This window comes from Microbacterium soli, from assembly GCF_039539005.1.
GTDB lineage: Bacteria > Actinomycetota > Actinomycetes > Actinomycetales > Microbacteriaceae > Microbacterium > Microbacterium soli.
Map to the genome: position 1 here is coordinate 111,212 of NZ_BAABCP010000001.1, position 113,216 is coordinate 224,427.

Consider the following 113,216-nt stretch of genomic DNA (forward strand, 5'->3'; position numbering starts at 1 on the left):
CCATCTTGAGCATGTTCAGCGTGGTGACGCCCAGGATCTGCGTCTCGCCGCGCTGGAAGATCGCCGACCCGTGCACACGCGGGATGACCTGCACCTCGGCGTCGAGCGGCCGGATATCGGCCAGGCCGCGGCCGTCCATGCGCACGCCCTCGGCGAGGATGCGCCCGCGGACGATGCGCTTGGTGACGGACTTGTATGCGGCGGAGACCTCGCCCGCCGCCGACTCGGGCAGCGTGCCGGCCTCGATGGCGGCGGCGACCTCGGCCTTGACGCGGTTCTTGACCTCGTCATCGGCGTTCTGGCGCTCGATCTTGTCGGCGATGAGGTAGACCTTCTCGAGATCGGCGGACGCGGAGGCGGCGACGAAGTCGAGCGTGGCCTGCTCGTACGCGGGGAAGACCGGGTAGACACCGGGCTCCTTCGAGGCGTGCTGCGCCATGTCGGCCTGCGCCTCGACGAGCTGCTTGAGGAACGGCTTGGCGGCCTCGAGACCGCCGGCGACGATCTCCTCGCTGGGCTTGACGGCGCCGGCCTTGATGAGGTTCCAGCTGTTCTCCGTGGCCTCGGCCTCGACCATCATGATCGCGACGTCCTCGGAGCCGTCGGCCTTCTTGACGACGCGACCGGCGACCATGAGGTCGAACACGGCCTCCTCGACCTGAGCCTGGTTCGGGAACGCCACCCACTGGTCCGCGTGCTCGCCGTGACCGGGGATCAGCGCCAGGCGGACGCCGGCGATGGGCCCGGAGAACGGCAGACCCGAGATCTGCGTGGAGGCGGATGCCGCGTTGATCGCCAGGGCGTCGTAGTACTCGCCGGGGGCGATCGACAGCACGGTGACGACGATCTGGACCTCGTTGCGCAGACCGTCCACGAACGACGGACGCAGTGGACGGTCGATGAGGCGGCAGACGAGGATCGCCTCCGTGGAGGGACGTCCCTCACGGCGGAAGAACGAACCCGGGATCTTGCCGGCGGCGTACGAGCGCTCCTCGACGTCGACGGTGAGCGGGAAGAAGTCGAACCCCTCGCGCGGGTGCTTTCCCGCGCTGGTGGCCGACAGGATCATGGTCTCGTCGTCGAGGTACGCGGCGACGGAGCCCTGGGCCTGCTGGGCGAGGCGTCCGGTCTCGAACCGGACTGTGCGGGTGCCGAAGCGGCCGTTGTCGAGAACGGCCTCGGCGGCGGTGATTTCAGGACCTTCCAAGAGGTCTCTCCTTCTTTGTTTAGGCTCGCGCGTCCGTGTGACGGGCGAGTTCTCGCGAAGGAGCGGATGCGGGCAGATACAAGCGCGCGGGCTCCCCGCGACTTCCGCCTGCGCTGGCCACCAGTAGAAGATCACTCGGCGCACCGCACGACGAGGAACCCACCACAGGGGACCAGCTTCTCAGCCGGCCGCTCCGTGATACGTCGATATGAAGTTGACGGATGCCATGGGCATCCTCGGACAGCCTAGCAGGACGACCTCACCGCACCCTCGTACGATCCTGCGCATCATTGCGTGCGACGTACACCCAGTCGTCGTGCTTGGCCGTGCGCCCGTCCCCCGCCGTGCGCCCCCGCAGTCGTCGCCACACCCACGGCAGCGCATGGCGACGCCACCAGGCGCGACGGGTGATGTGCTCCTCGTCGTGCAGCGCCTCGTCGAGAAGCCCCAGCGCCTCGGCGTGCGGCACCCCCAGCGCCTCGCCCGCCCGGTACGCGAGGAAGCGATGACCGCGGCTGGACAGATGAACGAGATCCTCGGCCCAGTGCGCCCTGTCCCCCAGCGCCGGGTGCAGATCGGCGTCGATGAGGATCGCACCGGTGCGCCGGGCTGTGCCGGCGAGCGCGCTGGCGTACGCGGAGAAGCGCTTCGCGTAGATGGCGGAGGCCGCCCGGCGGGGCAGCATGGGGGTGACGAGGATGACGTCCGCACCGGTCGCTCGCAGTCGGGTGACGGCGTCCTCCACCTGCGCGGCCAGCGCGGGGATGTCCGCACGGAGGCGGACCAGGCGTTGGATCCGACGAACACCGACACGAGGTCAGGACGCAGCTCGAGCGCTCTGCGCAGCTGCGGACCGCACACGTCGGCGACGCGACGCGAGCGCACCGCGAGGTTCGCGTAATGCAGTCCGCCCCGGGCGGAGAGGAGCAGGGCGAGGCGATCGGCCCAGCCGCGCTCGATGCCGTCGGTCCCTGGGTCCCCGATCCCCTCGGTGAGGGAATCCCCCAGCGCGACGAACCGCTGCCAGCGGCGCCCGTGCACGGGCTCGACCGGCTCCGGGCGGCACGCCCGGGGAGCGTGGAGGGTGCGGTCCAACGCGTGCAGCCGCTGGGCCTCCTCGAAGTGCTCCACGAGCCGATCGCACACCGCGGACCAGCTGCGGCCCTCGATGGCCTCGCGCCCGGCGCGGCCGAATGCTCGGCGCTTGCGCTCGTCGCCGACGAGATCGCGCACCCGCATCCGCAGGTCCTCGAGATCACCCGGACGGTACAGCCAGCCGTCGATGCCCATCCGCACGAGATCCATCGGTCCGCCGCGCCCCGTGGCGACCACCGGCACGCCGCTCGCGTGGGCCTCCTGCAGGGTCTGCCCGAACGTCTCGCTCTCGCCGGGGTGCACGAAGACGTCGAAGGAGGCCATCGCCCGGGCGAGCTCCGCGCCGGACAGGTGCCCGAGGAACACGGCGTCCGGCAGCAGCGCCTCCAGTCGCGGCCGGGAGGGCCCGTCGCCGACGACGACGAGACGGATGCCGGGGATGCCGCGCAGTGCCGCGAGGTCCTCGACCTGCTTCTCCGGGGCGAGGCGGCCCACGTACCCCACGGTGACCAGGCCGGGCGCGCGATGCTCCCACTGCTCGTCCCTGGCACCCGGGTGGAATCGCTCGGCATCCACTCCCCTGCCCCAGCGACGCACCCGGTCGACGCCGAGTCGGGTCAGCTGCGCCTCGGACTCGCCGGAGGGCGCCAGCGTGAGGGTCGCGCGGCGGTGCAGTCGCACGAGGTGCGCCTCGGCGAGCGCGGACGTCAGCTGCATCCGGTAACGGGAGGCGTAGGAGGCGACATCGGTCTGGTACGCGGCCACCGTCGGCAGGTCCAGGGCGTTCGCGGCGACGACGCCGCGCCAGCCGAGGACGAAGGGCGATGCCAGGTGCACGACATCGGGCCGGAACCGTCGCAGAGACTCCCGCACCCGGCCGGCGCTCACGGTGCCCACGCGGACATCGCGATATCCCGGCAGCGGAACGGATGCGACGCCGTCGACGCGTGCCGCTCCCGAGCGCCGCGGCGTTCCCGGCGCGGCCGGAGCGATGACGTGGGCCGCGTGCCCGGTGCGCTCGAGATGGCGCAGGAGCTGCACGACCGATCCGGTCACGCCGTTCATGTGGGGCAGGAATGATTCGGTGACGATCGCTACTCTCACACAGCCAGGATGTCGCCCGCCCCGGCCCCGGCCCGTCGGCGACGGCATCAGCCGTCGAGAGTTCACCGAATGCACGGATGCCGGTCATCCGGCCTCCCCCTGCCCTTTCCCCGCGGTGGACGCCGACGCGGCGGACACCGACGGCGCTGGATCGCCGGCATCCGCCGTGGGCGGGCCGTCACTCGCCCGCAAGGCCTCCGAGGAGGTGGCCGAAGGACCTGCCCTTGCCGAGGTAGGTGTCGGGGTCGAACGGGTCGGCATCCGTGATCGGCTCCTTGCGTGCGATCGCGTCCGCGAGCTCCCTGGCTCCGCGCTCGACCCGCGCGCTCAGGGGCGCCACGTCGTCGGCGTTGGCGCCCCAGTCGCCGGATGCCGCGAACACCCCGGTCGAGACGGGCTCGGCGTGCAGGTAGGTGAACAGCGGCCGGATCGCATAGTCGATGGCCAGCGAGTGTCGGGCCGTGCCCGCGTTGGCTCCGATGAGCACGGGCTTGCCGGTGAGCGCGTCGGGGTCGAGCACGTCGATGAACGACTTGAACAGTCCTGCATAGCTCGTGGAGAAGATCGGGGTGACGGCGATGACGGCATCCGCCGACACGACCCGGTTGATCGCCTCCTCCAGGGGCGCGGGGGCGAAGCCGGTGAGCAGGTTGTTCGCGATGTCGTGCGCGAGATCGCGCAGCTCGATCACGTCCGCCTGCACGTCGATGTCGTGCTCGCGCAGCGCCTTGGCGGTCTCCGCCGCCAGGCGGTCGGCGAGCATTCGCGTCGATGACGGGTTGGACAGGCCGGAGGAGACGACGGCGATGCGGCGCTCGCTCATCTCAGGCCTCCTTCCGTGCCAGCCCGAAGGCCGCACCGGCCGGGGCCGGGGCGTCCTGGTAGGGGGACCCGGCGGTGAGGTTGTCGCCGCGGTTCGCGCCCGGGCGCGCCTGACGTGCGGGCCCGTCGCCGTACACCTCGCGGACGCGTGCCGCGTGGGTGGGCGCGTCGGGGACGGTGTCGGGACGATTCGCAGCCAGCTCGCGGCGCAGCACGGGGACGACCTGCTCGCCGAGCAGGTCGATCTGCTCGAGAACGGTCTTCAGCGGCAGCCCGGCGTGGTCGACGAGGAAGAGCTGACGCTGGTAGTCGCCGAAGGTGTCGCGCATCGACGCGTAGCGGTCGATGACCTGCTGCGGCGATCCGACCGTCAGCGGCGTCATCTCGGTGAAGTCCTCCATGGACGGCCCGTGGCCGTAGACCGGGGCGTTGTCGAAGTACGGCCGGAACTCGTTCACGGCGTCCTGCGACTTCGGCCGGATGAACGCCTGTCCGCCCAGGCCCACGATCGCCGTCTCGGGGGTGCCGTGGCCGTAATGAGCCCAGCGCTGGCGGTACAGCTCGATGAGGCGCTGGTAGTGCTCCTTGGGCCAGAAGATGTTGTTCGCGAAGAAGCCGTCTCCGTAGTACGCGGCCTGCTCGGCGATCTCGGGGGTGCGGATGGAGCCGTGCCACACGAACGGCGCGATGCCGTCCAGCGGCCGCGGGGTGGAGGTGAAGCCCTGGAGAGGGGTGCGGAACTTCCCCTCCCAGTCCACGACGTCCTGGGTCCACAGCTCGTGCAGCAGCGCGTAGTTCTCGATGGCCAGCGGCAGCCCCTGCCGGATGTCCTTGCCGAACCACGGGTACACCGGTCCGGTGTTGCCCCGCCCCATCATGAGGTCCATGCGCCCGCCCGTGAGGTGCTGGAGCATCGCATACTCCTCGGCGATGCGCACGGGGTCGTTCGTGGTGATGAGGGTCGTGCCCGTCGAGACGATGAGGTTCTCGGTCTGCGCCGCGATGTAGGCGAGGATCGTGGTGGGACTGGAGGAGAAGAACGGCGGGTTGTGGTGCTCGCCGATCGCGAAGACGTCGAGGCCGGCATCGTCGGCGTGCTTGGCCATCGTGACCGCTGCCCGGATCCGCTCGTTCTCGCTGGGAGTCACCCCCGTGATCGGGTCCTGCGTGATGTCACTGACAGACATGATGCCGAACTGCATACCGGTCCGGCTGCGGTCGTTCTGCGCGTCCATGATGTTCTCCGCTCGGGATGCCCTGGCATCCATTTCTATTCAAGTGAATGTACCTGGTGAAACGCAGGATGTGCAAGCTTATTCCCCAGGCGATGAAGAAGTTCCCACGGGTACCCTCGGATGATGAGCAGTGACGTCCCGCACCCGCACACCGGCTCGACGGGCGCGGTACCCCGCCCGCGACGACGCGTGCCGTTCTGGGACAATGCACGCTTCGCCTGCATCGTGCTGGTGGTGCTCGGCCACGGCATCCAGCGGCTGACCTACGACTCCGACATCGCCTACGCGCTCTACCTGTCGATCTACGCCTTCCACATGCCGGCGTTCGCCGTCATCTCCGGATACTTCTCGAAGGCGGCGTCCCCCTCCACCCGGCAGATGACGCGGATCATCACGGACATCATCGTCCCGTACCTCATCTTCGAGGCGCTGTGGACCCTCACCAAGCTCCTCGTCGAAGGGCATGCCGACCCCAACCTCACCCAGCCGTCGTGGACGCTGTGGTTCCTGCTCGCGCTGGGCATCTTCCGCCTCGTGCTGCCGTACCTCGCGCTGCTGCGCTGGCCGCTGGTGTGGGCACTGGTCATCTCTGTCGGCGTGGGATACGTCAGCAACGTCAACAGCACCTTCTCACTGTCGAGAACGCTGGGACTGCTGTTCTTCTTCACGTTCGGATGGTGGCTGCGCGAGCACGACATCATCCGCAGGTTCCGGCTGGTCGAGCACCGACCCTGGTGGCTGCGCACGATCGCGGCACTCGTGCTGGCGGGCTGGTTGTTCGTCTGCTGGCGCTGGCTGACGGTGTGGCAGCAGATCGACCTGACCCACTGGTTCTTCTACGAGGATTCCTACGCGCACCTCACCGGCGAGGTGCACTGGTGGGCGGGTGCCGTGCGACTGGGCTTCATGGCGCTGGCGCTCGTGCTGACATCCGCGTTCTTCGCACTGCTGCCGCGCAGTGAGCGCCGCTGGACGACCCTCGGACAGTACACGATGTACGTGTATCTGCTGCACTCCTTCGTGCTGTACCCCTTCCGCGAGTCGGGCGTTCTGCGCGGGCTGGATCCGACCTGGCTGTGGCTGCCGACGGTCACGCTGCTGGCGGTCGCGATCGCGTTCCTGCTGGCCTCCGGGCCGATCCGTCGTGTGTTCCGCCCCCTGATCGAGCCTCGGCCGAGATGGATGTTCGCCGATGCCGCGCTCGTGTCGACGTCCGACCACCGCAACGACCCGACCGGTTCACGTCGGGCGGCGGGGAGCTAGTCGCACTCAGTCGAACAGACCCGCCCCGACGAACGAGCCCTGCTGTGCGCCGGGCGGGACGGCCCAGATCCCTGAGCCGACATGCCGGATGTACTCGTTGAGCAGGTCCGTGGACAACGCGCGCTGCAGAGTCACGAACTGTGCGGGGTCGCGCTGGTAGGAGAGGAAGAACAGCCCCGCATCCAGGCGCCCCAGTTCGTTGTTCCCGCCGACGTAGTTGAATCCCCGGCGCAGGATCCGGATGCCGTTGTTGCCGTCATGATGGGCGAGTCGCACGTGGCTGTGCGCATCCAGCCGTGCCAGCACCGGGGCGTCGCTCTCCGCACCGCCGGACAGCGGGGCGCCCTCCCCCTTGTCACGGCCGAAGATGCGCTGCTGCTCGGACAAGCGCACACGGTCCCAGGTCTCGATGAGCATCGCGATCCTGCGTGCCACGAGGTAGGAGCCTCCTGCCAACCAGTCCGGACCATCGCCCTCGCCCACCCAGACGTGCTCCGCCAGCGCCGCCGCGTCATCGGCGAGGATGTTCGCCGTGCCGTCCTTGAAACCGAACAGGTTGCGCGGCGTCTGCTGCGCGGCCGACGTGCGGGATGTCCGTCCGAACCCGAGCTGCGACCATCTCAGCTTCGCCCGTCCGAACGCGATCCGGCTGAGGTTGCGGATCGCGTGCACGGCCACCTGGGGGTCGTCCGCGCACACCTGGATGCACAGGTCGCCGTCCGACTGAGCGGGATCCAGGTCGTCGCCGACGAACGCGGGAAGCCGTTCGAGCCTCGCGGGACGCCGATCACGGATCCCGTACCGGTCGCCGTCGTCGTTCTCGAACAGCGTCGGGCCGAACCCGATCGTGATCGTCAGTGCCGCGGCCTTCAGGCCCAGCGCCTCTCCCGTGTCGTCCGGGGGCGCCTCGGCGGGCCCGCCGACGGCACCGGTGGCGCTGACCTCCAGACCCTGGGTCATGCGCGCGGACGCATAGCTCCAGTCCTGCAGCAGCTCGATGAGGTCGTCGCGGTCGCTGCGGGGCATCATGTCGAAGGCCGCGAAGTGCAGATGCTCCTGCACGGCGGTGACGATCCCGGACTGGTGCGCTCCGAAGAACGGGTGGACATCCGCCGCCTCGTCGGACCGCGCACCGCGCGAACCCAGTGCGAAACCGCCCGCGCCGGCGAGGGCGAGCGCCGCCGCGCCCCCACCGGCGGCGAGACCGAGCAGGCCGCGCCTGCTCAGGCCCCGCCGGCCCGCGGCATCCGATTCTCCGCTCATCGACGTTCCGTTCTCAGGACAGGGCGGTGCTCGTCAACTGCGACAGCGGCTCCGCCAGCGCGTTGATGAGGTCGACGAGGTCACGCCTGTCCGTGTCGGACAGCTCCGGGAACGGCGTGAACCCGTCCTGCAGCGAGCCGTGCACGGCGAGCGCCTCCTCCAGTGCGGCGTAGCCGTCGGAGATCTCCTCCACGAGAGCGGCGCCGTCATCACCCTTCGACGTCACGAAGTCGCTGACCAGGGAGAACGCCATCTTCGAGCCCTCGACGTTGGCGGCGAAGTCGTACAGGTCGGTGCCCGACCACCAGTCCTCCTCACCCGTGATCTTCCCGGTGGCCACCTCGTCCAGCAGCGCGACGGCACCGTTGGAGATCCCGGCGATGCCCTGATCGTTCAGCGCGGACATGAAGTCCTCGGAGTGCACGTAGTCGTAGAGCTCCTGGACGTCGGCCGTCAGCAGGTCTGCGTACTCTCCGCGCTCCTGCGGCGTGGAGGGCGCCCAGTCCGCCCACGCCGACGTCTCGCCGTCCGCGTTCAAAGCGTCCTTCGCGGGCTGCCACAGGTCCTTCTCGATGCGATGGAACCCTGTCCAATCAAGGCCGTCGGCGACCGCGTCCACTTCCCGGAAGTCGATCCGCGGGTCGAGGTCTCCCAGAGACTCGGCGACCGGTTCGATGCGCTCGTAGTATGCGCGCGTGAGGGGGAACAGCGACCTGGCCTTCTCATCGTCTCCCGCGATGTAGGCGCTCGTGAGGTCCTCCACGGCGGGGACGAGCTGCCCGACCTGATCCTTGACGAAGGCGGCGTACAGGTCCACCGCCTGCTGCTTCTGCTCGGCATCCGGACCCTCCAGCGCCACCTCATCACCGGTGACGGTGAACGCGGCGCGTCCCACACCCTCGCCGATCATGCCCGGCTTGCACACGGTGAAGTAGTCTCCGGGCTGCGCCACGACGGTGAGGGTGCGGGAGGCGGCCGGGGCGATGTTCTCGACCTCGCCGACGATCCGCAGCCCGTCGGAGGCGAGCAGGTAGAACTCGGTGATCTGGTCGCCGCTGTTGGTGACGTCGAAGCTGAGCGTCCCGCTGGTCGCACTGTCGGAGGACACCGTGCAGGCATCCGCGCCGGAGTCGACGGTGAACGATGCCGCGGGGTCCACGGCGGTCTTGGCCACGCAGCCGGTGAGCGCGACGGCGGTGACCGCGAGCGCGGAGACGAGGGTGAGTGGACGAGCGAGATCGGTCATGCTGCTCCCGGGTTCGATGGGGTGAGGGACGACGGATGCGAGGGCGCGGCGCTCGCTGCGCGGTGAGAGCCGCCGTGAGCCCGGCGTGCACCGCGGATGAAGAAGAAGCCGACGACGAGGACGTACACCGTCCAGCAGGTCACCTGCAGCCAGGTCATGTGCGGCATGAAGCCGATGACCGCCTGCAGCAGCACCGCCCACACTCCCGTGGGGGCGATGACGGCGCTGACATCGAAGGCCCAGCCGAACGGGAAGCCCGCCCAGCCGGTGAGGACGACACCGGTGGCCGCATCGACGGGAGCGGCCCCGCTGAACGGCCCGGGAATGACCCCGGCCTCCTGCAGGTCCATGACGGCGTAGGCCAGCACACCGGCGGCGACGACGACGAGGAAGGCGCCCGTCCAGGTGAAGAACCTTCCGAGATCGAGTCGGAGCGCCCCGCGCGAGAGCATCCAGCCGGCGACGACGGCGATGCCCAGCCCCAGCGCGGCGCCGAGGAGCACGGAGGGATCACGCCCGAAGGTCTGCGACATCGACCACAGCAGCAGCGTGGTCTCGATGCCCTCCCGCGCGACGGACACGAACCCGACGGCGACGAGCGCCCAGACGGTCCCCGCCTCCAGTGCACGGTCGACGCCTCCTTGCAGGGAGGACTTCATGGTGCGCCCCGCCTGCTGCATCCAGAAGATCATCCAGGTGACCATCCCGACGGCCAGCAGCGAGAAGGTCCCCCCGAGGATCTCCTGCGCCTGGGAGGTGAGCGCGTAGGCGCCGAACGTGAGGACGGCGCCGATGCCCAGCGCGAGCGCCACGGCGAGCCCGATGCCCGCCCACATCCGCGCCAGCACGTCCGAACGGCCGATCCGACGCAGATAGGCGACGAGGATGCCGACGACGAGCGCCGCTTCGAGACCTTCGCGAAGGCCGATGAGGAAGGTGGCGAACACAGGCGCAACTCCGAGGATCGTCATGTGGAGTAAGGGATGCCTTACCTAAAGAACTTAGCATGATGACGGTCATGCCCTGCAACATTCCGGTCACGCCCTCGCCGCATTGCCTAACGTGTGCACATGGCTGATCTCACCCTCCCCGTCCTGGATCTCTCCCGGCTCGATCGCGGCGCCCACGAGGCCGACCGCTTCCGCGCCGACCTGCGCGCCGCCACCCATGACGTGGGCTTCTTCTACCTCACGGGAACGGGGGTCTCCGAGGACCTCGAGCAGCGCATGCACCGCGCCGCACGCGACTTCTTCGCCCTGCCGCTGGCCGACAAGCTCGCCATCGAGAACGTCAACAGCCCGCACTTCCGCGGCTACACGCGCATCGGGGGCGAGCGGACCCAGGGCGAGGTGGACTGGCGCGAGCAGATCGACATCGGGCCCGAGCGCGAGCCGGTCGCCGGGGGCCCCGCGTTCAACAGACTGATCGGCCCGAACCAGTGGCCGGCAGCGCAGCCCGGGCTGCGGGACGTCGTCGCCGAGTGGCATGCGACCCTGTCTGCGGTCTCACGCCGGCTGCTGCGGGCATGGGCGCAGGCGCTGGGCGAGACGGAGAGCTACTTCGACGATCACTTCGGCGAACCGTCCACGCTCATCAAGATCGTGCGCTATCCGGGCACGGATCAGCCGCTCCCGCAGCAGGGCGTCGGCGCCCACAAGGACAGCGGGGTGCTGACCCTGCTCTGGGTCGAGCCCGGGAAGGGCGGCCTGCAGGTGCGCCGCGACGGCCAGTGGGTGGACGCCCCGCCCGTGCCGGGGGCGTTCGTGGTGAACATCGGCGAACTGCTGGAATACGCCACCGGCGGGTATCTGCGTGCGACGGACCACCGGGTGGTCTCCCCCGTGGCGCCGGACGACCGCATCTCCATCCCGTTCTTCTTCAATCCCGCGCTGGATGCGAAGCTGCCCCTGATCGATCTGCCCGCCGAGCTCGCCGCGCAGGCCCGCGGTGTGACGGAGGACCCGAGCAACCCCATTCACAGCCTGTACGGCGAGAACGCGCTGAAATCGCGCCTGCGCGCGCACCCCGACGTGGCGGCGATCCACCACCCGGACCTCGTGGCCGCTCGCGCGTAGCATCCGCTCGGGCGCCTGCTGTCGCACGTCACGGCGTGGAGTGATCGCCGCTGCCGTAGTCGACGATGGCCTGGAGCGCGGCGAGATGATCCCGGAACGCGCGACGCCCCTGCGCGGTGCCGCGCACCCAGGTTCGTGGACGCGCGCCGAGCGGCGCCTTGCGCGCGGTGACGTACCCGGCCTCGTCGAGGGACGAGATGGCCTTGCTCAGCGCGGAGTCCGAGACCTGGAGGATGCCGCCGAGCGTCGCGAAGTCGAGTTCGAGGTCCTCCCCCAGTGCCGCCATGAGCGAGAAGCGGATGGGGCTCGCGAAGCTGTCGTCCAGTCGGAGCCGCGGATGCTGCGCCTCCGGATGCTCAGGCATCGGGCGTCCGCCTCAGAGCACCCGCGGCGAAGGCGGCGGCGATGACGGCTCCCGCGAGCAGTCCAGGGACGAGGAGCGGGAGCACCGTGAACTGCACGAGCACCAGGAGGACGACCGTCACCACGGCGGCCGCCACGAAGCAGCCCCACAGGTACGGCCCCCACGCCAGCGCGACGTGCGAGCCGGCACCGGCCGTCTCGACCAGCATCCACACCACCAGGGCCAGCATCACCGCCATCGACACCAGCAGTGACACGATCTCACCGGGCGCGGTGATGCAGGGGATGGTCGCACCGAGTCCCAGCCCGATGCCGATCGTCACGAGCCGGGAGGACCGGTCCAGGGACGGCGGCGTCCGCGACACGGACTCGCCCGAGGCGCGTCGCCATTCGCCCCACGCCAGCGCACCGAACAGCCCGAACGTCGTCACCCCGGGGATGAACCGCACCGCGAACGGGATGTCGACATCGAGGACGAGAGTGCTCAGCGCGCCGACGATCATCACCACGATGATGATGACGGCGATCGTGCGCGCCCTCTGCTCACGACCGCGGCGCTGGTAGCCGTATTCCTCGCGCAGCGTCATCGCGAGCCGTGTCCAGATGAGGAACGGGACCAGGAGCATGGCGACGTTGGAGCCCTCGGCGGGGGCGAACACGAGCATGAGCACGACGAGGTACACCCCCAGTCCCACTCCTTCGGCCAGCATCAGCCGCGCCGCGGCACGGCGGTCGATCCACGTCTCACGGCGCTCGGTCACACGCGCGGACTCGTCGAGGTACGCCTGCGCGACGGCCGCCGACGGCGGATCCAGCGGCGCGGCGCCCTGCGCGGGTGTCTGTTCCATGGGCTCTCACTTTCCATCTGGAAACCTCGGTTACTTTCCTACCGGAAAGTTCCCCGCGCCGTCAATCTGCCGCGTGCCCCGGCCCCGATCCCGGGGCCCCCACGCCCCGCCCTGACCCCGGCCCGCCCGGCGAGGAACCAGATTCGGGGCGAGAACCCAGATTCGGGGCGAGAAACCACACGTGCACAGGGGTCTCACGCGCGAAATGGTCTCTCGGCAGCGGCAGCGCGCATGCGAGGGGCCCGACGGGCGAGGGCTGAGAGGGGCGGGAGGTGTGGGGAGGGACGACGAAGGCCGCCCCACACCCGGGGCGGCCTTCCAAGAATGTTCTGCGCGATTGAACGCTGGTGCGATGCCTCAGCGACGCAGGCCGAGCCGCTCGATGAGCGAGCGGTAGCGGCTGATGTCGATGTCCTGCAGGTAACTCAGCAGGCGACGCCGCTGACCGACGAGCAGGAACAGCCCACGACGCGAGTGGTGGTCGTGCTTGTGCTCCTTGAGGTGCTCGGTGAGGTCCTTGATGCGCTGCGTCAGCATCGCGACCTGCACCTCGGGGGATCCGGTGTCACCGGGGTGCGTCGCGTACTCTTCGATGATCGCCTTCTTGACGTCTGCTTCCAGTGCCATAGATTCGATCCCCTCTCTGCTTGTTGCGCGGCGCCCGACGCCTCTTGCGTGGGCTCTCTTCATCCGCGGCCGATCGAACGGCAACCACAACAGCCTACCAGCAACGAACACCCGGCCGCGTCCGGCCCGGTAGCCTCGAGATGTGCAGTTCACGCGTGGTCTTCTCATCGATCTCTCCCCCTTGAAGATCAGCCCCGCATTCGCGCGCCTGTGGGTCGGCTCCGCGCTGGCGGGGATCGGCGGCCAGTTGACCGTCGTCACCGTGATGCTGCACGTGTTCGAGTTGACCGACAGCACCTTCGCCGTGTCGATGATCGCCGTGGCCGGGCTGATCCCGATGATTCTCGCGGGACTGTACGGCGGCATGCTCGCCGATGCCTTCGACCGCCGCCGGCTCGCCCTCCTCGCCGCGACCGTCGCGTTCGTCGCCACCGCGCTGCTGGCCGCCCTGACCTGGATGCACCTCGAGAACATCTGGTGGCTGTACGGACTGAGCATGATCATCGCGGCGACGAACTCGGTGGGGGTGGCCACCCGCACGGCCATCGTGCCCCGGTTGATCCCGCTGGAGCACCTCACCGCGGCCTCGGCGCTGAACGGCGTCGCGTTCGGCATGACCGTCATGGTGGGTCCGGCCGTGGCGGGGATGCTCGTGGCGCTGACCGGCTTCGGCTGGACCTACACGATCGACATCATCCTGATGCTCTCACTCTTCCTCGGACTGTGGACGCTGCCCGCGCTGCGCCCGGAGGGCACCATCGTCCGGCCGGGGCTCGCCTCCCTCGTGGACGGATGGCACTTCCTGCGCAGGGCCGGGAACATCCGCATGCAGTACCTCATGGACATCACCGCGATGACGTTCGGGCAGCCCCTCACCCTGTTCCCCGCACTGGGAACCGTGCTCCTGGGCGGCGGAGCGTTCACGACCGGCATCCTCACTGCCGCCGTGGCCGTGGGCACCGTCGCCTCGAGTCTGTTCTCCGGACGACTCGTGCACTACCGCTGGCACGGTCTGGGCATCTCCCGCGCCGTGCAGGCCTACGGGCTGACGATCGCCCTGTTCGGGGCGGTGCTGGTGATCGGGCTCTTCCTGCCGCCGGCGTCGGAGCGGACACCGCATATCGCCCTCATCGTCGCGGCGTGCGTCGCACTGGCGCTGTCCGGAGCCGCGGACAACATCAGCTCCATCTACCGGAACACCATGATGCAGGCCGCCGTCCCCGACACCATGCGCGGCAGGCTCCAGGGCATCTTCGTCATCGTCGTCGCCGGCGGACCGCGCGTGGGCGCCCTGTACGCCGGGGCACTGGCCACGGTGACGAGCCTGTGGTTCCCGCCGCTGCTGGGCGGGTTCCTGGTGATCGGCATCGCCGCGATGCTCGCGCGTCTGAGCCCGCGCTTCCGCACCTACGATGCACTGAGCCCCGAGGCCTAGCGCGACGCGCCGGGCCTCGGGGCTCGTGACGGGGGCGACTCAGACCTGCAGCGCACCCTGCAGGTCGAGACCGATCGTGACCTCCTTGCCGACCAGCACACCGCCGGTCTCCAGGGCGGCGTTCCAGGTGAGACCGAACTCCTCACGGTCGATGACGGCCGTGGCGGACGCACCGGCCTTGTAGTTGCCCTGCGGGTCCTTGCCGAAGCCCCCGAAGTCGAACTCGAAGGTGACCGGCTTGGTGATGCCGCGGATCGTCAGGTCGCCGTCCACGAGGAAGTCCCCGTTCTGCACGCGCGTGCCGGTCGAGGTGAACGTCATGACGGGGTGGTTCTCGACGTCGAAGAAGTCCGCGGAGCGCAGGTGCGCGTCCCGTCCCTCATCCTTGGTGTCGATGGAGCTCACATCGACCTTGGCCTCGACCTTCGCCTCGAGGGGGTTCTCCGGCGCGATCAGTGTGGCCTCCTTCACACCGAAGGTGCCGCGCACCTTCGAGATCATCATGTGGCGGACGCTGAAGGTGACCTCGCTGTGCGCCGGGTCCAGGACCCAGGTGCCGGAGCGGTAGCCGGGGATCTCGATCGACATGTGTCTTCTCCTTGAAATGGTGGGTGCCGTCGTGTGCGACACCCAGTCATAACTTACATTCATTGGAATACATTCCCGCGGTCGGCTTGCTCCCAGCGAAGTCAGCCCACGAAAGACCCCCGCCCGCGATGAGCGGACGGGGGTCGGGGTTGCGAGCGCGATCAGCCGACCGCGACGAGGTCGATGATGAAGATCAACGTCTTCCCGGAGAGGAAGTGCCCCGATCCCGCAGGACCGTAGGCGAGATGCGGCGGGATCGTGAGCTCGCGGCGGCCGCCGACCTTCATGCCGGGGATCCCCTCCTGCCAGCCCTGGATCAGGCCGCGGAGCGGGAACTGGATCGTCTCGCCACGCCCCCAGGAGGAATCGAATTCCTCTCCCGTGTCGTGCTCGACCCCGGCGTAATGCACGGTGACGGTGTCTCCTGGTTTCGCTTCGTCGCCGTCGCCGACGATGAGGTCGCGGATGACCAGCTCGGCGGGGGCCGGACCGGTCGGTGCGTCGAACTCGGGCTTTGTGCGATCTGTCATGGTCTCCATCAAACCCGAGGGAGGAGGCATGGTCAACGCGATGACTCCGCTGAGCGCGAACTCGTCAAAGTCGCGACAGCGAACGGACACTTGACATCGGAAGAGGTCCGGTGCACCCTGTCATTAGGTCAACTCAGCGCCCGGGAGACCAGCAGGCATCGCCGCGGCACCGGGCGCTGAGTGCTGTTCGGCACGCGGATCGGCACCGCCGACGGCATCCGCTTCGCGGATCGACTCGTCAGTATGCCAGCAGTTGCGCTCTGGTCACCCGCGTCCGCAGGAGCAGCGCCCGCTCGTCGGCCGCGGCATATCCGTCATGTCCGTTGACGGCGCGCTGCCGCACCGCGGCGAGCGCCGTGGCATCGCGGATGAACGACCGCATCAGCCGGCGCCGGTTCCCCTGAAGGCCCGCCGCCCACCTCAGCGCGGTACGACGACCGGCAGGCGTGGCCAGCATGACGACCTCCTCCGGCGTGAACCAGCCGGCCGCGGCGTAGTCGTCCAACCGGCGCCGTGTCAGTCGGGCCTCCGCGTGGCGCAGCGCCACGATCGCCAGGATGAAGCCGATGAACAGCGGGATCTGCGTCGTCGCGTACAGCACGATGAAGTCCCCGAGCAGAGACGAGCCGTTCCAGAACGCGTGCAGCGCCATGGCACCCAGCAGTCCGACGGCACCGGCTCCCACGGCACCGGCCGAGGTTGCGCCTCGGCGCACCGCGACACCCATCGCGAACCCGGTGAGAGCGGTGAACATGGCGTGCGCGAACGGCGAGATCAGCCCGCGCAGGATGAAGGTCGCGGTCAGGCTCGCCCCACCGCCCTCGATGACGCTCGTCCCGAAGTACTGGATGTTCTCCGTGAAGGCGAAGCCCGCACCCACCAGCGCGCCATAGACGATCCCGTCGACGGGCCCGTCGAATGCGCGCCTGCCGATCAGCAGCACCATCACCACGCCCAGCCCCTTGGCGGCCTCTTCCACGATCGGCGCCTGGACGACGGCGGAGAACAGCGGGTCAGCGCGGACGCCCACGAGCACGAGTCCCAGGTCCACGAGCAGGGCGATTCCCACCCCGGCGACCCCGCCCCAGGCGAGGGCGAAGACCACCAGACTCCGGGGCTCGGGCTCCCACCGGTCGATCAGACGCACCCCGACCAGCACGATGCCCAACGGGATCAGGGCGAGCACCAGTCCCACCACGGAGGCGCCCGTTCCCAGGAACAGAGCGAAATAGGCGATGAGCGCGAGCATCACGAAGCCGAGGAGCCCGAACACCCAGATCGACACCGATCGCCCCCTGCGCACGGGCACGGGAAGCACCGGCATGCCCTGAAGGTCGGATGCGGGTGTGGAACGCGCAGGAGCACCGGCCGTCCCCGTGGCACCCGACGCGCCCGCGCCGCTGACGGGCCCCGCGCCGCCACGCGCGAGGTGATCGAACACCGGGCGCGGCGGCTGCCCGTAGACCGGGCGCGGCGGCTGTCCGTGCCCCTGCTGCGCCGGCTGCTCCACGCCTCGCGAGGACGACGGCTGTGATGACGGCGGGAAGGGGGTTCCAAAGGTCATGGGGAAAGCCTAGAGGGAGCCTCCGGTGACGGAGCCGCCCGGGCCGGTAGCGTAGAGGCATGCGGTTTGCCCATCTGAACGTGCGCGACTCCGAGACGCCTCTCCTCGCCGTCATCGACGGCGAGGAGGCCATCCTCGTCCGCGACCTCCTCTCCTCCGGCCCCAATACGCTTCAAGAGCTGATCGCGGGCGGTGACGACCTTCTCCAACGCGTGCGCGACGCGGTCACCGAGGACCTGGCTCCACGGCATCCGCTCGGCGGGTTCTCGTTCGGCTCCGCTGTCATCGATCCGCCCGCCATCCTCGCCGTGGGACTGAACTACTCGGCGCACTCGAGCGAGCTCGGGCTGAAGACCGACAAGGCGCCCACCGTGTTCACGCTGTGGCCGAACTCCCTCGCCGGCCACGATCGCACGCTCTCCTGGCCCCGCCGCCTCAGCGAATCGGTCGACTACGAGGCGGAGCTCGGCGTGATCATCGGCAGGCCCGCCAAGGATGTCTCCCCCGAAGACGCCCTGAGCACGGTGTGGGGCTACACGGCCGTCAACGACATCACCGCGCGTGACATCCAGTTCGCCGAGGCGCAGTGGTCGCGCTGCAAGTCGTTCGACGGGTTCACGCCCACCGGCCCGTTCGTCGTCACCGCCGACGAGATCCCCGACCCGCAGGCGCTGCACATCTGGACCGTCGTGGACGGGCAGACCGTTCAGGACGCCAGCACCGCGCAGATGGTCCGGTCGGTCGCGACGCTGGTGTCCCACCTCTCGACATCGGTGACCCTGCTGCCGGGCACGCTCATCTCCACGGGCAGCCCGGGCGGAGCCGGCTACTCGCGCGACCCGCAGATCTTCCTCCGCGACGGCTCGACGGTGACCGTCGGACTCGAAGGCATCGGCGAGCTCACCACGCACTGCCGCATCCTGGACTGATCCGATCACGGAGAGCGGGGGCGGATGCCGAACGGCATCCGCCCCCGCTCTCGGCTCGGTCGACGGTCACGCGATGTCTTCGGCCGCGATCACCGGGATCGCGGAGGTGACCGCCTCCAGCCCCGACAGTCGCGCCGGGGAGATCTGCTTCATGACCTCTTCGCGCGTCATCAGCCCGGCTTCGACGACGAGGTCGGCGATGTTGCGGTTGGTCAGCAGTGCGGTCTTCGCCAGCGCTGCGGATGCCGCGTAGCCGATGAACGGCGTCAGAGCCGTCACGACGCCGACGGATGCGCCGACCATCGCACCCAGCCGCTCGCGGTTGGCGGTGATGCCGTCGACGCAGTTCACGCGAAGCGTCCACATGGCCTGGCGCATCCAGGTGATCGACTGGAAGATCGAGTGGGCGATGACCGGCTCGAAGGCGTTCAGCTGCAGCTGTCCTCCCTCGGCCGCCATGGTCACCGTGACATCAGCGCCGGCCACGGCGAACGCCACCTGGTTGACGGCCTCCGGGATGACCGGGTTGACCTTGCCCGGCATGATGCTGGAGCCGGCCTGCATGGCGGGCAGGTTGATCTCACCGATCCCCGCCTGCGGACCCGAGGAGAGCAGGCGCAGGTCGTTGCAGATCTTCGACAGCTTGATCGCGCTGCGTTTGAGGGATGCGGAGAACGACATGAAGGAGCCCGTGTCACTGGTGGCCTCGACGAGGTCGCCCGCGGTCTGCAGGTTCAACCCGGTGATCTCGCGCAGATGCTTGAGCACGGTGGGGGCGTAGTCCGCGTGCGTGGTGATCCCGGTGCCGATCGCGGTGGCACCCATGTTGATCTCGAACATCAGCGAGGCGTTCTCGGTGAGACGGCTGTGGTCCTCGCCGAGGGTCGTCGCGAAGCCGTGGAACTCCTGCCCCAGCGTCATCGGGACGGCATCCTGCAGCTGGGTGCGACCGACCTTGAGGACGTCGTGGAACTCGGACGCCTTCTTCAGGAACGACTTGCGCAGCAGGTCGAGCTCGTCCAGCAGCGACCTGAGAGTCAAAGAGAGGCCGATCTTCACGGCTGTCGGGTAGACGTCGTTGGTCGACTGGCTGCGGTTGGTGTGGTCGATCGGCGACAGGTACGCGTAATCGCCCTTCGAACGCCCCGACATCTCCAGCGCGATGTTGGTGATGACCTCGTTCGCGTTCATGTTCGTGGAGGTCCCGGCGCCGCCCTGGATGACACCGACGATGAACTGGTCGTGGAACTCCCCGTCGATGACCCGCTGGGCGGCGGCGGCGATGAGGTCGGCCCGCTCGGCGTCGAGGACGCCGATCTCCTTGTTCGCCCGGGCCGATGCCTGCTTGACCATCGCCAGGCCCCGGATGAGGTCGGGATAGACCGAGATCGGCCGCTTGGTGATGGGGAAGTTCTGCTCGGCCCTCAGCGTATGCACGCCGTAGTAGGCGTCGATGGGGATCTCGAGGCTTCCGATCGAATCGGTCTCGGTGCGGGTCTGAATGGGCGCGTCAGCAGCCATTTCACTTCCTTGTGGGGTGGTGGCGGGTTGGATGCGGGGGATGCACCCATTCTAGGCCCGAGTGCCCTGCGGCTTCCTGGAGAACGCCTCCAGCCGCTCCTGCGGCGTCAGCGCCGCCATCCGCGCCAGCCACTCCTCGGTGAAGACGTCGCCGGTGGGCGCGTCCGCCACCGGCACCACGGTGTGCGTGATGACGCCCGGCCGCACGTGCACGAGCTGGAAGGACTGCGCGGCGTCCATGCCGTTCACCTCGGCGGCGGGGCGACCGAGATTCATCGTGTAACAGGTGGAGGAGGCCACGCTCACCGGGATTCCCGCGAACACGCCGAAGGACGAGTAGTGCAGGTGCCCCGCCAGGATGCCGCGCACATCGGTGCCGCGGATGATGTCGGCCAGCTCGTCCTGATGACGAAGCTCGAGGATGTCGAACAGCGGTACGTGTGCGGGCAGCGGCGGGTGGTGCATGGCCAGCAGGGTGCCCTCGGGTGCGGGATCGGCGAGCACGTCCGCGAGCCACTCGAGCTGCTCCCGATCCAGGTCGCCGTGATGCCAGCCCGGCACGGACGTGTCCAGCGCCACCAGGCGCAGGCCCTCCAGCTCCCACACCCCGGTGACCGGCTCCTGCGTGGCCGCGCCGTCGAGGAGCTCGGCGTGCAGCGCAGGTCGCTCGTCGTGATTGCCGGCCACCCAGACGACGGGACTGCCGAGCTCCTCCGCCACCGGTTCCAGCGTCGCGCGCAGCCGACGATAGGCATCCGGCTCCCCCAGATCGGTCAGGTCGCCGGTCACCACGATCGCCGACGGATGCGGGTGCACCTGTCTGATGGTCTGCAGCGTGCGGGCGAGGTTGCCCTCGCTGTCGGAGCCGCCCGGGTGCTTCGCACCGCCCGCGAGGAAGTGCGGATCGCTGAGATGGATGATCGTGTGCGAGGGCTGGGGGTGGCTTCCGAACACGGGCAGATCGCTCATGCCGACAGCCTAGAGGCGGGTGCCGACTTCGCGGCCGCCCGGGCTCAGTGGCCGATGACGATCAGCAGGATGCCCCCGGCGACGGCCGCCGCGCACAGCACGAAGCAGCAGATCGCCGCGAGGAACGCCAGCGTCTTCTGCGCCTCGGTCAGCGGATTCTTGCGGGCTGCCTTCTCCGCCTGCTTGGCCGCGCGGCGGATCTCCTTCGCAGAGAGCACGGTGATCGCATCCGTGAACTCCGCAGGGGTGACGACGGGGACCCGCCCTGCGCGCACCAGCATCCGAAGCCCCAGTGCGTAGAGCGTGACGATCATGACAGCGCCGACCAGCGCCGCGGCGAAGACGCTGAGGAAGGCCATCCAGTCGATCTCGATGCTCATCGGGCGTCCTCCTTCTCATCGACCGACAGATCCCACTCGGCGAGCTTCGCGCGCTCCCGGCGGCTCGCGCTGAGCCTCTCCCATTCCTGCGCGGCCTCCTCCGCCTGCGCGTACTTGCGCGCCGCGCGCTCGGCGGCCTTCCTGGCGGCCTTGATCTCGCTGGGCTTCCCACCGGACTTCTTGAGCTTCTTCGCTCTGCGCGCCGCGCGCTCCGCCTCGTCCGCCTTGCGCTCGGCGCGCTCCAGTGCGCGCATCAGCTCGATGCGGCTGGTGCGGCGCGTGGGGCCGGGCACCTCGGGCGTCTCGACGGCGTGACCGGACTCGGCGACATCGCTCATGGCGTTGGCGGAGGTGACGGCGTTCCGCTTCGAGCGCAGGAACAGTCCCACGATGACGACCAGGGCGATCAGCGCGTCGACGAGGACGCCCCAGTTCCCGAACCACACGACGATCAACGCGGCCACGGCGCCGACGGCGCCCGCGGAGGGCAGCGTCAGCAGCCAGCCCAGGGCGATGCGTCCGGCGGTGCCCCAGCGCACCGTCGAGCCGCGTCGGCCCAGACCCGATCCGATCACGGACCCGGAGGCGACCTGAGTGGTCGACAGGGCGAAGCCGAAGGCGCTGGAGGCGAGGATCGTGGCCGCCGTGGAGCTCTCCGCGGCGAAGCCCTGCGCGGGTTTGACCTCGGTCAGCCCCTTGCCGAGCGTGCGGATGATCCGCCAGCCGCCGAGATAGGTGCCCAGCGCGATCGTGAACGCACAGGCGACGATCACCCAGAACTCGGGATTGTGGTAGTGCTCGCCGTTCGGATCTCCGGTCTGCCAGCCGACGGTGATCAGGGCGAGGGTGATGACGCCCATGGTCTTCTGCGCGTCGTTCGTGCCGTGCGAGAGCGCCACCATCGAGGAGGTGAAGATCTGCCCCCAGCGGAAGCCGGAACGCCCGTCCGGCTTGCCGTCGTAGCGGCGGGTGATGCCGTACGCGGCCTTGGTGGCGGCGAATGCGATGATCCCCGCCGTCAGCGGTGCGATGAAGGCCGGCAGCACGACCTTGGACAGCACGACCCCGAAGTTGATGCCCGCCGCGCCCACTCCGACGAGCGTGGCGCCGATGAGCCCGCCGAACAGCGCGTGGGACGAGCTCGAGGGCAGTCCCAGCAACCAGGTGAGCATGTTCCAGGTGATGGCTCCGATGAGCCCGGCGAAGATGAGCTGAGGCAGCAGCGCGTGCGAGATGTCGGCCTCGTTGACGATCCCGCCGGACACGGTCTTGGCGACCTCGGTCGACAGGAACGCGCCCACGAGGTTCAGCACGGCGGCCAGCAGCACGGCGGCCTTGGGCTTGAGGGCCCCCGTGGCGATCGGCGTCGCCATGGCGTTCGCCGTGTCGTGGAATCCGTTGGTGAAGTCGAAGAACAATGCCAGTGCGATGACCAGCACGACGACGAGGGCTGCGGTTTCCACCGTTCTCTTTCGTTGGGGATGCCTGGAGGGATGCCGGGGGCCGGCGTGACGAACGAAGAGTTCACCGTGGGTTCGAGATTCGTTTACGCGCCCGCTGAAATCCTCCCACCCTCCCGCACGATGGTCAACTCGCGGGCGCACTGGTGACGTCGCCGTGCCGCTGGGTTAGCGTTGGGGAGTGAGCGAAACCAGCATCCTGCCGCCCGTCGCGGACCGACGCCCGATCAGCCGGACCCACCACGGCGACACCTTCCAGGACGCCTACGAGTGGCTGCGCGCCAAGGAGGATCCCGAGGTGATCGCGCACCTGGAGGCGGAGAACGCCTACACCGAGGCGCGCACCGCTCATCTGAGCGACCTGCGCGAGCGGCTGTTCCAGGAGGTCCGCTCCCGGGTGCTCGAGACCGACCTGTCCGTGCCCACCCGCCGCGGCGACTGGTGGTATTACGGCCGCACCGCGGAGGGCGCGCAGTACGGCATCCAGTGCCGCACCGCGGTCGTGGACGACAGTTGGACTCCCCCCGTGCTCGAGGCGGGCGCGCCCGTCCCCGGCGAACAGGTCCTGCTGGACGCCAACGTCGAAGCGGAAGGGCACGAGTTCTTCTCGATGGGCGCGTTCGATCTGTCCGACGACGGCACCCGGATGCTGTGGTCGGTCGACGTCGAGGGGTCGGAGCTGTACACCGTCCACGTGCGCGACCTCACCACCGGCGAGCGCTTCGACGAGGTGATCGAGAACACCGGTCAGGCGTTCTTCACCCCCGACGGCCGGTCCATCGTCTACTCCACCCGTGACGAGGCGTGGCGTCCGGACACCCTGTGGCTGCATCGGATGGGCACGCCCGTGGCGGAGGATGTGAAGCTGTTCCACGAGCCCGATGAGCGCTTCTGGCTGGGCGCGGGCATCTCCCGCAGCAAGAAGTACCTCGTCATCGGCCTGGGTTCGAAGATCACGAGCGAAGAGCTGCTGGTCGATCTGGCGGACCCCACCGCCGCCCCGCAGGTCGTCTGGCCGCGCCGCGACGGCGTGGAGTACTCCGTCGATCACGCCGTCGTCGACGGCGAGGACCGTCTGCTGATCCTGCACAACGACGGGGCGCTGGACTTCGAGCTCGTCTCGGTGGCGGCGTCCGACCCACAGGGTCCGCGGCGGGTCCTGCTGCCCCACACGCCGGGCCGCCGCCTGCTGGACGTGGACTGCTTCCGCGACTTCGCCACGGTCGAGTACCGCACCGAGGGGATGCCGCATGCGGCGCTGCTGGACTACCGCACGGGCGCACTGGATGTCATCGAGTTCGACGAGCCGCTGTACGAGGCGTACTTCAGTGGCAACGCGGAATGGCACGCCCCCTTCCTGCGGATGGGATACACGTCGTTCGTGACACCGTCCACCGTGCTCGACCTTGAGCTCGCCACCGGTGAGAAGCACGTGCGCAAGCGGACTCAGGTGCTCGGCGGCTACGATCCCGCCGACTACGGCCAGCGCCGCGACTGGGCGACGGCTCCGGACGGGACGAGGGTTCCGGTCTCGCTGGTGTGGAAGAAGTCCTTCGGCGAGCCGGGAGCCGCGGCGCGCCCCGTGCACCTGTACGGCTACGGATCCTACGAGCACTCCATCGACCCCGGATTCTCGACCATGCGGCTGTCGATGATGGACCGCGGCGTGATCTTCGCCGTGGCGCATGTCCGCGGCGGAGGGGAGATGGGCAGGCACTGGTACGAGGACGGCAAGGGGCTGAACAAGCGGAACACGTTCACGGACTTCATCGCCGTGGGCAGGCACCTCGTGGAGTCGGGCGTCACGACGCCCGAACGGATGGTCGCGGAGGGCGGCAGCGCAGGCGGTCTGCTCATGGGAGCGGTCGCGAACCTCGCCCCCGAGCTGTTCGCCGGGATCCTGGCGGGCGTCCCTTTCGTCGACGCCCTCACTTCGATCCTCGACCCGTCCCTGCCACTGACCGTCGTGGAATGGGACGAGTGGGGCGATCCGCTGCACGACGCCGAGGTGTACGCGTACATGAAGTCGTACTCCCCGTACGAGAACATCCGCTCGGACGGGAAGTACCCTCGCATCCTCGCGATGACGTCGCTGAACGACACCCGTGTGCTGTACGTCGAACCGGCCAAGTGGGTGTCCGCGCTGCGGCACGCCGGTGCCGAGGATGTCATCATGCGATGCGAGATGTCCGCCGGTCACGGCGGGGTGAGCGGGCGGTACAACGCGTGGCGAGAGCGTGCGTTCGAGATCGCGTGGATGCTCGACGTGCTGGGCCTGGCCGGCTGACCCGCGCCTCGCCGACGCGTGTCCCGCAAGACGCGGTGCGACGTCACCCGGCTCGCCATCACCGGGGCACGGGATCAGCCGAACAGCGCTGCGGCCTCCTCATAGCGGCTCAGCGGCACGGTGTTCAGCTCGCCGAGAGCCTCGTCGAAGGGCACCAGGACGATGTCGGTGCCGCGCAGCGCGACCATCTGCCCCCAGGCACCGGCCACGAGGGCGTCGGCGGCGTTCAGGCCCAGACGGGTGGCGAGCACCCGGTCGAAGCCGGACGGCGAACCACCGCGCTGGATGTGTCCGAGCACTGTGGAGCGGGTCTCGATGCCGGTGATGCGCTCGATCTCCGGCGCCAGGACCTCGCTGATGCCGCCCAAACGCGGCCGGTTGAAGGCGTCCAGGCCCTTGTCACTGAAGGCCTCCTCCATTCCGGTCAGGGTGAAGCCCTCGGAGACCACCACCAGCGGCGCACGCCCCCGGTCGCGGGCACGTGTGACCAGCGCGCAGATCTCGTCCATCGACATGGGGACCTCGGGGATGCAGATCACGTGCGCACCCGCCGCCATGCCCGCGTGCAGGGCGATCCAGCCGACGTGTCGGCCCATGACCTCGGCCACCATGCAGCGCTGATGCGAGTCGCCCGTGGTGCGCAGGCGATCCATGGCGTCCGTGGCGATGTTGACCGCGGTGTCGAAACCGAATGAGTAGTCCGTGGCTCGCAGATCGTTGTCGATGGTCTTCGGGACGCCCAGCACGTTGATGCCGTCCTTGGAGAGCCGGTCAGCGGCTGCGAGCGTGCCCTCACCGCCGATCGCGACGATCCCGTCGATGCCGTGCCCTGCCAACGTCCTGGCGATGTTCTCCGCACCGCCGCGGCTGCCCTCATAGGGGTTCGTGCGGCTCGTGCCGAGAATGGTGCCGCCCACTTTGGAGAGCCCCTTGACCTCATGCCGGGTCAGCGGGAAGAAGTCGCCTTCCACGACGCCTCGCCAGCCGTCGCGGATGCCCACGAACTCGAGGTCGTAGCTCGTCGTGCCCTTGAGCACGATGCCGCGGATGACCGCGTTCAGGCCGGGGCAATCGCCGCCGCTGGTGAGGATGCCGATCTTCATGCTGCTGCCTTCATGCTTCGGGGAGAGGAACAGGAAAGGGCGACGCTGCCTCATCCGACCCTAGTGGGGAACCCTGCCCGATGCCATCCTCATGGCGTTGAAAATCACTGATCTTGCCGCACATATGACCCCACCCATGTGAATCTTGTCGAATGAGAGGGATTTCGATGAAAAAAGGCGTTAAGATGCTCAGTTCTTAACGCCTTCTTCTGCGGTGATGACGATCAGGCCTCGCCGAGCGCCTCGCGCAGCAGATGCATGAGCGCTGCCAGCTGCACGGACTCGTCGGCGCCCGCGTCCCCCGACTCGCCGTCCAGCGCCCGGGCGGCGAGACCCTGCTTCTGGTCGATGAGCTCGGCGATCTTCGTGTCGATGGTGTGCGCGGCGATGATCCGCCACGCGGTCACCGGCTCGTCCTGACCGATGCGGTGCACGCGGTCGATGGCCTGCGTCTGCTCGGCCGCGGTCCAGCTCAGCTCGGCGAGCACCACGTTCGACGCCGCCTGCAGGTTCACGCCGACGCCCGCAGCGGTCAGCGAGCACACCACGATGCCGACGTCCGGGTCGCTCTCGAACGCATCGATGGCCTGCTGCCTGGCCGTGGCGGACTGCTCGCCGCGGATCGAGACGGCCCGGACGCCGGACGCCGCGAAATGCGCCTCCGCCTGATCCATGACGTCGATGTGCTTGGCGAAGAAGACGACCTTCTCGACCGAGCGCTGCAGCTGCACCGCGTAGTCCGCGGCCAGCATCGCCTTGGCCTGGCCGATCCTGCGCACCATCGTGAAGACGTTGTCCCCGCCGGTGCCCGCGGCCTTGGACTCCTCGAGCTCGTTGTGCGCGACCAGGCGCACGATGTCGTCGTCGATCGCGTCGGGTCCGCGGGACGCATGCCCCGTGCCATGCGCGGCGGCACGAGCCTCGACGATCCGGCGGTACTTCGCCGCCATCCGCTCGCCCAGCTCCCGCTCGGCCTGGCGGATGCTGCGCCCGAACTCGTCATCGAGCTGCACCGGAAGGTCGGCGATGAGCTTGTCGGGCAGATCGGCGGCGACATCCTTCTTCTTACGGCGCACGATGCCCATCGAGATGACGGCGTCGCGGGCCTCCGCATAGAACGCCTTGTCCGCGGGTGTGAGCCCCGTGGCGTCGAGCTTGTCCATCAGCTCGGCGCCGGGCTTCTCGCCGTTGGTCCACCCCAGGAAGCGCCAGATCGCGTCGAAGTCCTCGACGTCGTTGATCAGAGGCGTGCCCGTCAGTGCCAGCATGAGCGGGTTGCGCGTGCGCTCACGGATGCGCGCCGCGAGCGCCAGCACATTCCGGGATCGCTGCGAGGACAGGTTCTTGATGAAGTGCGCCTCGTCGACGACCATGCCCTTCAGACCGATGGCGCCCAGCCACGACAGATGCCGGTCCAGGATCTCGTAATTGACGATGAAGACGTCCGCGAAGGCGTCGATGTCGTCGCCGTCGCCCTGGATCACGGCGGCCCGGCGCTGTGGCGTCCACAGTTCCACCTCGCGCGCCCAGTTCATCTTCACGACGTTGGGGACCACCACCAGCAGCGGATAGGCATCGGCGACGGATGCCGCCAGCACCGACTGCGCGGTCTTTCCCAGTCCCGGTTCATCGGCGAGCAGGAAGCTGCGATGCCCGGCGCGCACCGCCTCGACGAAACGCGACTGATGCACCATCACCTCACGGCCCTTCGGCGAGATGTGATCGTACTCGGGCGGCGGCGGCAGCTCCATGGACGCCGCTCCCCCGCCGGCGCCGGACTCGAACGCCTTGTAGAGCGGCCCCATCAGCTCCCAGCTGTCCAGGCGACGGCGGGGCGCGGACTCCGCGCGAGGGGTGAGATCCGGCGCGAGGAACGGATGGGCGAGCTGGCGCGACTCCACCGAGGGCGGCGTCACCTGCCTCTCCACCAGCGCCTCCGGCACCACCGGAGTGGACCGCACCGGCGCCGCATCCGTGATGATGAGCTCTTCCGGGGCGAGCTCCGCCCCGGACTCCAGCAGCCAGTCGCGCCGCATCCGCTTGGCCACGGGCGACGCCGCCTGGTCGGCCTCCAGAAGCTGGATCAGCGAGGTGTCACGGGCGGCCGTCTTCGCGAGGATCGTGGCGATGCCGTCCAGCCGCTTGAGCAGCTCGACACGCGCGGCGTCGCCCAGCTCGGTCTCCGCCTTCACCCGTGCGCGCTCCTCGCGAACGAGGAAGGCGATCACCTGGAACTTGACGCGGTTGGTCGGACCCAGCTTCGATCGCTGCGCCTTCGCCTCGATCTCGCGCACCTTGCGCGCGAGAATCGGGATCAGCGGTGCCTCGTCGTCTCGACGAGAGATCTTCCTGCGCCGCGATGCGGCAGTCGCCGTGGTCGGCATGCTCCTCCTGAGCGTGAATGCCGAAGTGCCGAGGGGCCTTCGTCCGTCCTGTGATCCGCGCGTGGCGCGAGCCATGACCCTGCGGAATACGGCACCCGGTCTCCGCGAGACGCGGTCATCGTCGGGTGCCGGACTCCAGTTTACGACATCCGATCGGATTCCACGATCAGCCCAGACCCAGCCTGGTGCGGGCCCTCGTCACATCCTCGGCGATCTGCGCGACCAGCGCGTCCATGCCCTCGAAGGCGACCATGCCCCGCAGATGGTCCGTGAACTCGACCGTCACCCGGTGCCCGTACAGGTCGAGCCCGGATTCGCCGAGCACGTGGGCCTCGACCTGGCTCCGCTCGACGTCGTCGAAGGTCGGGTTGGTGCCGACGGAGATGGCGGCCGGATGCCGGATGCCGGTGACATGGTCCACCAACCAGCCGGCGTAGACGCCTTCGGCCGGCGCGAGTGCATCGGTGTGCTCGGAGAGGTTCGCCGTGGGGAAGCCGAGCTCGCGTCCGCGCTTGAGCCCGTGCACGACCTCGCCGGCCACGCTCACCGGACGACCGAGCATCTGCGCGGCGCCCGCCACGTCCCCGGCCGCCAACAGCTCGCGGATCCACGTCGACGACACGCGCCGCCGCGCCCCGGCGATGTGCACGTCATCGACGACATCGACCGTGAAGCCGTGCTGCGGGCCGAGCTCGCGCAGCAGTTCCGGCGTGCCGGCCCCGCCGCGTCCGAACCGGAAGTCCCGCCCCACGAGGACCGTGGTCACATGCAGGGCGTCCACGAGCACGGTGCGCACGAAATCCTCCGCGGCGAGCGAGGCCAGCCTGCGATCGAAGGCGAGCACCAGAGTCGCGTCCAGCCCGAGGTCGCCGAGCAGCTCGATCTTGCGGTCGAGACTGACGACGTTCTCCGGGCACAGCTCCGGCCGCAGCACCTCCAGCGGGTTGCGGTCGAAGGTCACCGCCACGGCTTTGGCGCCCGTGGTCGCCGCGTCCACGCGCGTCCGCTCGATGACGGCGCGATGACCGACGTGCACGCCGTCGAACTTGCCGATGGCGACGACGCTCGGTCCGAAGCCGGCGGGGATTTCGGACGGATCGCGGAAGACGATCACGGCAGCACCTGCTCAGCGACCTCGGCGGGTTGCGGGCGGTGCGTGCGAAGCCACCAGATGCCGAACACCGGCAGCACGAGCGGGATCAGCACGTACCCGCTGCCGAAGTGCGACCAGACGCTGTCGTGCGCGAACAGCTGCGGCTCGAGGAAGCTCAGCAGCCCCACGACGATCACCCCCGTCAGCTCGAACACGATCGCGATCCAGGCGACGGTGTACCAGCCGCGGCGGTGCGCGAGGATCAGCGCGAGGGTCGCGAGGATGTACACGACGGCGGAGAGCGCGGAGAGCGAGTACGCCAGCGGGGCCTCGTCGAAGCGCCGCACGATCTGGACGAAGCTGCGCCCTGTGGCGCCGACCGCCATCACGGCGTACACGATCACGAGAACCCGCCCGATCCCGGTCATCCGGGCGCGCGCGGGGTGCTGGGTCGAGGCATCAGTGTGGGACATCGCGTCCTCCATCCTATGCCGCCGCGGGCGGGAGCCCGTGCGCGCTCACGCGACCTGGATGGTCCAGATGGTCTGCATCCGCCACAGCATGATGGCCAGGGACAGCCCGACCACACCCAGCACGACGGTGCTCCAGCGCGTGCGATCCAGCAGAGCCCAGAGGGTGCCGCCGACCGGCAGGAGCACCGCCGCGATCAGGTACACCCAGAACTCCAGCAGATCCCCGGTGGGCGGGTTGCCCGCGAACGGGGCGACGACGGCGACGACGACCTGCACGATCAGCAGCAGCTCCACCAGCAGCAGGCTGCCGACCGTCCAGTCGCTGGGTCGTCTGCCCACGAGACCCGCGACGACGCAGAACAGCCCGGACGCGACGGCCACGGAGATCTGGAGGACGGTGAACCACAGGATCATGACTGCGCCTCCGGCATGTTCATGGCGCTCTTGATGTCGTGTCCGCGCACCTCGAGCACACCCACCAGCACGCCGTCGGGATCGATCCCGGCGGCCTCCGCCCCCGGCATCCGGTCGCGCTGACCGACGAGCCGCTGGCCGTGCCTCAGCGCGCGCGCCTCCTCCGCGCTGACGTGCAGTGCCGGCATGACACGCGTGGCCGCGTCGGCGGGCGGGAGCGGCACGGCGGTCTCCAGAGCGTCGAGGGTCACGGCATCGGAGACCTCGAATCCGCCCACGCGCGTGCGGCGCAGCGCGGTGAGATGACCGCCGACGCCGAGTGCATCGCCGAGGTCACGGCCGAGGGCGCGGATGTAGGTGCCCGACGAGCAGTCGACGACCACGTCGAGGTCGAGGAAACCGCCCTCGCGACGCTGCGCCAGCACGTCGAACCGCGAGACCGTCACCTGCCTGGACGCCAGCTCCACGGTCTCCCCCGCGCGCACGAGGTCGTACGCCCGACGCCCGTCGATCCTGATGGCGGAGACCGAGCTGGGAACCTGCGAGATCGCACCGGTGAGTGCACGGATGCCGCCGCGCACGGCCGCATCATCCACACCGGCCCAATCCGAGGCATCCGCCGTCGCGATGACGTCGCCTTCGGCGTCGTCGGTGCTCGTGCGCGCGCCGAGCCTGATCGTCGCGGTATAGGTCTTGTCGGCACCGACGATATAGGTCAGCAGCCGCGTCGCACCCTCGATGCCGATCACCAGCAGACCGGTGGCGGCGGGGTCCAGCGTGCCGGCATGACCCACCCTGCGGGTGCCGAAGGCGCGCCGCACGCGCGCGACGACGTCATGACTGGTGAGACCGCCGGGCTTGTCGACGAGGAGGATGCCGTGCGCTGCCACCCGTCCACCCTACCGACCCCGACGCCTCATCTAGGCTGGCGGGATGCCCATCATCGCACCGGATGCGCGCGCGCTCACCGACTGGTACGGGCGATCGGCCCGCGATCTTCCGTGGCGTCGTGCGGAGTTCCATACCGTCTACGGCGCATGGGGCACGCTCGTGAGCGAGTTCATGCTGCAGCAGACGCCCGTGGCGCGGGTCATCCCGCATCTGGAGGCGTGGCTCGACCGCTGGCCGACCCCGGCCGCACAGGCCGCCGCCACTCCCGCCGAGGTCGTGCGCCAGTGGGCGAACCTCGGCTATCCGCGCAGAGCGCTGTGGCTGCACCGGGCTGCGATCGAGATCGTGGACCGCCATGGCGCGCGGGTGCCCCGCGACGTCGAATCGCTCCTCGCGCTGCCCGGCATCGGCGACTACACGGCGCGCGCCGTGGCCGTCTTCCATTACGGTGACCGGCACCCCGTGGTCGACACCAACACGCGACGTGTCATCGCGCGCGCGATGGACGGCCGCTCGCAGCCCGGCCCGCCCTCGCGACGGGATCTGCAGCGCATGACGGAGTTGCTGCCTGCGGACGACGCGGACTCGGCGCTGTTCAACGCGGCGATGATGGAGCTGGGTGCGACGGTGTGCACCGCGCGCACTCCCCGCTGCGAAGCCTGTCCGATCGCGCTGCAGTGCGGTTGGCTCGCGGCGGGACGTCCCGACACCGGCGACACGCGCCGCCGCCCGGCCCGGTACGAGGGATCCGACCGTCAGACGCGCGGTGCCGTGCTGAAAGCGCTGCGGGATGCCGCGGGGCTTGCGACGCCGATGGAGTCGGTGCTGCCGGACTGGCCGGACCGCGCACAGCGGGACCGCGCCATCGACTCGCTCATCGCGGACGGTCTCGTCGAGGCGTCGGACGGGATGCTGCGGCTCCCCGCCTGACGCGGATCAGGTCAGTCGGCCGACTCGTCTCGGACGTACGGGTCCGCATCTCCCGCGTGCGTGGCGCCCTCCGCGAGTCTGGCGACCTCCGCATCCCGCTCGCGCGCCTGCCGCAGCAGGTCGGCGATGTGCCCGGCCGATTCCGGCAGCGCATCCGGGATGAACTCCAGCGTGGGCACGAGGCGCACGTTGAGCTGCCGTCCGAGCTCCTTGCGCAGCAGTCCTGTCGCAGATGTCAGCGCGGCGCCGCTGTCCGTGCGCTCCTCGTCGCTGCCCAGCACCGTGTAGAACACGGAGGCATGCTGGAGATCCCCCGAGACCCGCACATCGGTGATGGTCACGAAACCGAGGCGCGGATCCCGCAGCCCCTTCTCCAGACGCTCGGCGAGGATGACGCGGATGCGGTCCGCCAGCCGTGCCTGTCGTTCTCCAGCCATGTTCCTCTTCCTCTACCTTCCGAACGGCTTCCGAGTGCGACCGTGAAGGCGGCTGCCTCCCCTTCGCGAGCGCGGGGCGCGTGCCGTGCGCCGCGAGGGAAGGGAAGACAGCCGCCGAAGCAGCGACCGGAGAGTCAGCCGCGAGGCTTCTCCACCATCTCGATGGTCTCGATCTCATCGCCGACCTGGATGTCGTTGAACTTGCCCAGACCGACACCGGCCTCGAAGTCCGTGCGCACCTCGGTGACATCGTCCTTGAACCGGCGCAGCGACTCGATGGTCAGGCCGTCCGCGAGCACGACGCCGTCGCGGATGACACGCGCCTTGGCGTTGCGGGTGATGGTCCCGGAGCGGACGATGACACCGGCGATGTTGCCGAACTTCGACGAACGGAACACCTCGCGGATCTCGGCGACACCGGACTGCACCTCCTCGAACTCCGGCTTGAGCATGCCCTTGAGCGAGCTCTCGATCTCCTCGATGGCCGAGTAGATCACCGAGTAGAAGCGGATGTCCACGCCCTCGCGGTTCGAGGCCTCGCGCGCCTTGGCATCCGGGCGGACGTTGAAGCCCACGATGATCGCGTCGTCGATCGTCGCCAGGTTCACGTCCGACTCCGTGATGGCGCCGACGCCGCGGTGGATGATGCGCAACTGGACCGAATCGTCGACCTCGATCTTCAACAGCGACTCCTCCAGCGCCTCGACGGCACCGGACACGTCGCCCTTGATGATGAGGTTGAGCGTCTCGACCTTGCCCTCCTCCAGGGCACGGGTGAAGTCCTCGAGCGAGATGCGCTTGCGGGCCTTCGCCAGCTGGGCGTTGCGCTCGACGGCCTCGCGCTTCTCCGCGATCTGCCGCGCCATGCGGTCCTCGTCGGTGACGATGAACACGTCACCCGCACGCGGCACCGAGTTCAGACCCTGCACCTGGACAGGACGGGACGGAGCAGCCTCGACGACCTGCTCGCCGTTCTCGTCGAGCATGGCGCGGACGCGTCCGTAGGCGGTGCCCGCGACGATCGCATCGCCGACGCGCAGCGTTCCGGACTGGATCAGCACGGTGGCCACCGAACCGCGGCCCTTGTCGAGCTTGGCCTCGATCGCCACGCCGCGCGCAGCCTTGTTCGGGTTGGCCGTGAGGTCCAGACCCGCGTCTGCGGTCAGCAGCACGGCGTCGATGAGCTCCTGGATGCCGGTGCCCTGGCGGGCTGAGACATCCACGAACATCACATCCCCGCCGTACTCCTCGGCGACCAGACCGTACTCGGTGAGCTGCTGACGCACCCGGGCCGGGTTGGCCTCCGGCTTGTCGACCTTGTTCACCGCGACCACGATCGGCACGTCCGCGGCCTGAGCGTGGTTGAGCGCCTCCACCGTCTGCGGCATGATGCCGTCGTCGGCGGCGACGACGAGGATGGCGATGTCGGTCACCTGGGCGCCGCGGGCGCGCATGGCGGTGAACGCCTCGTGACCGGGGGTGTCGATGAAGGTCACCGCCCGCTCGTTGCCGTCGTGCTCGGTCCAGATCTGGTAGGCGCCGATGTGCTGCGTGATGCCGCCGGCCTCGCCCTCGATGACATTGGTCTTGCGGATCGCATCCAGCAGCCTGGTCTTGCCGTGGTCGACGTGACCCATGACGGTGACCACCGGCGGACGGATCTCGAGATCGTCCTCGTCCTCCGCCTCGAGCTCGCCCTCGAGGTCCAGACCGAAGCTCTCCAGGAGCTCCTTGTCCTCGTCCTCGGGCGAGACCATCTGGATCTTGTACCCCAGCTCGGCGCCGAGCACTTCGAAGGTCGCCTCATCCAGCGACTCGGTGGCCGTGGCCATCTCGCCGAGGTTGAAGAGGATCGTCACGAGCGTGCCGGGCTGGACGGTGTAGCCGTTGAGAGCCTCGAGCTTGTCCGCGAAGTCGGCGATGGACGCGCCGCGACGCAGGCGGATCGTCTCGCCGTTCCCCTTGGAGACGTTGACGCCGCCGACGACCGGCGCCGACCGCATCTCGAATTCCTGCCGCTTCGCCCTGCGCGACTTGCGCTGCCGGCTCTTGCCGCCGCCCTTGCCGAACGCGCCGGCCGTGCCGCCGCCGGGCCCACGGCCGCGACCGCCGCCACCGGGACGCCCCGCGAACCCGCCACCGGGGCGCGGGAAGCCGCCGCCACCGGGGCGTCCGGGACCGCCGGAACGCTGCTGGAACGGTGCACCGGGACGGCCGCCCGAGCCGCCGCGTGCGCCGCCGGGACGCCCGGGACGCGGAGCACCGATGCGCGGAGAACCGGGACGGGGCGCCTGCGGGCGCGGGATGTTCCCGGGATTGGGTCGCTGCCCCATCCCCTGGGCCGACGCGAAGGGATTGTTGCCTGGGCGCGGACCTGCGGGGCGCTGTCCCATTCCCTGAGAGGACGAGAAGGGATTGTTTCCAGGGCGCGGAGCACCGGGCCTGGGTGTGCCGCCACCGGGACGAGGCGCGTTCCCCCCGGGGCGGGGGGCACCCGGCCTGGGCGCACTGCCACCGGGGCGCGGGGCATCGGATCCGGGGCGGGGCGCGCTCGAACCGGGCTTCGGTGCAGCGGGCGCGGGCCTGGGCGCGGCGGCCTCCGGCTTCGGTGCGGGCTTGGCGGGCCCCGGCTTGGGGCCGGGGACCGGCGCGCCCGAGCGTGCCGGAGCGGAGGCCTTCGTCGAACCCTTGTCCTCGGTCTTGCCGGCGGGCTTCGCGGCGGGGTCTGCCGAGATGGCTGCGCGAAGCTTGCGCGCCACAGGGGGCTCGACGGTGGAAGACGGACTCTTCACGAACTCGCCGAGCTCCTTGAGCTTCGCGAGTGCGAATTTGCTGTCGACGCCGAGTTCGGCGGCGATCTCGTGCACGCGTGGTTTAGCAGCCACAATTCTCCTGTCAGGGTCGATCCGCCCCGGCAGGGCGGACCTCTAGTCGCGGACGGGTCTCATCTCGAGCCGTTCACTTTGTTTCCATAGCCGTTCAGCCTTTGTTTCGGTGGAAGTACCGTTCGGTGGTCTGCGCGTCCTCCGCCTCGGGGAACCCGATGGACGTCGGAACGCGAAGTGCACGTGCGAAGGCCCGGTGCCTGATGGCTGCTTCCAGACATTCAGATGTCGGATGCAGCCACGCACCCCTCCCCGGCAACGCGGCTCGCTCGTCGATGACGAGTTCACCGTGATGCTGGACCACCCTGACCAGGGCGGATCGAGAGGCACGACCGCGGCATCCGACACACGTTCGTACAGGTTCCATGTTACACCTCGCGGTGAGAAGCCGAGCCCGGCGCATGACCGTGCGCCGGTTGGACGGGTTCGTGCCCGTCACTCCTCCGACATCACGCTGTCCGGTTGGATGTCGATCTTGGCGCCGGTCAGCTTGGCTGCCAACCGGGCGTTCTGCCCCTCCTTGCCGATCGCGAGGGAGAGCTGATAATCGGGGACGAGAGCGCGGACGGCTTTGAGCCCCGCATCCAGCACGAAGGCGGAGGTGACCTTCGCGGGCGACAGCGCATTGGCGACGAAGGTCGCCAGGTCGGGGTGATGGTCGACGATGTCGATCTTCTCCCCGGACAGCTCCTCCGTCACGGCACGCACACGGCGGCCCATCTCGCCGATGCACGCGCCCTTGGCATTGACGGAGGCGTCGTTGGCCCGCACCGCGATCTTCGTGCGGTGGCCGGCCTCGCGAGCGAGGGAGACGATCTCGACCAGCCCGGCCGCGATCTCCGGAACCTCGAGCGCGAACAGCTTGCGGACCAGCCCCGGGTGGGTGCGCGACACCGTGATCTGCGGACCCTTGAGGCCCTTGGCGACACTGGTCACGTACACGCGGAGGCGGGTGCCGTGCGCGTACTCCTCGCCGGGAACCTGCTCCTCCGGCGGCAGGATGGCCTCGACGGATCCGAGGTCGACATGGATCATCCGCGGGTTGGGGCCCTGCTGGATGACCCCCGCGACGATGTCGCCCTCCTTGCCGCGGAACTCGCCGAGCACGGCCTCGTCGGCGATGTCACGCAGCCGCTGACCGATGACCTGCTTGGCGGCGTACGCGGCGATGCGGCCGAAGTCGTCCGGCGTGGTCTCCTCCTCGCCGATGACGGCTCCCTCGTCATCGTGCACCGGCTGGAGCACCGCGACATGACCGGTCTTCCGGTCCAGCTCGACACGCACACCCGGGGGGACCGCGCCGTCCTCGGAGACGTGCTTGCCGTAGGCGGTGAGGATGGCCTGCTCGATGATCGACACGAGCTCGTCGAAGGGGATCGCCTTCTCCTTCTCGATCCCTCGCAGCAGTCCGAGTTCGATTTCCATCAGCGGTCTCCTCTATTCAGCTCTCCCCGTGGACAGCATCTCCACGGGCATCCGTCCAGAATAGCCGAAACGGAGACGAGGATCCGATGCCCGACTCAACCGTCGAGCACCGGATCCGCCGCCGACGCCCCGCTCACCCCAGGCGCGCCCACTGGGTCTGCGGCATGCGCAGCGCCCGAACGCACAGCACGACGCATCCGGCGATCTGCAGCGCTCCCCCGCCGACCGCGAACCACTCCCCTCCGCCCGCGATGTTGATGATGTGGCCGAGCGTCCAGCACATGATCAGCGCCCCCGCCCACCACGGCACACCGACCTTGCGCCCGCCCAGCACGACGGCGAGCCCGAACAGCAGCGTGCCGATCAGGTTGCCGATCAGGAACAGCACGAAGAAGGGCATCGGCGCGGCCTGCCACGGGGAGCTCTCGACCACGGAGGCGACCTCAGGAACGCTTGTCGCGAAGGTCACGGTGTCGAAGTTGGTGAATGAGATGCCGAGGTAGCTGATGTACCCGACGAGCATGAGCACGACGGCCGTCAGGCCCAGGCGCGGCCTCGCCGGTCGCACGATCCGCAGCGCCGTCAGCAGCCCCGGGATCAGGAGCAGCCCGCCCACGATGACCAGGAACGTGCACACGACCAGCGGCGTCGGATACGCCGCGTACAGCGCATAGGCCTGGGGAAGGTCCTCCGTGTCCGTCAGCCCGGATTCCGTCGACACCCACGCGTAGATCACGTTGCAGACCAGGTGGCACACGAACCCCAGGGGAAGCGCGATCGCGCCCGCCGCCCGGCGGAATCCCGTCGTCGGGTCGGCTGCTCGCACCTGCACGTTCTCCGACATCGTCATCGTGTTCATGGTTCCTCCTCGCTCCTCGCGGCCGTAGGTCGGCCCTGCTCCGACACTGCCCGGCGACGCGGGCCGCTGTGATCGGGGGTGCCACCGGAGAACACCGCGTACTGGCACGGATGCCCGAAGCGCGCGGCGCACCCTAAAGTGCTGTCATGGAGGCGATCTCGACCCTGCCCCCCGCACGCACAGGCGCTGCGGGGGCATGGCGGTGGGTGTGCGTCGCCGTGTGCGCGGCCACGGCGCTGGCGGCCTGCCTGCTGTGGTCTCTCAGCGGCTCCGCCCTGAACGATGTGCGGCAGGTCGTGGCCGTCGGCGTCATCGCGGCCGTGCTGATCGCCCTGGCCCTGATCGCTCAGTCGGCCGCCCCGCACGACCCGTCGGGTGCGCTCATCGCCGTCCAGGCACTCGTCGTGGTCCTGACGAACTCGACCGTCCTTCCTCCGGCGCTCGACGGAGCGTGGATGCTGCTGTACGCACCCGTCGCACTCCTGCTCGTGCTCGTCCCCAGCGGTCGTGCGGCTTCGAGGCGCTGGGGGCTCGCGGGCTGGGCGCTGGTCGCGGTCTGCGCGGCGTTCAATCTCCTGTTCCTGGCCAGGGCGACCCTGCCCTTCGCGGCGGATCTGCCCGACGCTCTCGGCGTGGCGCTGCTGCCGCTCTTCCTCGGCCTGCTCATCACCTGCGCTCTCGCGCCGATCGCCCGCTACCGACACGCCGACGCGGAGGCCCGACTCCGGCTGCGCTGGGTGCTGGTCGCGGGCCTGTCTCTCCCGCTCACGCTGCTGCTGTGCTGGACGAGCTACCTCGTCATCGGCGGCCCCGATCTCGTCGTGATCGGTCTGGGCGTCATGCTGCTGGCCATTCCCGCGGGGATCACCGTCGCCCTGGCACGACCGCGGCTGTTCGACGTCGACCGGGCGGCACTGGCGACGATCACCGCGACGGTGCTCGCGACGGGAGTGCTCGCCGCACTGTCGACGGCGGGGATCATCGCCGGGTCGGCGCTGGTGGACTGGTCGCCGCCCGCGGCCCTGACGGCGACGGCCGTCGCGACGCTGTCAGCCGTCGCGACGTACCCGTTCCTGCGGGGCGTGTTCGAACGGATGCTGTACCCCGAGCGCGCCCGTGCGCTCAGAGCGCTGCATGCGCTGTCCGCGCGCGTCGACCAGGACGGCCACGCACCCGAAGCCGTCGAGCAGGTTCTCAGGGATGCGCTGCGAGACCCCGGCCTGGTGATCGGCTATCGGATGCCGGGCATGCCGGGGCTGCGCCGACTGGACGGCACCGAGGTCGTCGCAGGGGACGATGCGGTGCCGGTGCGGGTTCGAGGCGAGGAGGCCGGCGCGATCATCCCCTCCCCGCAGGCCCCTGCGCGCCTCGGCGCAGACGTCGTGCACGCGGCGGGGCCTCTCATCGATGCGGCGCGTTCGCGCGCCCAGCTCTCCCGCGCCAATGCGGAGGTCGAGGCGTCTCGGGCGCGGATGCTCCGGGTCGGCTACGAGGCGCAGCGCCGACTCGAGCGCGACCTGCACGACGGCACCCAGCAGAGGCTGGTGGCGGTGGGGATGCGGCTGCGCGTGCTGCAGCGCGCCGCCGTGCACGACCCCACGGTCGCCGCCGCACTGGACACCGCCGTCGCGGAGCTGTCCACGGCCATCGCCGAGCTCCGCCGCATCGCGCACGGAGTGCGACCCAGTGCCCTGGACGACGGGTTGGCCGCGGCGCTCGGCCACCTGGGTCGCAGCACGGACCCCTCGATCGAGCTGGACATCCACGCCGAGGGCGTGCCGGATGCCGTGGCGACCACCGCGTACTTCATCATCAGCGAAGCCGTCGCCAACGCTCTGCGCCATGCGGAGGCCGACGCGGTGTCCGTGAGCGTCCGCGTCGACCGGGGCCTGCTCCGGATCAGGATCCGCGACGACGGCCGCGGCGGCGCGCATCCGCATCCCACGGGCGGGCTGACCGGACTGGCCGACCGCGCGGCCGCGCACGGAGGCTCGCTGGACGTGCATTCTCCACCCGGCGGAGGGACGCGCATCGAGGCGGTGCTGCCATGCGAGTCGTGATCGGCGAGGACTCGACACTGTTCCGGGAGGGCCTGGCCGCGCTGCTGACCAGCGCGGGCCACACGGTCCTGGGTCTCGCGCCCACCGCGCCGGTCGCCGTCGCCCAGGTACGCGCGCACCGGCCGGATGTCGTCATCCTGGACATCCGGATGCCGTCGGATGACGAGGGGATCGCGGCGGCGCTGGAGATCCGCGCGGACACCCCCACCCCGGTCATGCTGCTGTCCCAGCACATCGAGACGCGCCGCACGGTGGAGCTCGTCGCGGACGGCGCCATCGGCTACCTGCTCAAGGACCGTGTGCTGGACGTCGATGAGTTCCTCACCGCGCTGGAGAGAGTCGCCGGCGGCGGCACCGCGCTCGACCCGGACGTCGTGACGCGACTGCTGGGGGCGGCCCGCGCCGACGCGCCGGTCGATGCGCTCACCCCGCGCGAGCTCGAAGTCCTCGCACGCATGGCCGAGGGATGGTCGAACGCGGCGATCGGCTCACGGCTGTTCCTCTCCGAACGCACGGTGGAGACCCACATCGGCTCCATCTTCGCCAAACTCGGTCTTCCCGAGTCCCCGGATCAGAACCGTCGCGTCCAGGCCATCCTCGCGTACCTCGAGGCCACGACGGCCTGATCGCGTGTCGAGGCCGCCGCGATGCGCGGGCCGCCGTGCCGCGTACCGCAGCCCGCGGGATCAGCCCGCGGAGGGGAGGTCGTCGATGGCCCTGATGAGTTCGTACAGCGACCCGACCGCACGCTGGTCGAGCTCGAGCACCAGACGGGGCAGCTCCACGGCATCCCCGTCCGCGCGCTCCACGCCCAGAGGTTCGGTCCGCTCGATGCGGCCCTCCGCGCACATCCCGCCGAACCGCTCGTTGAGGTTCTCGACATCCGCATCCGTCGGCTCGTGCACGAGCCGCAGCACGAGCCGGTCTCCCACCCAGCGCAGTGAGTCGTAGTTCCGCCAGAAGCCCGTGATGTCCGCCACGGCCTCCTGCACGGAGTCCGTGATGAGCACCCGGTCGAGATCCTGCGGCGAGATCACGCCCGCCGGTACGAGATGGTCGTCGACGAACGTCTTCAGCCCGTTCCAGAACGTGCCGCCGGGTTCGTCCAGCAGCACGATGGGCATGGGCTCGGCCTTACCGGTCTGCTGCAGGGTCAGCAACTCGAACATCTCGTCCATGGTGCCGAAGCCGCCGGGCAGGCACACGAAGCCGCGGGACTCCTTCATGAGCATGAGCTTGCGGGTGAAGAAGTACTTCATCGAGACGACCCGATCGTCCTGGGCGACGACCTCGTTCGCGTGCTCCTCGAACGGCAGCCGGATCGACACGCCCAGCGACATCTTCGATCCCGCGCCCTCGGCGGCTGCCTGCATGATGCCCGGTCCCGCTCCGGTGACCACCATCCATCCGTCCCCGGCGAGCTCCGTCGCCACATCGCGCGCCTGGACGTAGAGCGGATCGTCCTGCAGCGTGCGCGCCGATCCGAAGACCGTCACCTTGGGGACGGTGTGGAACGGCTGGAACAGGCGGAAGGCCTCGTGCATCTCGCTGAGCGCGGCCGAGGCGATCTTCAGATCGAGGCGATCCGTGTGCTCCGTCCCGAGCAGCAGCGCCGTCTGCAGCATCCGCGAGATCAGTGTGCGATCGGTGTGGATGCCCGCCCGGTCCAGGAGTGCCGTCAGCTCACGGCGGAGGTCGTCGTCCAATGTCGCATCGGTCATGCTCTCAGCCTGTCACAGCGCGGGGCGGACAGACGCGCGCACGCCGGGGCGTCAGCGCGTCAGACGTGCGACGGCATCCGCGACGGAAACCGTCTCCCGCTCCCCTGTGCGGCGGTCCCACAGCTCGACCTGTCCGTCTGCCGCGCCGCGTCCGACGACGACGATCTTCGGCACGCCGACGAGCTCGGCATCGCCGAACTTCACGCCGGGCGACACCTTCACGCGGTCGTCGTAGAGCACGTCCAGCCGGGCGGCCTCCAGCTGCCCCGCGATGTCGTCGGCGACGTCGAAGGCGACCTGGTCGCGCCCGGCGGCGACGACCTGCACATCGAACGGCGCGACCGAGGCCGGCCAGATCAGGCCCTTCTCGTCGTTGTTCAGCTCGGCGATGATCGCGAGGATGCGGGTGACGCCGATGCCGTAGGACCCCATGGTGACCGTGACGAGCTTGCCGTTGCGGTCGAGCACCTTCAGCCCCAGCGCCTCGGCGTACTTGCGTCCGAGCTGGAAGACATGCCCGATCTCCATGCCGCGCGCGAGGGTGACGGGGCCGGAGCCGTCGGGCGCCGGGTCGCCCTCGTGCACGCTCGCGACCTCGACGGTGCCGTCGGCGACGAAGTCCCGCCCGGCGACGACATCGTGCACATGCTTCTCATCGATGTTCGCGCCGGTGATCCAGCGGGTTCCATCGGCGACGCGGGGATCGACGAGGTAGCGGATGCCGGTGGCGGACCGCTCGCCGAGGACCTGTCCGTTCTCGGACCAGGGCCCGATGTACCCGCGGACGAGCAGCGGATGCGCGGCGAAATCGGCATCCGTCGCCGGCTCGACCTCCGCCGGGGCGAAGGCGACCTCGGCGCGCTTCATGTCCACCTCGCGGTCGCCGGGGATGCCCACGACGACCAGTTCCCGGGTCCCGTCGAGGTTGCGCAGCGCGAGGACGACGTTCTTGAGGGTGTCGGCAGCGGTGTAGTCGCCGTCGAGGACGGCGTTGCTGTGCGCGACGAGCGTCTCGATCGTGGGGGTGTTCGGCGAGTCGAAGATCGTCGCGGCCGCCGTGCCTTCCCATCCGACCGGCTCGGGCGCCGTGGTGGTGTACGCTTCGACGTTCGCGGCGTAGCCGCCGGCACTGCGCACGAAGGTGTCCTCGCCGACGGGCGTGGGATGCAGGAACTCCTCGCTGCGCGAACCGCCCATCGCCCCGGCATCGGCCTGCACGATGGCGTACTCCAGCCCCAGACGCCGGAAGATGCGCTCGTACGCCTCGCGCTGCGCCATGTAGCTGGCGTCCAGTCCGGCGTCGTCGACGTCGAAGGAGTATGCGTCCTTCATGGTGAACTCGCGTCCGCGCAACAGCCCGGCACGGGGCCTGGCCTCGTCACGGTACTTGTCCTGGATCTGGTAGATCGTCAGCGGGAGGTCCTTGTACGAGGAGTACAGGTCTTTCACGAGCAGCGTGAAGGCCTCCTCGTGGGTGGGAGCCAGCAGGTAGTCGCCGCCCTTGCGGTCTTGAAGGCGGAACAGCAGATCGCCGTACTCGTCCCAGCGGCCGGTCTCCTCATACGCCTCTCGTGGCATGAGCGCGGGAAAATGAACCTCCTGGGCTCCGGCGGCGGCCATCTCCTCCCGGATGACGGTCTCGATCTTCGACTTCACACGCAGCCCCAGCGGGAGCCACGCGAAGATGCCCGCGGCCTGCGGGCGGATGTACCCGGCACGGATCAGCAGCCTGTGGCTGGCGACCTCGGCACCTGCCGGATCTTCACGGAGCGTGCGGAGGAAGAAGTTCGATAGACGAGTGACCACGAGTCGATTGTACTGATCGCGATCGTCGCACCCTCGCCGGTGTCAGACCGTCGGGCGCTCCCGGAGCGACGGCCGGCGACGCGCGACGTCCTGCACTCTGGGCCACGGCGCTCCAGCATAGGCTGGCGGCATGCCTCAGCGCCGATCCCGAGTCGCCCCGTCCGCCGAGCAGAGCGAACTGGCCGCCGCCCTCGCGGCGCTGCGCACCCGGATCGATGCGCCCACCGAGTTCTCGCCGCGGGCCCTGGCCGAGGCGGAGTCGGCCGTCGCCGCCGAACCGGATCTGGATCTGCGGGATGTGCCGTTCGTGACCCTCGATCCCGCGGGATCCCGAGACCTGGATCAGGCTCTGCAGCTGGAGCGCGCGGGTGCGGGCTACCGGGTGCGGTACGCGATCGCCGACGTTCCCGGATTCCTGACGCCCGGCGGTGCGATCGATACCGAGGCCCGCGAGCGCGGGCAGACCCTGTATCTCGCCGACGGGAACATCCCCCTGCATCCGCTCGTGCTCTCCGCCGACCGTGCCTCGCTGCTGCCGGACCAGGTGCGCCCCGCGCTGGTGTGGACCTTCGTGCTGGACTCGGACGGCGCGGTGACCGACTTCCGACTCGAACGCGCGCTGATGCGCTCCCGCGCGCAGCTGGAGTACGTCTCGGCGCAGGCCGCCATCGACCGTGGCGAGCCCGGCCCGCTGTCTCTGCTGGGCGAGATCGGCGAGCTGCGCCGGCACCAGGAGCAGCGGCGCGGCGGGGCGAGCCTCAATCTCCCGGACGAGGAGGTCGTGCAACGACCCGATGGCACGTACGACATCGAGCGTCGGCATCCGCTGCCCATCGAGGACTGGAACGCCCAGCTGTCGCTCATGACGGGGATGGCGGCCGCCGAGCTGATGATCGGGGCGAAGACGGGCGTGCTGCGAACCATGCCGCAGCCGGACGACCATGCGTTCGCGACGTTCCGGCACCAGACCCGCGCACTGGGGCGACCGTGGACGAGCGGACGCTACGGCGACTACCTGCGTGAGCTGGACAAGGCCGATCCCATGACCCTGCCCATTCTGGAGGCCGCCGCCACGCTGTTCCGCGGTGCGGGATACGTCTCCTTCGACGGCGCCCTGCCGGAGGGCGACCTGAAGCAGGCGGCGATCGCCGCCCCGTACACGCATGCCACCGCTCCCCTGCGCCGACTCGTGGATCGCTGGTCGCTGGCGATCTGCCTCGCCGTGTTCCAGGGGCGCCCCGCCCCGGACTGGGCGCGGGACTCCCTGGCCCAGCTGCCCGAGCTCATGGAGCAGTCCGGTCGCCGCGCATCGCAGCTCAACGGCGACACCATCAACCGTGTGGAGGCCGCACTGCTGGGCCCACTGATCGGCCGCCGGATCCAGGCGAGCGTGATCGAGATGCGCGGCGAGTCGCGGGCCACGGTGCAGATCGCCGATCCCGCCGTGACGACGTCCGCACCCGTGCCCGAGGGCACGGCGCCCGGCGAGACGGTGACACTCACGCTGGAGAGCGTGGACGTCGCCAGGGGCGAGATCCAGTTCGCCGCGTGAGCCGGCCGCCGGGCGCGCTCACAAGGTTCTGCGCACCCTCGCAGATCTGCATGATCTCGCAGGCTTTCGCGCCTCGGCATCCGACGTTCTGCAGATCTGCGAAGCCGGCCTCAGACGGGCACGACCGTCGTGGTCATCACGAGCAGCTGCGGGTCGCGGAGATCCAGCGACACGGTGATCGAGGCGAACTCGGACAGGGACGACACATGGGTCCCTCCGCAGGGGAAGGACACCTGCCCCTCGGGCAGATCGCACTCCCAACGGCGGCGGTCGACGATGGCCGGCCCTTCCGTCACGATCCGGCTGGGCGCACCGGACGCCACCCAGCCCGCCAGGAGCTCGTTGATGCGGGCCTCGCACTCGGCCTGCGATTCGGCGAAGCCTGCGGAGTCGAAGCCGGCCTTGCGCAGGCTCTTGCCCAGCCGGTACTCGTCCACGGCGCCGTCCGGGTGGATGCGGCTGGTCTGATTCGCCCGGCCCTCGAAGTCCGGGTTCCCCAGCGGGTCGACCGCGATCTCCTTGCGCCACAGGCCCGCCAGGGCCGCGTCCAGCGCCAGCGAGGCGAGGTGGCAGGCGGTGTGGCCGCGGCTGAGCGCGGAACGACGTGCGCCGTCCACTTCCAGGGCGACCGCGTCTCCGGCGGAGATGCCTTCGGGGATGCCGCCGCCGATGCGGTGCCCCACCAGCCAGGTCCACCCCTCGGCACCGCGCTTGACGGGGATGTCCGTGCCGACGGCGAGCGCACCGTCATCACTGACGGCGGCCATGACGGCCTCAGTCACTTCGAGGCGTTCGTCACCCGCCAGGATCGCGCCGGCATCGCCCGGCTGATCGGGCCAGGTGTGGTCGACGGGATGGAACGGGGTGGCGTCGACGATGAGCACGGATGCGTCCCGGTCGGCGATCAGCACCTCCCCCTCACCGCGCAGAGAACCGTCGGGGAATGAGACGTGCGTGGACTGCATGATCTCCACGCTACGCGACGACGACGCAGCCGCCCACACGCGTCAGTGGTTCGGCGGGATGGTGAAGCTCGCCAGCCGCCCGTCGGAGACGACGAAGATCCCGTCGGACTCGCCGTTGAACACGCTGCTGCGCCAGCCGAAGCGGATGCGGGTGGTGCTGCCGTCCGTCTCGGCGGAGAGCACCGTCATCCGGGCACCCGCGCCGATCGCATCGCTGCCGGCCCATCGGCGCACGCCGTCCGCACCGGAGTACACGGTGCCCCAGTCGCTCACGAAGCCGTCCGGCGCGAAGGCCGCGACGAACGCCTCGGTGTCGGCATCGTTGATGGCATCGACCATCGCCTGCGCCTCCGCAGGAAGGGACATGGACATCATCGTCTCCTCATCGTCCGTGGGTCGTTCAGCCGGTGACCACCTGCGCGGTGCCGATGCCGGCATCGGGCCCCATCTCCGCGGCGATGCGGTTCGCCTCCTCGATGAGGGTGGTGACGATGTCCGCCTCGGGCACCGTCTTGATGACCTGGCCCTTCACGAAGATCTGCCCCTTGCCGTTGCCGGAGGCGACGCCGAGGTCGGCCTCACGCGCCTCGCCGGGGCCGTTCACGACGCAGCCCATCACGGCCACGCGCAGCGGGACGGTGAGGTCCTTCAGCCCCTCGGTGACGGAGTCCGCGAGGGAGTACACGTCGACCTGCGCGCGCCCGCAGGACGGGCACGACACGATCTCCAGCTTGCGCTCGCGCAGGTTCAGCGACTGCAGGATCTGGTGACCGACCTTGACCTCCTCGGCGGGCGGTGCCGACAGCGACACGCGGATCGTGTCGCCGATGCCCTCGCCGAGCAGGATGCCGAACGCCGTGGCGCTCTTGATCGTGCCCTGGAACGCGGGACCGGCCTCGGTCACGCCGAGGTGCAGCGGCCAGTCGCCGCGCTCGGCCAGCAGCCGGTACGCCTTGACCATCACGACGGGGTCGTTGTGCTTGACGGAGATCTTGAAGTCGTGGAAGTCGTGCTCCTCGAACAGCGACGCCTCCCAGACGGCGCTCTCCACGAGCGCCTCGGGCGTGGCCTTGCCGTACTTCTCCAGCAGGCGGCGATCCAGCGACCCGGCGTTGACGCCGATCCGCAGCGACACGCCGGCCGCCTGCGCGGCCTTCGCGATCGCGCCGACCTGGTCGTCGAACTTGCGGATGTTCCCGGGGTTGACGCGCACGCCCGCGCATCCGGCGTCGATGGCCTGGAAGACGTACTTGGGCTGGAAGTGGATGTCCGCGATCACGGGGATCTGGCTCTTCGTCGCGATGATGGGCAGCGCGTCCGCATCGTCCTGCGACGGCACCGCGACGCGCACGATCTCGCAGCCGGATGCCGTCAGCTCGGCGATCTGCTGCAGTGTGCCGTTGATGTCCGTGGTCTTCGTCGTCGTCATCGACTGCACGCTCACCGGGGCGTCCCCGCCGACGAGGACCTTCCCCACCCGGATCTGACGGGACTTGCGGCGGGGAGCGAGGACTGCGGGGATCTTCGGCATCCCGATGTTCACTGCTGGCACCCTTCCAGGCTACCGCCGCAGATTCGGACGAGGCTGGATGCGCGGCCGCGGCCGAACGCGCCGTCGGCGACGTCACGCGTACGGAGCGGGGATCGGCGATGTGGTACTTTCACGGTATGTTCGCGACCCGCACCTGGTGGCCCGCCGTCTAGGCGGTGATTCGCGTACCCACGAGATCGAGACCGCCTTCCGGGGCGGTCTTTTTTTCTCCGCACCGGCCCCGGAGAATCTGGAGACACCGATGACCGCTCTGCCCACACGCATCCGCGACCTCGCCGCCGACCCGGCTGCATCGTTCGTGCTCATCGCCCGCGACGGAGGTGTGGAGCTGCTGACCGGGGAGATCATCGATGTCGAGGCACTGTCCGACATCCCCCTCACCGGCTCCGAGGGCCCGCGGGAGGTGTTCGCGATGGTGCCGTACCGCCAGGTGCGCGAACGCGGTTTCGACGCCCAGGACGACGGCACGCCGCTGCGGTGCCTGCTGGTGTCGGAGCATGAGAGCCTCGACGCGGCCGCGGTGACCGCCGCGCTGCCCTCCGCGCCCATCCCTCTCGGCGAGGGCGGTTTCGACATCTCCGACGAGGAGTACGCCGCCATCGTCACCCGCGTCATCGTTGAGGAGATCGGCCGCGGCGAGGGAGCCAACTTCGTCATCCGCCGCGACTACCGCGCCTCCTTCGACGCCGACGATCGTACGGCGGCGCTCACGTGGTTCCGAGCCCTGCTGGAGCATGAGCGGGGTGCCTACTGGACGTTCGCGGTGGTGACCCCCGGGCAGATCGCGGTGGGGGCGAGCCCCGAGGCGCACGTCGTGGCACACGACGGCATCGTCACGATGAACCCGATCTCCGGCACGTTCCGCCACCCGGCGGGCGGAGCGACCCGAGAGTCCCTGAGCGAGTTCCTCGCCTCCACGAAGGAGACGGAGGAGCTGTTCATGGTGGTGGACGAGGAGCTCAAGATGATGAGTCAGGTGTGCTCGGACGGCGGGCGCATCACCGGACCGCACCTGAAGGAGATGTCGCGCCTCACGCACACCGAGTACATGCTGCGCGGGCGCAGCCGTCTCGACCCGCGCGAGATCCTGCGCGAGACGATGTTCGCACCGACCGTCACCGGTTCACCCATGCAGAACGCCTGCTCGGTGATCCTGCGGCATGAGCGCGCGCCGCGCGGCTACTACTCGGGGGTGGCCGCACTGTTCACGCCCAACGCCGAGGGCGGTCACGACCTCGACGCGCCGATCCTCATCCGCACGGTGTACCTCCAGGACGGATTGCTGCGGGTTCCGGTGGGTGCCACTCTCGTGCGCCACTCCGACCCGTACGGAGAGGTCAGCGAGACGCACGGCAAGGCGGCTGGTGTCCTGGGGGCGATCGGCGCGATCGAGCGCGACCACGCGGCCGAAGCGCGCGATGACGATGCGCCTGCTCCCGCTCGGCTCGCCGACGACCCGGAGATCGCCGCGCTGCTGGCATCCCGCAACGTCCGGCTCGCGGATTTCTGGATGCAGCCGCAGGATGCCACCGCCCCCACCGGGCGCTTCAGCGGTCGTCGGGCGCTGGTGGTGGACGCCGAGGACCGGTTCACGACGATGCTCGCCCATCAGCTGCGCCACCTCGGCCTCGACGTGCGGATCCGGCTGTGGTCCGAGGTCACGACGGAGGAGATCGATGCGGCGGACCTCGTGGTCGCCGGCCCCGGCCCCGGGGATCCGAGGGACGCGTCCTCGCCACGCATCGCCCGGATGCGGCAGGTCGTCGCGCAGCGCCGGGCATCGGGCCGGCCGCTGCTGGCGGTGTGTCTGAGCCACCAGATCCTCGCCGACGGTCTCGGCATCGGCCTCGTGCCGCTGGACTCGCCGTACCAGGGCGTGCAGAAGACCGTGCCGGTGTTCGAACAGGACGCCTCGATCGGCTTCTACAACACCTTCACGGCACGGGTCTCGCCCGGAGTCTCCCGGGTCGGGGCCGCGGAAGTGGCGGCGGATGCCGGAACCGGCGACGTCTACGCGCTGCGCGGCGAGCGCTTCGCGTCGATCCAGGGGCACCTGGAGTCGATCCTCTCCCGCGACGGCTTCGCCACGTTGGAGAGGCTCGTCGCGCACGCGCTGAACTGAGGCCGCGCGGGCGTCAGCGCGGCCACGGCCACCTGTCGGCGTCTGAGCATCATCGGATGCCCTCGACGCCCGCGCACGAGGAGGCCGTCACGGGCCGGTCCGACGACTGCCACCACCGCCCCGTGGTCGCGACGATCCACAACGGCATGCCCCCGTTCTCCGCGAGGCGGACCTCCGTGTCGTGCACTCCGCGCGCCTCGATCGTCATCGGGACCTCCTTCTCCGCGGTGATCGTCCATCCGGCATGCGGAGAGCCCTCACCAGCGCGTCCCGATCGGGGTCGGTGATCGCACGGTGCCCGAACGCGATGCGCAGTCGGTAGGCATCCCAGTCCAGCCCGTCCTCGTTCAACGACTCTGCACAGCTGCGCGTCTCCCACCCCTGCGACGCCAGCGGTGCCGATGCACGAGCGCGGAGGGTCTCGGCACGACGACGAGCGTCGCGGTCCAGGTGCAGGCCGCCGAGACGACGGACGCGACGAGCGTCCACGTGGCGAACGCCCCGCCCGCCGGTTCGCCGACCAGCTGCTGCAGCACCCTCTCAGGGCGCGGATCCTGCGCAGCGGGCTCAGCCCAGCAGGTTCAGGGGTTTCACGATGTCGGCGATGATGAGCAGCGCTCCCATCGCGATGAGCAGCACCGCCACCACGATCGTGACCGGCACGAGGCGGGTGGCGTCCGCGGGTCCGGGCGCCGGCCTGCCGGTCACCTTCGCCCACGCGTGCTTCAGGCCGTCCCACAGGGCGACGATCACGTGTCCACCGTCCAGGGGCAGCAGCGGGATGAGATTGAACACGAACAGGGCGATGTTCAGTGCCCCCAGCAGGTTCAGCAGGACGGCGAACCGGTCCAGCACCGGAGCGTTCGTCGCCGCCACCTCACCGGCGATGCGGCCGACGCCGACGACGCTGAGCGGTCCGTTCGGGTCGCGCTGCGAGCCGGTGAAGAGCGATTCACCGACGTTCCAGAGCTTCTGCGGCAGCTGGATGACGAGGTCCGTGACGCCGACGACCTGCTGCCAGGTCATCTCCGCCCCGGTCCAGATGGGCTGGTGCGCGTACTCCAGCTGCGCAGTGATGCCGGCGTAGCCCACGCTGCGGGTGACCGGCCTGCCCTTGTCATCGGTGACGGGCCGGCCCTGGGCATCCGTCTCCTGCCGCTGGGCGGCGACCGGAGTCAGCCGCAGATCGATGTCCTTCCCCTGCCGCTCGACGACCACGTCGATGGTGCGTCCGGGAGAGTCCTGGATGATCTGCGACGCGGCCGCGAACGTGGTGACGGGCTCGCCGTCCATGCTCACCAGCCGGTCGCCGGGTTGGAATCCCGCCTCGGCGGCCGGTGCGGCGGGGTCGTCGGCCGTGCAGGTCTGCTGCTGCTCGACGGCGGCGGGGATCATGCACTCGCTGACCGCGGCGACACTCGTGCTCGCCTGCTGGATGCCGATCCCGGATGCCATGAGTGTGAACATGACGATCGCGAGGACCAGGTTCATCAGCGGTCCGCCGAGCATGACGATCACGCGTTTCCACACCGGCAGACGATAGAAGACGCGCTCCTCCTCGCCCTCGGCGATGGTCTCGTCGTTGGCGACGCGGGCGTCCTGCACGAGAGCGGCGAAGACCCCGTTCGCCGGGCCGGTCCTCGTCGAGGGCGGGTACATGCCGGACATCGAGATGAACCCGCCGACCGGGAGCGCCTTGACGCCGTATTCGGTCTCGCCGATCCTCTTGGACCACAGTCGCGGCCCGAAGCCGATCATGTACTGCCCCACGCGCACGCCGAACAGCTTCGCGGGCACCAGATGGCCCACCTCGTGCAGCCCGATCGACACGCCGAGGCCGACGAGCATGAACAGGATGCCGCCCAGATACAGCAGGATCTCCACCCGACCACGCTAGTGCCCGCGCCGAGGAATCCGCTGTGCTCCGGGTTCCGGATACGCTGGTTCCGTGACGACCCGCCAACTGCGCCTGCTCCGCGGCATGTCGGCGTCCGTCGTCGCCACGGTCCTCGCAGCGGTCTCGCACACGTTCGGCGGCGGATCCGCGCCCCATCCGCTGCTGATCCTCAGCGCCGCCGTGCTGCTCGCGCCGCCGGCCGTGCTCCTGGTCGGCGCGCGCATCCGCCTCCTGCGGCTCGCGGCCGCCGTCGCGACGACACAGGGCGCCTTCCACATCCTCTTCGAAGTCGCCGGCGGCATCACCCCCACCGGGACTGTGGGCGGCCACCAGCACGGGCCGATCGTCCTGACGCTCGGGCCGGCGAGCACGGAGGTGCTCCCTCCCTCCACCGCCATGCTGATCGCGCACCTGCTCGCGGCAGCCGTGACCACCCTGCTGATCTGGCGCGGTGAGCTGCTGATCCAGGCCATCGCGCGCTGGGTGCGGGCTCTGCTGCGTGTCCCGCAGACCGCGTCGTCGCGCCCGCGGCGTGCACCGGCGTCGATGCCGCGCACGGCACCGCACATCCTCACCTCGCTGCTCGCCGACTGCGCGTGGCGACGGGGACCGCCTGCGCCTGCTCTCCGCTGACACTCCGGGCTCCTGCCCGGCACCGCCATCCGGATCCGGATGGGCGCTCCCCGTCGTGTCCGCGACGGGACTCCTGCGCGCCGCTGTGCGCGCATCCGTCTCCGCGCGCCTGCGCGGGACCGAACGACTCTCGAAGGAAGAGCAATGTCCCACCACCTCCGCCGCGGCGCCATCGCCGCCGCCGTCGCCCTGTTCCTCATCGCGGCTCCCACCGCCGCATCCGCGCATGTGGGCGTCACTCCCGATCAGATCCCTGCAGGGAAGTCCACGCCGCTGACCTTCTCGTTCAGCCACGGCTGCGGTGACTCCCCGACCACATCACTGCGCATCACCATGCCGGAAGGCATCGGAAACGCCTGGCCCGCCTTCGACGGCGACTGGTCCGTCGACACGGAGGAGAATGCCGACGGCGCGATCGCCGCGGTGACGTTCACGGCGGTGCGCCCGGTGCCGGTCGAACTGCGCGGTGCTGTCGATCTGACCGTGATCACCGACAAGGACGCCGCCGACCAGCTGGTGTTCCCGGTCGAGCAGCGGTGCGTCTCCGGTACGAACGAGTGGACGCAGGTGGCGGAGGACGGCGCGGACCCGCACGAGCTGGATGCGCCCGCGCCGGTCGTCGCCCTCACCGACGGCGGGGCCGCGACGCACGGCGACTCACAGACACCGGCCTCGCCGGCGCCCGAGGCCGGCGAGGCCGCGGAGCCGACGTCCGTCGTGCCGCTGGTCCTCGGCGGCAGTGGATTGGTCGTCGGGCTGGGCGCGCTCGTGGTCTCCCTCGCGGCTCTTCGCCGTCGCGCCTGACCAATGACGAGATGCCCGGCGCGCCGTCCGACGCGCCGGGCATCTCCCGCATCGTCCGACCGGATCCGTCCGGGGTGCGTGAGAACATGGAAGCGATATGACCACTCAGCCCTCCCTGCCGCCTGTGCTCCGCCCTGCGACACCGCCCCGACGTTCCCTGGCCGAACTCGCCGACCGCTTCGCACGGGAGGTTCGCGGTGATGTCGCGGGCGTCCGGCTCAGCGGCATCACCCTCGCCACAGCCGACCTCCGACCCGGCGAGGCGTTCGTCGCGATCCACGGTGTGAATCGGCACGGCGCCGAGTTCGCGCAGATCGCCGCGGATCAGGGCGCGGCGGCCGTGATCACCGATCCCGCGGGCGCCGACATCGCCGCATCCGCGGGGCTTCCGATCGTGATCGTCGACGATCCGCGTGCGGTCCTGGGCGAGTTGAGCGCGTGGGTGTACGGCACGGGCGCCTCCGATCCGCTCCCGCTGCTGTTCGGCACGACCGGCACCAACGGGAAGACCAGCGTCTCGCACCTGCTCGCCGGCATCTTCGACCAGCTCGGCATCGTGTCGGGTCTGTCGTCGACGGCGGAGCGGCACATCGCCGGCGAGGTCATCGTGTCACGACTGACCACGCCCGAGGCATCCGAGATGCACGCTCTGCTCGCCCTGATGCGGGAGCGCGACGTCGAGGCCGTCGCCGTCGAGGTCAGCGCGCAGGCCCTGTCCCGGCATCGCGTCGACGGGATCGTGTTCGACGTCGCCGGCTTCACCAACCTCTCGCACGACCACCTCGACGACTACGCCGACATGGAGGAGTACTTCCAGGCGAAGTTGCCGCTGTTCACACCCGAGCGCGCCCGTCGCGGCGTGGTGAGCCTGGATTCGCCGTCCGGCGCCAGAGTCGCGGCGGCTGCCACGATTCCCGTCGTCACCGTCGGCACCCCCTCGATCGCCGCCGACCCGGATGCCGCGGCCGCGGCCGACTGGGTCGTGACGATCGATGACGAGCGCCAGGCCGGGACGCTCTTCACTCTCACGGGGCGTGACGGGCGGGCCCTGAAGACTCTGGTGCCGGTGATCGGTCAGCACATGGCCGCCAATGCGGGCATGGCGATCGTCATGCTGTTGGAGGCCTGCTACACATGGGAGCGCATCACCGCCGCCCTCGAGCGCGACGGACAGATCCTGGCATATCTGCCGGGCCGCACGCAGTTCGTCTCCGGGGAGGCCGGTCCCGCCGTGTACGTCGACTTCGGGCACTCCCCGGACGCCTTCGAGAAGACACTGGCGGCCGTGCGTCGGGTGACCCCCGGCAAGGTGCTCATGCTGTTCGGCGCCGACGGCGACCGCGACGCCACCAAGCGCTACGACATGGCGCGCACGGCCGTCGAGGGCAGCGACATCCTCGTCATCACCGATCATCACCCCCGCTTCGAGGACCCCGATTCCATCCGCGCGACCCTCGTCGAAGGTGCGCGCAGGGCCCGGCCGGACGCCGAGATCCACGAGTTCTCCCCGCCGGAGAAGGCCATCGTGGCCGCCGTCGGCATGGTCGGCGATGGGGACGCGATCCTGTGGGCCGGTCCCGGTCATCAGGACTACCGGGACATCCGCGGTGTGCGCACCCCGTACTCCGCGCGCGAACTGGCCCGCCGGGCCCTGATCGCCGCGGGCTGGCCCGCGCCCGACCCGCATTGGCCGGTCCCGTACACCGATCGAGTCTGACTCGCCGGTGGGATGGGTCGGTCTGACCCGACCCGGTGCACCGGGTCGGGTCAGGCGGCCGCGGCGATGAGCTCGTCGGCCTTCGCCCGCGCCCATGTCTCGGCATCCACCAGCGCCTCGAGGGTGAGCTCGTCGGGCGCCTCGTGCGCGTCGACCACCTGCTGGATGGTGTCGACGATCCCGAGGAACGGAACCCTCCCGTCATGGAAGGCGTTCACGGCCTGCTCGTTGGCCGCGTTGTACACGGCGGGGAACGTCCCGCCCGCACGCCCGACGGCCTTGGCGAGCGCCACGGCGGGGAATGCGTCGGAATCCAGCGGTTCGAACGTCCAGCTGGTGGCCGTGCGCCAGTCCAGCGGTCGCCCCACTCCCCCGACGCGGTGCGGCCAGTCCAGTCCCAGCGAGATCGGCAGGCGCATGTCCGGCGGCGAGGCCTGGGCGATCGTGGAGCCGTCGACGAACTCGACCATGGAATGCACGACGGACTGCGGGTGGACGACCACCTCGATGTCGTCGTAGGGCACGTCGAACAGCAGGTGCGCCTCGATCACCTCCAGGCCCTTGTTCACCAGGGTCGCGGAGTTGGTCGTCACCATCCGCCCCATGTTCCAGGTCGGGTGGGCGAGCGCCTGCTCGGGAGTCGCATCGGCGAGCTCGGCGCGCGTGCGCCCTCGGAACGGGCCGCCGGACGCCGTGAGCACCAGTCGTCGCACCTCCGCGGACACTCCGGAGCGCAGCGCCTGCGCGATCGCCGAGTGCTCGGAGTCCACCGGGACGATCTGCCCTTCCGCGGCGGCCTGGCGCACGAGAGCGCCCCCCACGATCAGTGACTCCTTGTTGGCGAGGGCGAGCGTGCGTCCGGCACCCAGCGCCGCAAGCGTGGAGCCGAGCCCGATGGACCCGGTGATGGCGTTGAGCACGACGTCCGCCTCGACGTCGCGCACCAGCTGCTCCGATTCCACAGCGCCCATCGCGGTGTGCTCGAGATGGAACTCCTCCGCCTGCTGCGCCACGAGCTCCGTGTCGGAGCCCGCCGAGATGCCGACCAGCTCGAATCGTCGGGGATTGGCGCGGATCACGTCCAGTGCCTGCGTTCCGATGGAGCCCGTGGAGCCGAGGACGATGATGCGACGCATGCCGCCAGCCTAGCGAGCGCGCGCCAGTCGCGCGGAGCGGAGTGTCGTGCCGGAGCTCACTCCGCGGACGTGGTGAGCAGCGGCGTGGTGCCGAGGATGTCGACCACGAACACCAGCGTCTCCTTTTCGAGCTCGTGCCCCTCGCTCGCCCCGTATCCGTCAGCCGGCGGGATCTCGACGAGTACCTGCGAGCCGACCTGCTGACCTTCCAGTGCCTTGCGGAAGCCGGCGACCACGCCCGTGGTCGGGAACTGACTCGGCATGGCGTCTCTGCTCCACGAGGAGTCGAACGACGTGCCGTCGCTCCACTTCACGCCCAGGTACTGCACGGTGACCAGGTCACCTGCACCCACCTTCGGGCCGTCGCCCTGCTTCAGCAGGCCGACGACGGTCTCCGTCGGCTTCGCACCGTCGGGGATCGTGATCTCGGGCTCGCCGTCCGTGGCCAGCTTCACCGTCGCCATGCCGGCGGGAGCCTCGACGGACTCGCCGGACGCCCTGGTGGGCAGTTCCTCGAGGGTCTGCATGTACACGACGAGGGCGCCCTGGCCCTGCTGTCCGGGAAGCGCCAGGACGATGTCGGATCCCAGCGGCGCGCATTCCGCGGCGGCGATGAAGATCGGCGACTGGGTCGAATCCATGATCTGCGGGTTCTGCGCGTTGGCGGCGTCCAACAGCATCGGCAGTACACCATCGACCCCGCGCTCGGAGGTCTCGATGACCTTGTTGCTATCCGCGTCGATGACCTGATACCGGATCGCGATGAGGTCGCCGACGTGCACATCGGTGCCGGTGCCCTTCTTCACGATGGTGCGCTCCACACCCTCGAACTTCGCGTCTTCCGGCACCTCGATCTTCGCGCCCACCCCCTCGCCCGTGACTTTGATGGCGTCAGAGCCCGGTCCCGGCTGGGCGTCGACGAGACATGAGGACGACGGCGATGACGAGGGTTCGGGGGACGCTCCCCCCTCGGGGCCGCCCGCGCATCCTGCCAGGAGCAGCGCCGACGCCGCGAGAGTGGAGAGAAGAGCCAGGGGACGCAGACGCACAGGGGGACCTCGGAATCGCTGAAGGGACCCGCCCATCCTCCCGCATCCGGCTTTGCCGCACCTGAACGTCGATCGACATTCCGATGTCGGCATGCACCGCTGGATAAACTCGCCTGATGAGCTCTGAGCAGTCGGCCGAATCCGAGCACGATCCGGAATCGCACTCCCCCCGACATGCCGGGTTCAGGTACGCGGTGGGCCGCATGATCGCGCGGCCGCTGGCCAGGGTCATCTACCGTCCGCGCATCGAGGGGCGCGAGAACGTCCCCCAGCACGGTGCCGTGATCCTCGCCAGCAATCATCTGTCGTTCATCGACTCGATGGCGATCCCCATCGCCGCGCCGCGCCCCGTGCATTTCCTCGCGAAGTCCAGCTACTTCGAGGGGACGGGGCTGAAGGGCGCGCTGTCGCGCGAGTTCTTCACCTCGGTGGGCGCGATCCCGGTGCGCCGCGGCGCCGGGCAGGCCGCGCTGGACGCTCTGGACCAGCAGCGCCGGCTTCTCGACGACGGTCTGGCCGTCGCGCTGTATCCGGAGGGGACCCGCTCGACGGACGGCAGGCTGTACCGCGGACGCACGGGGGTGGCCTTCCTCGCCCTGCAGACCGGGGCGCCGGTCGTGCCCGTCGGCCTCATCGGCACCGACCGGGTGATGCCCGTGGGTGCTCGGATGCCGTCACTGCGCGAACGCGTCACGGTGCGCTTCGGAGCGCCGATCGATGTCTCCCGGCACGGCGCCGCCGCGAGCGGCAAGGCGCGTCGCCTGGCCACCGACGAGATCATGTCGGCCATCCACGGCCTCAGCGGGCAGGAACTCGCCGGGGTGTACAACGAGCCGCCCGCGCAGGGCCCGATCGACAAGATCAAGCAGGCGCTCCCCCACGAGCGGCGCTGACCCCCGGCGGTTCGCCACCGGTCGCGTGCACGCCGGGCGGTGATCATCCGACGGTGATCGTCGCCTCGTGCCGCACCGGGAAGTTCACGGAATTGGCGATGAAGCACCACTCATGCGCCTGGTGGTGCGCCTGCCGCGCCGCACCGAGCATGGACTCGTCGGCGACGGTCACCCGCGGATGCAGCATCACCTCCGTGAACGCGCCGGCGCCCCTGCCGTCCTCCCGCATGACGCCGGTCGCCTCATCGCGGTACGAGGTGACGACCACCCCGGCCGTGACGCACGCGTGCAGGTACGACAGCAGATGGCATTCGGCGAGGGCGGCCACCAGCAGGTCCTCCGGGTTCCACCGGCCGGAGTCGCCGCGGAACGGCCGATCCGCGGATGCCGCCAGCTCCGGCTTCCCGTCCACGCGGATGGTCACGTCGCGCGAGTAATCGCGGTATCCGCTGGTGCCGGTGCCCCGGTTGCCCGTCCAGGTCACGGTGAGTGCATAGTGGTGTTCGCCGAGCGGATGCTGTGCCATGCCGCCAGTCTCGCATCTCCTGAACCGGCCGAGCGCGCACAGTAGGCTGGTCTGGTGCTGGAGACCCTGACCTTCCGTGACGCTGTCGAACTCGCCGTCGTGGAACGGGACGGCTTCGTGGAGTCCCGCCATGCCGGGGCGGCCGTCGTGCTGACACCGGACGGCGAGATCGCCGCCCGATACGGCGACGCGGATGCGCTCATCCTGCCGCGCTCGAGCCTGAAGCCCCTGCAGGCGGTGGCCTGTCTGACCGCCGGCGCCTCGCTGACAGGAGAGCAGCTGGCGCTGGGCACAGCCAGCCACAGCGGTACCGATCGGCACGCCGACACGGTCCGGGAGATCCTCGCCGCCGGCGGACTCACGGAGGACGACCTGGCCTGTCCCCCGGCCTGGCCGAGCGACGCGGCGACGCGGACAGACATGATCGCCGACCACGCCGAACAGGCTCGCATCCGGATGAACTGCTCGGGAAAGCACGCGCTGATGCTGCGCGCGTGCGTGGCCACCGGCTGGCCCACCCGCGGGTATCTCGACCCGTCGCACCCGCTGCAGGTGCACATCCGCGAGGTCGTGGAGCGTCTGGTCGGCGAGAAGATCGCGCACACGGCCGTCGACGGCTGCGGCGCGCCCGTGCACGCGATCACGCTGACCGGTCTCGCCCGCGGCATCCACCGCATCGGCACCGCCTCCGAGCGCTCGCCGTTCGCCCTGCACCGCGTCGCGGGCACTCTCGTCCGTGCGGTGCGGGAGAACCCGTGGACCGTCGCCGGCCCCGGCGAGTCCGATACGATCGCGATCGAGACGCTCGGCGTCTTCGCCAAGGGCGGCGCGGAGGGAGTCATGGTCATGGTCGCACCGAACGGGGCCACTGTGGCGCTGAAGATGCTCGACGGCAGTGGTCGCGCGGCGACCATCGTCGCCGCGCTGCTGCTGGCGAGGGCGAGTGCCCTCGATGACGGGGACGTGGCGCGGCTCGCCGAGGCGCTTCCGCTGTCGGTGCTCGGCGGCGGACAGCCGGTGGGCGCGATCCGGCCCGCCCCGGGGCTCTGATCGGGCTCACACGAGGATCACCCGCTGCGGCGGATGCCCCGCCAGCACGCTCCAGGCCCGGTCGGCGTGCAGCCGTGCGTACGGCGGCGTCTCCCGCACCGCGGCGAGCTGCCGCAGCTCGCCCGCGCACTCCGCGGCGATGACCAGCTCCCCCGTCGTGCGCACGCTCTGCAGGATTGCCCATCTCGCCCGCCACTGCTCCGGGTCACCGACCAGGATCGTGCCCGTGTCCGCTCCCTGCGCAGAGGCGTCCCGTCCCTGTGCTTCCGCCCGCGTGCTCCCCGTGAGAGGACCCGGGTCGAGCCCGTCGCCGAGTGAGACGACGCGCATGTCCGGATGCGACGCCGCCAGTGCCGCACCCGTGGCTTCGCTGGAGAGCGTGACGACGCCCGCGCATGACCGGGAGGGTTTCCAGATGCCCTCCGTCATGGGTTCCGGTGGCGCGGACGCCGCCGTGTCGTCGGGGAGGCACAGCTGCACCTCGAGGCCGTCGAGTCGTGCCCGGCCGCTCGGTCTGCGTCGGTCGAAGGCGGACGGGTCGCCGCCGGCGGCGATGTGCTCGACCTTGCTCGTCAGCCGCAGGAGCGCTCTCCGCGGCAGGGCGTCGATCACTCGTCCGACGGGCCCGGCGACGCGGGACAGTGTGACCACTGTCAGCCCGGGGGCGCGGACGATGTCCTCCCAGCGACTGAGGAACAGCTGCTGGTGCTCGAGCGGGAACCGCCCCAGCAGCACGTCCAGGTCGTCGCACAGCACAGGACCGCGCACTGCGGACGACAGCGCGGCGACGGCGTCCCAGGCGTGCTCCGGGTCCGCCGGGATCACGACCGCATCCGGAAGCTGCGAGGCGATGGCGTGCACGGTCGTGGTCTTCCCCGATCCCGGACCGCCGATGACGGCGAGGCCGTCCGTCTCGGCGAGCGAGATCCACGGCTGCCGCTGACGGTCCGGCTCGTCGGCACGACCGAGCACGACCGTGCGCCCGCCGTCCGAGATGCGGTCGCGCCCGCCACCGGAGCGCGCGAAGTCCGGAAGAGCGAGCCTCCCGGGAAGCGGCGGCAGCCACGGGCTGCGCTGCGCCTCACGGCCCGTCCACCTGCGCCGAACATCGGCGAGGTCCGACTCAGCGGTGAGAGCGATGCGCACGGCCGCAGCCTCTCCGTCGCGGGGACGGCGCACGTACGCGAGCCCCCGCGATTCCATCCCGCCGGCGAGTTCGGCAGCCGCATCGGAGCCGATCACGAAGCGACTGTCACCCGCCTCGGCGACCCGAAGACTGATCCGCAGCGGACAGTTGGCCGCCAGCGCATCGCGGATGACGCCGCTGGCCCGCTGCGTGCCCAGCACGAGGTGCATGCCCAGCGCCCGGCCCCGAGCAGCCACGTCCGTGAAGACGGCCCCAAGATCGGGGTGCTCCTGCAACAGCGCGGCGAACTCGTCCACGACGATCACGAGCCGCGACAACGCAGGGCAGTCGGCCACATCGCGCACCTCGGCCTCCGCCAGCACCTTCTCCCTTCGGCGCAGCTCCGCGCTCAGACTGCCGACGCCTCGTCTGGCGCCCTCGGCGTCGAGGTCGGTGATGACGGCCACCACGTGCGGCAGTCCGCGCAACGGGTCGAAAGCCGTGCCGCCCTTGAAGTCCACGAGAACGAACGCCAGCTCCTCAGGAGGATGAACCGCCGCCAAGCCGGCGACCCAGGTGGTCAGCAGCTCGCTCTTGCCCGTCCCCGTCATGCCGGTCACGATGGCGTGCGGGCCGTCCTCGACGAGATCGACGACGGCATCGGCTCGTTCCCCTCGTCCCAGCACGGCGGCCAGCCCCGTGGGCGCTGCCGGCGCGAGTTCGGCGTAACCGATCCTGTCCGGGATCGCGACCTCGGCATCCGCCCGGCTCGACAGCGCCTGGGCGATGATCCGCGCCTGCTGCGCGGACAGCGCCTCCGCGGCGACCTCCCGCTCTCCCGCAGGGGTGCGCACACGCGCACGGGCCGGGCTCGCGCAGTCCAGCACGGTCGTGACGCCGTCCGGCGGCTCCTCCCCCGGAGGTCGGATGCAGATGATCGCCCCCGCGCGAGGGCCGCCCTCCCCCAGTGCGAGCAGGAAGCCCGCCCGCCGCCTGCCGACATGCGGGAACGCGTCGAGACTCCAGGCCTCCGACTCCGGGCCGCCGACGGCGAGCTGAGCGGTGCTGAACCGCAGGCACAGCTGGGCGACGATCGCGCGGGCGACGGCCCGCGCGACGGGTTCGGCGGCACGGATGCAGATGCCGCCGCCGAGTGGCACCGTCACGGGCGCGTCCTGCAGTTCCTGCGCTCGTGCGCGGAAACCGCGCGACCGTTCGTCCTCACCACCACGCGCCTGCACACGGCTGACGCCCGTTCCGCGTCCCAGCACCACCGACGTGCTCCCGTCCGGTCCGTCAAGGCCGCGCAGCGGCGGTTCCCGCAGGCATTCCGCGACTCCCGGTTCGCGACGCCACGCCGTCGCATGCTCCTCGGCGTGCAGGCGCGACAGCTCCGCCTCCGCACGCTGCCATGCGGCATCCGTCTCCTGCCGCGCACGCCGTCTGTCGCGCCGCCTGGTGCGCATCCCGTCCAGGAAGGAGGCGACCAGCATGAGCGGCCCCAGCGCCGCGAAGGCCAGGGCCAGGAGCGACCCGGTCACCAGCCACAGCACGATGCCGGCGGCGACGGGGACGACGGCCGCCATCAGCGGAAGAGGCGTCCGCTTCCGGTCATCCGGTGCTGAGGGGAGGACGATCGTCGTGGCTTCCATGCCCACCATTGCATCGCACACCGGGCCGCCCGGGCGTCCTGTCCACAGACCGAGGCCGTCAATCCTCGGATTCGACGGATGTGGAGGAGGAATCGTCGACGCTGACGCGCACGACGATGAGGGTGACGTTGTCGCGGCCGCCGTTCTCGAGCGCCGCATGGACCATGGCGTCGACAGCCGCACCGGGATCGTCATTCTCCCGCAGGAAGTGCAGGATTCCGAAGTCTGTGAGCTCCTTGGTGAGTCCGTCCGAGCAGATCACGAGCCGGTCGCCGTCACGCAGGTCGAGCGTGACGTAGTCCGGGGCGACCAGTTCGCTGGCCCCGACGGCCCGGGTGATCACATTGCTGTACGGATGCCCGTCGGCCTCCTCTGGACTGATCTTCCCCGAGGCGATCAACTCCTGCACGACCGAGTGGTCCGTGGTGACCTGCACGAGACGGTCCTCCCGCTCGAGATACACCCGGGAGTCGCCGATGTTGAGCACGGTCCAGCACGGGGAGCCGTCATCGGTCCGATCGAAGAACGCACCGGTGAGCGTGGTGCCCGTCCCCTCGTCGGTGGCATCCGGATGCTCATGGATGTCATCGACAGCGCGATGCAGCGCGGCCTGGATGGCGTCGTCGTCGACCTCGCCGGCGGTCACCATCTCATCCAGTCGGGCGATGGTGCTCCGGCTGGCGATCTCACCGCCCGCGTGCCCGCCCATCCCGTCCGCGACGACGAACAGGGGGAAGCGCGCGAGGAAGGCGTCCTGGTTGTTCTCCCGGCGTCGACCGCGATCCGTGGCACCCGCCCAGGCGAGCCGCAGCTCATCGCTGACGCGATACGTCTGCGTTGTCGTCTCAGACACGGTGGATCTCCGACTGGTGAGCAGGGGCCGAAGGCCCTGCGGGATACACGTTCATGGTAGTGGAGCAGCCGCTCACATCACCGACGCGGGATCTTCCGGGAGGGGGAAGAGCCGATCGATCTCCGCCAGGTCCTCTGCCGTCGGGGTCCAGGCGTCGGCGGCCTGGGCGTTCGCCTCCACCTGCTCGGGGCTCGTGGCGCCGGCGATCACACTGGAGACACCCGGCTGCGCCAGGAGCCAGCCGAACGTCGCCTGCAGCATCGTGATCGAACGCTCCTCGCAGAAGGACTGGTACGCCTCCAGAGCGTCCCATGGGGCGTCCGCCCAGATGTGCCGCCGGGTGTCCATGATGCGGCTGCCCGCCGGTCCGCCCTCTCGGGTGAACTTGCCGGTGAGCAGACCGTTCTTCAGCGGGAAGAAGGGGAAGAACCCCAGGTCGTAACGGTTCACGGCCGGCAGCACCTCCCGCTCGGAGGCGCGGGCCAGCAGCGAGTAGTGGTTCTGCGCGGAGATGAACCTGCCGGTCGAGCGCGCCCGCGCGGTGAACTCCGCCTCGGCGATCTGCCAGCCGTCGAGGTTCGAGTGCCCGTAATAGCGGATCTTCCCCTCGTCGACCAGCTCGTCCAGAGCGTCGATCGTCTCGGCGATGGGTGTCTGCGGGTCCGGCAGATGCAATTGGTACAGGTCGATCCAGTCCGTGCGCAGGCGTCGCAGCGACTGCTCCACCGCCAGCCTCACGTAGCGCCGCGAACCCCGGCCGGCGGGGAAGTCGTATCCCATGTCGCGATCGTGCCCGAACTTCGTGGCCAGCACGACTCTGTCGCGGCGTCCGGCGAGGGCCTCGCCCATCAGTTCCTCGCTGCGCCCGGGCTCCACGCCGTACATGTCGGCGGTGTCGAAGAAGAAGACTCCGTTCGCCAATGCCGCGTCGATGACCGCCCGAGTCCCCTCGATCGTGCGCGTGACCGTCCCGCTGCGGCCGAAGTTGTTGCAGCCCAGTCCCGTGGCGGAGACGACCAGACCGGATGCGCCGACGCGACGCTGCGAGATTCCCATTCCTCCACCGTATCGAATGCACGCACCGACGAAGGACGGACACGGCGGCGCCCCGACCGCTGTCGGGGCGCCGCCGTCAGATCACGCCGGGGGCTGCTCGGGATTCGCCGGCGGCTCGGTTCCCGGTCCGGTCGGCGGCGCCGGTGGGGCGGCGGGCGGCACGGGCGGAGCCGGGGGGACGGCGGGCGGTGGGACCGGTGCACCCGGCGCGGCGGGCGGCGGCACCGGCGCTCCCGGCTGGGGCTGACCGTAACCGGGCTGGGCGGGTGCGCCGTACCCCGGCTGAGCGGGGTAGCCGGTCTGGGGCGGGGCGTAGCCCTGCGGGGCACCGTAGCCGGGTGCCGGCTGAACCGGACCGGAAGCCGGTTGCGCGGGTATGCCGTCCCAGGCGGTGCGGTCCGCGAAGAAGCCGTTGCCCGCCCACGGGGCGGGAGCCACCGCCGTGTTCCAGCGCGACCCGCCGAAGGCGTTGATACCGAGCCAGATCAGCACACCGACACCCGGGATCAGCGCCAGCAGCAGCCACGGCCAGTCCTTCTGCAGCTTGAGCCCGACACGCCAGGCCGCCATCACACCCGCGGCGACGAGCGCCAGCCAGGTGATGGAATTCAGGCCGGGAATGACGGCGAGCACGATCGCACCGAGCATGACCCAGGGCGAAAGGTCGCCGAGCTTCGCGAACACCATGAGGTTGTAGACGGGCACCCATGCCCGCCACTTGCCCTGCACGCCGGCCTTGTCGAAGATCTTCATCAGGAACAAGGCGCTGAGCACGTACCCGGCGATGCTGATCAGGAAGATGGTGAAGAAGTATGCGGCGAGGGCGGCATAGCCGAAGCCGATTCCGTAATCGTCGTAACCCATGAGACTCACATTCTCTGGTCACGGGGAAGACGTATCTCGCCCCCCGTCGCGAAGCCGCAGCCCCGCACACGACATGCTATCCAGGTCGCTCCGAGCAGGGCAACGATCGGACGGCGCGTCAGCCGTCCACGACGAGTTCGAGTTCACCACCGGCATCCCGCAGCCGCACGCCGCGGGACTGCGCCCAGTGCAGCAGCGCGCCGCTGCTCCCGATGCGCGGACGGGCCAGGGCGAGGGCGCGCACGAGTTCGCCCTTCGCCTTCTTGTTGAAGTGGTTCAGGGCCCGCCCGGCCTCCGTCACGACGCGCACGTACGCCGAGGGCACGGATGCCGGGATCGGCCCGAGGGCGACGTACGCCTCGCTGCGCAGATCCAGCATGAACCCCTGATCCCCCAGCGCGTCCGACACGGCATCCGCCCAGTGCCCGCGCAGCGGCGGCACACCGGGTATCGACGTGCCCGCCGCCAGGCGGTACTGCGGGATCCGGTCCAGGGCGCCGACTGGCCCGAACGGCGCCGAGTGGATGAGGACGTTCCTGCCCAGCCAGGCGCGCGCCGCGCGATCGAGCGAGCCCGCGCCCAGCGCCTCGTACAGGACACCGGTGTACCGGTCCACGGCGGCCATCGTCGGGCCAGTGCGCAGCGTCCTGTTGTGCGCGATGTCGCCCACCTGTCGATCGCTCAGTCCCAGCACGCGCTGCGCCGCGACCGGATCAGCGGACAGCTCGACGAGCGCGTGCAGCACCGCCTCGCGCTGCGCGGTGAGCCCGGGCAGCGCCAGCCGGGCGAGCTCCAACGGGCGCTCGGTGCCACCCGGACGCTTGGTCTCGGAGGGAGGCAGGAGGATCTTCATGTACTCTCCATGAACGGCGACGCCCGCCGGGTCGGCGCATGTGCGCACGAACCCGGCGGGCGTCGTGAGGCGATGATGTCAGGCGACCAGCGCGGCGTTGCCCGCCACGATCGTCAGTGCGTCGCCCTCCATGGAGACGAAGCCGTCCTGCGCGTTCGCGAGCACCTTCGTGCCGTCCTCCTGCGTGATGCGGACCTGGCCCTCCGCGAGGATGGCCAGCACCGGCTCATGACCGGCCATGAAGCCGATCTCGCCCTCGACGGTCTTGGCGATGACGAGCGTCGCCTCACCCGTCCAGACCTCCGCATCCGCGGAGACGAGGCTGACGTGCAGAGCCATGATCAGCCGTTCTCCTTCTGGATCCTCGCCCAGGCCTCTTCCACATCCGAGATGCCGCCGACGTTGAAGAACGCCTGCTCGGCGACGTGGTCGAAGTCGCCGCGGCAGATCGCATCGAACGACTCGATGGTCTCCTTCAGCGGGACCGTCGAGCCCTCGACGCCGGTGAACTTCTTGGCCATGTAGGTGTTCTGCGAGAGGAACTGCTGGATGCGACGTGCGCGGGACACGACGATCTTGTCCTCTTCCGAGAGCTCGTCGACACCGAGGATCGCGATGATCTCCTGCAGTTCCTTGTTCTTCTGCAGGATCTGCTTGACCGTGGTGGCCACGCGGTAATGGTCGTCGCCCAGGTAGCGCGGGTCCATGATCCGCGACGTGGAGGTCAGCGGGTCGATGGCGGGGTACAGACCCTTCGACGCGATCTCACGGCTCAGCTCGGTCGTCGCGTCGAGGTGTGCGAACGTGGTCGCCGGCGCCGGGTCGGTGTAGTCGTCAGCCGGCACGTAGATCGCCTGCAGCGAGGTGATCGAGTGACCACGGGTCGACGTGATGCGCTCCTGCAGGAGGCCCATCTCGTCGGCCAGGTTCGGCTGGTAGCCCACGGCGGAGGGCATGCGGCCCAGCAGCGTGGACACCTCGGAACCGGCCTGCGTGAAGCGGAAGATGTTGTCGATGAACAGCAGCACGTCCTGCTTCTGCACATCGCGGAAGTACTCCGCCATGGTCAGGGCCGACAGGGCGACGCGGAGACGCGTCCCCGGCGGCTCGTCCATCTGGCCGAAGACGAGGGCGGTCTTGTCGAAGACGCCCGCCTCGTCCATCTCGTGGATGAGGTCGTTGCCCTCACGGGTCCGCTCGCCGACGCCCGCGAACACCGACACGCCGCCGTGGTCCTGCGCGACGCGCTGGATCATCTCCTGGATGAGGACGGTCTTGCCGACGCCCGCGCCGCCGAACAGGCCGATCTTCCCTCCCTGCACGTACGGGGTGAGGAGGTCGATCGACTTGATGCCGGTCTCGAACATGGTGGTCTTCGACTCGAGCTGGTCGAAGTTCGGCGCCTTGCGGTGGATCGGCCAGCGCTCGGTGATCTCGATCTGCTCGCCGGGCTCGGCATTGAGGACCTCGCCGATGACGTTGAACACCCTGCCCTTGGTGACGTCGCCGACGGGCACCGAGATGGCGGCTCCCGTGTCGCGGACCTCCTGGCCACGGACGATGCCGTCCGTGGGCTTCAGGGCGATCGCACGAACCAGGTCGTCGCCGAGGTGCTGGGCGACCTCGAGGGTGATCTCGGACGAGTGGTCGCCCGTGGTGATGTCGGTCTTCAGCGCATTGTAGATGTCGGGGATCGAGTCGTGCGGGAACTCGATGTCGACAACCGGACCGTTGACGCGGGCGACGCGCCCGACGACCGCGGTCGCGGGCTGGTCAGCCGTAGCGGTGGGGGTCATTTCTTCGTCTCTCTCCTGGGTGTCTGTCAGCTGGATGCCAGTGCGTCGGCGCCACCGACGATCTCGGCGATCTGCTGGGTGATCTCGGCCTGGCGCGCGTTGTTGCGCAGGCGGGTGTAGTCGGTGATCAGCTTGTCGGCGTTGTCGCTGGCCGACTTCATCGCCTTCTGCGTCGCGGCCTGCTTGGCGGCAGAGGACTGCAGCAGTGCGTTGAACACGCGGCTCTGGATGTACACCGGCAGGATCGCGTCCAGCACGGTCTCGGCGTCGGGTTCGAACTCGTACAGCGGGTACACGGTGCTGCCCGCCTCCGAGTCATCGGCCTCCGCGATCTCCAACGGCAGCAGTCGCACGTTCTCCGGCGACTGCGTCATCATGCTGACGAAGCGGTTGTACACCAGCGTGATCTCGTCGACACCGCCGCCCTCGCCCCCACGGGAGAAGGCGTCCAGCAGCGTGTGCGAGATCTCCTCCGCGGTGTGGAAGGACGGCGTGTCGGTGTCGCCCGTCCACTCCGCCGCGGACGCGATGCCGCGGAACTGGAAGTAGCCGACGGCCTTGCGGCCCACCAGGTAGAACACCGGCTCCTTGCCCTGCTCGCGCAGCAGCTCCGCGACTTCGAGACCCTCACGGAGGATCTGCGAGTTGAAGGCTCCCGCCAGCCCGCGGTCCGAGGAGAAGATGACGACCGCGGAGCGGGTGATCCTCTCGGGTTCGCGGGTGAGCGGATGGTCGACGTTCGAGTGCGTCGCGACGGCGGACACGGCCCTCGTCACGGCACGCGCGAAGGGCGTGGACGCCTTGACGCGCGCCATGGCCTTCTGAATGCGCGAAGCCGCGATGAGCTCCATCGCCTTCGTGATCTTCTTGGTCGTCTGAGCAGAAGAGATCTTCTGCTTGTAGACCCTGAGTTGAGCGCCCATGAATCAGTACCTCACGCGATTACGCGCGACGACCCTTGACGATCTTCTCCTGGTTGACATCCTCCGCCTCGGCGGCGGCGTGCTCCTCGTGGCCGGGGGCGCCGATGGGCTGCCCCTTGCCGCCCTGGAACTCCAGAATGAAGGCATCGGTCTGCTTGTCGAGCTCCGCGACGGTGTCGTCGTCGAGGACGTTCGTCTCGCGCAGGGTTTCGAGGATGCTCGTGTTGCGACGCAGGTAGTCGAGCAGGTCGCGCTCGAAGCGCAGCACGTCCTCGACCTCGATGGTGTCGAGCTTGCCGTTGGTGCCGGCCCAGATCGAGACGACCTGCTCCTCCACCGGGTACGGCGAGTACTGCGGCTGCTTGAGCAGCTCGGTCAGGCGCGCACCGCGTGCCAGCTGACGACGCGAGGCGGCGTCGAGGTCGGAGGCGAACATCGCGAACGCCTCGAGCGAACGATACTGCGCGAGTTCGAGCTTCAGCGTTCCCGAAACCTTCTTGATCGACTTGACCTGTGCGTCACCGCCGACTCGGGAGACCGAGATGCCGACGTCGACGGCAGGACGCTGGTTGGCGTTGAACAGGTCGGACTGCAGGAAGATCTGGCCGTCGGTGATGGAGATCACGTTGGTCGGGATGTACGCCGAGACGTCATTGGCCTTGGTCTCGATGATGGGCAGACCCGTCATCGAACCGGCGCCGAGCTCATCGGACAGCTTCGCGCAACGCTCCAGCAGACGGGAGTGCAGGTAGAAGACGTCACCCGGGTAGGCCTCGCGCCCCGGCGGACGACGCAGGAGGAGCGACACGGCTCGGTACGCCTCGGCCTGCTTGGACAGGTCGTCGAACACGATCAGCACGTGCTTGCCGTCGTACATCCAGTGCTGGCCGATGGCCGAGCCGGTGTACGGGGCGAGGTACTTGAAGCCGGCGGGGTCGGACGCGGGTGCCGCCACGATCGTGGTGTACTCCAGGGCCCCGGCTTCCTCGAGCGCGCCCTTCACCGAGGCGATGGTCGAGCCCTTCTGGCCGATGGCGACGTAGATGCAGCGCACCTGCTTGTTGACATCGCCGGACTCCCAGTTGGCCTTCTGGTTGATGATCGTGTCGATCGCCAGCGCGGTCTTGCCCGTCTGGCGGTCGCCGATGATCAGCTGACGCTGTCCGCGACCGACGGGGATCATGGCGTCGATGGCCTTGATGCCGGTCTGCATGGGCTCATGCACCGACTTGCGCTGCATGACACCGGGCGCCTGCAGCTCGAGCTCGCGCACACCATCGGTGGCGATGGCACCGAGCCCGTCGATGGGGTTGCCGAGCGGGTCGACGACTCGGCCGAGGTAGCCGTCACCGACCGGAACGGAGAGGACCTCGCCGGTGCGGGTGACCTCCTGCCCGGCCTCGATGCCGGTGAAGTCACCGAGGACGACCACGCCGATCTCATGCTCGTCGAGGTTCAACGCCAGGCCCTTGGTGCCGTCGGCGAAGGTGACGAGCTCATTGGCCATGACGCCGGGCAGCCCCTCGACGTGGGCGATGCCGTCGGCCGCGTCGATGACGGTCCCGACCTCGGTCGCCACGGCGGCGCTGGGCTCGTAGGCGGCCGCGAAATTCTTCAGCGCGTCACGGATGACGTCGGGGCTGATCGATAGTTCTGCCATTGTCTTCCCTTTGTGTGTCTGGTGTGCGCGGTTCCCCGCGCCAGTCTGTGTCAGCTCGCGAGCTTCTGACGGAGTTCTGCGAGACGGGCGGAGATGCTGCCGTCGATGACGTCATCGGCGATCTGCACGCGCAGACCCCCGACGACCTCGGGGTCGATCACCTGGTTCACGGAGATCTCGCCCCCGTAACGGCGTGCCAGAGCGTCACGAAGACGCGTCTCCTGCGCGTCGGCGAGCGGCGTGGCCGTGAACACGGTCGCGACCGTGCGCCCGGACTGCGCGGAGACGATGTCGATGGCGCGACTGATGAGCTGGCGCACCCGGCGCTCACGGGGCCGGCGCACCAGCGAGGAGGCGATGAGCACCGTCGCGGGGGCCGCTCGGCCGCCGAGCACCTGCTCGACGAGGGCGGCCTTGGCATCGGCGTCGCCGAGGCGACTGCCCAGTGCGAGTTCGAACTCCGGGTCGGCTGCGACGATGCGCGAGAAGCCGAACAGCTCGCCCGCCACATCGTCCTTCGCCGCGGACACGGCGGCCGCCCGGATCGCGAGCTCCTCGACGCCGTCGACGAGATCGGACGCACGGGACCAGCGCTCGCCGGCCACGACCGTCAGCAGCATGCGCACCGGAGCCGAGGCTTCGGCGAACACGCTCGAGACCAGCGCGGTGCGCGCCTGAGCAGACGCGGTGGGGTCGGCGAGCGCGCCGCTCAGCTGGGCCGAGTCCCCGATCGCCCGGCCGGCTGCGAACAGCTCCGCCGCGGTGTCGAGGGTGACGCCTGACGCTGCGGCAAGCGCATCCGCGGATGCCGCGAGTGCCTGAGTGGTCGCGCTGCCCATTACTTGGCTGCCTTCTCGAGGTCGGCCAGGAAGCGATCCACGACGGCCGTCGCGCGGGCGTCGTCGGTGAGGGTCTCCCCCACCACGCCGCCGGCGAGGTCGATCGCGAGCGTGCCGACCTCGCTGCGGAGGGACACGAACGCGGCCTGGCGTTCGGCTTCGATCTGCGCGGTCGCGGCGGCGGTCACTCGCGCCGCCTCGGCGATGGCGTTCTCCTTCGCCTCGGAGACGATCCTCTTGCCGTCCTCACGGGCGGCCTCACGGATCTCCCCGGCCTCGGCGCGCGCCTCGGCGAGCTGGCGGGTGTACTCCTCCAACGCGGCCTCGGCCTGCTTCTGAGCCTCATCGGCCTTGGCGATGTTGCCCTCGATCGCCGCAGCGCGCTCGTCGAGCATCGCGACGAGCTTGGGAATCGCGACCTTCCAGAACACCACGAGGATGATGACGAAGCAGATCGCCGACCAGAAGATGTCGTACGGCTGCGGGATGAGCGGACTCGGTGCCTCTTCCGCAGCAGTGACAAGAGCGTTGAGCATCCTGTCTCCTTACCTGTCGGAGTGGCGGGTCAGTTGTAACCGAAGATGAAGCCGGTGGCGATGCCGATGAAGGCCAATGCCTCGATGAAGGCGATACCGATCCACATCAGGACCTGCAGGCGGCCGGCGAGCTCGGGCTGACGGGCGACACCCTCGATCGTCTTTCCGACGACGATGCCGATGCCGATGCCGGGGCCGATGGCGGCGAGGCCGTAGCCGACCGTCGCGATCGAGCCGTTGACAGCTGCGAGAACCGTAGTTGCGTCCACGGGTGTTTTCCTTTCAATCGGGTGGGCAGGCGATGCCTGTCCCCTCAGTGTTCGTCGGCGATTGCGAGCTGGATGTAGACCGCAGTCAGGATGGCGAAGATGTAGGCCTGCAGGACGGCCACGATGACCTCGAACAGGGTGAAGGCGAGCCCGAAGGCTCCGGTGAAGACTCCCAGGCTCGCCCACCAGCCGCTGAGGCCGAAGACGAAGAACTGCGTGGCGGAGAAGAACAGCACCAGCATCAGGTGTCCGACCATCATGTTCATCAGCAGACGCAGGATGAGCGTGACGGGGCGGATGATGAAGGTCGAGAGGAACTCCAGCAGGGCGACGAACCACTGCAGGAACACCGGGATCCCGGAGGGGAACAGCGAGTTGCGCACGAAGCCCTTGGGGCTCTTGCGCACACCGGCGTAGATGAAGGTGATGTAGGAGACGATGGCCAGCAGCAGCGGTACCGCGATGATCGACGTGCCGGCGATGTTGATCCCCGGGATGATGCCGGTGAGGTTCATGAACAGGATCATGAAGAAGATCGTCATCAGGATCGGAAGGTAGCGGTCGCCGTCCTTGCGCCCGAGCAGGTCGTGCGCGATGCCGCCGCGGACGAAGTCGAAGCCCATCTCGACGATGCTCTGGAAGCGGCCGGGGACCAGGCGCAGGCGGCGCGTGCCCAGCCAGAACACGAGCACGAGGATGACCGTCGCGAGGATCTGCGCGAGCGTGATCCTGCTGAAGGCGAAGGGCGTGTTCTCGAAGGCGATGACGGGAGGGAAGAAGTCCCAGATCGTCGGCGGATGGAACGTGGGACCCTCAGACGCGGCGGCAAGGAGAGACACGGCTTGAGTCAACGTTGCGGCTCCAGCTTCGTAGCACCGGAAGCGAGCCGATGCGTAGGGACGGATGGTCGCCCACCAGTGGACGGCACGACCTGCGGAGATCACAGCGCGTCCCGGGGGACGAGAACAGCTTAGCAAACACTGAGAGCCGCTCAGGACGCGTCATCGTCCGATCGCGCGGGCAGCTCGGCATCGCTGACGTGCGGCAGTCGCATCCGGGTCAGGACGATGACGTCGACGACGAGCGAGACCAGCACACCGGCGATGAGCGAGATGAACAGCACGAGCGGCACGACCCACGGCTGACCGCTGATGACGACCATCACCACGAAGAACAGGACGAGCTTGATGAGCCAGCCGCCCAGGACGATCGCGAAGAAGATCGGTACGTACAGCGCATCGCCGAACCAGCGGTTGGCGAACAGGATGCTCGCGCCCGTGATCCCGAGGAAGAGGAAGGCCAGCAGCACCCCGACCAGGCCGCTCCACAGCCCGTCGATGCCGGCGACGGCCATGCCGATCCCCCCGGCGATCACCGCCAGGGCGAGGGCGGCGAAGGCCGACCAGGTCAGTGTGCGCCGCAGGATCGGCGTGCTGGAGACGGGGTTCGGGGTCATCGGGGCTCCGTGGGTGTCGAGTCGGCGGAATCCGGCAGCGGGGTCGGCGGAGCAGCGGGCTCCGAGGCCCCGTTCTCGGGCGGCGCCGAGGATGCCGGTGGCTGTACGGGGTGGGCGGTCAGACGGTGTCTGGACGGCATGAGAGTGACGACCAGGCAGGCGGCCGTGCCGATGGCCCCGAACACGATGCCGACGATGTAGCCGCCGGGCCAGTCCTGTCGCGTGGCGATGTACATCAGCAGCACGCCCAACGAGATCACCGCCGTCCAGGCGTAGAACACGAGGACGACATCGCGATCACGGTGGCCGAGATCCAGCATCCGGTGGTGCAGATGCTTGCGGTCGGGAGCGAACGGCGACTTCCCCGCGCGCATGCGGCGGAAAACCGCCAGCACGAAGTCCAGCAGTGGCAGTATGACGATCACCACCGGAAGCACGATGGGGATGAACGCGCCCAGGAGCTGGGAGCGCCCGAAGCGCTCCGGATCGAACGCGTTGACGTCGCCCTGCGTCGTCACGGCGATGGCCGAGGTCGCCATCAGCAGTCCCAGCACGAGCGCACCGGAGTCGCCCATGAAGATCTTCGCCGGGCTCCAGTTGAACGGCAGGAAGCCCGCGCACGCACCGATGAGCACCGCGGCCAGGAACGTCGCGAGATTGAAGTAGCTCGTCGCGCCGGAGTCGCGGGTGAGGATGTACGAGTAGACGAAGAAGATGCCATTGGCGATCAGGCACACGCCGGCGACCAGACCATCGAGCCCGTCGATGAAGTTCACGGCGTTCATCACGACGACGATGGCGAGCATGGTGATCGAGACGCTGACCCACGGGGAGACGAGGATCATGTCCCCCACCGGCAGCGACAGCACCTGGAGCCCGCCGCCCGCGGTGATGATGCCGGCGGCCAGGAACTGCGCGGCCAGCTTGATCATCCAGTCCAGGTCCCACAGATCGTCGATCACGCCGACGATGGCGATCACGGCCGTCGCGAGGAGGATCGACCACAGCGTGTGCGGCGGAGACCACATCCGCTCGAAGAAGGGGTTCGCCGCCGAGATGACGATGGCCGAGGCGATCGCGACGAACATCGCCACACCGCCCAGCCTCGGCTTGGGCGTCTTGTGCACGTCGCGTTCGCGGATGCCCGGATACAGCTTGAACCTCAGGCTCAGCCGCCAGACCGCCCACGTCAGCGCGAAGGCGATCGATGCCGTGAGGATGACCGTGAACAGGTACTGCTTCACTCTTCGTCGACCGGACTTCCGCCGCCTGTGTCCGCCGCGCCCGCCGCAGCCTCGACGGCCTCGTCCTCCTCCGTCTGCTCGGCCGGCTCCAGCAGATCGCCGAGAACCTCCTCGAGCCGCTCGCGGGTGACGGCGCCCTCGCGGAGGATGCGCACCGTCCGCATCGTCGCCTCGTCCCCGCCGACCAGCGAGGTCGCGTCGACGATGGTCGAGGGGATGCCGCTGTCGCGGTACCCCTCCTCGAGGTAGACGGCCACGGAATCGCCCAGCATCTCCTGCGCGTCCGCCGCGATGACCGCCGCGTCTCGGCCGGTGAGGTTGGCGCTGGACACCGCCAGCGGACCGGTCTCGGCGAGCAGCTCCAGGGCTATGCGACTGTCGGGCATGCGGACCGCGACAGTGCCCTTCGTCTCCCCCAGGTCCCACGTCAACGACGGCTGCGACGGCATCACGATCGTCAGTCCACCGGGCCAGAAGGCGTCGACGAGCTTCTGCACGGCATCCGGGACCGCCTCCACGAGGGCGGTCATCATCTCCTGTCCGGCGACGAGCACGGGCGGTGGCATCTCCCGGCCGCGACCCTTGGCCTCCAGCAGACGCCGTACGGCGGCCGGTGAGAAGGCATCGGCGGCGACGCCGTACACCGTGTCGGTGGGAAGGACGATCAGCTCGCCGCGGGCGATGGCCTGGCGGGCGTGACGCATACCGGCGAGGATCTGCGCCTCGTCGCGGCAATCGAAGACAGTTGACATGGCGTGCTCATTCTACGGTGGTGGTCCGACGGTCATGCGTGCGCGCGCTCGACGCGTGCGGGGAGCCCCCTCAGCGGCGCAGCGCCGTGGTCGCCCTGTCCCTGCGGGTGAGATCCTCGTGCGTGGCGGTGGACCGCCACCCGTCGGCCTCCAGCAGCGCACGGATCGCGGCCCCCTGGCTCTCGCCGTGCTCGAGCACCAGTTGACCGCCGGGATGCAGCAGCTCCCGCGCGCGCCGGCTGATCACACGGATGACGTCCAGGCCGTCCGGCCCGCCGTACAGCGCCTCGGCCGGGTCGTGCAGCCGCACCTCCGGGTCGCGCGGGATGGCGTCGTCCGGCACGTACGGCGGGTTCGAGATGACGACGGATGCCGTGCCGCGCAGCTCCTCGAACGCCGTGGCGAGGTCGCCCAGCACGAGCGTGAGGTTCTCCGCGTCCGCGGTGTTGCGCTCCGCCCAGGCGTACGCGGTGACGGAGCGCTCGACGGCGAACACGCGGGCGAACGGCACCTCCGTCGCCATCGCCAGTGCGATCGCCCCGCTGCCGGTGCCCAGGTCGATGGCGACGGGGGCGGGCGAGCCGCTGGCCAGCAGGGCGTCGATCGCGATCTGCACGACCGTCTCGGTCTCGGGCCTGGGCACGAAGACCCCGGGCCCGACCTGCAGCTCCAGATGGCGGAACGCGGCGATGCCGGTGAGGTGCTGCAGCGGCTCGCGCGCCGCCCGGCGCGCCGCGAGTTCGTCCAGCCGCGCGGCATCCGCCCCGCCGATCCCGTCGCCGCGGACGACGGCGGCCTGCAGCGCGCCACGGCCGAGTCCGAGCACGTGTCCCATCAGCAGCTCGGCATCGACGAGGGGATCGCCTATGCCGGCGTCGGCGAGCTGCTGGGCGACGGCGCGCAGGCGCGCGGAGAGCGAGTCGGGCATCCTCCCAGCGTAGGCGCGTGCGGGCCGGTCACATTCCGCTGTCGCACAGGCCGCACATCGTAGGCTGAAGACGCTGTTCACTGGACACCCCGACGAAAGGCCCGCCATGGCCGGCATCCATTCCGACATCACCACTGCATTCGGCGACACCCCGCTGGTGCGGCTGAACCGCATCACCGAGGGCCTGAATGCGACCATCCTCGCCAAGCTGGAGTTCTACAACCCCGCCTCCAGCGTCAAGGACCGCATCGGCATCGCCATGGTCGACGCGGCCGAGGCATCCGGACAGCTCAAGCCCGGCGGCACGATCGTCGAGGCCACCAGCGGCAACACCGGCATCGCCCTCGCGATGGTCGGAGCAGCCCGCGGCTACCGCGTGATCCTCACCATGCCCGGCTCGATGTCGAAGGAGCGCCGCGTCCTGCTGCGCGCGTTCGGCGCGGAGATCGTGCTCACCGACCCGCACAAGGGCATGACCGGGTCGATCGAGGCTCTCCAGCAGGTCATCGCCGACAACCCCGGCGCCGTGTGGGTGCGCCAGTTCGAGAACGAGGCCAACCCGCGCATCCACCGTGAGACCACCGGACAGGAGATCCTGCGCGACACCGACGGAGAGGTCGACGTCGTCGTCGCCGGAGTCGGAACCGGCGGTACCGTCACCGGGATCGGCCAGGCGCTGAAGGCCGTCAAGCCGGATGTGAAGGTGGTGGCCGTCGAGCCGAAGGACTCCCCCGTGCTCAGCGAGGGGCACCCCGGCCCGCACCGCATCCAGGGCATCGGCCCGAACTTCGTCCCCGACGTCCTCGACCGTGATGTGCTCGACGAGGTGTATCCGGTCGAGTACGAGGACTCGTTGCACACTGCGCGTGAGCTCGCGGCCAAGGAGGGCATGCTCGTGGGCATGTCCGCCGGAGCGGCGGTGTCGGCGGCGCTGAGGATCGCCGAGCGCCCCGAGAGCGCCGGGAAGACCATCGTCGTGGTCCTGCCCGACACGGGCGAGCGCTACATCTCCACCGCACTGTTCGAGGACCTGCGCGACAAGCCGCGCGAGAAGCCGAAGGCCTGACGATCGGACATGAGCATCATCTCCCGGGCGCTCCGACACGCGCGAGAGGACATCGCCGCGGCGCGCAGGCGTGATCCCGCCGCCCGGAGCGGCCTGGAGGTGGCGCTGCTGTACCCCGGATTGCACGCCATCTGGGCCCACCGCGTCTGGCACGCGCTGTGGCGCCGGGGACTGCGTCTGCCCGCTCGGGCGGGGTCGCAGTTGACACGATGGCTGACCGGGATCGAGATCCATCCCGGCGCGCGGATCGGCCGGCGCTTCTTCATCGATCACGGCATGGGTGTCGTGGTCGGTGAGACGGCGGAGATCGGGGACGACGTCATGCTGTACCACGGCGTCACGCTCGGCGGCCGCACGCGGGACTCCGGCAAGCGGCATCCGACCCTCGAGGACGGTGTGGCCGTCGGCGCGGGGGCGAAGATCCTCGGGCCGGTCGTCATCGGCGCGCGCTCGGCCGTGGGCGCGAACGCCGTCGTCATCCACGACGCGCCGGCGGACAGCGTCCTGGTGGGCGTCCCGGCCACGGCGCGTCCGCGTGACGCCGACGAGAGCGTGCGCGCACTGCTGTCCGCCCCCGACTACTCGATCTGAGCTCCGGACCTCCCGGGGCGCGGGTCGTCGGGCCCGATCAGTCCGGGTCGCCGCCGAGGGCCGCGAGGCGGTGCGCCTCGTCCGCCTCGATGCACGACTCGATGACCGGTCCGAGCGCGCCGTCCATCACCTGATCGAGGTTGTAGGCCTTGTAGCCGGTGCGGTGATCGGCGATGCGATTCTCCGGGAAGTTGTACGTGCGGATGCGCTCGGAGCGGTCCATGCCGCGGATCTGCGAGCGACGGGCGTCGGATGCCGCGGCCTCCAGCTCTTCCTGCTGCCTCGCCAGCAGCCGTGCTCTCAGCACCCGCATACCCGCCTCGCGGTTCTGCAGCTGCGACTTCTCGTTCTGCATCGACACGACGATCCCCGTCGGCAGGTGCGTGATCCGCACGGCCGAGTCGGTCGTGTTCACCGACTGGCCACCGGGGCCGGAGGAGCGGTACACGTCGATCTTCAGGTCGTTCGGATCGATGTGGATCTCCTCCGGCTCGTCGACCTCGGGGAACACCAGCACACCCGTCGTGGAGGTGTGGATGCGCCCCTGCGACTCGGTGGCGGGCACGCGCTGCACACGATGGACGCCGCCTTCGTACTTGAGGTGCGCCCAGACGCCCTGAGACGGGTCGGACGAGGAGCCCTTGATGGCGACCTGGACGTCCTTGTAGCCGCCGAGGTCGGATTCGTTGCGCTCGAGCAGCTCGGTCTTCCAGCCCTGATGCGTCGCGTACTGGATGTACATCCGCAGCAGGTCGGCGGCGAACAGCGCGGACTCCGCACCGCCCTCGCCGGCTTTGATCTCCATGATCACGTCGCGCGCATCGTCCGGATCCCGTGGGATCAGCAGCCTGCGCAACCGCTCCTGCGCGACATGCAGCTCCTCCTCGAGGGCCGGGATCTCCTCGGCGAAGGCCTCGTCCTCGCGGGAGAGCTCGCGCGCGGCGTCCAGGTCCTCCTCCGCCGCCCGCCACGCCTCGTGGGCGGTGACGATCCGGCTGAGCTCGGCGTAGCGCCGGTTGACCCGCTTCGCCCGTGCGGCGTCGGCGTGCACCGCCGGATCGGAGAGCTCCTCCTGGACCCGACGGTGCTCGTCGATCAGCGTCTGAACGGACTCGAACACGGGAGCGCGATCAGCGGATGCTGTTCTCGTGCGCGTGCGAGGAACCGGTCGAGCCGGGTGCCGGGACGGACTTCTGCATCTGGAACAGGAACTCGACGTTCGAGCCGGTCTCCTTCAGTTTTCCGAGCACGACCTCCAGCGCCTGCTGCGGATCCAGACCCGCGAGGGCGCGGCGGAGCTTCCAGGTGATCTTCACCTCGTCGGTCGAGAGCAGCATCTCCTCGCGGCGCGTGCTGGACGCGTTGACGTCCACGGCCGGGAAGATGCGCTTGTCCGCCAGCGCGCGAGAGAGGCGCAGCTCGCTGTTGCCGGTGCCCTTGAACTCCTCGAAGATGACCTCGTCCATCTTGGACCCGGTCTCCACGAGCGCGGTGGCGAGGATGGTCAGCGACCCGCCGTTCTCGATGTTGCGCGCAGCGCCGAAGAAGCGCTTGGGCGGGTACAGCGCCGAGGCATCGACTCCGCCGGTCAGCACGCGACCGGATGCCGGGGCCGAGATGTTGTAGGCGCGACCGAGGCGGGTGATCGAGTCCAGCAGCACGACGACGTCGCGGCCCAGCTCGACCAGTCGCTTGGCGCGCTCGATGGCGAGCTCGGCGACCGTGGTGTGGTCCTCGGCGGGACGGTCGAAGGTCGAGGCGATGACCTCGCCCTTGACCGTACGCTGCATGTCCGTGACCTCTTCCGGGCGCTCGTCGACGAGCACGACCATGAGGTGCACCTCGGGGTTGTTCTGCGCGATGGCGTTCGCGATCTGCTGCAGCACGATGGTCTTGCCCGCCTTGGGGGGCGCGACGATGAGACCGCGCTGGCCCTTCCCGATCGGGGCGACCAGGTCGATGATGCGCTGGGTGAGCTTCTCCGGGGCGGTCTCCAGACGCAGCCTCTCCTGCGGGTACAGCGGGGTGAGCGTGCCGAACTCGACGCGCTTTCCCGCGTCCTCCGGCGAGAGACCGTTGATCGAGTCGACCTTGACCAGGGCGTTGTACTTCTGACGCCCCTGCTGCTCGCCCTCGCGCGGCTGCTTGATGGCGCCGACGATCGCGTCGCCCTTGCGCAGGTTGTACCTCTTGACCTGTCCGAGAGAGACGTAGACGTCGCTGGCTCCGGCCAGGTAGCCGGTCGTGCGCACGAAGGCGTAATTGTCCAGGACGTCGAGAATCCCCGCGACGGGGATCAGCACGTCGTCCACACCGATCTCGGTGTCGAACTCGTCTGCGTTCTGGTTGCCTCCGCCGCGGCGCTTGTTGCGCTGGCGGGTGCGGCCCGATCCGTGCTCGTCATCGCCGTGACCGTTGTCGTGCTGCCCGCCGTGACCGTTGTTCTGGTTGCTCTGGCCGTTGCCGTTGCCGCCGCGACCGCGGCTGCGACTGCGGTTGCGTCCGCGACCGCGACCCGATCCCTCGGAGCCGTCGCCGTCCGAGGGGTCCTGCTCACCCTGCGAAGAGCCCTGCTCGGCGGATGCGGACTCCTCGGGGGGCGTCTTGGAGCCTGCGGAGGCCTTGGTCTCGGCATCGCCCTTCACATCTGCGCCGCCCGTGGACTCGGCGGTCTCTTCGGATCCTCCGGAGCCCTTGGCCTCGGTCGCTCCCTCGGCAGCGGGTGCGCTCGACTCGGACGCGGTGTCCGCGGAGTCGGCCTTGCTGCTCCTGCTGCGCGACGAGCGCTTGGCGGGCGCCTCCGCGGCATCGGCCGGTTTCTCGTCGGCTGCACCCTGAGCGGATGCCGGCTGCTCGGTGGTCTCGCCCTGCTCTGCGGCCTTCTTCCGGCCGGAGGTCTTCTTCACCGGGGCGGGCTTCTCACCGGCGTCGCCGTCCTCGCCGGACGCGCTGACATGAACGGATGCATCATCCGTCGCGGCGGCCTTTCCCGCCGCGCGTGACACGCGCTTGCGCACCGGCTTGGCGGGCGCTTCGGCGGTGTCCGCCGCGGGAGCCGCGGTCTGCGCGGCGGAGGCCGTGCCGGAGGACTCCGCGGTGGGAACGTCCAGCGTATCGGCGTCCGCTTTCTTCACGCGGCTGCGACGCGGTGCCTTCGGCTTCTCGTCGGCGACCGTCGTGTCACCGCCCGCGGACGATTCGCCCGCGGACGGCTGCCGAGCCTCCGTCGCGGAACCCGCCTCAGCGGCGGCCGCGGCAGCCGCGGCGGCGGATGCCGTGGTGGCCCGCCGCGGTGCGCGTCTGCGCACCGGTGCCGTCTCGGTCACGACCGCCTGAGCGGCCTGATCATCGTTCTGGGTCTCGGAGAAATTCTCCACGAGTACTCCCTCATATGTCGTGGGACATGAGCAAATCCAGAGAGTGCGCAGCAGAAGCTGCGCGTGTCACACGCGCCGACGCGGAGCGCCCGCCTGCCAGAACCTGGATGGCTCTGGGGATCACGTGCGGATTTCGCAGATATGCGAGGGGGCCAGATTCACGAAATTACGTGGAGCCCTCTGCTCGTTGTTCAACTGTACCACCCCGAACGTCCACGGCCAGCATATGGGCGTCCCAGGGAGTGTCCGTCACGGCGTCGGCGATGTCCACCGCCCGCCGTCTGGCGCCCGGTCCGTCCGCGAGCACGAGCACGCTGGGGCCCGCACCCGAGACGACAGCGGCGAAGCCCTCGGCGCGCAGCGCCTGCACGAGCCGGAGGGTCTCCGGCATCGCCGCCCCGCGGTAGTCCTGATGCAGTCTGTCGGCGGTGGCGTCCAGCAGCAGCTCCGGACTCTGCGTGAGCGCGGCGACCAGCAGCGCCGAGCGCGACACGTTGAAGACCGCATCCTCCCGCGAGACCTGCGGGGGCTGCAGCGAACGCGCCAGCGATGTCGACATCGTGAAGCCGGGCACGAACACCAGCGGAGCCACGCCGCGATGCACGAGCAGCTTCTTGTGCTGCGGTCCGCTCTCGCCCGTCCACGCGATCGTCAGTCCGCCGAACAGTGCCGGGGCGACGTTGTCCGGGTGCCCCTCCAGTTCCGTCGCCAGCCGCAGCAGGGAATGATCATCGAGCTCGACGTCTCCGGCCAGCAGGCCCTTGGCGATGAGGATGCCGGCCGAGACGGCGGCCCCCGATGAGCCCAGGCCCCGGCCGTGCGGCACGCCGTTGACGGCTCGCAGATGCAGGCCAGGCATCGGCCGCCCGACGTCCGCGTACACGTGCGCGATGGAGCGGACGACGAGGTTGTCCGCCGTCGTGGGGATCTGGGCCGCCCCGGACCCCGCGACGGCGATGTCCAGCCGGCCGTCGTCGAAGGCGGAGACGGTGACGGAGTCGTAGATGCTCAGCGCCAGCCCGAGGGTGTCGAAGCCCGGTCCGAGGTTCGCGCTCGTGGCGGGAACGGTGACGTCGACCGTGCGCAGCGCGCCCTCGACAGCGGGAGCATCGGAGACGACCTGCTCCATGTCTCCCGGAACGACGGTGACGCTCATCCTCATTCCCCTTCGACGCGCAGCACGGAGACGACCTGCTCGACGACGTCGCTGGCGGTGAGCCTGTCGACGGCGGCGCTGAGCGCGCTGTCGGCGGCGCGGTGCGTGCCGATGATGAGCCGCGCCGTGCCTCGACGACCGTTTGCCGGCGTCAGCGGCGTCTGCACGAGCGTCGCGATGGACACCCCGCCCTGGCTGAGCAGCAGGGCGATGGTGGCCAGGACGCCCTGCTGGTCGGCGACCTCGAGGGTGATCTGGTAACGGGTCACGACGTGCCCGATGGAGACGATGGGAAGGTTGGCCCGCGTGGACTCGCCCACTCCGGTACCGCCCGCCATGTGCCGCCTCGCAGCCGACACCACGTCGCCGAGCACGGCGGACGCGGTCTGCACTCCGCCTGCGCCGGCACCGTAGAACATCAGCGAACCGGCGGCCTCCGCCTCGACGAAGACGGCGTTGTTGGCGCCATGCACGGAGGCCAGGGGATGCTCGCGAGGGACGAGGGCGGGGTACACCCGCACCGAGATCGACTCGCCGTCGTCCTCGCGCAGGCGCTCGCACACGGCCAGCAGCTTGATGACGAGTCCGGCGTCGCGCGCCTCCTCGATCATGTCCGCCGTGATGCCGGTGATGCCCTCGCGGTGCACGGCATCCAGTGGCACCGTGGTGTGGAAGGCCAGGGATGCCAGGATCGCGGCCTTCTGCGCGGCGTCATAGCCCTCGACGTCCGCCGTGGGGTCGGCTTCCGCGTATCCCAGCCGCTGCGCGTCGGCGAGCACGTCGGCGAAGTCGGCGCCCTCCGAATCCATCCGGTCGAGGATGTAGTTCGTCGTGCCGTTGACGATGCCCATGATGCGCACCACGCGGTCCCCCGCCAACGAGTCGCGCAGGGGCCGGATGATCGGGATGGCACCGGCCGCGGCGGCCTCGTAGTACACCGAGGCGCCCACGCGGTCGGCGGCTTCGAAGACCTCGGGGCCATGCGTGGCCAGCAGCGCCTTGTTGGCGGTGACCACGTCGGCGCCGGATCCGAGGCCGAGCAGGATGTGCGAACGGGCGGGCTCGATGCCGCCCATCAGCTCGATCACGATGTCGGCGCCGGTGATGAGCGGCTCCACGTCCGTCGTGTACAGCTCACGCGGAAGCTCCACGTCCCGCGGCGCGTCCACGTCGCGCACGGCGATTCCGGCGAGCTCCAGCCGCGCACCGGCCCTGTCGGCGAGCTCGTCTCCGTGGCGCAGCAGCAGGTCCGCCACATGCGAGCCCACGGCACCTGCTCCCAGCAGGGCCACGCGAAGTCGTCGGTAGTCAGTCATCTGCGCTCCTCAGCACGTCGGGTTCGGGTCGGGTCCAGGTCGCATCGGACGGCGGGGAGTCGTGTCGGACCGCCGGCGTGGAGGCGGTCACCGCTCGATGCCGGCATCACGCCGCAGCAGGTCGTCGAGGTTCTCGCCGTGCACGATGATCCGGGCTCGACCACCGTCCACGGCGACGATGGGCGGGCGCGGTACGTGATTGTAATTGCTGGAGAGGGGTGCGCAGTAGGCGCCGGTCGCCGCCACGGCGAGCAGATCGCCCTCGATGACATCACCGGGCAGGTACTCGTGATCGACGACGATGTCGCCGGATTCGCAGTGCTTCCCGACCACGCGCACCAGGACGGGGTCCCCCAAGCCCGCGCGGGACGCCAATCGGGCGGAGTACTGGGCGCCGTAGAGAGCCGGCCTGGCGTTGTCGCTCATTCCGCCGTCGACGCTCACGTAGCGCCGACTCGCGTTCTCGAGGGCGACGTCCTTGATCGTGCCGACCTCGTACAGCGTCACTCCGGCGTTGCCGACGATGGACCGGCCCGGTTCGAAGGACAGCGCGGGCACGCGGATGCCGCGTGCTCTGCATCCGTCGGCGACCGCCGAGACGATCCCCTCCGCGAGCCGTTCGATGGGCTCCGGCGTGTCGGCGCGCGTGTAGGCGATGCCGAATCCTCCCCCGAGATTCAGCTGCGGGACGTCCCCTCCCTCGAGCAGCGCCTCGTGCAGGTCCAGGACGCGAGCCGCGGACTCCCGGAAACCCGCGACGCCGAAGATCTGCGATCCGATGTGGCAGTGCAGACCCGTGAACTCCAGTCCGTCGATCTCGCGGATCCGCGCGACCAGCGCCGGTGCGGCATCCAGCGGCGTGCCGAACTTCTGGTCCTCGTGAGCGGTCGCGAGGAAGTCGTGCGTCTCGGCGTGCACGCCGCTGTTCACACGCAGCATCACCCGCTGCCGCGCGTGCGTGCGGCCCACGATGACGGCGAGCCGCTCGATCTCGATGGCGCTGTCGACGACGATCGTGCCGACCCCCGCATCGACGGCGCGCTCGAGCTCGGCGACGGACTTGTTGTTGCCGTGGAACCCGAGCAGACCGGCGTCCGCCCCCGCTGCCAGTGCGACCTCGAGCTCGCCACCCGTGCAGACGTCGACGCTCAGCCCCTCCGACATCACCCAGCGCACGATGCTGGTGTTCAGCAGCGCCTTGCCCGCGTAGTACACCCGCGCGCTCGTGCCGTGAGCAGCGGCCGCCGCCTCGAAGGCCGCACGGATCGCGGACGCCCGACCGCGCACCTCGCCCTCGTCGATGACCTGCAGCGGCGTCCCGTGCGCACGGACGAGATCGCCCACGCGCACACCGCCGACGATCAGTTCGCCGTCGGCGTCGCGGCGTGCCGATGCCGGCCAGACGGAGCGCACGAGGTCATTGGGGTCATCGGGCACGACCAGCCATGACGGAGCGGGTGAAGAGACAGCTGATTGCACAGAGCACCAATCGTGGGGTGGCCCTCCGGCGAGGAGAGCACGGCGAGGCTGACCCCGATTCTAGGTCATCGGGAAACGCCCGCCGTCCATGTTCCGAGGCCCACGGTCCCGTCGGTCACCGTGAACAGGTGCCGTTCTCCAGAAGCACCGGATCGACGGCGATGCGGCCGTCCGCGCGGATGTCGATGACGGCGAGCGCGCCCTCGATGTGCAAGCCCGTCACGGCGACGCCCGCCGGGAGGTGCTCCGCGATGCACAATCGCTGCGGACCGGCGAGCCGCTCCCCCACCGGTCCGAGCCGTCGGGAGAGCGCCTGCACGTCGAGTTCGCTCCCACCGAGCATCGCGGAGACCGGGGTCAGCAGCAGGTCGCCGTCCTCGGCGGCGGGGGTGACGGTCACCTTCAGCGGTATCACACGGCCAAGGACCGTGATCTCGCCGCTGAGGACGACATCGGGCGCCTCGAGGGAGATCTCGACGTCCGGAAGCGGCGACCCCGCCAGCAGCGCCGCGAGCCCACTCTGATCGATCGCGACCGTGCCGGTCGCGGAGCGCAGCGCCCCGCCGTGCAGCGGCACACCGTATGCCGTGACGCGCGCGGCGCCGGTGACTCCGCCGAGCGTCACCTCGTCGGAGGACAGGGTCACCTCGTCGAGCGTCCCGGTCACCAGCTGGGGCAGGAGGACGCCGTCCGCCGTCACGTCCAGCTGCTGGTCGGAGGGCAGTTCCAGCTGCTCGATCACCAGCGACCGCACGGCCCCCGGCAGCACGGTCCGCGCGACCAGCTCCGCCGCGACCAGCAGCAGCGCCGGCACCACGGCGACCGCGAGAACGGCCCACGGCCGGCGGGCCCGCCGATGCGCGCCGACCGCACCGCCCGCGGAGCCGGTCACGATGTCACATCCGCTCGGGCGCCGAGACGCCCAGCAGCTCCAGTCCGTTGCGCAGCACCTGACCGGCGGCGTCGTTCAGCCAGAGGCGAGTGCGGTGCACGGTCTCGATCGGGTCGTCGCCCTGGGGGATGACGCGGCAGTTGTCGTACCACCGGTGGTAGAGGCCTGCCAGCTCCTCCAGGTACCGTGCGATGCGATGCGGCTCGCGCACCTCCGCCGCGAACGCCACGATGCGCGGGAACTCCTGCAGTGCACCCAGCAATGCGCCCTCCGTCTCGTGGGTGAGCAGCTCGGGTGCGAACTCGGAGCGGTCGACGGCGGAGTCCGCGGCATGACGCGCCACGTTGTGCGTGCGGGCGTGGGCGTACTGCACGTAGAAGACCGGGTTGTCGTTGGTGCGCTTCTGCAGCAGCTCGGGGTCGAGATCCAGCGGAGAATCCGCCGGCGAGCGCTCCAAGGAGTAGCGCAGCGCGTCGGATCCCAGCCAGTCCAGCAGGTCGTCCATCTCGATGATGTTGCCCGCGCGCTTGGACAGCCGCGCCCCGTTGATCGAGACCATCTGTCCGATGAGCACCTGGATGTTCCGCTCCGGGTCGTCCCCCGCGGCGCCCGCGACGGCCTTGAGTCGGTTGACGTAGCCGTGGTGGTCGGCGCCGAGGAGGTAGATCCGGTTCCGGAAGCCGCGGTCGCCCTTGTTCAGGTAGTAGGCCGCATCGGCCGCGAAATAGGTGTACTCGCCGTTGGAGCGACGGATCACGCGATCCTTGTCGTCCGTGAAATCCGTTGTGCGCACCCACACGGCGCCGTCCCGGTCGAACACGTGCCCCTGCGCACGGAGCCGGTCGATGGCCCGCTCGATGAGGCTGGGACCGCCGTCCTCGGACGGCGCGTGCAGGTCGCGTTCGGAGAACCACACGTCGAAGGGCACGTTGAACCGCTCGAGCGAGTTCTTGATCTCGGCCAGCTGGTACTCGTACGCCTGATCGCGGGCGACGATCAGCTGCTCGTCGGCGGGCAGGTCCAGCAGCCCGGGATGCGCGGCCAGGACCCGCTCGGCGAGCTCGCCGATGTACGCACCGGGATAGCCGTCCTCCGGGGTCGGCTCGCCCTTGGCCGCGGCGAGGACGGAGCGCGCGAAACGCTCCATCTGCGCGCCGGCGTCGTTGATGTAGTACTCGCGCACGGCGTGCGCACCGCTGGCCAGGAGCAGGCGCACGATGGAGTCGCCCAGCGCGGCCCAGCGGGTGTGGGCGATGTGCAGAGGGCCGGTGGGGTTCGCCGAGACGAACTCGACGTTCACCGACACGCCCGCCTGCGAGTCGTTCGTGCCGTATGCGGCACCCGCGTCGACGATGACCTTCGCCAACGCGCCGGCGGCGGCCGCCTCCAGGCGGATGTTGATGAAGCCGGGCCCCGCCACGTCGACGGCGGCGACGCCGTCGACGGTCGCGAGTCCGTCCGCGACCTGCTGCGCGAGTTCGCGCGGGCTGGTCCCGAGCCGCTTCGCCAGGCGCATCGCGATGTTGGTCGCCCAGTCGCCGTGCTCACGATTGCGCGGACGATCCAGCACGACCTCGGATGCCTCGAGCCCGAGCTCCTCGTCCGGACGCAGCGAGGCCGCGACGGGGCGGAGAACGGCGAGGATGGCTGCGGCGAGTGCTTCAGGGTTCATAGACCCCTCAGTCTACGGCTCCCTCCGCTGCGCGCCCGCTCGTGCGCGCAGCGGTGCGACCGTCCGCGCCAGCCGCTCGCGCACGCTCTCCCCAGGGTCCGCACCGGCCGCCCGGACGGCGAGGAACGCCGCGCCGACGGCGCCGTCGCCGACCGGGCGCAGATCCAGCCCGGCCGCGTCGTCGCCGAGCCGGTGCAGGAAGGCGTCGCGAACCGGTCCGGGACGCGCGAGGACGCTGCCGCCGACGACCAGCGGTCCGGGCCCGTGCAGCACGGCCGACAGCGTGTCGGCGAGGTGGCGGCCCGCATCGGTGAGGATGCCCCGGGCCACGGCATCCGCCCCCTCGAAGGCATAGGGCGCCAGCGCCGCGAGCTCGATCGGAGGATGCGAGTACAGTTCGCTGACGAGCTGCTCGAGCACTCGAGGGCGGCCGCTGTCCTCCTCGCCGGTGCGCGTGATCGCGAAATGCGCGAGGACGCGATCGGTCAGCGCCGTGCGGGCGCCGTTGCCGTCGAGATCCTGCACCGCCGCTCGGGCGATCGCGTGCCCGATCCAGAACCCGCTGCCGCGGTCGCCCAGCAGCCAGCCCAGCCCGTCGCCGGTCCTGTCGATGCGCCCGTCCTTCACGCGGATGACGCAGGCGCCCGTACCGGAGACGAGTGCGTATCCGAAGCTCGACGACGCCCCGCTGAAGTACGTCGCCAGCAGGTCGGATTCGAACACCAGTCGGCCTCCGAAGCCCGCGGACGCCAGACGGCTCATCAGCCAGTCGGAATCGCCGGCTGCCCGCATGCCCGCCATGGCCGCCACCACCGTCGACACGTCCGAGAGGGCGCGGCCCGTCCCCTCCAGTGCCGCGCTGATGGCATCCAGCACGCCGCTCGCGGCGCGCTCGGGGCCCGCCGAGACGGGATTACCCCGTCCTCCGACGCCGTAACCCGCGCACCGCCCGCCGCGGTCGGTCAGCACTGCACGCGTGGAGGTCCCGCCGGCGTCCAGACCGATCAGAAGCGGTTCGTGACTCATTTGTGATGTTCTCCTGTTTGACGTTTTCGTCACATAAGAATAGTTTTCATCTCAACGGAAAAACCCGAGGACGGGATTCAGGAGGCAATGGTGCCACGCACGAAGGGCTCCGGCAACGGATTGACGATCGCGCGCCGCATCGCGGCCGGACGTCACAGCATGCCGTCGGCGATGAGCAAGATCGCCGACGTGGTCACCGAGCACCCCGCGGCGCCCGTCGAGCTCACCATCACCGAGCTCGCCGAGCGCGCCGGGACCTCGGCAGCCACCGTCACGAGGTTCTGCCGGGCACTCGGCTTCGACGGGTACACGCAGTTCCGCGTCGGGGTGGCCAGCGAGATCGGCCGAGGCGACGCCGACGAGAGCTGGCACGCCGACATCGGTCAGGAGTTCGGCGCCACGGATCCGCCGGGCAAGGTCCTGCAGACGCTCGTCGCCCTGCACGTGAACAGTCTGGAGAGCACGGCCGCCCGTCTCGACCTCGACAACGTCATGCACGTCGCCGATACCATCGCCGTCTCCCGACACGTCGACATCTACGGGGTCGGTGGCAGCGGGGTCATCGCCCGTGAGTTCCAGGCCCGCCTCTACCGGATCGGCGTCAACGCGCACGCCTGGTCGGACGTGCACGACGGGCTCACGAGCGCTGTGATGCAGGATGCCCGGTGCGTGGCCATCGGCGTCTCCAGCACCGGCCGGACCGATGAGACCATCCAGATGCTCTCCCAGGCCGGCGCCGCAGGCGCCTTCACCGTGGCGATCACGCACGACGTCGACTCGTGGCTGGCGGGGATCGCCGACGTGTCGCTGGCCAGCGCGGAGCCCTCGCACTATCTGCGCCCCGACGACCTGTCGGTCAAGCACTCGCAGCTGCTGGTGCTCGACCTGCTGTACCTGCTGATCGCGCAGCGGATGTTCTCCGCCGCGTCCACGCGACTCGCCGCCAGCGCCATGGCCGTGTCCGCCCATCGTCGGGCCCAGCGCACCGCTCGGGCTGCGTCCGCTTCGGAGAGGACCGATGACAGCATGAAGGAGACCCGATGACCGCCGCACCGTCCGATCTGCTCCACGAGGCGACCGGTCGCCTCGAACGGCTCGCCGCCGACGCCGAGGCGGGCGGTCTCGACGCCGCGATCTCGCTCATGGTCGACGCACTCGACGACGGCGGCGTGCTGCAGGCCTTCGGCACCGGCCACTCGGAGGCGTTCGCGATGGAGATCGCGGGGCGCGCGGGTGGCCTGATCCCCACCAACAGATTCGCACTGCGCGACATCGTCCTGCGCGGCGACAGGAGCGCTGACGTGCTCACCGGCTCGCTCGAGCGTGAGCCCTGGGTGGTCGACGAGCTCATGGCGACCGTCCCGGTGGGCGACGCCGACGTGTTCCTCATCGCCTCGAACTCCGGCGTGAACGGCTCCATCGTCGGCACCGCGCTGTGGGCGCAGGAGCGCGGGCACAGGGTGATCGCCGTGACCAGCCTGGAGCACACCTCGCGCGTCGAGCCCAAGCACCCCAGCGGGAAGCGGCTCAGCGAGATCGCCGATGTCGTCATCGACAATCTCGCCCCCTACGGCGATGCGACGCTGGAGATCGGCCCCGGCGTCAGCGCGGGGGCGATCTCCTCCATCACCGCGGCGTTCATCGCCCAGCTGCTGACCCTCGGCGTCGCCCGCACGATCGCCGCTCGCGGCCAGACGCCACCCATGTACATCTCCGCCAACATCCCCGGCGGGGATGAGCACAACTCCGCTCTCGAGGACCGCTACGCGGGCCGCATCCGACGGGGGGCCTGATCTCCCGAGCCCTCCGGGTTCCGAAGCTCGTCGAAGAACCGACATCCCACCCATCACATCACTACGGAAGGTATGAAGATGGAACTCAACGACGCATCCATCAGCCGACGCAACCTGCTGCGCGGCGCGGCCACCGCCGCGCTGCTGCTGCCGTTCGGCGTATCCCTCGCCTCATGCGCCGCTCCCTCCGGCGGCGGCGGTGACAAAGCCAAGACGGGAGGTGCGGTGTCCGCCGACAACCCGTTCGGCGTCGCCGCCAACTCGAAGGTGGACGCCGTGATCTTCGACGGCGGCTACGGCATCGACTACGTCGAGAACTCGGCGAAGATCATGGAGGCGAACAAGAACCTCGACGGCGTCTCGGTCGCCGTCGCCTCGTCCACGAAGATCGCTCAGGAGCTGCAGCCGCGCTTCGTCGGCGGCAACCCGCCGGACCTCATCGACAACTCGGGGGCGAACTCGATCGGATGGAACACCATCCTCGACCAGCTCGAGACGCTCGACGACGTGCTGGAGTCCGACAACCTCGAGGGCACCAAGATCAGCGACACGCTGTTCGGCGGCGTCAAGGACCCCGGCACCTTCGACGGCCGGTTCGTGGCGCTGAACTACGTCATGACCGTCTACGGCATCTGGTATTCGTCGAGCCTGTTCGAGGAGAACGGCTGGAACGTGCCGACCTCCTGGCAGGATCTGAAGGCGCTCGGCGAAGCGGCCAAGGCCAAGGGCAAGTACCTCTTCCTCTGGGGCAAGGAGGCGGCGACCTATTACCAGACCATGGTCGTGGACTCCGCCGTGATCCAGGCAGGCGACGACGTGCGCGTGCCGCTGGAGAACCTGGACCCGAAGGCCTGGTCGCACCCCGCGATCCAGGGCATCCTCGAGATCCTGCACGACCTGATCGCCTCGGGCTACGTCAAGCCCGGCGGCGGAGGCACCCAGTTCACCCAGGCACAGGCACAGTGGAGCCTGGACCAGGAGGCGCTGCTGTACCCGTCGGGCTCGTGGATCGAGAACGAGATGAAGAAGACGACAGCGGACGGCTTCAAGATGATGGGCTTCGCCGAGCTGCCCCTCGACGGGAACCAGACCACCCCGAAGGGCACTCTGCGCGCAGAGGCCGGCGAGCCGTTCATCGTCCCGAAGAAGGCCAAGAACCCGGCCGGCGGCAAGGAGCTGCTGCGCACCATGCTGTCGCAGGAGTCGGCGAAAGCCTTCGCGAAGAGCAAGCTCGCCCCCACCATCGTCAAGGACACCGTCCCCGCCGACGGGTTCGGGTCGACCGCGCTCGTCTCGCAGTCGGAGATGCTCGCCGCCGCCGGAGACAACGTCTTCACGATCAAGTCGTTCAACCTGTACGGCATGAACTCGGACCAGCTGCCCATCTGGAACTCGTTCCTGGACGGCAAGATGACGGTCGCCGAGATCACCTCGCAGCTGCAGGCGCTGACCGACAAGGTCCGTGAGGACGACTCGGTCACGAAGATCGAGATCAAGTGAGCTCTTCCACCGTCAGCGGTGGACCGGGGCTGGAGACGGCCGCGGTGACCACAGTCCGGGCGGGGCGGCGCAGGCCGTCCCGCCTCGGGCGGCGTCGGCTGACCTTCGACTATGTCTCCTTCCTGCTGGTGTTCCTCGGCCTGCCCCTGGCGATCTTCCTGGTCTTCGTGATCTCGCCGTTCGTGCAGGCCCTGTACTACGCCATGACGAACTGGACGGGCTTCTCGGATGTCATGGGCTTCGTCGGTCTGGACAACTTCGTCAAGCTCTTCAACGACCCGATCTTCCTGCGGGCGATGCTCAACAACGTCGTGCTCGCCATCATCGTGCCGCTCGTGACGATCGTGATCGCCCTGATCTTCGCCAGCATGATCACCGTCGGCGGCCCCAGCAGCGGGCAGGTGCGAGGACTGCGGGCGTCCAGCTTCTACCGGGTGGTCTCCTTCTTCCCGTACGTGATCCCGGCGATCGTCATCGCGATCCTGTGGAACATGATCTACACGCCCAGCGGCGGTCTGCTCAACGGCATCCTGGGACTGCTCGGGATGACCGACCAGCCCTCCTGGCTCGGCGACGAGCGCACGGCCATGGGCGCCACCATCTTCGTGATCGTGTGGAGCATGGTCGGGTTCTACATGATCCTGTTCATCGCCGCCATCAAGGGCATCCCGGCCGAGACCCTCGAGGCAGCGCGCATCGACGGCGCCGGCCGTCTCCGCACGGTCACCTCCATCCTGCTGCCGCAGATGCGCGACAACGTGCAGACCGCCTACATCTACCTGGGCATCCTCGCCCTGGACGCATTCGTGTACATGGTGGGCCTCAACTCGACCGGCGGCCCGGGAAACAGCACCCTCGTGATGAGCCAGTACCTGTTCCGCACCGCTTTCGAGAAGGGTCAGTTCGGTCTCGCCACCGCGATGGGCGTGGTCCTCGCCGTGATCACCCTGCTGTTCGCCGCGCTCGTCATCGGCGCGTTCCGCCTCATCGGAGGCAAGGATGAAGGAGGGCGCGAATGAGCACCGAGACGCGTGCCGCGATCACCATCCGACGCGGAGTCAAGCCCCCCGTCCCGATCCGACGGGTCACGTCGACCACCGGGGACAAGACGGTCGCCGGCGTCTCGCACGTCGTGATGGGCATCTGGGCGCTCGTCGTCATCCTGCCGATGCTGTGGACCCTGATCGGCTCCTTCAAGACCACGAAGGAGATCTTCGCCTCCCCCTTCGGCCTGCCCGCGAACTGGAACTTCGACAACTACGTCAGCGCCTGGGTCGACAACGAGTTCGGGCTGATGTTCCTGAACACGGTCATCGTCGTGGGCGTCTCGCTCGTGGCGGTCATGATCCTGGGCGCGATGTGCGCCTACGTGCTGGCACGGTTCTCGCTACCCGGCAGCAGACTCATCTACTACCTGATGCTGGCGGGGCTGACCTTCCCGATCTTCCTCGCCATCGTCCCGCTGTTCTTCATCCTGCAGAACATGGGGCTGCTGAACACCCTGCCGGGTCTGATCATCACCTACGTCGCGTTCGCCCTGCCGTTCACCGTGTTCTTCCTGTTCTCGTTCTTCAAGTCATTGCCCTACGAGATCCAGGAGGCGTCGTATGTGGACGGCGCCAGCGAATGGCGCACCTTCTTCCAGGTGATGCTGCCGATGGCCAAGCCCGGCATGGCCGCGGTGGCGATCATGAACTTCCTGGGCCTGTGGAACCAGTTCCTGTTGCCGATCTCGCTGAACACCGACAAGAACAACTGGGTGCTCTCGCAGGGCATGGCCGCGTACGCCTCCTCGGCGGGCTACGCCCTGGATTTCGGGCAGATGTTCGCGGCGGTGATGATCACCATCATCCCGGTGCTGATCGTCTACGTCCTGTTCCAGCGCCAGCTGCAGGGTTCCGTCTCGCAGGGGCCGTCGAAGTAGCATCCGCCGTGTCGTACGGTGCGTCCCTTCCGGCTCCGGTCGGCGAGGGGCGCACCGCAGGCCAGGACACGGGCACGCCCGGATCCGCATCCGCATCGACATGACCTACTCTCGTCCCATGAACCCGACCCTGCCGCGCCGCTCCGCACTGGTGGCCGCGGGAGCTCTGGCGGTCGTCCTCGCCGTCGCGCTGGGCGTCGCGCGACCGTGGATGCCGCCCGTGGAGACCCCTCCGATCGCGGCCGCCGACGAGGGGATCTCCCCCGCGCCGCTCGCTCTGCCCGAGCATCCGACGGTTCTCGTGTTCGGCGACTCCTGGACGTACGGGTCGGCGGCCACTCCCCGCACCCATGGGTACGCGCACCTGCTGGGCGGGCTCCTGCACGGCACGACGATCATCGACGGCGTGCGCGGCAGCGGCTACCAGAAGCCGGGCATCGACGGGCCGGACTACGCGACGCGGATCCGGTCGCTGGATGCCGGGATCGCACCGGACCTGATCATCATCCAGGGCTCCATCAACGACCGCCGGGAGGACCCCGCGACGTTCCCCGCCGCCGTGAACGCCGCCTGGGACGCGCTGGCCGACGTCTTCCCCGATGCGCCCGTCGTCGTGCTGGGACCGGCACCGCACGAGCTGCCGGTGGGAGCCTCCACCGCCCGCATCGACCACGACCTGTCCGTGCTGGCCGCACAACGGGCGTGGTGGTACATCTCCCCCGTGCAGGAGGAGTGGATCACGACGGCGGACTACCCGTGGATCATCGACGCGGGGCCGGGCCTCCTGCATCCGTCCGATGCGGGGCACGAGTACCTCGCGCACAGGGTGATCGAGGCGCTGGACCGCTTCCGCACCGCACCGATCACGGCCGCCGATTCGGCTGCGCCGGATCCGGTGGAATAGCCTCCGGGTACTCGACGCGGCCAGCGCTCAGGACGGAACCCGGTGTGGGCTCCGCGGCGACAACGCGTCCGTCGGGCATGAGGTGGGCGACCCGGATGCCGCGGGCCAGCAGGTGATCGGCGATGATCCGCCGATGACAGCGCCACCAGACCGCCTCCGCGCACATCACGGCCGGCGGATGCCGGGGGTCGGCCATCGCGATGAGCTCGTCGAGCCCCTGCGCGAACTCGTCGCCCAGGGCGTGGTCGGCGTAGTTGTGGAAGCTGCGGTTGCGCCACAGCGCGTTGACCCGGTCGGGGATCCCGCGACGGCGCGGGCGGCGCCCGGTGAGCTGCTCGATGCGCGTGAAGCCGATGCCCTCCCCGGCCAGTTCGGCGCGCAGGGCGTCCTGGTCGAACCACGGGAACCTGTTCGAGCCCGGCAGCCGCCGCACGTCGACGATCGTGACGATCCCCGCCGCGCGCAGTAGTGCGAGGAACTCGTCCAGCGGATGCGTGGAATGACCGACCGTGAGGATGGCCGGGTCAGTCATCGACGAGCGTCAGCGCACTGCCCTTGTGAGCGGCGATGTGATCGGTCCGATCGCTCTTGATCTCGTACTGCGGGTCCTCGGCGCTCGCGCGGCGCGGATGCCCCTTGTAGTCGAAGTCGGCCGTGTGCACCTTCGTGATGCGGCCGCGCACGTATCCGGCCTCCGAGTTCCAGGTGACATGATCCCCGACCATGAATCGCTGTATCATGCTGGCTCCTCTCACCTCGAGGGTATTCCTCCGCGGGCGTTCGAGGGGTCTCTCCGTCGAACGGGGCGCGCTTCACGGGCGGTGCAACACGCCGGAGGGGCCGCCCTGACGGACGGCCCCTCCGGCGTTCGTGCCCCCGACACGATTCGAACGTGCGACCTACGGTACCGGAAACCGGCGCTCTATCCACTGAGCTACGGAGGCGAACTCAACGAGCCTATCAGTTTCGCACCGCGCTCCCGATCACACGGGGCGCCTGCACGGCATCCGATTCAGGCGATCCCGATGACCACGGCGAGCACCGCGAGAAGCGGGGCGATCCCCTGCACGGCGGCCGCGCGGAGCTTGGCGCGGTCGGCGAGCACCAGCACGAGAGCCGCGGCCAGCATCATGCCGGTGGAGGCCAGCACGAGCGTCACACCGGCCGTGGAGCGCCCCACGGTGACGAGCACGACGCCGAGGAGCGCCGCGACCGCGAGGAACAGATTGTAGAACCCCTGGTTGAACGCCAGCTGCCGCATGGTCTCGGCGTCCTCCTCGCGGCGCACGCCGAAGATGCGGCGCGTGGCCGGCTGCGTCCAGCGCAAAGACTCCAGCACGAAGATGAACACGTGGACGGCGGCGGCGAGCGCGGCGAGGACGAGGCCCGTGATCAGCATCCGTCGATTCTCCTCCCCCGTCGCGCGGATCGGAACGGATCAGACGGCGAACGGAGAGGATCAGAGCAGGAACACCGGGAGCATCCCGGGGTTGTGCGCGTGCACGAGCACCGCGAACACCACCGCGTCGAAGAGCAGGTGCACGACGACGACGTAGCCGAGGGAGCGCGTGCGCAGGAGGATCCAGCCCTGCAGCAGCGCGAACGGGATGGTCAGCACCGGCCCCCACGCCCGATAGCCGAGCTCCCACAGGAACGACACGAACACGATGGCCTGCAGCACGTTCGCGAGCGCATCGGGCAGGTGCCTGCGCAGCAGCGCGAACACCGTGCAGATGAAGAACAGCTCGTCCCAGATGCCGACGGCCCCCACGCCGACGAACAGCCGGGCGATGAGCTCCGGCGTGTCGACGACGGGCCAGTTCCGGTACACGCCGCTCGTGATGAAGTAGAACGGCAGGATCAGCCAGCCCAGCACGAGCACCCCGACCAGCCATCCCCACTGCCAGCGGTTCCACCGTCGACGCGCCCGCCACGGGAACGAGACGGCCCGGTCGCCGAACGCGAAGCGCGACAGCAGGTACGGCACGAGCACGGCTCCTCCGAGCGCGAGCGCGAACCGCAGCATGGCGAGGTCGTCGAGCTGCGCCTCCAGCGAGATGGCGTGCACGATGAGCATCCCCAGCGCGATGAGGCCGAGGTCGCGGGTGAGCGACGGGATCCGCTTCCGCCCGAACCGCCACGACGGCCGACTCCCTGCGGACACGACCGGGGTCGGCATCCGCCGCTCCACCAGTGCCGCCGTGCCGACGCCGACGGCGATCAGCACCCACCCGACCCCCGTCCACCCGAGCACGAAGAACGCCGGCGCGGCCAGGCACACCAGCAGCGCGGGGGCGAGTGCGCGCCAGGCTGCGGAGGTCACACCCGCGGCACCCGACGATAGACGAGATCGCGGATCTCGCGCCCCTTGGCGATGCCCTTGCGCTCGAACGCCGTCATCACCCGCCCGTCGAAGCGCTCGGCCCACGCGCCGTCGAACGCACGCGCGAACTCCGGCGCCGCATCGAGGACCTCCCGCATCTGCAGCGCGTAGTCCTCCCAGTCCGTCGCGAGGCGCAGCAGCCCGTCGTCGGCCAGCGCCCGCGCCGCCGTCGCGGGGAAGCCCGGGCGCACCAGACGGCGCTTGGTGTGCCGCTTCTTGTGCCACGGATCGGGGAAGAAGATCCACACCTCGGAGGCCGATGCCGCAGGCAGCAGGGTGGAAAGCACCTCGGGGGCGTTGGCCTCCACGAGACGCAGGTTGCGCGCGCCGGCCCTGTCGGCGTCGAGCATGGTGCGCGCGAGCCCGGCGCGGAACACCTCCACGGCGAGGAAGTCGTGCTCCGGCTGCGAGGACGCGGCCGCGACGATCGCATGGCCCTGACCGGACCCGATCTCCACGGTCAGCGGCGCGTCGCGCCCGTACACGGCGGTCTTCTCCAGCCGAGCATCCGGATGCACGGATGTGAACGCCTCCGCGCGCGGGACGTCGATGAGGTAGAACGGCGCGAGCTCCCGGAACGCCCGCTCCTGGGCATCCGACATCCGGCCGCTGCGCCGCACGAACGACACCGGCTCCTCGCGGAAGCGGTGCGCCTCGGAGGCTTCTTCGGGGTATCCGCGCGATCTGCCGCTCACGAGGCGGGCTCCGTCACGAAGTCGATGAGCTCCTCGACCCGGCCGAGCAGCGCCGGCTCCAGGTCGCGGAAGGTGGTGACGCGGGCGAGGATGCGCTGCCATGCGCGGGCGATGTCGGCCTGGTCCTCCGCGGGCCAGCCGAAAGCGCGGCAGACGCCGGTCTTCCAGTCGGTGCCGCGCGGGATCCGCGGCCACGCGCGGATGCCCATGGCCGCGGGGGTCACGCACTGCCACACGTCGATGAACGGGTGACCGACGATCTTCAGGTGCTTCCCATGCGGTCCGCGCATGGTCTGCTCGACGAGCCTGCTCTCCTTGGATCCGGGCACGAGGTGGTCGACGAGCACGCCGTACCGGCGTGTCGGGCTCGGCGGCGCCTCGGCGAGCACCTCGTCGAGCAGATCGACGCCCTGCAGGTACTCGACGACGACGCCCTCGACGCGCAGGTCGGCGCCCCACACCTTCTCGACGAGCTCGGCGTCGTGGCGCCCCTCCACGAGGATGCGGCTGGGCAGCGCCACCCTGGCCCGCTCATCCGCGACGGCGAAGGATCCGGATGCCGTGCGGCGGGCGCCCTGCGGCGCGGCCTTCGGCGCCACCAGGCGCACCGGCCGCCCCTCGAGGAGGAATCCGCCACCGAGTGGGAAGCTGCGTCGGCGTCCCTTCCAATCCTCCAGCTCCACGACGCCCGCGCCGACGCGGGTGATCGCACCGCAGTAGCCGTCACCGGCCACCTCGACGACGAGATCCTTCTGCGCCTGCACATCGCTCGCCCTGACGGTCCCGCGGTCGCGCCACCCCTCCGCGAGCACATCGCTGCCGTATCTGTCGTCCATGCGCTCCAGCGTATGCGCCTGCGCTGCGAGCGAACGGGCAACACCGCCCGGGTGGTGTCGCGTGTCGGCGGCTTTGCTTAGACTCTTCCCACGGGGGCGTGGTCGCCGGTCGGAGGGAACGCGATGCGAAATCGGTGGCTGACACTGGCTGCACTGCTGCTGGGCATGATCCTGGGAGGGCTCTCCCTCAGCGCGGCATCCGCGACGGCCCCCGGCCCCTTGGCCGGGCGCGTCACCGACGACAGCGGCGTCGTGTCGGCCGCGGACCGCACCGAGGCCGAGGGCGTTCTCGACAGTCTCCGTGCCGCCTCCGGCATCGATCTGTTCTTCGTGCTGATCCCGAACTACACGGATCCGGACAACATGGAGCAGTGGACGACCGCCACCGCTCAGGGCAACAGCTTCCGCGGAGACCAGTACCTCATCTCCGTGGCGACCGAGGGGCGCTCCTACACGATGTACCGTCCGGATGACGGGCGGATGACCGTCGCCGAGCGCGACCGGATCCTCGAGGCGATGCGCCCCGACCTGCAGAACAGCGACTTCAGCCGTGCTGTCGTGGCGGGAGCCGACGAGGCCTACGACATCTATGTGCTCGCGCCTCAGCGCACGGCGCAGGGGTGGACGGTGTTCGGCATCATCGTGCTGGTCGCCGTCATCGTCGTCGTGATCGTGCTGCTGGTGCGGCGGGCGCGCAGGCGGGCGGCGGAGCGGGCCGCGCGCGAAGCGCAGCTGGCCGAGATCGGGCAGCAGGCGAACATCGCGCTCGTGCGCACCGACGACCTCGTGCGCTCCAGCGAACAGGAGCTGGAGTACGCGCGCGCCCAGTTCGGCGACGAGGTGATCGGCGACTTCGTGGCGGCGCTGCAGACCTCGCGGAAGAACCTCGACGAGGCGTTCTCCCTGCAGCAGAAGCTCGACGACGAGATCCCCGACACCGACCAGCAGAAGCTGGAATGGTCCCAGCGGATCCTGGAGCTGTGTTCCGAGTCGACGACGGCCCTCGAGGACCGCAAGGCCGATTTCGACGAGCTGCGCAGGCTCGAGCAGGACGCCCCCGCCGCGCTGGACAACGTCCGCCGGCTCCGGGCCGCCGCCGGCGCCGAGGTGGATCGGGCGGAGCGGATCCTCGCCGCCCTCACGGCGACCTACGCGTTCGCCGTGGTGTCGCCCGTCGCCGACAATCCCGCGCAGGCGCGGTCGCGACTGGCCTTCACCGATGAGCAGATCCGGGCCGCCGACGGCTTCATCGCGCGTGGCGAGACCGGGGAGGCCGCGGTCTCGGTGCGCGCGGCCGAGGGCGCCGTGCAGCAGGCGACCCAGCTGGAGGACGCGGTCGAGGAGCTGCAGAGCGCGCTGAAGGAAGCCGATGATCGGGCTGCGGCTCTCATCGCGGAGCTCAGCGGCGACCTGCAGACCGCACGTTCCCTGCCCGACGCGCAGGGCACCGTCGCCCAGGCCGTCGCCGCCACCGAGCAGGGCATCCGGCAGGCGCAGAGCACGCTCGGTGCCACGGGTCGCGATCCCGTCGAGGCGCTGCGCGTCCTCGATGCGGCCAACGCCGCCATCGACGGGGCCATCGCGCACGTGCGCGACGAGCAGGCTCGGATCCAGCGGGCCGCGACCATGCTCGGCGACGCGCTGCAGCGCGCGGGACTGCAGGTGTCCTCGGCGGAGCGGTTCATCCTCCACAGACGCGGCGCGATCGCGGCGACCGCGCGCACGCGGCTGTCGGAGGCCCGGTCGAACCTCGACCGCGCCCACGCGCTCGCCCCATCGGATCCCGTTCAGGCTCTCGCCCACGCCCAGCGTGCGGACTCCCTCGCCACCGAGGCGCTGCGGCTCGCCCAGAACGATTACGGCGGCTGGAACGGCGGAAGCGGAGGCGGCGGAGACACGCTCGGCGCTCTGCTGGGCGGCATCCTCATCGGGCAGGCCACCGGCCGCCGTGGCGGCGGCTGGGGCGGAGGATTCGGCGGAGGCGGCTTCGGCGGCGGAGGATCCGGCGGCAGCAGCGGAGGCGGCGGATTCTTCGGTGGCGGTGGAGGAGGAGGCGGCTTCTCCGTGGGCGGCTTCGGCGGAGGCGGAGGCGGCTTCGGCGGCAGCAGCGGAGGCGGTGGCCACTTCTGACCGGTACCCCGCCTCGTCCACGATCCCCCGTTTGACCTCGCACTGACCAGACACCCGCACGGCAAGACAACAATCCGAGAAGAACAGGAACACACCATGGCCAAGGAATCCATCTTCGGACGCATCTCCACCCTCGTCCGAGCGAACATCAACGCGCTCCTCGACCAGGCCGAGGACCCGCAGAAGATGATCGACCAATTGGTCCGCGACTACACCAACAACATCGCCGACGCCGAGTCGGCCATCGCGGAGACCATCGGCAACCTGCGCCTGCTCGAGCGCGACCACGAGGAGGATGTCCAGTCCGCGAAGGAGTGGGGCAACAAGGCGCTGGCAGCCAGCCGCAAGGCCGACGAGCTGCGCGCGGCCGGCAGCACCGCCGACGCCGACAAGTTCGACAGCCTCGCCAAGATCGCCCTGCAGCGTCAGATCAGCTCCGAGCGTGAGGCCCGCGCGGCCGAGCCCCAGATCGCCGCGCAGACGGAGATCGTCGACAAGCTCAAGGGCGGTCTGAACGGCATGAAGGACAAGCTCGGCCAGCTCAAGACCAAGCGCAGCGAGCTCCTCGCCCGAGCCAAGGTCGCCGAGGCGCAGACCAAGGTGCAGGACGCCATCAGCTCGATCAACGTGCTCGACCCGACCAGCGAGCTGGGCCGCTTCGAGGACAAGATCCGTCGTCAGGAGGCTCTCGCCCAGGGCAAGGCCGAGATCGCCGCCTCCTCCCTCGACGCCCAGTTCGAGAGCCTCGAGGACCTCGGCGAGCTCACCGAGGTCGAAGCCCGCCTCGCCGAGCTGAAGGCCGGACGACCTCAGGCCGCGATCGAAGCGGAATGACCAGGCGGGCGGGCACCGGCCCTCGGCGCCCGCCCCCTTCTCCTCCCGGGAGAGAACATGACCCGATTCCTCATCGTTCCGCAGTGGCAGGGCTCCCCCGCCTCGCGCGCCATGCTTCTCGTGGACGGCGCGACCGCCATCACCGGCGACCTGCCGCGCAGAGACACCACGGTCGTCGACGTGCCGCTCGAGGCGGGTGAGTCGCTGGACACCGGAGTGCACCGCCTCAGCTCGCTGCTGCGGGTCCGCGAGCTCATCGCCGCGCAGCTGGGCGGCGATGCGTCGACGGTGCCGGCGGCGCACACCGTGATGGTCGGCGGCGACTGCAGCATCACCCCCTTCGCACTGTCCGCCATCGACACCTCCGATCTGGCTGTGCTGTGGTGCGACGCGCACCCCGATCTCAACGACCCCCGGTCCTCCCCGTCCGGAGCGTTCTCCGGCATGGCACTGACGGCCATCCTCGGCGGGGGCGAGCCGCAGCTCGCGTTGCGCCCCGGAATCCCTGCGGAACGGGTCGTGCTGCTCGGCGCGCGCAACATCGACGACGGCGAGAGGGCGCGCCTGGCCGCGCTGACGTCGCTGACCGTCGAGGACGCACAGCACCCGGACGCCGTGGCCGCGACCATCCGTGCGACGGGCGCCTCGCGGATCTGGGTGCACGTCGACGTCGACGTCATCGACCCCGCCGAACTCGAGGGCGTGTCCGACGCCGTGCCGTTCGGCGTCGGCGCCGCCGACCTCGCGGCGACGATCAGACGCGTTCGTGAGGACATCCCGCTGGCAGGTGCGACCATCGCCGGGTTCGCCCCGCGCAGCCCGGCCGACGCCGTGCAGGACATGGGCGCGATCCTGCGGCTGATCGGCGCCGTGGCATGAGACCGCAGTGGCAGCTCGAGGCGCAGCGCGTGCTGGAGCGCGGGCGCCGATTCGATCGCCGGATCCCCTCGTTCCTGCTGCGCTCCCCGATCAGCCGGATCGGCTACTGGTGGGGCACCTCCGTCGGCTGGGTATGGGGATCGCTGTGGAGCACCGGCCCCGTGCAGCGCCGTGCGGGACTGTGGATCTTCCGCGGCCTGCCGGCATGGGCGTTCGCTCGAGGCGGGGTGTGCGTGGGCGGTTGCTACCTCACCGGTGACACCGACCCCTCCGACGCGGTGCTGCGCCACGAGGCCGTGCACAGGCAGCAGTGGCTGCGATACGGGTTCCTCATGCCGCTGCTGTACCTGTTCGCGGGCAGGGACCCGATGCGCAACCGATTCGAGATCGAAGCCGGGCTGGAGGACGGCGGTTACGTGCGACGCCCCACGGGCGGGTCTCAGCGGACGGGAAGGCCGTAGCGCTCCGGGGCGTGGATCGCGATCGGATCGACACCGCAGGATTCCGTGAGGTGCTCGATGATGTCGGCGGTGCTGAGATATCCGCCCAGCAGAGTCACCTCGGTGCCGGCCACCGCATCCGACCCATCGCACAGCATCTCGTCGGCCCATGCCGCGGCCGCACGGGTGAGCGCCTCGCCCATGGCCCGCCGCCCGCCGCCACGGCGTGCGCGCGGCAGCCAGGTGACCGTCATGCGCGGCGGCGCGACGACGGTGCCGATGTCCTCCGCGCTCGGCACTTCGATGAACACTCGTCCGGCCGTGCACAACGGCAGGGCCGCCAGGAGTACCTCCACCTCGACCAGCGAACGCTCGTCGGCGGTGATGAGGTGCTGCACCTGACGTCGCTGGGACGCCCGACGCGCGGCGCGGGTGCCGACGAAGGTCTCGAGCGTGCTCATGATGCCCCATCATACCATCTATGAAGGGTTGCCTAACCTTCCTTCGAGGCCTCGCCGGGTACCCAGGGGCTGCACCGAATGCTCAGACCAGCAGAGCATCGCGCAGGGCCGCGAGCTCGGCGTCCGTCAGCCCCGAGGTCTCCAGATACCCGGCGGCCGACCCGAAGCGCTCATCGATGTCATCCAGCAGCGCGGCCATCACCGCGGCGGGCGACGCCGTGGCCACCTGGATCGCGTTGTGCGGGTTCGCCGAGATCGCCCGCAGGTACCGCTCGATGGACCGCTTGCGCGAGGCCGACAGCTGGGACTGGGTCAGCGCGTAGTCCGCGATCACGGCGTCCCTGTCGGCGCCGACCGCACTGAGGGCGAGGGCCACCGTCACCCCGGTGCGATCCTTGCCGAGCGTGCAGTGCACGAGTGTCGGTTCTCCCCTCGCGATCACCCGGATCGCCTCGACGAACCGCTCGCCGGATTCATCGACGAGGTGCCGGTACATGGCGGCGAGATCCATGCCCTGTGCGAGGAAGGAGTCCGCCGAGCCGAGGAACAGCGGCACCCGCGTCGTGTCGACGGCGGTCAGGTCGGACGGCGCGGAGCGCACCTCGGCATCATCGCGCAGATCGACGATGTGCCGTACGAGCCCGCTCAGGACGGACCGTCCCTCCGCCGTCACCCCGGACAGATGCCCCGAACGCAGCAGCGCACCCGAGCGCACGCGCGTGTCTCCGGCAGGAATGCCGCCGACATCTCGCAGGTTGTTCACACCGGGAACGCTGAGGACGGGCATCCTTCCACCATAGGACGAGAAGCTCGATCCCACCCCGCGCACGAGCTGCACCACAATAACAATAGAAGTCCTTTCTTATTGATCATTCTGACCACCGCAGACCCTTCCAACATGGACGATCTGACTCCAGATTTCTCCGTCACCGTCAACCGATAGCAGAATATGGCCGTGACCCAAGACAGCAGCGAGTTCCGCTACCTGCCCGCGCAGGCCGCCGGACTCGGCACGGATGTCCCCTCGACGCGCCGCGTGACGACCTCCCTGCCCGACGGGCGCACCCTCAGCGCCCTCCGTTTCGGGTCCGCGAAGCCCGAGGTCACCCTGCTGCACGGGGCGGGGCTCAACGCCCACACGTGGGACACCGTGAACCTCCTGCTGGGACGGCCGTCGCTGGCCATCGACCTCGCCGGACACGGCGACTCCTCCTGGCGGCCGGACCTCGACTACTCCCCCGCGTCCCTGGCACCCGACGTCGCCCTCGCGATCGCGCAGCAGACGTCGGGGCCGCAGGTGCTCATCGGTCATTCCCTCGGCGGCCTGACCGCAGCGGTCGTCGCCGCCCGGCACCCCGAACTCGTCCGGGAGCTCATCCTCGTCGACATCGTCCCCGGTCTGGACACTGACGCGGCGCCATCGATCCTGCGCGAGTTCTACCAGGTCACCGACTTCGCCTCACGCGACGAGGCCGTCGACCGCGCCGAGCGCTTCGGGTTCGGCGGCTCCCGAGAGGACACCGAGCGAGGCGTCTTCTTCAACACCCGCGTGCGCGAGGACGGTCGCGTGGAGTGGAAGCACCACTTCGCACAGGTCATCGGCCGCACCTTCGACGCCCTGAACACCGACAGCCGCGCCTCGACCGCCGCGGATGACCCGTGGGCGGCCCTCGCCGCCGTCACCGCACCGGTCACCCTCCTCCGCGGCACCCGCGGCTTCCTGCAGGAGTCCGACGTCGCGGAGTTCTCCCGACGGCTGCCCGACGCCGTCGTGCGCACCGTCGACGCCGGGCACAACGTGCAGGAGACCGACCCGGCATCCATCGCCGACGCCGCCTCCGAAGCACTGAATCGTCCCACCCGCTGACCAGCGGCTCCTCACAGCACCCTCCGAGAGGACACACCTTGTCACCGTTCCGCAGCATCCGCAGACCCGTCCAGCTGGCCGCCATCGGCGTCCTCGCCGTCGGTGCGCTCGTCCTCACCGCCTGCGGCGGTGCCACACCCCAGGACACCCCCACCACGACGACCGGGGCAGCCGACCCGAACGCCGAGCTGACCGTGGGTCTCGTCCTGGAGCCGACGAACCTGGACATCCGCCACACCAGTGGCGCGGCGCTGGAGCAGATCCTCGTCGACAACATCTACGAGGGGCTCGTCACCCGCACGCAGGACAACACCATCGAGGACCGCCTCGCGGCATCCCACGAGATCTCCGACGACGGGCTCACCTACACCTTCACGCTCAACGAGGGCGTCACCTTCCACGACGGCAGCGCACTGACGGCCGCCGACGTGGTGTCGTCGTATGAGACCGTGCGGACGGATGCCGCGGTGCAGGGGAACGCGCAGTTCGCCGGTGTGACCGAGATCAGCGCCCCCGACGACCTGACCGTGCAGATCACCCTCGCCGAGCCCGACCAGAACTTCCTGTTCACCCTCACCGGGCCGGCAGGACTCGTCTTCAAGACCGACGACGGCACCGATCTGAAGACGGCCGAGAACGGCACGGGTCCGTTCGTCCTCCAGCGCTGGATGAAGGGCAGCTCCATCACCTTCGACCGCTACGACGACTACTGGGGCGAGAAGGCCGGTCTCGCAGAGGTGACCTTCCAGTACATCCCCGATTTCACCGCCGGAGTCAACGCCGCCCTGGACGGCAGCGTCGACGTGCTCACCGCCGTCGACCCGAACCTCGTGTCCCAGCTGGAGGACACCGGCGAGTTCACCATCACCACCGGCCGCACGACGGACAAGGCCACACTCGCCTTCAACAACGCCAGGGCTCCGCTCAGCGACAAGCGGGTGCGCGAGGCCCTGCGCCTGGCCATCGACCATGACGCCCTCGTCGAGGCCGTCGGCGCCGGTCAGACCCTGTACGGCCCGATCCCCGAGCTCGACCCCGGCTATGAGGACCTCTCCGAGCTCGTCCCCTACGACCCTGACAGGGCGAAGGAGCTGCTCGAGGAGGCCGGTCAGTCCGAGCTGGAGCTGACCCTCACGATCCCGTCGATCTACGGCACGACGGTCGCCCAGGTGCTCGTCTCGGACTTCGCAAAGGTGGGAGTCTCCCTCGAGGTCGATCGCGTCGAGTTCGCCACCTGGCTCGAGGACGTGTACACCAACCACGACTACGAGCTCAGCTTCGTGCTGCACGTGGAGCCCCGCGACTTCAACAACTGGGCCGACCCCGACTACTACTTCGGCTACGACGACAGCGAGGTGCAGAACCTGTACGCCAGGGCCCGGGCCGAACGCGACCCCGACGCATCGGCCGACCTGCTGAAGAAGGCGGCTCGCATCGTCTCCGAGGACCACGCCGCGGACTGGCTGTACAACGGCGCCACGCTGACGGCGCTGAGCCCCGGCATCACGGGATTCCCGGAGGACTCGATCAACTCGCGCATCGACCTCGCCGGCGTCACCAGGACCGCCGGCTGACCTGTGCTCCGATACGCGCTCACACGAGGAGTCCTGCTGATCGTGGGATTGCTCGTGTCGAGCGTGATCATCTTCTTCACGCTTCGGGTTCTCCCCGGCGACGTCGCGCAACTCGTCGCCGGCACGCAGGCCGGGCCCGAGCAGGTCGAGGCGATCCGGAAATCGCTCGGTCTCGACCGTCCGCTGCCCGCGCAGTACGCCGACTGGGTCGGCGGGCTCTTCCACGGGGACCTGGGCACCTCGCAGCTCAGTGGCGCGTCGGTCGGAGCGGAGCTGTGGGAGAAGGCCAGGGTCACCGGTCCCCTCGCGCTCATGTCCATGCTCATCGCCATGCTCATCGCGGCGCCGTTCGGCGTGCTGTCGGCCGTGCTGCGCGGCAGGTCGACCGGCACCGCGATGAGCGTGGCGGCACAGACCGTCGCAGCCGTGCCGGTGATCTGGGCCGGGATGATGCTCGTGGTCGTCTTCGCGCACTGGCTGGGGTGGCTCCCCGCCCAGGGATTCCCCCGCGCGGGATGGTCGACGCCGGCGGCCGCGTTCGAGTCGTTGCTGCTGCCGGCCCTGACGATCGGCATCGTCGAGGGCGCGATGCTCATGCGGTTCGTGCGCAGCGCCACCCTGCAGGCCGCCGGTCAGGACTTCGTGCGCACCGCGGCGGCGAAGGGCCTCACCCGCAGACAGGCGCTGATCCGCCACGGCATCCCCGCCGTCGGCCTCTCGATCGTCACGGTGCTCGGTGTGCAGGTGGCGGGAATCATCGTCGGATCGGTGGTCATCGAGCAGCTGTTCACCCTGCCGGGAATCGGGCGGATGCTCGTCGTCGACGTCGGCACCAGGGATCTCGTGAAAGTGCAGAGCGAGCTGCTGGTGCTCACCGGCTTCGTGCTCGTGATCGGCTTCCTCGTCGACCTCGTGCACCACATCGTCGACCCGCGTCAGCGAGCGGAGGCGGAATGATGCCCCGCTGGCTGCGCACCCTGCTGTCGACCCGGACCGGTCTGTTCGGTGTCGCCGTGGTCGCGCTAATCGTGCTGACCGCCCTCGTGTCGCTGCTGTGGACTCCGTTCGATCCCATGATCTCCGATGTCCGCGGACGCTGGGCCGCACCGAGCTGGCCGCATCTGCTGGGCACCGACGGCACGGGCCGTGACATCCTCAGTCTGCTCATGGCGGGGGCGCGCACCACGGTGTTCGTCGCCGTGGGGTCCGCAGTGGTGGCCACCGTCGTCGGCATCGCCCTGGCAGCCCTGGGCGCTCTCACGGCGCGGTGGCTGCGCGAGACCGTGGCCGTGCTCGTGGACATCCTCATCGCCTTCCCGGTGCTCCTGATCGCCATGATGATCTCGGCGGTCTGGGGCGGCTCGCTGTGGGTGGTCGTCTTCGCCGTCGGCATCGGATTCGGGGTGAGCATGGCCCGCGTCACCCGCCCCGAGCTGCGGCGCGTCCAGCAGAGCGATTTCGTCGTCGCCGGCCGCGCCGCGGGCCTGAGCACGGGGCAGAACCTCCTCCGGCATCTGCTGCCCAACATCGCGCCGGTGTTCATCGTCCAGCTGTCGTGGTCGATGGCCGTCGCCGTGCTGGCCGAGGCCGGACTGTCCTACCTCGGCTTCGGTGCAACGCTCACGGAGGCGTCCTGGGGGACGCTGCTGGCCGATCTGCAGCGCTACATCGGCGTGCACCCGTTGACCGTGGTGTGGCCGGGCCTGGCCATCACCGTCACGGTCCTGGGGCTGAACCTGCTCGGCGATGCGCTGCGCGAGGCCACCGATCCGACGCTGTCACGGGACGCGGACCGACTCCACGAGCCGGTGGTGATCGCGTGAGCCTCGAGGTGCGCGACCTCGTCATCGAGATCGGCGGCCGGACCCTCGTGGACGGCGTCTCGTTCGCCGTCGCCGACGGTCAGCGCTTCGGCCTGATCGGCGAATCGGGATCGGGCAAGTCCCTCACCGCCCTCGCCGTGATGGGGCTGCTCCCCGAGGAGGCCACCGCGCACGGCAGCATCCGCTGGAACGGCGTCGAGCTGATCGGAATGCCGGACCGGGAGCTGGCACGGCTGCGCGGCGACGACATCGGAATGGTCTTCCAGGAGCCGCGCACGGCGCTGAACCCCATCCGCACCGTGGGCAGGCAGATCGCCGAGTCGATCCGCATCCACGAGCGCATCGGACGGCGCGCGGCACGGGTGCGCGCCATCGCCGAAGCCGCCCGCGTGCACCTGCCCGAACCGGAGTCCATCGTCGACCGCTATCCGCATCAGCTCTCCGGCGGCCAGCGCCAGAGAGCGGCCATCGCGATGGCGCTGGCCTGCCGTCCGGACCTGCTGATCGCCGACGAGCCGACCACTGCGCTGGATGTGACCATCCAGGCGGAGGTGCTGCGCCTGCTGCACGCGCTCGTGCAGGAGCAGGGCATGTCGCTGGTGTTCATCACCCACGACCTCGCCGTGCTCTCCCAGATCGCCACTCATGCCGCGGTGCTCGAGCACGGCCGGGTGGTCGAGCAGGGTGCCGTCGGCACGCTGCTGAGCACGCCGTCCTCCCCCGTGACCCGTGCGCTGCTGCGGGACGCGACGGCCACGCTGTGGCGGCCGGACGGCGACGGGAACGGGGGCGCGTCATGAGTCTCATCGAAGCGTCCGGTCTCAGCCGCGCCTTCCCCCTGCCCCGCCGCACGATGTTCGAGCGCCCGCGCACGGCGCCGGCCCTGCACCCCACCGATCTGACGATCGAGGAGGGCGCATCCGTGGGCGTCATCGGCGAGTCGGGCTCCGGGAAGTCGACTCTCGTGCGACTCCTGCTGGGACTGGACCGGCCGACCGCGGGCGTGGTGCGCATCGACGGCAGGGAGGTGGATGCGACGGCATCCGCCCGTTCGCTGCACTGGCTGCGCAGGTGGACCGGTCTGGTGTTCCAGGACCCGTACGCCTCGCTTGATCCGCGCATGACCGCCGGCCAGAGCATCGCAGAGCCGCTGTGGGCGCTGGGCGTTCCGGGAGACCATCGTGCGCGTGTGCGCGAGGTCCTCGAGCAAGTCGGGCTGGATGCCGAGATGGCGGACCGCCACCCGCACGAGTTCTCCGGCGGGCAGCGCCAGAGGATCGCCATCGCGCGCGCCATCGCGCACCGTCCGCGCATCCTCGTCGGCGACGAGCCACTGTCCGCGCTGGATGTCACGGCCCGGGCCCAGGTCCTCGAACTCCTGGAGCGTCTGCGGCACGAGGAGGGGCTCACGCTCATCATGGTGTCGCACGACATCGGCGTGGTGCAGAACCTCGCGGACACCGTGCTGGTCATGAAGGACGGCCGCATCGTCGAACGCGGTCGGACGGATGCCGTGCTGCGGCATCCGTCCGAGGACTACACCAGGGCGCTGCTGGCCGCGATCCCGGTCATCCCGGAGCCGTGACCGCTCCGACCCCGCCGGTCACTCCTCGTCGGCACCGCGATAGCGTGCGTACGGCATGGGATTCCACACCCGAGCCGCCAGCGCATCGTCGGTGAGGTCCGCCGGGATCTCGGCCAGCAGCCGGCGCGCGGCGGCGAGCTCGCGCTCGGCCTCCTCCCGATCCTGGTACATGAACTCGTCCGACGCGGTCTCGTCCGCCTGCGCGTGCTTCTGCTCGAGTTCGGCGACCAGCTGCTCCTGCCTGCTGCGCAGGCCCGCCCTGGCCTCCTCGCGCCACGACGGCTGCAGCGAGCGGGTGCGGTCGAGGACCTCGCTGTACTCGTCGTAGACGTCCTGATAGATCAGACCGGTGTGCTCGCGGACGTCCCGGATCACCGTCTCGAGGTCCGCGTAGGTGAGATCCTCCACTTTCAGCGGCACCTCCCTGGGCTGGCCACCGAGCCTGGTGTACTCGAGGTAGAACGGGAACATGCTCTTGATGACCTTGCCGACCGGCGTGATCGTGGCCCGGCCGTCCTCGCCGAGCCCCTTCGGCTGGACTCCCTGGATCGCGGCGAGCGCGGACTCGGGCCGGACGACCTCCTTGGGCGGCATGAAGCCGTAACGCAGCAGTTCGCGGATGCCCGTGCCGGAGATGTTCAGGCGGTAGCGCACGTCGTCGGATGCCATGGTGCGCTCGGTGGCGTGCACGGCCGCGCGCGCGTCGTAGAACACCTCGTGGAACAGGCGCACGTCGATGCCCAGCTCGTCGGCGCTGTACTCGTCGAACACGGAGTGGCTGGCGTACTTGTCGTAGTAGTCGCCGATGCCGGCGTGGTCGCGGCCGATCAGCGCGTGCGTGCAGCCGTAGTTCTTCATGATGAGCGCGTGCAGGATGGCCTCGCGCGGCCCGGCGAAGATGTACGTCACGCGCAGCGGCGAGAGGATGGAGCGCTCGGCCGGGTAGTACTGGTCCATCACGTTCCGGTAGCCGCGGATGCGGTACTCGTGCCGCACATACTCCCGCTTGGCCATCTCCACCAGGGGCTGCAGGAAGATGCCGTCGACCTCTTCCAGCGCGTTGCGGTGGATGTACTCGTGACCGCGGTGCAGCGGGTTCGCGCCGGTGATGAAGCCCGCCACCGACCGAAAGCCCTTCTCCTCGTAGAACAGCCTCCAGGTGTCCTTCGGCTCGCGTCGGAGCGCCTCGAACGGACCCCAGTCGACGCGCTTGAGCAGATGCAGCGTCCCGCCCAGGGCCACCTCCCCCATGCGCCGGTAGATCGAGTCGACGCCCGGGTGGTTGCGGTCGGTCGTGCCGAACAGCTTGCGGGCGCGGAACTCGCGGTCGTAGGAGAAGATGTCCTCGATGGCGAGAATGGCCACCGGGTCGTCGTCACTGTCGGTCAGGGCGACCTCGTCGCCCACGGAAAGCCCGGCGATGACCTCGGCGTTGACCTTCCCCGTGGGAGCGAAACTGAGCGGCACGGGCCAGACCACTCCGCCGGCCAGCCGGCCGTGCTCGAGCACCGACAGGTAGTCGGCCTCGTTCATGAAGCCCCGGGCGGGCGAGAGCACCCCGGTGGCGATCATCTCGATGGTGATGATCGCCTCCAGATCCACACGGATGCCGGGCAGTGCGCGAGCGCGCTGCGTCTCGGCGTCCCTGCGGTCGGCGGGGACGACCTGGTCGACGAGTGTGCCGCCGTGCGGCGTCTGCGGGTAGCGGGAGAAATCCAGTGTCATGGCGAAGGGACGTCCTCGTCTTCTCGTCGTGGCATGCCCGCGAAGCGCGCAGCAGTCGTCGGGCAACGGTGTTCCGCGTTACTTTAGCCGCAAATCGCGGCGAACTCACAACCGGACGGATCGACGGGCGAAACGGTCCGACAACCGGTGCCGGACGGTCCGATGACCGGGGCGAACCGGCCCTGCGTCAGGGCCGGGGGGCTTCAGGCCTCACCCTCCACCCGCCAGTCGACGGGGTCCGCCCCCAGCCGCGCCAACAGCGCGTTGGTGCGGGAGAACGGCCGCGATCCGAAGAACCCGCGTGAGGCCGACAGCGGCGACGGATGCGCGGATTCGACCACGGGCACACCCTCCAGCAGCGGCTTCAGGCGTCGGGCGTCCGCGCCCCACAGGATCGCCACCAGCGGCTCGCGCCGTGCCACGAGGGCGCGGATGGCCAGCTCGGTGACCTTCTCCCAGCCCCACCCGCGATGCGAGGCGGGGGCTCCCGGCCGGACGGTGAGAACCCTGTTCAGCAGCAGCACGCCCTGATCGCTCCAGGCCGTGAGGTCGCCGTGCGGCGCCGGCGGGATGCCGAGGTCGTCCTGGCGCTCCCGGTAGATGTTCGCGAGGCTCCGCGGCAGCGGGCGCACCCCCCGCTCGACCGCGAACGAGAGTCCGATCGGATGCCCGCGGGTCGGGTACGGATCCTGCCCGGTGATGAGCACCCGCACGTCGGCGAGCGGACGCTGGAAGGCCCGCAGCACGAGCGGTCCCGCCGGCAGATAGCCCCGTCCGGCGGCGTTCTCGGCGCGCAGCCGCTGTCCGAGCTCGGCGATCAGCGGCTGCGCGGGCGCCAGGGCGGCGGCCCAGCCCGGATCGATCTGACCGGAGGCCGCGAGTTCGGCGAGGGTCTGCGGCATCAGTCGTCCGTGCGCACCTGAAGCGGGCCGCGGGCGAGCAGATGCTGCGCGGACTGCGCGACGGGGCGCATGGTCACCAGGTCCAGGTTCACCCGGCGCGGTGCGTTCAGGGCGTAGGCGATGACATCGGCGACGTCCTCGCCGAGCAACGGCTCGGGCACGCCGGAGTACACGGCCTCCGCGGCGATCCGGTCGCCGCGCAGGCGATTGAGGGTGAACTCCTCGGTGTGCACGAGACCCGGCGCCACCTCCACGACGCGGATCGGCTCGCCGTTCAGCTCCTGACGCAGCACCTTGACGAGCATCGACTCGGCGGCCTTCGCCGCGTTGTAACCGCCACCGCCGGGATAGCCGACCTGGGCGGCCGTGGAGGTCACGAACACCGTGTCGG

At 69.7% G+C, this 113,216-nt stretch carries 108 protein-coding genes, 1 tRNA gene and 1 pseudogene (2 of these 110 running past the window's edge); 33 read left to right on the forward strand and 77 right to left on the reverse strand.

The features are described 5' to 3' along the window. The 5 genes and pseudogenes from ABD770_RS00595 to ABD770_RS00615 form a co-directional block, all read right to left on the reverse strand. Window positions 1–1,207 carry the 5' portion of a polyribonucleotide nucleotidyltransferase gene (locus tag ABD770_RS00595; protein ID WP_344817548.1) on the reverse strand. 1,067 nt of this gene lie to the left of the window's left edge, so 1,207 of the gene's 2,274 nt are visible here — the first part of the coding sequence; it begins with the start codon at window positions 1,205–1,207; its stop codon lies off the left edge, out of view. Between the two features lie 259 nt (window positions 1,208–1,466). Further along, window positions 1,467–1,952, reverse strand: coding sequence for an SGNH/GDSL hydrolase family protein (locus tag ABD770_RS00600; protein WP_344819825.1), 486 nt, complete (start codon window positions 1,950–1,952; stop codon window positions 1,467–1,469). Window positions 1,953–2,053: 101 nt separating this feature from the next. Then, window positions 2,054–3,454: pseudogene (locus tag ABD770_RS00605) on the reverse strand (glycosyltransferase family 4 protein); the annotation flags it as partial. Between the two features lie 130 nt (window positions 3,455–3,584). Continuing rightward, the gene (locus tag ABD770_RS00610; RefSeq protein WP_344817549.1) at window positions 3,585–4,229 is read right to left on the reverse strand and encodes an FMN reductase; all 645 of its coding nucleotides are present in this window, start codon (window positions 4,227–4,229) and stop codon (window positions 3,585–3,587) included. 1 nt (window position 4,230) lies between these two features. Further along, entirely contained in the window at window positions 4,231–5,430 is a 1,200-nt protein-coding gene (locus tag ABD770_RS00615) for an LLM class flavin-dependent oxidoreductase (protein ID WP_344819826.1), read from the reverse strand. A gap of 156 nt (window positions 5,431–5,586) precedes the next feature. On the opposite strand from ABD770_RS00615, the gene ABD770_RS00620 reads away from it, so the two are divergent. Further along, the gene (locus ABD770_RS00620; protein ID WP_344817550.1) at window positions 5,587–6,726 is read left to right on the forward strand and encodes an acyltransferase family protein; all 1,140 of its coding nucleotides are present in this window, start codon (window positions 5,587–5,589) and stop codon (window positions 6,724–6,726) included. A gap of 6 nt (window positions 6,727–6,732) precedes the next feature. Here ABD770_RS00620 and efeB read toward each other — a convergent pair whose 3' ends face one another. The 3 genes from efeB to efeU are packed head-to-tail and all read right to left on the reverse strand — an operon-like array spanning window position 6,733 to window position 10,206. Further along, window positions 6,733–7,989: an iron uptake transporter deferrochelatase/peroxidase subunit gene (gene efeB, locus ABD770_RS00625; RefSeq protein ID WP_344817551.1), complete on the reverse strand. Its 1,257-nt coding sequence runs from the start codon at window positions 7,987–7,989 to the stop codon at window positions 6,733–6,735. A gap of 13 nt (window positions 7,990–8,002) precedes the next feature. Further along, window positions 8,003–9,235, reverse strand: coding sequence for an iron uptake system protein EfeO (efeO, locus tag ABD770_RS00630; RefSeq protein WP_344817552.1), 1,233 nt, complete (start codon window positions 9,233–9,235; stop codon window positions 8,003–8,005). Continuing rightward, complete coding sequence (gene efeU, locus ABD770_RS00635; RefSeq protein ID WP_344817553.1) at window positions 9,232–10,206, reverse strand: iron uptake transporter permease EfeU; 975 nt, start codon at window positions 10,204–10,206, stop codon at window positions 9,232–9,234. The genes efeO and efeU overlap by 4 nt, the downstream gene beginning before the upstream one ends. A gap of 99 nt (window positions 10,207–10,305) precedes the next feature. On the opposite strand from efeU, the gene ABD770_RS00640 reads away from it, so the two are divergent. Further along, the gene (locus ABD770_RS00640; RefSeq protein ID WP_344817554.1) at window positions 10,306–11,310 is read left to right on the forward strand and encodes an isopenicillin N synthase family dioxygenase; all 1,005 of its coding nucleotides are present in this window, start codon (window positions 10,306–10,308) and stop codon (window positions 11,308–11,310) included. 28 nt (window positions 11,311–11,338) lie between these two features. On the opposite strand, the gene ABD770_RS00645 is transcribed toward ABD770_RS00640, so the two are convergent. The 3 genes from ABD770_RS00645 to rpsO form a co-directional block, all read right to left on the reverse strand. Continuing rightward, window positions 11,339–11,674 carry a transcriptional regulator gene (locus ABD770_RS00645; RefSeq protein WP_344817555.1) on the reverse strand — a complete coding sequence of 112 codons (336 nt, stop codon included), beginning with the start codon at window positions 11,672–11,674 and terminating at the stop codon, window positions 11,339–11,341. Further along, on the reverse strand, window positions 11,667–12,521 hold the full coding sequence (locus ABD770_RS00650) for a hypothetical protein (protein WP_344817556.1): 855 nt from the start codon (window positions 12,519–12,521) through the stop codon (window positions 11,667–11,669). Before ABD770_RS00650 ends, ABD770_RS00645 begins: the two co-directional genes overlap by 8 nt. Window positions 12,522–12,878: 357 nt before the next feature. Then, entirely contained in the window at window positions 12,879–13,148 is a 270-nt protein-coding gene (gene rpsO / locus ABD770_RS00655; protein WP_344817557.1) for a 30S ribosomal protein S15, read from the reverse strand. Window positions 13,149–13,290: 142 nt separating this feature from the next. On the opposite strand from rpsO, the gene ABD770_RS00660 reads away from it, so the two are divergent. Continuing rightward, window positions 13,291–14,583 carry an MFS transporter gene (locus ABD770_RS00660; RefSeq protein ID WP_344817558.1) on the forward strand — a complete coding sequence of 431 codons (1,293 nt, stop codon included), beginning with the start codon at window positions 13,291–13,293 and terminating at the stop codon, window positions 14,581–14,583. A gap of 39 nt (window positions 14,584–14,622) precedes the next feature. Here the strand turns inward: ABD770_RS00660 and ABD770_RS00665 are convergent, their stop codons facing one another. The 3 genes from ABD770_RS00665 to ABD770_RS00675 form a co-directional block, all read right to left on the reverse strand. Continuing rightward, window positions 14,623–15,171, reverse strand: coding sequence for a YceI family protein (locus ABD770_RS00665; protein ID WP_344817559.1), 549 nt, complete (start codon window positions 15,169–15,171; stop codon window positions 14,623–14,625). A 161-nt stretch (window positions 15,172–15,332) separates the two neighbouring features. Then, the gene (locus ABD770_RS00670; RefSeq protein WP_344817560.1) at window positions 15,333–15,701 is read right to left on the reverse strand and encodes an FKBP-type peptidyl-prolyl cis-trans isomerase; all 369 of its coding nucleotides are present in this window, start codon (window positions 15,699–15,701) and stop codon (window positions 15,333–15,335) included. A gap of 238 nt (window positions 15,702–15,939) precedes the next feature. Beyond that, window positions 15,940–17,265 carry a PrsW family intramembrane metalloprotease gene (locus ABD770_RS00675; protein WP_344817561.1) on the reverse strand — a complete coding sequence of 442 codons (1,326 nt, stop codon included), beginning with the start codon at window positions 17,263–17,265 and terminating at the stop codon, window positions 15,940–15,942. Between the two features lie 59 nt (window positions 17,266–17,324). Here ABD770_RS00675 and ABD770_RS00680 point away from each other — a divergent pair, with 59 nt between their 5' ends. After that, a complete protein-coding gene (locus ABD770_RS00680) occupies window positions 17,325–18,194 on the forward strand; it encodes a fumarylacetoacetate hydrolase family protein (RefSeq protein ID WP_344817563.1) in 870 nt (289 codons plus the stop codon). Between the two features lie 66 nt (window positions 18,195–18,260). Here the strand turns inward: ABD770_RS00680 and ABD770_RS00685 are convergent, their stop codons facing one another. From ABD770_RS00685 to ABD770_RS00700, 4 genes are read right to left on the reverse strand one after another with little or no spacing between them, the layout of a single operon-like run. Further along, window positions 18,261–19,715, reverse strand: a complete 1,455-nt coding sequence (locus ABD770_RS00685) for an aspartate ammonia-lyase (RefSeq protein ID WP_344817565.1) — start codon at window positions 19,713–19,715, stop codon at window positions 18,261–18,263. Between the two features lie 51 nt (window positions 19,716–19,766). Beyond that, window positions 19,767–20,684, reverse strand: a complete 918-nt coding sequence (locus tag ABD770_RS00690; protein ID WP_344817566.1) for a phosphodiesterase — start codon at window positions 20,682–20,684, stop codon at window positions 19,767–19,769. A 44-nt stretch (window positions 20,685–20,728) separates the two neighbouring features. Further along, window positions 20,729–21,064 (reverse strand): peptidase, encoded by a 336-nt coding sequence (locus tag ABD770_RS00695; RefSeq protein WP_344817568.1) that lies wholly within the window; start codon window positions 21,062–21,064, stop codon window positions 20,729–20,731. Further along, the gene (locus ABD770_RS00700; RefSeq protein WP_344817569.1) at window positions 21,061–22,527 is read right to left on the reverse strand and encodes an inorganic phosphate transporter; all 1,467 of its coding nucleotides are present in this window, start codon (window positions 22,525–22,527) and stop codon (window positions 21,061–21,063) included. Before ABD770_RS00700 ends, ABD770_RS00695 begins: the two co-directional genes overlap by 4 nt. A 178-nt stretch (window positions 22,528–22,705) precedes the next feature. Here ABD770_RS00700 and ABD770_RS00705 point away from each other — a divergent pair, with 178 nt between their 5' ends. Next, a complete protein-coding gene (locus ABD770_RS00705) occupies window positions 22,706–24,811 on the forward strand; it encodes a S9 family peptidase (RefSeq protein WP_344817570.1) in 2,106 nt (701 codons plus the stop codon). 74 nt (window positions 24,812–24,885) lie between these two features. On the opposite strand, the gene ABD770_RS00710 is transcribed toward ABD770_RS00705, so the two are convergent. The 6 genes from ABD770_RS00710 to truB all read right to left on the reverse strand — a co-directional run bounded on the left by ABD770_RS00710 (window position 24,886) and on the right by truB (window position 31,168). Then, window positions 24,886–25,914, reverse strand: coding sequence for a 6-phosphofructokinase (locus ABD770_RS00710; protein ID WP_344817571.1), 1,029 nt, complete (start codon window positions 25,912–25,914; stop codon window positions 24,886–24,888). Between the two features lie 224 nt (window positions 25,915–26,138). Further along, the gene (locus tag ABD770_RS00715; RefSeq protein WP_344817572.1) at window positions 26,139–28,298 is read right to left on the reverse strand and encodes a DEAD/DEAH box helicase; all 2,160 of its coding nucleotides are present in this window, start codon (window positions 28,296–28,298) and stop codon (window positions 26,139–26,141) included. Window positions 28,299–28,464: 166 nt separating this feature from the next. Next, window positions 28,465–29,412, reverse strand: coding sequence for a bifunctional riboflavin kinase/FAD synthetase (locus ABD770_RS00720; RefSeq protein WP_344817573.1), 948 nt, complete (start codon window positions 29,410–29,412; stop codon window positions 28,465–28,467). Beyond that, window positions 29,409–29,819, reverse strand: a complete 411-nt coding sequence (locus ABD770_RS00725; RefSeq protein WP_344819827.1) for a hypothetical protein — start codon at window positions 29,817–29,819, stop codon at window positions 29,409–29,411. The genes ABD770_RS00720 and ABD770_RS00725 overlap by 4 nt, the downstream gene beginning before the upstream one ends. Before the next feature lie 90 nt (window positions 29,820–29,909). Next, window positions 29,910–30,278, reverse strand: coding sequence for a hypothetical protein (locus tag ABD770_RS00730; protein WP_344817574.1), 369 nt, complete (start codon window positions 30,276–30,278; stop codon window positions 29,910–29,912). Continuing rightward, on the reverse strand, window positions 30,275–31,168 hold the full coding sequence (truB, locus tag ABD770_RS00735) for a tRNA pseudouridine(55) synthase TruB (protein ID WP_344817575.1): 894 nt from the start codon (window positions 31,166–31,168) through the stop codon (window positions 30,275–30,277). Before truB ends, ABD770_RS00730 begins: the two co-directional genes overlap by 4 nt. 43 nt (window positions 31,169–31,211) lie before the next feature. On the opposite strand from truB, the gene ABD770_RS00740 reads away from it, so the two are divergent. After that, the gene (locus ABD770_RS00740) at window positions 31,212–32,099 is read left to right on the forward strand and encodes an HhH-GPD family protein (protein WP_344817576.1); all 888 of its coding nucleotides are present in this window, start codon (window positions 31,212–31,214) and stop codon (window positions 32,097–32,099) included. An 11-nt stretch (window positions 32,100–32,110) separates the two neighbouring features. Here the strand turns inward: ABD770_RS00740 and rbfA are convergent, their stop codons facing one another. The 5 genes from rbfA to ABD770_RS00765 all read right to left on the reverse strand — a co-directional run bounded on the left by rbfA (window position 32,111) and on the right by ABD770_RS00765 (window position 37,705). Then, a complete protein-coding gene (gene rbfA, locus ABD770_RS00745) occupies window positions 32,111–32,536 on the reverse strand; it encodes a 30S ribosome-binding factor RbfA (protein WP_344817577.1) in 426 nt (141 codons plus the stop codon). Window positions 32,537–32,670: 134 nt separating this feature from the next. After that, on the reverse strand, window positions 32,671–35,403 hold the full coding sequence (gene infB / locus ABD770_RS00750; protein ID WP_344819828.1) for a translation initiation factor IF-2: 2,733 nt from the start codon (window positions 35,401–35,403) through the stop codon (window positions 32,671–32,673). A 112-nt stretch (window positions 35,404–35,515) separates the two neighbouring features. Next, window positions 35,516–35,824: a YlxR family protein gene (locus ABD770_RS00755; protein WP_344819829.1), complete on the reverse strand. Its 309-nt coding sequence runs from the start codon at window positions 35,822–35,824 to the stop codon at window positions 35,516–35,518. Window positions 35,825–35,856: 32 nt separating this feature from the next. Continuing rightward, window positions 35,857–36,846, reverse strand: coding sequence for a transcription termination factor NusA (gene nusA, locus ABD770_RS00760; protein ID WP_344817579.1), 990 nt, complete (start codon window positions 36,844–36,846; stop codon window positions 35,857–35,859). A 133-nt stretch (window positions 36,847–36,979) separates the two neighbouring features. Beyond that, window positions 36,980–37,705 carry a hypothetical protein gene (locus tag ABD770_RS00765; RefSeq protein ID WP_344817580.1) on the reverse strand — a complete coding sequence of 242 codons (726 nt, stop codon included), beginning with the start codon at window positions 37,703–37,705 and terminating at the stop codon, window positions 36,980–36,982. Window positions 37,706–37,851: 146 nt separating this feature from the next. On the opposite strand from ABD770_RS00765, the gene ABD770_RS00770 reads away from it, so the two are divergent. Continuing rightward, entirely contained in the window at window positions 37,852–39,765 is a 1,914-nt protein-coding gene (locus ABD770_RS00770; protein ID WP_344817581.1) for a sensor histidine kinase, read from the forward strand. Beyond that, complete coding sequence (locus ABD770_RS00775; RefSeq protein WP_344817582.1) at window positions 39,753–40,391, forward strand: response regulator; 639 nt, start codon at window positions 39,753–39,755, stop codon at window positions 40,389–40,391. Before ABD770_RS00770 ends, ABD770_RS00775 begins: the two co-directional genes overlap by 13 nt. Before the next feature lie 60 nt (window positions 40,392–40,451). Here ABD770_RS00775 and ABD770_RS00780 read toward each other — a convergent pair whose 3' ends face one another. Together ABD770_RS00780 and ABD770_RS00785 are read right to left on the reverse strand one after the other, a co-directional pair. Further along, window positions 40,452–41,486 carry an LOG family protein gene (locus ABD770_RS00780; protein ID WP_344817583.1) on the reverse strand — a complete coding sequence of 345 codons (1,035 nt, stop codon included), beginning with the start codon at window positions 41,484–41,486 and terminating at the stop codon, window positions 40,452–40,454. A 51-nt stretch (window positions 41,487–41,537) separates the two neighbouring features. After that, window positions 41,538–43,292 (reverse strand): proline--tRNA ligase, encoded by a 1,755-nt coding sequence (locus ABD770_RS00785; RefSeq protein WP_344817584.1) that lies wholly within the window; start codon window positions 43,290–43,292, stop codon window positions 41,538–41,540. 130 nt (window positions 43,293–43,422) lie between these two features. On the opposite strand from ABD770_RS00785, the gene ABD770_RS00790 reads away from it, so the two are divergent. After that, window positions 43,423–44,844, forward strand: coding sequence for an RNB domain-containing ribonuclease (locus ABD770_RS00790; RefSeq protein ID WP_344817585.1), 1,422 nt, complete (start codon window positions 43,423–43,425; stop codon window positions 44,842–44,844). A gap of 110 nt (window positions 44,845–44,954) precedes the next feature. Here ABD770_RS00790 and ABD770_RS00795 read toward each other — a convergent pair whose 3' ends face one another. Genes ABD770_RS00795 through ispG form a run of 3 tightly spaced genes read right to left on the reverse strand, consistent with a single transcriptional unit; the run spans window position 44,955 to window position 47,340 of the window. After that, on the reverse strand, window positions 44,955–45,809 hold the full coding sequence (locus tag ABD770_RS00795; RefSeq protein ID WP_344817586.1) for a hypothetical protein: 855 nt from the start codon (window positions 45,807–45,809) through the stop codon (window positions 44,955–44,957). Window positions 45,810–45,851: 42 nt separating this feature from the next. Continuing rightward, window positions 45,852–46,181: a nuclear transport factor 2 family protein gene (locus ABD770_RS00800; RefSeq protein WP_344817587.1), complete on the reverse strand. Its 330-nt coding sequence runs from the start codon at window positions 46,179–46,181 to the stop codon at window positions 45,852–45,854. 28 nt (window positions 46,182–46,209) lie between these two features. Then, the gene (ispG, locus tag ABD770_RS00805) at window positions 46,210–47,340 is read right to left on the reverse strand and encodes a flavodoxin-dependent (E)-4-hydroxy-3-methylbut-2-enyl-diphosphate synthase (protein ID WP_344819830.1); all 1,131 of its coding nucleotides are present in this window, start codon (window positions 47,338–47,340) and stop codon (window positions 46,210–46,212) included. A gap of 262 nt (window positions 47,341–47,602) precedes the next feature. Here ispG and ABD770_RS00810 point away from each other — a divergent pair, with 262 nt between their 5' ends. Then, window positions 47,603–49,483, forward strand: coding sequence for a chorismate-binding protein (locus ABD770_RS00810; protein ID WP_344817588.1), 1,881 nt, complete (start codon window positions 47,603–47,605; stop codon window positions 49,481–49,483). Window positions 49,484–49,532: 49 nt separating this feature from the next. Here the strand turns inward: ABD770_RS00810 and ABD770_RS00815 are convergent, their stop codons facing one another. From ABD770_RS00815 to ABD770_RS00825, 3 genes are all read right to left on the reverse strand, one after another. Continuing rightward, window positions 49,533–49,691, reverse strand: coding sequence for a hypothetical protein (locus ABD770_RS00815; RefSeq protein WP_344817589.1), 159 nt, complete (start codon window positions 49,689–49,691; stop codon window positions 49,533–49,535). Then, window positions 49,688–49,972 carry a hypothetical protein gene (locus ABD770_RS00820; RefSeq protein WP_344817590.1) on the reverse strand — a complete coding sequence of 95 codons (285 nt, stop codon included), beginning with the start codon at window positions 49,970–49,972 and terminating at the stop codon, window positions 49,688–49,690. The genes ABD770_RS00815 and ABD770_RS00820 overlap by 4 nt, the downstream gene beginning before the upstream one ends. Before the next feature lie 78 nt (window positions 49,973–50,050). Continuing rightward, window positions 50,051–51,367: a M50 family metallopeptidase gene (locus ABD770_RS00825; protein ID WP_344817591.1), complete on the reverse strand. Its 1,317-nt coding sequence runs from the start codon at window positions 51,365–51,367 to the stop codon at window positions 50,051–50,053. A 64-nt stretch (window positions 51,368–51,431) separates the two neighbouring features. On the opposite strand from ABD770_RS00825, the gene ABD770_RS00830 reads away from it, so the two are divergent. The 3 genes from ABD770_RS00830 to ABD770_RS00840 all read left to right on the forward strand — a co-directional run bounded on the left by ABD770_RS00830 (window position 51,432) and on the right by ABD770_RS00840 (window position 54,534). After that, window positions 51,432–52,013, forward strand: a complete 582-nt coding sequence (locus ABD770_RS00830; RefSeq protein ID WP_344817592.1) for a hypothetical protein — start codon at window positions 51,432–51,434, stop codon at window positions 52,011–52,013. Between the two features lie 144 nt (window positions 52,014–52,157). After that, on the forward strand, window positions 52,158–52,817 hold the full coding sequence (locus tag ABD770_RS00835; RefSeq protein WP_344817593.1) for a DUF1775 domain-containing protein: 660 nt from the start codon (window positions 52,158–52,160) through the stop codon (window positions 52,815–52,817). A gap of 97 nt (window positions 52,818–52,914) precedes the next feature. Beyond that, entirely contained in the window at window positions 52,915–54,534 is a 1,620-nt protein-coding gene (locus ABD770_RS00840) for a Mur ligase family protein (protein ID WP_344817594.1), read from the forward strand. A gap of 50 nt (window positions 54,535–54,584) precedes the next feature. Here the strand turns inward: ABD770_RS00840 and dxr are convergent, their stop codons facing one another. Together dxr and ABD770_RS00850 are read right to left on the reverse strand one after the other, a co-directional pair. Further along, a complete protein-coding gene (gene dxr, locus ABD770_RS00845; RefSeq protein ID WP_344817595.1) occupies window positions 54,585–55,670 on the reverse strand; it encodes a 1-deoxy-D-xylulose-5-phosphate reductoisomerase in 1,086 nt (361 codons plus the stop codon). A 56-nt stretch (window positions 55,671–55,726) separates the two neighbouring features. Continuing rightward, window positions 55,727–56,719 (reverse strand): FKBP-type peptidyl-prolyl cis-trans isomerase, encoded by a 993-nt coding sequence (locus ABD770_RS00850; RefSeq protein WP_344817597.1) that lies wholly within the window; start codon window positions 56,717–56,719, stop codon window positions 55,727–55,729. 116 nt (window positions 56,720–56,835) lie between these two features. On the opposite strand from ABD770_RS00850, the gene ABD770_RS00855 reads away from it, so the two are divergent. After that, the gene (locus tag ABD770_RS00855) at window positions 56,836–57,612 is read left to right on the forward strand and encodes a lysophospholipid acyltransferase family protein (RefSeq protein WP_344817598.1); all 777 of its coding nucleotides are present in this window, start codon (window positions 56,836–56,838) and stop codon (window positions 57,610–57,612) included. A gap of 43 nt (window positions 57,613–57,655) precedes the next feature. Here the strand turns inward: ABD770_RS00855 and ABD770_RS00860 are convergent, their stop codons facing one another. Then, window positions 57,656–58,138: an OsmC family protein gene (locus tag ABD770_RS00860; RefSeq protein WP_344817600.1), complete on the reverse strand. Its 483-nt coding sequence runs from the start codon at window positions 58,136–58,138 to the stop codon at window positions 57,656–57,658. A 54-nt stretch (window positions 58,139–58,192) separates the two neighbouring features. On the opposite strand from ABD770_RS00860, the gene ABD770_RS00865 reads away from it, so the two are divergent. Next, the gene (locus ABD770_RS00865; protein WP_344817601.1) at window positions 58,193–59,188 is read left to right on the forward strand and encodes an asparaginase; all 996 of its coding nucleotides are present in this window, start codon (window positions 58,193–58,195) and stop codon (window positions 59,186–59,188) included. 6 nt (window positions 59,189–59,194) lie between these two features. On the opposite strand, the gene ABD770_RS00870 is transcribed toward ABD770_RS00865, so the two are convergent. The 17 genes from ABD770_RS00870 to prmC form a co-directional block, all read right to left on the reverse strand. After that, window positions 59,195–61,966: an FtsK/SpoIIIE domain-containing protein gene (locus ABD770_RS00870; RefSeq protein WP_344817602.1), complete on the reverse strand. Its 2,772-nt coding sequence runs from the start codon at window positions 61,964–61,966 to the stop codon at window positions 59,195–59,197. Between the two features lie 58 nt (window positions 61,967–62,024). After that, a complete protein-coding gene (locus ABD770_RS00875; protein WP_344817603.1) occupies window positions 62,025–62,819 on the reverse strand; it encodes a PP2C family protein-serine/threonine phosphatase in 795 nt (264 codons plus the stop codon). A 72-nt stretch (window positions 62,820–62,891) separates the two neighbouring features. Beyond that, window positions 62,892–63,875 carry an aldo/keto reductase gene (locus ABD770_RS00880; protein ID WP_344817604.1) on the reverse strand — a complete coding sequence of 328 codons (984 nt, stop codon included), beginning with the start codon at window positions 63,873–63,875 and terminating at the stop codon, window positions 62,892–62,894. Between the two features lie 81 nt (window positions 63,876–63,956). Then, window positions 63,957–64,739 carry a large exoprotein gene (locus tag ABD770_RS00885; protein WP_344817605.1) on the reverse strand — a complete coding sequence of 261 codons (783 nt, stop codon included), beginning with the start codon at window positions 64,737–64,739 and terminating at the stop codon, window positions 63,957–63,959. Between the two features lie 118 nt (window positions 64,740–64,857). Next, window positions 64,858–65,592: a YaaA family protein gene (locus ABD770_RS00890; protein WP_344817606.1), complete on the reverse strand. Its 735-nt coding sequence runs from the start codon at window positions 65,590–65,592 to the stop codon at window positions 64,858–64,860. Between the two features lie 78 nt (window positions 65,593–65,670). Then, window positions 65,671–65,931 carry a F0F1 ATP synthase subunit epsilon gene (locus ABD770_RS00895; RefSeq protein WP_344817607.1) on the reverse strand — a complete coding sequence of 87 codons (261 nt, stop codon included), beginning with the start codon at window positions 65,929–65,931 and terminating at the stop codon, window positions 65,671–65,673. A 2-nt stretch (window positions 65,932–65,933) separates the two neighbouring features. Continuing rightward, window positions 65,934–67,388 (reverse strand): F0F1 ATP synthase subunit beta, encoded by a 1,455-nt coding sequence (gene atpD, locus ABD770_RS00900; protein WP_344817608.1) that lies wholly within the window; start codon window positions 67,386–67,388, stop codon window positions 65,934–65,936. Window positions 67,389–67,414: 26 nt separating this feature from the next. Further along, entirely contained in the window at window positions 67,415–68,311 is an 897-nt protein-coding gene (locus tag ABD770_RS00905; RefSeq protein ID WP_344817609.1) for a F0F1 ATP synthase subunit gamma, read from the reverse strand. Between the two features lie 19 nt (window positions 68,312–68,330). Then, a complete protein-coding gene (gene atpA, locus ABD770_RS00910; RefSeq protein ID WP_344817610.1) occupies window positions 68,331–69,971 on the reverse strand; it encodes a F0F1 ATP synthase subunit alpha in 1,641 nt (546 codons plus the stop codon). Between the two features lie 50 nt (window positions 69,972–70,021). Beyond that, a complete protein-coding gene (locus ABD770_RS00915; RefSeq protein WP_344817611.1) occupies window positions 70,022–70,810 on the reverse strand; it encodes a F0F1 ATP synthase subunit delta in 789 nt (262 codons plus the stop codon). Further along, window positions 70,810–71,346 carry a F0F1 ATP synthase subunit B gene (locus ABD770_RS00920; RefSeq protein WP_344817612.1) on the reverse strand — a complete coding sequence of 179 codons (537 nt, stop codon included), beginning with the start codon at window positions 71,344–71,346 and terminating at the stop codon, window positions 70,810–70,812. Before ABD770_RS00920 ends, ABD770_RS00915 begins: the two co-directional genes overlap by 1 nt. 29 nt (window positions 71,347–71,375) lie before the next feature. Next, window positions 71,376–71,615, reverse strand: coding sequence for a F0F1 ATP synthase subunit C (gene atpE / locus ABD770_RS00925; protein WP_344817613.1), 240 nt, complete (start codon window positions 71,613–71,615; stop codon window positions 71,376–71,378). 44 nt (window positions 71,616–71,659) lie between these two features. Then, window positions 71,660–72,454 carry a F0F1 ATP synthase subunit A gene (gene atpB / locus ABD770_RS00930; RefSeq protein WP_344817614.1) on the reverse strand — a complete coding sequence of 265 codons (795 nt, stop codon included), beginning with the start codon at window positions 72,452–72,454 and terminating at the stop codon, window positions 71,660–71,662. Window positions 72,455–72,606: 152 nt separating this feature from the next. Then, window positions 72,607–73,071, reverse strand: coding sequence for a Cg1360 family ATP-synthase-associated protein (locus tag ABD770_RS00935; RefSeq protein WP_344817615.1), 465 nt, complete (start codon window positions 73,069–73,071; stop codon window positions 72,607–72,609). Then, window positions 73,068–74,315, reverse strand: a complete 1,248-nt coding sequence (locus ABD770_RS00940; protein WP_344817616.1) for an MraY family glycosyltransferase — start codon at window positions 74,313–74,315, stop codon at window positions 73,068–73,070. Before ABD770_RS00940 ends, ABD770_RS00935 begins: the two co-directional genes overlap by 4 nt. After that, window positions 74,312–75,067, reverse strand: a complete 756-nt coding sequence (locus tag ABD770_RS00945; protein ID WP_344817617.1) for an L-threonylcarbamoyladenylate synthase — start codon at window positions 75,065–75,067, stop codon at window positions 74,312–74,314. The genes ABD770_RS00940 and ABD770_RS00945 overlap by 4 nt, the downstream gene beginning before the upstream one ends. 70 nt (window positions 75,068–75,137) lie before the next feature. After that, window positions 75,138–75,995 carry a peptide chain release factor N(5)-glutamine methyltransferase gene (gene prmC / locus ABD770_RS00950; protein WP_344817618.1) on the reverse strand — a complete coding sequence of 286 codons (858 nt, stop codon included), beginning with the start codon at window positions 75,993–75,995 and terminating at the stop codon, window positions 75,138–75,140. Window positions 75,996–76,101: 106 nt separating this feature from the next. Here prmC and cysK point away from each other — a divergent pair, with 106 nt between their 5' ends. Both cysK and epsC read left to right on the forward strand, forming a co-directional pair. After that, on the forward strand, window positions 76,102–77,061 hold the full coding sequence (cysK, locus tag ABD770_RS00955) for a cysteine synthase A (protein WP_344817619.1): 960 nt from the start codon (window positions 76,102–76,104) through the stop codon (window positions 77,059–77,061). A gap of 9 nt (window positions 77,062–77,070) precedes the next feature. Further along, on the forward strand, window positions 77,071–77,652 hold the full coding sequence (epsC, locus tag ABD770_RS00960) for a serine O-acetyltransferase EpsC (RefSeq protein ID WP_344817620.1): 582 nt from the start codon (window positions 77,071–77,073) through the stop codon (window positions 77,650–77,652). 37 nt (window positions 77,653–77,689) lie between these two features. On the opposite strand, the gene prfA is transcribed toward epsC, so the two are convergent. From prfA to ABD770_RS01000, 8 genes are all read right to left on the reverse strand, one after another. Continuing rightward, entirely contained in the window at window positions 77,690–78,772 is a 1,083-nt protein-coding gene (gene prfA / locus ABD770_RS00965) for a peptide chain release factor 1 (protein WP_344817621.1), read from the reverse strand. Window positions 78,773–78,782: 10 nt separating this feature from the next. Next, window positions 78,783–81,029, reverse strand: a complete 2,247-nt coding sequence (gene rho / locus ABD770_RS00970) for a transcription termination factor Rho (protein WP_344817622.1) — start codon at window positions 81,027–81,029, stop codon at window positions 78,783–78,785. A 166-nt stretch (window positions 81,030–81,195) separates the two neighbouring features. Next, window positions 81,196–82,158, reverse strand: coding sequence for a homoserine kinase (gene thrB / locus ABD770_RS00975; protein ID WP_344819831.1), 963 nt, complete (start codon window positions 82,156–82,158; stop codon window positions 81,196–81,198). A 29-nt stretch (window positions 82,159–82,187) separates the two neighbouring features. Further along, a complete protein-coding gene (locus tag ABD770_RS00980) occupies window positions 82,188–83,501 on the reverse strand; it encodes a homoserine dehydrogenase (protein WP_344817623.1) in 1,314 nt (437 codons plus the stop codon). An 87-nt stretch (window positions 83,502–83,588) separates the two neighbouring features. Next, a complete protein-coding gene (gene lysA / locus ABD770_RS00985) occupies window positions 83,589–84,980 on the reverse strand; it encodes a diaminopimelate decarboxylase (RefSeq protein ID WP_425562709.1) in 1,392 nt (463 codons plus the stop codon). A gap of 115 nt (window positions 84,981–85,095) precedes the next feature. Continuing rightward, the gene (locus ABD770_RS00990) at window positions 85,096–85,872 is read right to left on the reverse strand and encodes an LmeA family phospholipid-binding protein (RefSeq protein WP_344817626.1); all 777 of its coding nucleotides are present in this window, start codon (window positions 85,870–85,872) and stop codon (window positions 85,096–85,098) included. A 4-nt stretch (window positions 85,873–85,876) separates the two neighbouring features. Then, the gene (argS, locus tag ABD770_RS00995; protein ID WP_344817627.1) at window positions 85,877–87,544 is read right to left on the reverse strand and encodes an arginine--tRNA ligase; all 1,668 of its coding nucleotides are present in this window, start codon (window positions 87,542–87,544) and stop codon (window positions 85,877–85,879) included. A gap of 12 nt (window positions 87,545–87,556) precedes the next feature. Continuing rightward, window positions 87,557–88,570 (reverse strand): N-acetylglucosamine kinase, encoded by a 1,014-nt coding sequence (locus ABD770_RS01000; RefSeq protein ID WP_344817628.1) that lies wholly within the window; start codon window positions 88,568–88,570, stop codon window positions 87,557–87,559. Between the two features lie 90 nt (window positions 88,571–88,660). Here ABD770_RS01000 and ABD770_RS01005 point away from each other — a divergent pair, with 90 nt between their 5' ends. The 6 genes from ABD770_RS01005 (at window position 88,661) to ABD770_RS01030 (ending at window position 94,691) form a co-directional block, all read left to right on the forward strand. Continuing rightward, a complete protein-coding gene (locus ABD770_RS01005; RefSeq protein ID WP_344817629.1) occupies window positions 88,661–89,614 on the forward strand; it encodes a MurR/RpiR family transcriptional regulator in 954 nt (317 codons plus the stop codon). After that, a complete protein-coding gene (locus ABD770_RS01010) occupies window positions 89,611–90,363 on the forward strand; it encodes a sugar isomerase domain-containing protein (protein WP_344817630.1) in 753 nt (250 codons plus the stop codon). The genes ABD770_RS01005 and ABD770_RS01010 overlap by 4 nt, the downstream gene beginning before the upstream one ends. Window positions 90,364–90,441: 78 nt before the next feature. Further along, window positions 90,442–91,863: an N-acetylglucosamine/diacetylchitobiose ABC transporter substrate-binding protein gene (gene ngcE / locus ABD770_RS01015; protein WP_344817631.1), complete on the forward strand. Its 1,422-nt coding sequence runs from the start codon at window positions 90,442–90,444 to the stop codon at window positions 91,861–91,863. Beyond that, the gene (locus tag ABD770_RS01020) at window positions 91,860–92,882 is read left to right on the forward strand and encodes a carbohydrate ABC transporter permease (protein ID WP_344817632.1); all 1,023 of its coding nucleotides are present in this window, start codon (window positions 91,860–91,862) and stop codon (window positions 92,880–92,882) included. The genes ngcE and ABD770_RS01020 overlap by 4 nt, the downstream gene beginning before the upstream one ends. Before the next feature lie 116 nt (window positions 92,883–92,998). Next, window positions 92,999–93,787, forward strand: a complete 789-nt coding sequence (locus tag ABD770_RS01025; RefSeq protein ID WP_344819832.1) for a carbohydrate ABC transporter permease — start codon at window positions 92,999–93,001, stop codon at window positions 93,785–93,787. Window positions 93,788–93,905: 118 nt separating this feature from the next. Continuing rightward, window positions 93,906–94,691 (forward strand): SGNH/GDSL hydrolase family protein, encoded by a 786-nt coding sequence (locus ABD770_RS01030; RefSeq protein ID WP_344817634.1) that lies wholly within the window; start codon window positions 93,906–93,908, stop codon window positions 94,689–94,691. Here ABD770_RS01030 and ABD770_RS01035 read toward each other — a convergent pair. From ABD770_RS01035 to ABD770_RS01065, 7 genes are all read right to left on the reverse strand, one after another. Further along, a complete protein-coding gene (locus ABD770_RS01035) occupies window positions 94,651–95,223 on the reverse strand; it encodes a DUF488 domain-containing protein (protein WP_344817635.1) in 573 nt (190 codons plus the stop codon). The two genes, ABD770_RS01030 and ABD770_RS01035, sit on opposite strands and share 41 nt — an antisense overlap. Further along, window positions 95,216–95,431: a hypervirulence associated TUDOR domain-containing protein gene (locus ABD770_RS01040; protein WP_344817636.1), complete on the reverse strand. Its 216-nt coding sequence runs from the start codon at window positions 95,429–95,431 to the stop codon at window positions 95,216–95,218. Before ABD770_RS01040 ends, ABD770_RS01035 begins: the two co-directional genes overlap by 8 nt. A gap of 131 nt (window positions 95,432–95,562) precedes the next feature. Continuing rightward, a tRNA-Arg gene (locus ABD770_RS01045) sits at window positions 95,563–95,635 on the reverse strand. A gap of 68 nt (window positions 95,636–95,703) precedes the next feature. Then, complete coding sequence (locus tag ABD770_RS01050) at window positions 95,704–96,090, reverse strand: DUF1304 domain-containing protein (RefSeq protein ID WP_344817637.1); 387 nt, start codon at window positions 96,088–96,090, stop codon at window positions 95,704–95,706. Between the two features lie 60 nt (window positions 96,091–96,150). Continuing rightward, on the reverse strand, window positions 96,151–97,014 hold the full coding sequence (locus ABD770_RS01055; RefSeq protein ID WP_344817638.1) for a CPBP family intramembrane glutamic endopeptidase: 864 nt from the start codon (window positions 97,012–97,014) through the stop codon (window positions 96,151–96,153). Continuing rightward, the gene (gene trmB, locus ABD770_RS01060; protein WP_344819833.1) at window positions 97,011–97,676 is read right to left on the reverse strand and encodes a tRNA (guanosine(46)-N7)-methyltransferase TrmB; all 666 of its coding nucleotides are present in this window, start codon (window positions 97,674–97,676) and stop codon (window positions 97,011–97,013) included. The genes ABD770_RS01055 and trmB overlap by 4 nt, the downstream gene beginning before the upstream one ends. Before the next feature lie 89 nt (window positions 97,677–97,765). Next, window positions 97,766–98,605, reverse strand: a complete 840-nt coding sequence (locus ABD770_RS01065) for a DUF3097 domain-containing protein (RefSeq protein ID WP_344817639.1) — start codon at window positions 98,603–98,605, stop codon at window positions 97,766–97,768. Window positions 98,606–98,728: 123 nt separating this feature from the next. On the opposite strand from ABD770_RS01065, the gene ABD770_RS01070 reads away from it, so the two are divergent. The 4 genes from ABD770_RS01070 to ABD770_RS01085 all read left to right on the forward strand — a co-directional run bounded on the left by ABD770_RS01070 (window position 98,729) and on the right by ABD770_RS01085 (window position 102,909). Then, window positions 98,729–100,735 (forward strand): TPM domain-containing protein, encoded by a 2,007-nt coding sequence (locus ABD770_RS01070; protein ID WP_344817640.1) that lies wholly within the window; start codon window positions 98,729–98,731, stop codon window positions 100,733–100,735. A 96-nt stretch (window positions 100,736–100,831) separates the two neighbouring features. Continuing rightward, window positions 100,832–101,569, forward strand: a complete 738-nt coding sequence (locus ABD770_RS01075; RefSeq protein WP_344817641.1) for a PspA/IM30 family protein — start codon at window positions 100,832–100,834, stop codon at window positions 101,567–101,569. Window positions 101,570–101,626: 57 nt separating this feature from the next. Further along, the gene (locus ABD770_RS01080; RefSeq protein ID WP_344817642.1) at window positions 101,627–102,448 is read left to right on the forward strand and encodes an arginase family protein; all 822 of its coding nucleotides are present in this window, start codon (window positions 101,627–101,629) and stop codon (window positions 102,446–102,448) included. Continuing rightward, window positions 102,445–102,909: a Fe-S oxidoreductase gene (locus tag ABD770_RS01085; RefSeq protein ID WP_344817643.1), complete on the forward strand. Its 465-nt coding sequence runs from the start codon at window positions 102,445–102,447 to the stop codon at window positions 102,907–102,909. Before ABD770_RS01080 ends, ABD770_RS01085 begins: the two co-directional genes overlap by 4 nt. On the opposite strand, the gene ABD770_RS01090 is transcribed toward ABD770_RS01085, so the two are convergent. Together ABD770_RS01090 and ABD770_RS01095 are read right to left on the reverse strand one after the other, a co-directional pair. Then, entirely contained in the window at window positions 102,888–103,349 is a 462-nt protein-coding gene (locus tag ABD770_RS01090) for an SIP domain-containing protein (RefSeq protein ID WP_344817644.1), read from the reverse strand. The genes ABD770_RS01085 and ABD770_RS01090 overlap by 22 nt on opposite strands. Window positions 103,350–103,431: 82 nt before the next feature. Next, window positions 103,432–104,136 (reverse strand): tyrosine-protein phosphatase, encoded by a 705-nt coding sequence (locus tag ABD770_RS01095; protein WP_344817645.1) that lies wholly within the window; start codon window positions 104,134–104,136, stop codon window positions 103,432–103,434. Window positions 104,137–104,298: 162 nt separating this feature from the next. Between ABD770_RS01095 and ABD770_RS01100 the strand changes: the two genes are divergently transcribed. Genes ABD770_RS01100 through ABD770_RS01125 form a run of 6 tightly spaced genes read left to right on the forward strand, consistent with a single transcriptional unit; the run spans window position 104,299 to window position 110,198 of the window. Further along, window positions 104,299–105,216, forward strand: coding sequence for an alpha/beta fold hydrolase (locus ABD770_RS01100; RefSeq protein ID WP_344817646.1), 918 nt, complete (start codon window positions 104,299–104,301; stop codon window positions 105,214–105,216). Between the two features lie 38 nt (window positions 105,217–105,254). Further along, window positions 105,255–106,790 (forward strand): ABC transporter substrate-binding protein, encoded by a 1,536-nt coding sequence (locus ABD770_RS01105; protein ID WP_344817647.1) that lies wholly within the window; start codon window positions 105,255–105,257, stop codon window positions 106,788–106,790. 3 nt (window positions 106,791–106,793) lie between these two features. Next, a complete protein-coding gene (locus ABD770_RS01110; protein WP_344817648.1) occupies window positions 106,794–107,747 on the forward strand; it encodes an ABC transporter permease in 954 nt (317 codons plus the stop codon). Then, window positions 107,744–108,613 carry an ABC transporter permease gene (locus ABD770_RS01115; protein WP_425562711.1) on the forward strand — a complete coding sequence of 290 codons (870 nt, stop codon included), beginning with the start codon at window positions 107,744–107,746 and terminating at the stop codon, window positions 108,611–108,613. Before ABD770_RS01110 ends, ABD770_RS01115 begins: the two co-directional genes overlap by 4 nt. After that, window positions 108,610–109,413, forward strand: coding sequence for an ATP-binding cassette domain-containing protein (locus ABD770_RS01120; protein ID WP_344817650.1), 804 nt, complete (start codon window positions 108,610–108,612; stop codon window positions 109,411–109,413). Before ABD770_RS01115 ends, ABD770_RS01120 begins: the two co-directional genes overlap by 4 nt. Continuing rightward, on the forward strand, window positions 109,410–110,198 hold the full coding sequence (locus ABD770_RS01125; protein WP_344817651.1) for an ABC transporter ATP-binding protein: 789 nt from the start codon (window positions 109,410–109,412) through the stop codon (window positions 110,196–110,198). The genes ABD770_RS01120 and ABD770_RS01125 overlap by 4 nt, the downstream gene beginning before the upstream one ends. Window positions 110,199–110,216: 18 nt before the next feature. Here ABD770_RS01125 and ABD770_RS01130 read toward each other — a convergent pair whose 3' ends face one another. The 3 genes from ABD770_RS01130 to ABD770_RS01140 all read right to left on the reverse strand — a co-directional run. After that, on the reverse strand, window positions 110,217–111,923 hold the full coding sequence (locus ABD770_RS01130; protein WP_344817652.1) for a hypothetical protein: 1,707 nt from the start codon (window positions 111,921–111,923) through the stop codon (window positions 110,217–110,219). A gap of 203 nt (window positions 111,924–112,126) precedes the next feature. Further along, complete coding sequence (locus ABD770_RS01135) at window positions 112,127–112,825, reverse strand: uracil-DNA glycosylase (protein WP_344817653.1); 699 nt, start codon at window positions 112,823–112,825, stop codon at window positions 112,127–112,129. Then, a protein-coding gene (locus ABD770_RS01140; RefSeq protein ID WP_344817654.1) for an SDR family oxidoreductase crosses the window boundary here: on the reverse strand, window positions 112,825–113,216 show its 3' portion. It continues 391 nt past the right edge of the window; 392 of the gene's 783 nt are visible here — the last part of the coding sequence; its start codon lies beyond the right edge, outside the window; it ends in the stop codon at window positions 112,825–112,827. The genes ABD770_RS01135 and ABD770_RS01140 overlap by 1 nt, the downstream gene beginning before the upstream one ends.

Bases quoted from the DNA above. Each gene is read 5' to 3' on its own strand.
- ABD770_RS00610 (WP_344817549.1), bottom strand. From the start codon at position 4,229: ATGAGCGAGCGCCGCATCGCCGTCGTCTCCTCCGGCCTGTCCAACCCG.
- ABD770_RS00615 (WP_344819826.1), bottom strand. From the start codon at position 5,430: ATGCAGTTCGGCATCATGTCTGTCAGTGACATCACGCAGGACCCGATC.
- ABD770_RS00620 (WP_344817550.1), top strand. From the start codon at position 5,587: ATGAGCAGTGACGTCCCGCACCCGCACACCGGCTCGACGGGCGCGGTA.
- efeB (WP_344817551.1), bottom strand. From the start codon at position 7,989: ATGAGCGGAGAATCGGATGCCGCGGGCCGGCGGGGCCTGAGCAGGCGC.
- efeO (WP_344817552.1), bottom strand. From the start codon at position 9,235: ATGACCGATCTCGCTCGTCCACTCACCCTCGTCTCCGCGCTCGCGGTC.
- efeU (WP_344817553.1), bottom strand. From the start codon at position 10,206: ATGACGATCCTCGGAGTTGCGCCTGTGTTCGCCACCTTCCTCATCGGC.
- ABD770_RS00640 (WP_344817554.1), top strand. From the start codon at position 10,306: ATGGCTGATCTCACCCTCCCCGTCCTGGATCTCTCCCGGCTCGATCGC.
- ABD770_RS00645 (WP_344817555.1), bottom strand. From the start codon at position 11,674: ATGCCTGAGCATCCGGAGGCGCAGCATCCGCGGCTCCGACTGGACGAC.
- ABD770_RS00650 (WP_344817556.1), bottom strand. From the start codon at position 12,521: ATGGAACAGACACCCGCGCAGGGCGCCGCGCCGCTGGATCCGCCGTCG.
- rpsO (WP_344817557.1), bottom strand. From the start codon at position 13,148: ATGGCACTGGAAGCAGACGTCAAGAAGGCGATCATCGAAGAGTACGCG.
- ABD770_RS00665 (WP_344817559.1), bottom strand. From the start codon at position 15,171: ATGTCGATCGAGATCCCCGGCTACCGCTCCGGCACCTGGGTCCTGGAC.
- ABD770_RS00670 (WP_344817560.1), bottom strand. From the start codon at position 15,701: ATGACAGATCGCACAAAGCCCGAGTTCGACGCACCGACCGGTCCGGCC.
- ABD770_RS00675 (WP_344817561.1), bottom strand. From the start codon at position 17,265: ATGACCTTTGGAACCCCCTTCCCGCCGTCATCACAGCCGTCGTCCTCG.
- ABD770_RS00680 (WP_344817563.1), top strand. From the start codon at position 17,325: ATGCGGTTTGCCCATCTGAACGTGCGCGACTCCGAGACGCCTCTCCTC.
- ABD770_RS00685 (WP_344817565.1), bottom strand. From the start codon at position 19,715: ATGGCTGCTGACGCGCCCATTCAGACCCGCACCGAGACCGATTCGATC.
- ABD770_RS00690 (WP_344817566.1), bottom strand. From the start codon at position 20,684: ATGAGCGATCTGCCCGTGTTCGGAAGCCACCCCCAGCCCTCGCACACG.
- ABD770_RS00695 (WP_344817568.1), bottom strand. From the start codon at position 21,064: ATGAGCATCGAGATCGACTGGATGGCCTTCCTCAGCGTCTTCGCCGCG.
- ABD770_RS00710 (WP_344817571.1), bottom strand. From the start codon at position 25,914: ATGAAGATCGGCATCCTCACCAGCGGCGGCGATTGCCCCGGCCTGAAC.
- ABD770_RS00715 (WP_344817572.1), bottom strand. From the start codon at position 28,298: ATGCCGACCACGGCGACTGCCGCATCGCGGCGCAGGAAGATCTCTCGT.
- ABD770_RS00725 (WP_344819827.1), bottom strand. From the start codon at position 29,819: ATGACCGGGATCGGGCGGGTTCTCGTGATCGTGTACGCCGTGATGGCG.
- ABD770_RS00730 (WP_344817574.1), bottom strand. From the start codon at position 30,278: ATGATCCTGTGGTTCACCGTCCTCCAGATCTCCGTGGCCGTCGCGTCC.
- ABD770_RS00740 (WP_344817576.1), top strand. From the start codon at position 31,212: ATGCCCATCATCGCACCGGATGCGCGCGCGCTCACCGACTGGTACGGG.
- rbfA (WP_344817577.1), bottom strand. From the start codon at position 32,536: ATGGCTGGAGAACGACAGGCACGGCTGGCGGACCGCATCCGCGTCATC.
- ABD770_RS00755 (WP_344819829.1), bottom strand. From the start codon at position 35,824: ATGCGCCGGGCTCGGCTTCTCACCGCGAGGTGTAACATGGAACCTGTA.
- nusA (WP_344817579.1), bottom strand. From the start codon at position 36,846: ATGGAAATCGAACTCGGACTGCTGCGAGGGATCGAGAAGGAGAAGGCG.
- ABD770_RS00765 (WP_344817580.1), bottom strand. From the start codon at position 37,705: ATGAACACGATGACGATGTCGGAGAACGTGCAGGTGCGAGCAGCCGAC.
- ABD770_RS00770 (WP_344817581.1), top strand. From the start codon at position 37,852: ATGGAGGCGATCTCGACCCTGCCCCCCGCACGCACAGGCGCTGCGGGG.
- ABD770_RS00775 (WP_344817582.1), top strand. From the start codon at position 39,753: ATGCGAGTCGTGATCGGCGAGGACTCGACACTGTTCCGGGAGGGCCTG.
- ABD770_RS00780 (WP_344817583.1), bottom strand. From the start codon at position 41,486: ATGACCGATGCGACATTGGACGACGACCTCCGCCGTGAGCTGACGGCA.
- ABD770_RS00790 (WP_344817585.1), top strand. From the start codon at position 43,423: ATGCCTCAGCGCCGATCCCGAGTCGCCCCGTCCGCCGAGCAGAGCGAA.
- ABD770_RS00795 (WP_344817586.1), bottom strand. From the start codon at position 45,809: ATGCAGTCCACGCACGTCTCATTCCCCGACGGTTCTCTGCGCGGTGAG.
- ABD770_RS00800 (WP_344817587.1), bottom strand. From the start codon at position 46,181: ATGTCCATGTCCCTTCCTGCGGAGGCGCAGGCGATGGTCGATGCCATC.
- ispG (WP_344819830.1), bottom strand. From the start codon at position 47,340: ATGCCGAAGATCCCCGCAGTCCTCGCTCCCCGCCGCAAGTCCCGTCAG.
- ABD770_RS00810 (WP_344817588.1), top strand. From the start codon at position 47,603: ATGACCGCTCTGCCCACACGCATCCGCGACCTCGCCGCCGACCCGGCT.
- ABD770_RS00815 (WP_344817589.1), bottom strand. From the start codon at position 49,691: ATGACGATCGAGGCGCGCGGAGTGCACGACACGGAGGTCCGCCTCGCG.
- ABD770_RS00835 (WP_344817593.1), top strand. From the start codon at position 52,158: ATGTCCCACCACCTCCGCCGCGGCGCCATCGCCGCCGCCGTCGCCCTG.
- ABD770_RS00840 (WP_344817594.1), top strand. From the start codon at position 52,915: ATGACCACTCAGCCCTCCCTGCCGCCTGTGCTCCGCCCTGCGACACCG.
- dxr (WP_344817595.1), bottom strand. From the start codon at position 55,670: ATGCGTCGCATCATCGTCCTCGGCTCCACGGGCTCCATCGGAACGCAG.
- ABD770_RS00855 (WP_344817598.1), top strand. From the start codon at position 56,836: ATGAGCTCTGAGCAGTCGGCCGAATCCGAGCACGATCCGGAATCGCAC.
- ABD770_RS00860 (WP_344817600.1), bottom strand. From the start codon at position 58,138: ATGGCACAGCATCCGCTCGGCGAACACCACTATGCACTCACCGTGACC.
- ABD770_RS00870 (WP_344817602.1), bottom strand. From the start codon at position 61,966: ATGGAAGCCACGACGATCGTCCTCCCCTCAGCACCGGATGACCGGAAG.
- ABD770_RS00880 (WP_344817604.1), bottom strand. From the start codon at position 63,875: ATGGGAATCTCGCAGCGTCGCGTCGGCGCATCCGGTCTGGTCGTCTCC.
- ABD770_RS00885 (WP_344817605.1), bottom strand. From the start codon at position 64,739: ATGGGTTACGACGATTACGGAATCGGCTTCGGCTATGCCGCCCTCGCC.
- ABD770_RS00890 (WP_344817606.1), bottom strand. From the start codon at position 65,592: ATGAAGATCCTCCTGCCTCCCTCCGAGACCAAGCGTCCGGGTGGCACC.
- ABD770_RS00895 (WP_344817607.1), bottom strand. From the start codon at position 65,931: ATGGCTCTGCACGTCAGCCTCGTCTCCGCGGATGCGGAGGTCTGGACG.
- atpD (WP_344817608.1), bottom strand. From the start codon at position 67,388: ATGACCCCCACCGCTACGGCTGACCAGCCCGCGACCGCGGTCGTCGGG.
- ABD770_RS00905 (WP_344817609.1), bottom strand. From the start codon at position 68,311: ATGGGCGCTCAACTCAGGGTCTACAAGCAGAAGATCTCTTCTGCTCAG.
- atpA (WP_344817610.1), bottom strand. From the start codon at position 69,971: ATGGCAGAACTATCGATCAGCCCCGACGTCATCCGTGACGCGCTGAAG.
- ABD770_RS00915 (WP_344817611.1), bottom strand. From the start codon at position 70,810: ATGGGCAGCGCGACCACTCAGGCACTCGCGGCATCCGCGGATGCGCTT.
- ABD770_RS00920 (WP_344817612.1), bottom strand. From the start codon at position 71,346: ATGCTCAACGCTCTTGTCACTGCTGCGGAAGAGGCACCGAGTCCGCTC.
- ABD770_RS00935 (WP_344817615.1), bottom strand. From the start codon at position 73,071: ATGACCCCGAACCCCGTCTCCAGCACGCCGATCCTGCGGCGCACACTG.
- ABD770_RS00945 (WP_344817617.1), bottom strand. From the start codon at position 75,067: ATGTCAACTGTCTTCGATTGCCGCGACGAGGCGCAGATCCTCGCCGGT.
- prmC (WP_344817618.1), bottom strand. From the start codon at position 75,995: ATGCCCGACTCGCTCTCCGCGCGCCTGCGCGCCGTCGCCCAGCAGCTC.
- cysK (WP_344817619.1), top strand. From the start codon at position 76,102: ATGGCCGGCATCCATTCCGACATCACCACTGCATTCGGCGACACCCCG.
- epsC (WP_344817620.1), top strand. From the start codon at position 77,071: ATGAGCATCATCTCCCGGGCGCTCCGACACGCGCGAGAGGACATCGCC.
- thrB (WP_344819831.1), bottom strand. From the start codon at position 82,158: ATGGAGCAGGTCGTCTCCGATGCTCCCGCTGTCGAGGGCGCGCTGCGC.
- ABD770_RS00980 (WP_344817623.1), bottom strand. From the start codon at position 83,501: ATGACTGACTACCGACGACTTCGCGTGGCCCTGCTGGGAGCAGGTGCC.
- argS (WP_344817627.1), bottom strand. From the start codon at position 87,544: ATGAACCCTGAAGCACTCGCCGCAGCCATCCTCGCCGTTCTCCGCCCC.
- ABD770_RS01000 (WP_344817628.1), bottom strand. From the start codon at position 88,570: ATGAGTCACGAACCGCTTCTGATCGGTCTGGACGCCGGCGGGACCTCC.
- ABD770_RS01010 (WP_344817630.1), top strand. From the start codon at position 89,611: ATGACCGCCGCACCGTCCGATCTGCTCCACGAGGCGACCGGTCGCCTC.
- ngcE (WP_344817631.1), top strand. From the start codon at position 90,442: ATGGAACTCAACGACGCATCCATCAGCCGACGCAACCTGCTGCGCGGC.
- ABD770_RS01025 (WP_344819832.1), top strand. From the start codon at position 92,999: ATGGGCATCTGGGCGCTCGTCGTCATCCTGCCGATGCTGTGGACCCTG.
- ABD770_RS01030 (WP_344817634.1), top strand. From the start codon at position 93,906: ATGAACCCGACCCTGCCGCGCCGCTCCGCACTGGTGGCCGCGGGAGCT.
- ABD770_RS01035 (WP_344817635.1), bottom strand. From the start codon at position 95,223: ATGACTGACCCGGCCATCCTCACGGTCGGTCATTCCACGCATCCGCTG.
- ABD770_RS01040 (WP_344817636.1), bottom strand. From the start codon at position 95,431: ATGATACAGCGATTCATGGTCGGGGATCATGTCACCTGGAACTCGGAG.
- ABD770_RS01050 (WP_344817637.1), bottom strand. From the start codon at position 96,090: ATGCTGATCACGGGCCTCGTCCTCGCCGCGCTCGCCGCCGCCGTCCAC.
- trmB (WP_344819833.1), bottom strand. From the start codon at position 97,676: ATGTCGGATGCCCAGGAGCGGGCGTTCCGGGAGCTCGCGCCGTTCTAC.
- ABD770_RS01065 (WP_344817639.1), bottom strand. From the start codon at position 98,605: ATGGACGACAGATACGGCAGCGATGTGCTCGCGGAGGGGTGGCGCGAC.
- ABD770_RS01070 (WP_344817640.1), top strand. From the start codon at position 98,729: ATGCGAAATCGGTGGCTGACACTGGCTGCACTGCTGCTGGGCATGATC.
- ABD770_RS01075 (WP_344817641.1), top strand. From the start codon at position 100,832: ATGGCCAAGGAATCCATCTTCGGACGCATCTCCACCCTCGTCCGAGCG.
- ABD770_RS01080 (WP_344817642.1), top strand. From the start codon at position 101,627: ATGACCCGATTCCTCATCGTTCCGCAGTGGCAGGGCTCCCCCGCCTCG.
- ABD770_RS01085 (WP_344817643.1), top strand. From the start codon at position 102,445: ATGAGACCGCAGTGGCAGCTCGAGGCGCAGCGCGTGCTGGAGCGCGGG.
- ABD770_RS01090 (WP_344817644.1), bottom strand. From the start codon at position 103,349: ATGAGCACGCTCGAGACCTTCGTCGGCACCCGCGCCGCGCGTCGGGCG.
- ABD770_RS01095 (WP_344817645.1), bottom strand. From the start codon at position 104,136: ATGCCCGTCCTCAGCGTTCCCGGTGTGAACAACCTGCGAGATGTCGGC.
- ABD770_RS01100 (WP_344817646.1), top strand. From the start codon at position 104,299: ATGGCCGTGACCCAAGACAGCAGCGAGTTCCGCTACCTGCCCGCGCAG.
- ABD770_RS01115 (WP_425562711.1), top strand. From the start codon at position 107,744: ATGATGCCCCGCTGGCTGCGCACCCTGCTGTCGACCCGGACCGGTCTG.
- ABD770_RS01125 (WP_344817651.1), top strand. From the start codon at position 109,410: ATGAGTCTCATCGAAGCGTCCGGTCTCAGCCGCGCCTTCCCCCTGCCC.
- ABD770_RS01130 (WP_344817652.1), bottom strand. From the start codon at position 111,923: ATGACACTGGATTTCTCCCGCTACCCGCAGACGCCGCACGGCGGCACA.
- ABD770_RS01135 (WP_344817653.1), bottom strand. From the start codon at position 112,825: ATGCCGCAGACCCTCGCCGAACTCGCGGCCTCCGGTCAGATCGATCCG.